This is a genomic window from Acinetobacter sp. 24-47-62 (assembly GCF_056779765.1).
Genome location: NZ_JBWYIN010000003.1, coordinates 1 through 115,343, shown reverse-complemented (window position 1 = coordinate 115,343; position 115,343 = coordinate 1). Strand labels below are relative to the sequence as shown.

Here is a 115,343-nt window from a genome sequence, read left to right as displayed (position 1 = left end):
ATCAAAATCAACATTAATTTCATTTAAAATAATATGCGCTGCGAGTGAACATGCACCTGGCGAATAATACAACTTCATACTTTTTCCTTGTTATCTAACTACTATCATTTTTAAATTGCTTCACGCTTTTTTTCAATAAGAACTGTTTTTTAAATTGCAAGCAAGCGTAAACATCGATGATCTCCTTATGAATATTGTGCAGATTGAATTAATTTTCAAGCTTTTTTCAGCTTTTATTTGTGTGATGTTTTACCATAGCGCTGCTACATCTTTGTGAAAGGCAAATTGTGATTTATTTAAAGAAAGATCAGTGGTTTTCTAACATTCGAACCGACGTACTTGCAGGCTTGGTCGTAGGTTTAGCTTTGATTCCAGAGTCAATCGCATTTTCGGCAATTGCTGGCGTTGATCCTCAGGTAGGTCTGTATGCCTCATTCTGTATAGCTGTTACGATCGCCTTCTTTGGTGGTAGGACTGCTATGATTTCGGCTGCTACAGGTGCGATGGCGCTGCTGATGATCACTCTTGTTAAAGAACACGGATTACAATATTTATTGGCAGCTACGATTCTGACAGGTGCAATTCAAATTATCGCTGGATATCTCAAAGTCGCAAAACTCATGCGTTTTGTTTCCCAGTCAGTGGTTTATGGTTTCTTAAATGCTTTAGCGATTCTCATTTTTATCGCTCAATTTCCAGAAATTGCTCAAATGAATAGCTTAGGCTATATATTTTTAGCGATTGGTTTATTGGTCATTTACGCATTTCCCTATTTACCCAAAATCGGAAAAATCATACCATCGCCATTAGTGTGTATTATTGTACTCAGTGTATTGGCTCTTCTTCTTGGCGCTGACATGAGAACAGTCAGTGATTTAGGTGCATTTCCAGAAACCTTGCCTGTATTTTTAATTCCTGAAATTCCATTGAATCTCGACACTTTACTTATTATTTTACCGTACTCTCTCACGCTCGCCACAGTTGGTTTGCTTGAGACCATGATGACTACGACTGTGATTGATGAAATGACTGAGTCTGAAGGAGATCGTCATCAAGAATGTCGCGGTCAAGGGATCGCGAACATGGTAAGTGGCTTTATGGGGGGGATGGCTGGATGTGCAATGATCGGTCAATCCATCATCAATGTCAGCTCAGGTGCAAGAACAAGATTATCGACATTAGTGGCTGGTGTTTTTTTGCTATGTCTCGTGGTCTTCTTTAAAGATTGGTTGGCTTATATTCCTATGGCTGCTTTAGTCGCCATTATGATCATGGTCGCGTTCACGACATTTAATTGGGATTCAGTAAAAAATTTCCGCAAACATCCCGTGCAAAGTAATGTTGTCATGCTTACTGTCGTGGTGATTGTTCTTGCAACACATAACCTTGCTCTAGGCGTATTGATTGGTGTAGTTCTGTCAGCCCTATTTCTCATTAATAAACTCGAAAGTGAAGTAAAAGTTCAAACTGAATTAGAAAATCACGTGCGCTACTATACGGTGAAAGGTCAAATATTTTTCAGTAGCGCAGAAATTTTTTATGCATTTTTTGATTTCAAAGAGGATATCAAGCAAGTAGAAATAGATCTCAGCTATGCTCATATTTGGGACATCACTTCTGTCAATATGTTAGCGAATGTCGTGGCTAAATTTGAAGCCCAAGGGACTCAGGTACGTGTGATTGGTCTAAACCAAGCGAGCGTAACATTGATAGAACGTATCTCAAATACTTAAAAAAAAGAGCCAAATGGCTCTTTTTTACTACTAAGTTTTAGGAATGGTTTCTGTGTCTCCAACCAACCAAGGCTAACAGGCTTAATCCTAAAATGGATAGCCAGTTCAACGAACCACCACCTGACGTAGTGTCACGCTGTGGCTGCTCAGCATTTGTTGAGCTGTTAAGTTCTAAGTCGAGAATCACTGGATCATGATCAGAAGATCTAAATGCATGATCAGCATAAAAGAGCGACTTCTGCTCTGTAGTCTTAAATTCTTCGTTATAATCTAGGTTCGTTGGCTCATCAGCGTTAATGTGCCATACAAATGCACGCTTAACCGCAGGAAAGAGCGAAGCATCAGCTAAAGCATGATCCAAATTACCTGCTCCACCAAATCCAGCTTTGTTACTGTCTACACCAAATACATAGGTATACGCCTGTTCGCCGAGCCCTACAACTTTGTCCGCCAGTACATTCGTATAATTAGCACGCTCTAAAGCCAAAATTGGATCTTCTTTTGCATAACTATTTAAATCACCAATCAAGAGCGTATTCGGATGACCTGTAATTTGCGTTGGATTCTTTGCAATCCACTGCATGAGTTGTTGTACCGCTTTAACTCGTGTCGCATTCCAACACCCCTGACCATCACCTTGATCCGCATCAGCAGATTGATCATTTGAAGGACAACTACCTTTAGACTTCAAATGATTCGGAATAACCGTAAAGATTTTACCGCCACTCAATGGTTGAAAACTCTGAGCAAGAGTCACTCGATTTCTTTGTGACTGATCATCAAACACTGCAGCAGCGTTAACAGGTTTTACACGCTTACTGTTGTAAATAATCGCAACAGCAATCGCATCATCACCTAATTGATTTGAATTTGGTGGAGTGATGTATTTCCACTCTGATCCAAGTGCTCGTGTTAAATATGCAATGGCACTATTTTCACCATAACCATTATTCGCAATTTCCATTAAACCAAATACATCAGCATCGATTTCTTTCATTGCACTGACAATTTTGGCATGTTGCTTCTCAAACTCAGCTTTGCTGCTAGCACCTCGCTCAGTTGGAAAACCATTTAAACCATTATCATAGTTCAAAACATTGAAAGCCACGACACGGGTTTGGTTTGAATTTTTCTGAATCATTGGTGGCCGCGGGTTATTCGCTTTAATTTGGATTTGAGTACGACCTTGTACAGGTTGAATACGCCACGAATTAAATCGATATTCTAGAATACCCTCAACAGCATTTAACTGATCACCTGCACGTAGGGTATTTAAAGCACTAAACTGACTTGGCAGTGTAGGCGTTAAATTTTGTGCATTATATCCATCATCAAGTTCAATTTTGGACAAAAGATTTTTTTGCGCCAATGCCGTTGCTTCTGCTGATTTAGCTGGATAAATATTGGTCGGCATAAACAAACGTCCTAGACTTAATGACAGTTGTCCGTAGCGACCATAATTGTAATTTTCACTTACCGTTAATGTTTGAGGTATTTTAACCAACATACCTTGATAACGCTTTGGCGCATGCCCTGAGGCGTTGGTTAAACTCTCAAATGGTAACTCGATTGATAAGGGCGTTATCCAAGCGCTTGCCGCTTGATTACAAGTTAAAATATTTTCGGATAAATTATCAATCTGTAACTGATTTTGATATTCAGTTAATCGACCTTTAAGAACGACTTCTTCTCCGACTTTTCCTCCTTTTATAGAACTTGAAGCAGGAGCATATACAAAAATCGCGTTAGTTAGATCGGGTTTTGCTTTGGCATCAGGGGTTTGGATATAGAAACCTGAGAATCCATTCGCATAACGATAATCCGCAGTAATCACCCCCTTCACAGTATAGTTTTGATTCTTAGCTGCTTGTGAGAGTTCAGCGATAGGTGTATTCGCAGAGTTACAACTTAGAGTCGTCGGAGATGGCTCTATTGGTTCATTTGTACTAATCGCTAAATACTGGTTAAAAGCATTGCGATCCGACCATTTAGCCCACTCTTTTTGAATTTCAAAGGGTGCAGATGGATCTATCGAAACGACATCATGTGTTTTCTTTGTACGTTCAAAGCTTAAACCGGTTGCCCAGTTTTGCTGTGTTCCAATCGCACCAAAACGGTCGACAGCCACATTGTTTTTATAGAGAACAATTGCATCATCGCCATTAAATGAAAGGTTAGCAGTTTGCTGAACAGCTTCACCCAATTCAGTTTTTAAATTTGAATGTCCAATTAAAAAGTGCTGCTGAGCTGTTAAAGTTCCTTGCAGCTTGACCGTCAAATTCGCAGTGGTTTGACCATTCGGAAATATTTTTAATTGATACGCGGATAAATCAACAACACCTCCATCTGGATTGTATAGTTCAATACCTTTCTTGTTGTTATTACCATCCACATACTGGCTGATCATGAGTTCAGCATACGGCGTTGAACTAAATCCGATCATACATAAAGATAATATGAGTTTATTGAACACCCATTTATTTAGCGTTAGTTTATTCATTTTAAGTCTTATTCATTGTTCATATTATTTTCCAAGCCTAGTGTACAGGCATGACAAGTAGATGAACAATTCATGACATTTTGAAAAAGTTCATGAATAGATCGACAAATCATTGATAGCTACGTAGCGCTTTCAGGTAGAAAAAGGTTTGACTTAGGAGTCTCAGGTCTTAAAATACCGCATTCGAATTTTTTCTCATTTGCCAAAGTTATGTCGAACGATCAATTAGACCCGCAAGTTGTAGAATTAGACAACTTGAACGAGCATCGCGAAATTGTCACATTTATGCGCCGTTCATCTCCGTTGAATACTTCTCAACGAACTGCGCTTGAACAATATGGTCACTTAATTTTGGAATATCCTGTCGGTGATTTACGTCAGCAATTTGAGCATCCTGAACGTCCATTGACGGTTGAAATCGGTTTCGGTATGGGGCGCTCTCTTGTACTTATGGCAAAAGCCAATCCTGAACGCAATTATGTCGGCATTGAAGTACATGTTCCTGGCATTGCACAATGTGTATATGAAGCGGGTATGGCTGGTTTGACAAACTTACGTTTACTTGATGCGGATGCAATTCAAGTTTTGCGTGAAATGCCAGATAACAGTATCAATGCAATTCAACTTTATTTCCCCGATCCTTGGCAGAAAAAACGTCACCATAAACGTCGCTTTGTCTCACACGATCGTATGCCTTTAGTTGAAGAAAAACTTGAAATGGGTGGAACATTCCATGCTGCGACCGATTGGGAACCCTATGCAGAATGGATGTTAGATGTATTAGATAACCGCCCTCGTTTAGAAAATATGGCGGGTAAAGGTAACAGCTATCCTCGTCCAGACTGGCGTCCTCAAACTAAGTTTGAACGTCGTGGAATTGAAGAAGGCCATAAAATTAACGACTTCTTATTTAAAAAGATTCAATAATAAAAAACAGGACTTAAGTCCTGTTTTTTATTCTGATTGTCTTTTATAAATTTGGTCACTCACCACACTATACACTTGGCTTAAATCCGTACGTCCAGCCTGCGCCAGCATCTCTTGATGCATATGGATAATGTTTTGATCACCACGCATCGCTGGTCCAGTTTGCACCTGTTTTGGGGGATTTAAAGTCGCTTTTTTCGCAGTTTCCAAAATCAATGGGTACAATAAATTAAAATCGACTTTTTGTGCATCTACGAGCTGCTTAGCGACGTCATAGCAGTAGTTGGTAAAGTTACACGCGAAGACAGCTGCTAAATGCAAACTCAAGCGCTGTGTTGAGTCATATTGATAAACCTTTTGACTCAACTCTTTTGCCATTTGAGTCAAGGATGCTAAATCTTCGTCGCTCATCGCTTCAACAAATATTGGCGTACTCAACCAATCAATTTGACTTTCAAAGCTAAAGGTTTGTAGTGGATAGAACACACCTGCACGCTCATGATATTGCGTGATTTTCGAGATATGGGTACTGCCAGACGTATGTACAATTAAAGCCTGAGGAAGCTGTTTTGCAACTTTTTCAGCAACTTCTTCAATTGCCTTATCACTCACCACCAATAATGCAATATCAACGGTGTTTTCGAGATCTTCAATTGCATTGCATGGTCTAGCTCTTACTAAAGCCGCCAACAAATTGGCTTTAGATTGCTCTCGACTAAACACTTGGACAATCTCATGATGTTGACTCAATACCTGAGCCAAATGATGAGCTACGCGCCCTGCTCCAATCACACTAATACGCATATCGCTTCCACATATATTCTGTATACCTAAGCATGCCGATAAAAAAAGGGCGAATCAATTCGCCCTTTTGCTATATTGTAATAAATAAATTAATTAAACACATTGTTTAGGTACACAATTCTCTCATTGGTCTTTTGAATGAAACATTTAGAATATTGCATCTCAACATTGATTTGATTCATTTCATTGTCCCAATATTGATAATGTTGCTGATAAGTTTCACGTTCTTTTTCTGGGATACTCTCAATTGACTTTTGAGAGACCACTTTACAGTCCACGTCACGACGTTCGAACCATTCAGTTTGATCGCTCTTTAGCTGCTCTTTTTGTTCGCTGCTCAAATTATCCCAAGTTAAATTAAGTCGCTCGACAGCTCGTGCTTGCTCTTTATCTAAATCAGATTTTCTCAATTGCATGGCTTTAAGTGCCAAGGCTTTTGTTTTTGTTGTACAGCTTCATACTCTTCGTAAGCTTTTGATTCATTCTGATTTGCTTTACGAAATGCTTCAAATTGAACAGCATATCTCGTCATACTTGCAGCAATATCTAACAATGCATTATCAGGTTGCACACTCAGCATTAAACCTTCTTTATCCGTCTTGGTAATCTCATAATTCAAAGTGCCTGTGAGCTTATCTTGCCCATAACTGATATTGCCATGAACATCATTAATCCAATGTTGGAGCGTATAACTACCTTCGTCATGTTCACATTCATATTCGCAAGGTTTTTCAAGGTATGCATTTTCAGCACGACGTTAAAGCCCCTTCGGCAGGTGGATAACCAACTGGCTTGAACACGTCAGTTTGTTTGTTGCATTTGAAGGATCATTCGTTGTAGTAATCGACTTGAGTTCAAATCTAAGTGATGAGTTGATTTGGGAAAGTAATTTTAAATCTGACTCATACTGATCTGTTGCTTTTAAACGACGATCTAAAATGTTGTTATATTCCTGTTGCGCAAAGCGTTCAATTTCTTTGACATTTGTAGGAGAAGTACAACTCCAATCAGCAATTTCTACATTCTGTGAGGTGTCTTTGCTTTTCTTATTGAGATCACAACCTGCAACGAAGATGGTAGAGATAATCAAAGCCAATTTAATCTTATACGTCATTTTTTATACCGCATATTTATAATTTTGACATATTTAATCAAATTAAAAACAACAACTCCATCACATTTTTATTTTTTTAAAATTTGATGCGTAAAAGCTAACGCTCAACAACCCTGTTTAATCAATGCCTAACTTAGAGTGAAAATTTTTTGCTGTAATTCAGATGTTCGAATAATCGCCATATTTGTTTCGCAATTCAATCGAAAAACTTCAGGATTATCGGCGCCTTCACTATTTAGTTTGCATTCTAAATTACGCTTTTTAGCCCACAGTTCTTGCTCATATTGTATTTTTTGGCGTGCTTGAAGTGAAGCTCTATTCCATACAGAATTTAGATCCTCATTGGCTTGATCTAATTTAAGTTGTGCTTCAGCAATAAGAATGGATTGATAATCGTCTGATGTTTTATTTTGCTGATTTAAAAGTGCTTGTTTCTTTTGACGATCTAACGCTAAAGCTGTCAAACGTGAAGGTTTTAAATGGGCATCTATTAGAACTTTTTGCATAAAGCTGGTGAAATGTAGTGCATTCACCAATTGTAAAGTTACTTCATGCTCTGAAATTCGTACACTATAATTTAACTCAGTAGAAATCTGATTGTTCTCAAAGTTTAATTGAGAAAGTGCAGCTGATTCTAAAACATTTGACTCTCGATTTAATGCGCGCGATACATCAGCATCCGTCAGATAATTTGATGGTAGTTCAGCAGTGACTCTTGCTGTACACATCGTCTGATCAGAGGATCTCATTTTCTTTATTTTATCAATTTTTTCAATTTTAAATTGAACTGGTTTCAAACTACGCTGTAAGAGTTGACCATCTATAATAACTTGATCATTTTCTATAATACTTTTGAGTTGAGTCGCTGAGATATTCGCGATGTCTTTATGGATGACTTGTTCGAGTTTTAATTGCACTTCAGGTTGATCACAACGATTAAAAGCATACATGATTGAATACACTTGTTGGCATCCTGACAACACACCAACCATACACAATGTGGTCAATGTTTTCATCTGAAGTTTCATGCTACTCCCCCAATCAAACTCAAGCTCTTGATACCAAACCTCATTGGTTTTGTTTTGATTCTTATTAAAGCTCTCAGTTAAATTTTATTAAAAAATAAAGATCTTCATAAAATATACTGAATCATGAATTATTCAATCATCCATAATAAAAAAGGCCGATATTAATCGACCTTTAAATGATTGAATTCACATTATTTTATGAAAGTACGAATTACCTTACCTTTGACTTTTTGATTAATCAACGGTGTATTTTTGCCTTGAGAAATAATAGAAGATTTATCAAGTGTCCATTCCAAATCTGGATCAACCAGCACCCATCCAGCCTGTGCTTTCCATGTCTCAGTCATTTGTGCGACAGCAGCTGGCGCACTCGTTACTTTTTCAACCCACTCTAATGGACTAAATAAACCTTCTTCAATCAATTTGATTCCAAAAGGAACATACGAGTCAAACGCAGTAAAACCTGGCAAAGTCTCTGCAAAAGGTGCCATTTTTGCAGAACTACTAAGTGGTTCATGATGCGTACAAATCGCGTCAATTACCCCAGATTTTACCCCCTGACGAAGTAACTCTTTATCAGATTCTGAACGCAAAGGTGGACGTACATGTGCCAAGGAATTGAATCCATCAATTAAAGATTCCGTAAGATGTAACTGATGCATTGCAACATCACACGTGACTGGCAATCCTTTTTCCTTCGCGATACGTATTAACTCAACCGAAGCACCACAAGACAGTAATCCGAAGTGTGCGCGGACTTTTGTCGCCTCTATCATTAATAGATATTTTGCGATCGCGACCGTTTCTGCCAAAGCAGGAATCATTGGTAAACCTTGGCGTGAAGCAATAAAGCCTTCATGCACACAGCCATCTTTCGCAATTTGAGGCTCTTCAGCATAGAATACGACAGTTAAATTCAAACCTGCAGCATATTCAAGCGTACGAAGCACCACATCGTCATTCGCAAAAGGTGCATTTGCATTAGATACAGCAGTACAACCACCCTTTTTTAAACCCGCCATGTTGGCTGGTTGATTTCCTTGAAGCCCTTGTGTTTGTGCACCTATCACCTCAAGGTAAATCCCGCCATCTAACATGGCCTTTTCAACAAGACCATGAATTAAAGCGCCATTGTCCTGAACGATAGGTTTTGAATCTGGTGGGGTAAATACATGTAAAATGCCATTTTCGCGTGCTGCTTTACCTTCAGATTTCAACGTTCCATGTTGTTGTTGACCTGGCTCTCGTAAACGTGCACACAAATCAACCATCGTTGGCATCAGCCATTTGCCTTGCCCATCGATGCTTTCATGCACATCTGAAGTCGCTTCGATGCGTTTTCCATCTTGAATAAAAATAGTTTCTATTTGATCAGTTTGAGCAATTGGATCTAGGACGCGTACATTTTCGACTTTAACAATAGACATGACTGATTCCTTATACCGCAACTGCTTCAATTAAACCTTGTTCTTGTAACTGACCCTGCATCGCCAGCGCGAGTACTGCCATACGCACCGCAATACCATTGGTCACCTGATTCAAAATCACTGATTGAGGACCATCTGCAATACTTGAATCAATCTCAACACCACGATTCATCGGCCCTGGATGCATCACGATACAATCAGGTTTGGCCAAAGCCAAACGCTCTTTGTTCAAACCATACATTTTGTAAAATTCAGCTTGTGAAGATAATGCAGGTGAATCGATACGTTCGTTTTGAATACGTAAAGTAATGATGACATCACAATCCTTGATCCCAGCTTCCATATTATTGAATAGGCGAACACCTTCACCATATTCATCAAAGCCGTAAGGAAGTAACGTATTCGGCGCAATCACACGAATATCTTTACAACCTAATGTTTGCAATGCAGCCACATCAGAACGTGCAACTCGTGAATGTTTAATATCCCCAATGATCGCAATGGAAATATCTTCAAATTTTTTATTGGTTTCACGACGAATCGTAAGCATATCCAACATTGCTTGTGTTGGATGCGCATGACGTCCATCACCCGCGTTGATAATCGCAACAGTTGGACAAACATCCTTCGCAATAAAATGTGCAGCACCTGATGAAGAATGTCGAACAACAAAGATATCGGCCGCCATTGCTTCTAAATTCCACAATGTATCTCTCAGTGTTTCGCCTTTAGAAGTACTTGAGCGGGCAATATCAATATTGAGTACGTTGGCAGAAAGACGTTTTGCCGCTGCTTCAAATGTCGTTCGTGTACGTGTCGAATTTTCAAAAAACAGGTTCATTACAGTTTTGCCTTCAAGCATATTATTGGTAATGAGCTGATTTTGGTCATTAAAAAAGGACTGTGCAGTGTCCAATATTTTTGTAAGAGTTTCTTTTGAAAGGCCTTCGATGGTGAGGAAGTGTTTGAGATTCCCATCTTGGTTGAGTTGAATCTGGCTCGGTGTATGCAATGCAGCGAAGTGCATGAGAGATTCCTTATACGTTAAGTCAACGTATTATACAGATTCTAAAATGATTTGGCAGTGACCCACACGGCAGCTGATCAATAACTAACTTAATCACGACTTATGGTGTTTCATAAAAATTTTCAAAAACTTAATTTAACCAAAAGCATTCCATTGAAATCGTCTAAATCCTTAAAAATAAGGCTCATAACTCCTAGATAAAAGCTTGTTTATCTTTATTTTCATACATATATTCAATCAAATTTCCCTGAAATAGTGAGTTAGATTTTAAAAATAGAAATTTCAACAAATGATCTACTCATGGTTTTCTGGATATGTTAAAAAATGAGTGAGACACATCTGTATAGCAATCACGATTAAAAGACTTCCCATCACCCTATTCAAAATTCTTGCTCGATTTGCCACATTAAGAAACTGAGCCAATTTTTCCCCTGCATATCCCCAAAGCCATAAAGAGACATAGCAGACCATAAAATAAATCAAAACAAAAAGCGCTAAATAAACACTATTCTCTGAAGCTGAAAATAGGGCTGTACCTGAAACGGCGGCAATCCAAGCTTTTGGATTCAGCCACTGCATTAACGCACCTTGCGTAAAATTTGGAATCTTCTCTAGATCTTTGTGATCTGTTCGAATTTTTCGCCTTTAGCGCTTAAAATATTCCAGCCAATCCAAACCAATAGAGCCGTTCCTAACAGCGCAATAGCATCCAAAAGAACCGGATACGATAAAATAATCTGATATAGACCAAAGCAAACTGCTGCAAGTAAAGCAGTAAATCCAATGGCTGCACCTGAAATAAAAGCAAAAGTTTTTCGAACACCAAAGTTCATACTGCTACTGAGAATAGTTAAATTAACAGGTCCAGGAGAGATAGACATCGATAATGAAAAAGTAAACATAGAGAAAATTAAAGCCAGCATATTTTTTTATCTTTTAGTGTTTTTTAGTTTTATGGGGCTATATCAACCAGTTTCAATCAATCTTTAAATTTAAATTATTTTTAAAATGGTTGTATCAGCGCATTAAAGCAGTTTTAAAATCAAAAATAAGTTAAAATACGCGATTGCTTTATTTGTCTTTGGGAATGTTCATGAATTCTAAACCTCGTCTTTCTACATATTGGGTTACCTGTGCAGATGGGCTTGAAACCTTACTTCAAGAAGAAATTGAAGGTTTAGGAGTACAAAACGTTGAACGTTTCCCTGGGCGATTGGTTTTCAAAGGTCAATTGGCTGATGCCTACCGCATTTGTATGTGGTCTCGTCTTGCATCACGTGTTTTGACGCCTATCCATACGTTTGAAGTTGAATTTACTCACGATGCACGCGATGTAGCTGAAGAACTCTACGAAGGTGCAAATAGTTTTGACTGGTCGCTTATTTTTGCACCTCAAAGTACATTTGCTGTGCGTTTACATGTCGAACGTGAGATCAAAGTCAACAGCCAATTCGCCACCTTACGTGTGAAAGACGGTATCGTAGATTCCTTCATGGAGGCTGTCGGTAAGCGTCCAAGCATCGATATCAAACAACCAGAAATAACCATTTACGCTTTGGCTGGTAAAAAAGAACATACTTTCTGTTTAGATTTGTCTGGCGATTCATTGCATAAACGTGGCTATCGCCACTATATGACTGATGCACCGATCAAAGAAAACTTGGCTGCAGCCATTCTTCAACATGCACAATTAATTGAAAAGAATCCAGATATTGTTCTTGATCCAATGTGTGGTTCAGGAACGTTCATTATTGAAGCTTTAATGATGTTAACTGACCGCGCGCCTGGTTTGGTTCGTCGTTTCGGCTTTAATGGCTGGAATGGTCATGATCATGATCTTTGGATGCAAATTAAAGGTGAAGCTGCGGAACGTCACAAAGTTGCCTTAGAAAAACCGCTTCCAAAATTCTATGCCTTTGACGCAGATTGGGAAGCAGTAAAAGCAACCAAAAATAATATCCGCGCTGCAGGATTTGAGGCATTGCTAGATCAAATTCAAATAGAAGAGCGCACCCTTTCTGATTGGCCAGATTTTAAAGCAGAAGGTAAATCTGTGGTCGTTGTCACCAACCCACCTTATGGTGAGCGTCTTGGGGATAAAGGCTCTAGCCGTTCATTCTATCTTGGTCTATCTGGCTTACTTCAAAAGAACTTTGCCAACCAAACTGCCGCAGTTATTGCAGCTCAAATTGAACAAGCAGACGTGTTAGCATTCAGCGAAACTCAAACGCTTCGCTTAATGAATGGTAAGCTTCCTATTTATATTCGCTCGGGCAAGATTAAGCCACCTGTTGTGACACAACCTTTCTTAGCCAATTGGCAACCACTTCAATTCGATAAAATTGAAGGTGCCGAAGATTTTACAAATCGTCTGCAAAAGAATATGCAGAATTTGAAAAAATGGGCAGTGAAAGAAAATATCTATTGTTTACGAATTTATGATGCTGATTTACCAGACTTTAATGTCGCTGTAGATCTATATGGTGACCGATTGCATGTTCAAGAATATGCCCCACCAAAATCAATCGATCCTGAAAAAGCGAAAAAACGTTTTAATCTTGCTTTACAAGCAATCCGTGCTGTCACAGGTTTAGGTCGCGATGCCATTTTTATCAAGACTCGTGCTCGTCAGGAAGGTAAAAACCAATACACCAAACAAAGTACTGCCTCTAAACGCTTTATCGTTCAAGAAGGCAAAGCGAAAATTTTGGTTAACCTCACAGATTATTTGGATACTGGTCTTTTCCTCGATCATCGCCAAATTCGCTTACGCATCGCTGCTGAAGCGAAAGGTAAACATTTCCTTAATCTATATAGTTATACCTCAACTGCAAGTTTACATGCTGCGTTAGGTGGTGCTGCGAGCACGACCAGTGTCGACCTTTCAAATACTTATTTAAACTGGTCTAAAGAAAACTTTGTCTTAAATGGTTTAACGGTTGATCATGCTGACCAACAACACCAGTTCTTTGCCAGTGATTGTTTTGAATGGTTAAAAGAAGGTCATGAACAATATGACTTAATCTTTATCGATCCGCCAACGTTCTCGAACTCTAAAAAATTCCATGGTACGTTTGACGTTCAACGTGATCACTTATCCCTGATTAAGCGTGCAATGAATCGTTTAACCACTGGTGGTACACTGTATTTCTCAAATAACTATCGTGGTTTTGAATTAGACGACGAAATCAAAGCATTTTATGACATTGAAGAACTAACCCATGAAACAATTGGTCTAGACTTTAAACGTAATACTAAAATTCACCGTTCATGGAAAATTAGACATCTTCAAGCCTAATGATTTGAGAGCTTGACTAATAAAAAACAGGGCAATTCGTTTGCCCTTTTTTATTTTCTTAAATTTTTTGAAGGTGAATATTCCTTTGTCACAATAATGGTTGGATCTGTGGAAACATAGACAGTACGTGGTAGCGTATCATAAGGATAATACGTCAGTGGTTTAATGGTTTTGCTAATCTGATCAGGATCTGCTTTTTTGCTCAATTCAAAATCAGAAACCGCATTTGAAACCAATTGCTTCTGATTAAATTCTTCTGCTTGAGTCTGAGCCAAATATTGTTGATTTTGTATTTGTACCTCAGCGCTCTGTGATACTTCTTTTTTTAATTCTTGCACTAAATTTTCATTCAAATTCTGATCAATCACTTGCTGTTCGATGAGTTCAGATTCATCTAATTGCTGTGCAGTTACCCATTGAAAACTACTCATCAGCATGCCAGAAATTAAAATTGACTGTCGAAAAATAACGCTTATAAATTCCATTTTTTATCTCGAAAATTATTATTGTAGTTTTATTTATATATTCATTAATTACAGCTAATCAAGTGCGTTCACCCGCATTCCGATGAACGCACCATATTCTTAAATACGACTCACTTCAAAGTAAGAGTATTTAGAACGATCAATCACGTCATAGAGTTTACTTTCATAACTATGAAGCGTGTGAACTGCTTTCATTTTATGTGATGAACACTGCTCTAGAACTTGCTTACGTGGATCATTCTCAACAACTGTCACACAAAATGATGTTTTACCCTGAGCCTTCACTAATGTGTTGACATTGGTCAGCATAAACTTTAGTACGTCTAACGCACTTGGATCACAGAGGAAACTATGCGTCATGAGATAATCAAAGGATTGCCCTTCTTCGGGAAGCGTTAACTGTCCAGTAATACGAGCATAAGTGTTATAGACAGGTTTTAACAGTTTTAACGTTGTAGAATAACTCGCCACTTTAGTTTGTTTGAAATCTTTTTGATCCCATAAACCAAATAAACCTACGATTTTATGATCTGAATTGAGCACTAAATGAAAGTCTTCTAACCTCAACCCATACCAAAAAGGATGATTAGCTTCCAATAACACTTTAAAGTCATAATCAGGTAAAAAATTATAATGGGACGCCATTTCTTGTATAAAACCATTGACCGCATCAATCTTATCTATGGTCATTGTTTCAAGCCGAAGTTCAGCAGAATGCTTAAACTTAGGCACCTTAGAAATGGTAAAAGTGGTCATCGAATCAAAGATATAAGGTAAAGCGTATCCTTCTCTTTCACGATGCATCATATTACGAGCTACTTTATTATCTTCTAAAATCACACTTTGAAAGATAATTTCACGAGGGAAACATTCAAAAATGTATTCCATAAATACATTAAACGCTTTTTTACCCCGAGCTGTAAGTTTGATTCGTAAATCTGATACATAGCGTAATTGTTCAGTGACGCCATTGATCCAATATGATTTCCAACCGATGTTCATCATGGCAATAATTTGATCAGGCTGATCTTGATGTACGACAACCAAAATTTCAGGCTTATTATATTGTGCATGTGTAGCACGAAAATAACTCGGTTTCCGCTCAAATGAAATCACCATACCGTTACTCGGCATACTTTCAGAAATCAGCTCAATCAATTGAGGATCATCTTGCTCCGCAGCATAACGTAGATAAAATTCAGGCGAGGTTTTTGATCGATATAGTAAATTTTGCTCTGTCATTTTTAAATTCTTAAATAAATTTCATTTTCTTCAATGGTTCTGGCTTGATATTCCCCTCAATCATGCCATTGAGCATTGCGATTGTCTTATATTCATGCCATGCATCTTCCACATGCATCACGCGTGCTTCATCTAATTGCCCTAAATTACGTGCCAATTCATAGTGAAAATTTTGTTTTAGCAATTGATCTAACTGTTGATCGGACGGCTGCCCACTCACACTACCCTCAGAAAGCAAAACATAATAAGGTTTCGATTCAGTCTGTTCTATTCCGAGTAAACTAATGGGTAAAAAACCGTTTTGTTTAAATGTATCGATCACACTCAAAGCAACAGATTGATCAATCTTTTCTCCGACCAAATCAACTGTCATCTTTCGACCAAGAAATTTAAAGCACGGAATGCCCTGATAAAAAGAATCAACCAATAATTCATCATCAATAATGTAGCGTTTTAGGCCAGACCCTGTCGTAATAATCGGACTCACGATTTGACCTGGTTTAAGCTGCCAAGCAGGGTAAATTTGCTGAGTATCTAAATCTTGAAACTCATAAAAATGAGCTTGATACATCAAGGGATAATGATCATCTAAAGGTATAGTCACTACGCCTTCAGTGGCCCAAAGCCCTTTACCTTCAAAACTTACACCCTTAATTGTGGTTTTTAAAATTTGTGCCCAGTGCTGAGCGCTTGCGGTATCCCAAGATGAAATTAAAAATAGCTTTGGCCACAATTTTTTCCAACAAGTCGGATCTTCCAAATCTAATTGTTCTAGAATCTGGCTACGTTTTACTGATTTTTTGATTTTTAAAAAATCTAAACTTTGACGACTCCACTGACCAGTCGATAAAACCTCAACGATTTCACTCTTATTTTCTTGGATAATTTCGATCAGTTGCAGTGCAAAAGTTGGGCTCCACACTGAAATCATGCCGAGATTTTCATCTCTGACTAAATATACAGCCGTAGCGAACATCGCATCTTCAGCAGTTTCTGCCAAAGCAATGTCAGCAGGGACTGCTTGCGTAATTTGAGTTAAAATTCGTTTTGAAAAAGAAAGTAAGGCACTATCATCATTTAAATTATGAGTGGTCGTCAGTTGACGCTGGCTTTCAGGCAACCAAGATACAGACCAATAGTGTGTTGTACGTTTTAGTTCAGGATAACGACGATATAAACTCGTGAGCCATAAACCAATCGCCTGATCTATTTCACTTAAAAATTGTTGGGTATAAGGAATAAATTTGAGTGCTTCACTTGAACCACTTGTAGGCTGGAATCGGATAATTTTACTTTTATTAAGTAAATTTACGCCTTGATTACGTGATGCTTCAACTTTCTGCTTCCAATCAGCATAACGTGTTACTGGAAAGTGTTGAGCAAACGACTCATATTCCATCTTTGGATCATCACATATAACTTTTAATTTATCACGCTGAACTTTTTCCAATTGATCAGCGTATTGATAAAAGTCTTTAAATGATTTTTTACAGGCCAAATTTAAAACTTGATGAGCTGCAAATATCACAGACATTAGGCCACCTTAGAATCTTGATCTTGATCTTTGGTTTGAGCCGATTTAGATAATTTATCTTTATTCAGATTCGACTTATTTTTTTTGAGCGATGATTTTTTCACAAACCTTACCGCTGTTTGCAAAATATCAACCCAACGCAGCTCACCAATACACGGTAATTCAGTACCTTGAACCCAAGATGGATTGCATTCCTCAAAAAACTCGATTTTACGATTTTTCTGGCGCATTTCTTCTGTTATTGGGGCCACATCAGGTTTCAGACACTGATAGTTTTCTCCAAAATCAATCAGCTTTGATTCATCATCATAGTATTCTGCAAAATACTCACGACAATATGCTTCAACATAATCTTTTAAATATTCATCTTTATTTTCTGGATTTGGATAATAGTGATAATAATTATTTGCAAGAAGTAAGTAGGTCTTAAAGCCCTTTGAGATCAGCATCCAATAGATCGGTACACCCGTATGACGTAATTTGAAGGTCATTACATAACGGAACATCGCACGTTGTAATGCTCGACTACCCCAATACGCCTCCTCAATAATGGTATCACCACTAAAAAAAGCATGGGCAGTTTTACCGTTCACGGTAAAATTTCGCTCCATTACAGTTGAGAAACCCACTAAAAAATCTTTTTTGGGTTCTCGAATGATAAACACACCAGTCTTTTCCAAAAGGTCTCTTTCAAAAATTTCAAAGACTGTATTTGAATAATAGTTACTGTAAATATTGAACATCTTTTCAATATCACGAGGTTTTAAATCTTTTACCTTAACAAACTCACTATAAGGTTCTTTTTTTAATTTTCGGAGTCGTTTTAATTCTAGCATATTGATCCCATTAAGCTAAACAATGAATTCCTTTTGTGAATCAATAAACAAATTAAACATTTATGCACAAAAATATTGAGTGCAATCTTATACTTAATAGATTTGAGTAGCAATTTTATTAAAAAATAAATTTATTATTTTTAAATCACTTAAATGAAAAAAAACCTGAACGAATTCAGGTTTTCTAAGTTTGTTTATTAAATTCTAATTTAATTTAAGTTTACTAAAACTCAAATCTCCATCAGTGCTTTGTATAACAATTGTATCTCCTGGCAAAAATTCTCCCGCCAAGATTTTTTGAGCCAATGTATTTTCAACCTTTTGTTGAATAGCACGTTTAAGTGGTCGAGCCCCATAGATTGGGTCATATCCTGCCTCAATTAATTCATCGAAAGCAGTGTCATCTACAGTCAAACTTAAATCACGATCAGCCAAACGAGCACGTAAGCGATCTAACTGAATATCCGCGATACCTCGAATCTGCGATTTTTTCAGTGCATGGAAGATTACAAGCTCATCAATTCGGTTAATAAACTCTGGTCTAAAATGCTCAGAAACAGCAGCCATCACAACACTGCGTACATCTTGTTCCGTCGCCATGTCACCTAATTCGCGCACTTCATTTGAACCTAAGTTTGAAGTCATGACGATCACGGTATTTTTAAAATCCACCACACGCCCTTGCGAATCAGTCAAGCGACCATCGTCAAGTACCTGAAGCAGAATGTTAAATACATCTGGATGAGCCTTCTCTACTTCATCAAATAACACCACGCTATAAGGCTTACGGCGTACTGCTTCAGTTAGCACACCACCCTCTTCATAACCAACATAACCAGGAGGTGCTCCCACCAAACGACTAATAGAATGTTTCTCCATAAATTCAGACATATCGATACGGATCATGGCATCGTCACTGTCAAATAAGAAGTTTGCTAAAGCTTTAGTTAACTCAGTTTTCCCAACACCTGTTGGACCTAAAAATAAGAATGAACCACTTGGGCGATTCGGATCTGAAAGTCCAGCACGTGAGCGTCGTACCGCATTAGAAACTGCAACTACCGCTTCATCTTGGCCTACGACGCGGTTATGTAAAAATGTTTCCATATTGAGTAATTTTTCACGCTCACCTTGTAGCATTTTTGCTACAGGAATTCCTGTTGCTGCACTTACAACTTCGGCAATTTCATTGTCCGTCACTTTATTACGCAATAATTTAGGTTCAACTTTCTCTTCAGATGCTTCTTCACTGAGTCGTTTCTCCAAATCAGGAATAACACCGTATTGAAGCCGAGCCATTTCAGCTAGATCATTTTCACGTTGTGCCTTTTGCATCGCAATACGTGCTTGATCAAGCTCCGCCTGAGTTTGTTGATCGCCTTGGACCAAACGCTTTTCAGAAATCCACACTTCTTCAAGATCGCTGTATTCCTTCTCCACTTCAGCAATTTGTTTTTCTAAGTGTGAAACTTCAGCTTTACTTCCCGCATCTTCGTCTTTTTTTACAGCCTCAAGCTGTAATTTGAGTTGAATAAGACGACGCTCTAATTTATCTAGAGACTCAGGTTTTGAATCAAGCTCCATCTTAATTCGAGATGCCGCCTCATCAATTAGATCAATCGCTTTATCTGGTAGTTGACGATCTGTAATGTAGCGATGTGACATTTTAGCTGCAGCAATGATGGCAGAATCTAAGATTTTGACACCATGATGTACTTCATAGCGCTCTTTTAATCCACGTAAAATCGCAATCGTGTCTTCAACGCTAGGCTCGTCAACCAATACTTTCTGGAAACGACGTTCAAGTGCTGCATCTTTTTCAATGAATTGTCGATATTCATCTAAAGTTGTAGCACCTACACAACGTAATTCTCCGCGTGCTAAAGCAGGTTTCAACATGTTACCTGCATCCATTGCACCGTCGCCTTTACCTGCACCGACTAGAGTGTGCAACTCATCGATAAACAGAATAATTTCACCATCATGTTTAGCAAGATCTTTTAATACTGCTTTTAAGCGCTCTTCAAATTCACCACGATATTTTGCACCAGCTAAAAGCGATCCAAGATCAAGTGATAAGACACGTTTATTTTTTAAACTTTCAGGCACTTCTCCATTGACGATACGCTGTGCTAAACCCTCAACAATGGCAGTTTTACCAACACCCGGCTCACCAATCAAAACAGGATTATTTTTTGTACGGCGTGATAAAACTTGGACTGTTCGACGAATTTCATCATCTCGCCCAATCACTGGATCAAGCTTGCCAGAAAGTGCTCGCTCAGTGAGATCAATGGTGTATTTGTTTAATGAATCACGTTGATCTTCATGATTGTTACTCATGACTTTTTCATCACCTCGAACTTTAGTTATCGCCGCTTTTAAACCTGCAGATTGAACACCAACCGCATTTAAAATAGTTTTGGTTGCACCCGTTTCTGCTAAACCAAGTAACACCCAATCTGTTGAAAGAAACTCATCACCCGATTTTTGTGCATAACTATCTGCCAAGTTAAGCGCTTTAACCGCATCTGGACTCAGATTAATATCACCAGTTGGATGAGCAAGTGTTGGTGCATCATCAAGCGCCTGTTGCAACTTTGTGCTTAATTCTCGTAAATTCGCCCCTGCCTGCTGCAACAAACTCATATTTGATGGCTCTTCAAGCAGGGTCGATAGTATATGGATGCCTTCAATCGCTGTATGATCCTTGCCCATTGCTAAAGATTGCGCATCAGATAAGGCTTGCTGTAAGCGATTTGTAAATTTTTCAAAACGCATTATTATTTTCCTCACAACAAATTTGGTACTTGCTTAGTTAATGGGTGAGAAGCGTCATATTTCAAGTCGGTTTTTTAATTATTTTCTTATATTTCAATTATTTAAAAAATAAAGATAGATTATAATTATAATATTTGTGCTGCTCATACATTTTTCAATACCACTTCACATTTTTTTCATGGTGATTATGATATTTATCCACTATTCACTAGATATGACAAAGAAAATATATTCCCCGTAAACGGTCATTATTGTTCTCAAATCATCACATAGGAGTACGCCGAACTTATATCGACCTAATCGGTACATGTTGTGCAAAATCATTCAATATGAATTTATAAGATAAACAATCAATTTTATATTTATTTAAAGAATATAGATAAAACTTATAATAATCACCGTTTTCCATAAACGGATGATTTAATCATTCAGGCATACTTACATGAATCATTTTATAAATCTCTCAGAAAATAAAGTCCATCAAGATAAAATTAAATTTATTTTATCTGAAGCAAAAAAAAATGTAGAAGATCATACACTCCTCTTTGCAGGCTCTTTAAAACCCCAAGATGCGTGGCTTTTGTTCCAATCCCAACAAGCGATCATTATTGATGTCAGAACACATGAAGAGCGAAAATTCGTAGGTTATGTCGAACATTCAGAACATATTCCTTGGCTCACAGGCATCTCACTTGAACGTAACCCTGAGTTTTTAGAGAAGTTACAATCTTTTGTTAATGCATATGACATCATTTTGCTCATGTGCCGTAGTGGAAAGCGCTCTGCAGCAGCAGCGAGTGTGGCGTATAACGCTGGTTTCACAAACGTATATAATATCGATCAAGGTTTTGAAGGTGATTTAGATCCCAACTCCCATCGTGGTACTTACAATGGCTGGCGATTTCACAATCTGCCATGGGTACAAGAGTAAAATTGATTCGCTCAACTTACATAAAAAAAGCAACCTTAAGGTTGCTTTTTTCAACTCGATAAAATCAAGCTTCGGCTTCAATGATTTCAAAATCATGTGTAATTTCAACACCGCCATCTGAAAGCATTTTACTTGCTGAGCAATATTTTTCTGCAGATAGCTCAACCGCTTTAGCAACTTGCTTTTCTTTAACTGCTTTTCCTGTAACCACAAAATGCAAATGTATCTTCGTGAAAACCGCAGGAATTGTGTCTGCCCTCTCGGCTTTCAACTGACATTGAACACCCATCACATCTTGTCTAGATTTTTTTAATATGGTCACAATATCAAACGAAGCACACCCACCAAGCCCCATTAAAATGAGTTCCATCGGACGTGGACCACGGTTTTCACCACCGTAAGCTTCAGCACCATCCATGATAATTTGGTGACCGCTTTCAGATTTTGCTTCAAAAGCAACATTCTCTAACCAATGTACGCTAGTATGCATTGCAACTACCTAAAAAAAACTATAAATTTACTTAGGACTGTACACTAGCATATATTGAGCTGATAAGGAATTTCACCTCTTATGCTTCACGTGGCAAGTTTATTTAGGTCTAAAGATCTAGTTACTATCCAAATCGGAATTTAAAAAGCATGACTTCTAATTTTTCACAACTTAGTACAGATGCTTTGTCGCCAGGTCAATTACCTGAATCTGTCAAAGCTTTGCTCAAGCGTGCGCACATCAATAGATTTCCAAAACGAACTTCAATTATTGATGCGGGCTCAGAGTCGAAATCTCTGTATCTAATTTTAAAAGGGTCGGTTTCAATTATTTTACGTGAAGATGATGAACGTGAAATTGTGGTAGCCTATTTAAACCCAGGGGACTTTTTTGGAGAGATGGGATTATTTGAAAGTAATCCTCACCGTACTGCAGAAGTACGTACACGTGATGTATGTGAGATTGCTGAAATTTCATATGCTAACTTCCATGAAGTAAGTAAGCAGTATCCAGATCTTAGCTATGCGGTGTTCGCACAGCTCGTTCGTCGCTTAAAAAATACAACTCGAAAAGTAACTGACCTAGCATTTATTGATGTATCGGGTCGTATTGCACGTTGTTTAATCGACTTGTCAGCTCAACCTGAAGCAATGATTCTTCCAAATGGACGCCAAATTCGTATTACTCGTCAAGAAATTGGTCGTATTGTAGGTTGTTCACGTGAAATGGTTGGTCGTGTTCTTAAAACACTTGAAGAACAAGGCATGATTGAAACTGATGGTAAAGCTATCTTAATTTTTGATTCATCATTAGAAGCAGTAAATTCTGTTGAAGAAGACTTTGACAGCAATGATGATGAATAAATTTTCATCTGATCTACATTCAAAAAAGCAAATCTGACGATTTGCTTTTTTATTGCCTTTTTTCTGAAAACTTTCGAATTTATTTTACATACGTTTTGAATCTTAGATTAGGTATGATTTCAATATATCAGCTTAAAAAATACAGCAAGGATGTTTAGCATGAAATTTAATCGACTTGGGCAAACAGATATACACGTTCCCGAAATTTGTTTAGGAACAATGACCTTTGGTGAGCAAAATAGCCAGTCCGAGGCTTTCCAACAACTGGAATATGCACTCGAGCGGGGGTTAAATTTTTGGGATACTGCAGAGATGTACCCAGTACCACCTAAAGTCAAAACTCAAGGCGCGACGGAAGAAATTATCGGCAATTGGATTCAACAGCGTGGCCAACGTGATCAACTTTTTCTTGCTTCAAAAATTGCAGGTCCAGGTCAAGGTGGTAGCAATATTAGAAGCGGTATAACTCGCTATACTGCCAGCGATATTAGCTCAGCCTTAGACTTAAATCTTAAACGCTTAAAAACTGACTATATTGATCTTTATCAGCTGCATTGGCCTCAACGCCCAACCAATATGTTTGGTCAATTGGGTTATACCAATCACCATGCTCACAGTACACTAGATATCACACCACTCGAGGAAACTTTAACTGCCCTTCAAGCGGAAATTAATAAAGGTAGAATTCGTTATATCGGACTCTCCAATGAGACACCATGGGGAACCATGAAATTTCTACACTTAGCTGAAAAGTTAGGGTTGTCTAAATTTGTTTCTGTACAAAATCCTTATAACTTATTAAATCGCACCTATGAAATCGGCATGTCGGAGATTGCTAAATTTGAAGGCATTGGTTTACTGGCCTATTCACCTCTTGCTTTTGGCTATTTAACAGGAAAATTTAGACATGGTGCGAGACCTGCAAATGCCAGAGTCACCTTATACTCTAGATTTGTACGTTATAGTAATCCTGAAAGTGAATGGGCAACTGAACAATACGCCCTTTTAGCAGAAAAACATGGACTGACATTAACGCAATTGGCTTTAGCTTTCATTAAACAGCAGTTCTTCGTCACCAGCACAATCATTGGTGCAACTGATTTAAATCAACTTAAAGAAAATATTGATGCTTTTGATGTGTCATTGTCAGAAGAAATACTTCAGGAAATTGAGATCATCCATAAACAACAGCCAAATCCAGCACCTTAAGTGTCTCATAAATTCGATTTCAATACATTTGACTCAAAGCCATATTGTGATAACAATTTACTAGTGGTGAATATAAAAAAGGATGCTATCGCATCCTTTTTTAGCTTTATTCTTTTAACGGCGACTTTGGTTATAAATCGCTTGAGCTGCAGGTAAGTTTTTACGCATCGCCTCAATTCGTTGAGCATTTGAAGGGTGTGTTGATAAGAAAGATGCATTGCCACCATTACTTGCTTTAGCCATCTTTTCCCATAATGTAATCGCTGCTTGTGGGTTATACCCAGCTCGAGCCATTAACATTAATCCACCCTGATCAGCACGGCTCTCCAAGTTACGTGAATAAGGCAAGCCTACACCCAGTTGAGAACCAATTTGTGCAACTGCTGCGCCACCTTGACCTACCCCAGCTGCACTTAAACCAACACCTAAAGCCAAGTCAGTTAAAGTTTGAGCGCCCAATTTACTTTTTGCATGCTCTTCCAAAGCATGGATCATTTCATGTCCCATGATGGCCGCAATTTCAGCATCTGTTAAATTTAAACGTTCCACAATACCTGTATAAAAAACAACTTTACCACCTGGCATGACAGAAGCATTTAATTCACTTGATTTAATTACAGATACCTGCCATTGGAATGGCTGACCCGTTTGATTCATTTGATCAGCATATGGACGCAAACGATTGTAGACATTGGTAATACGCTTATAGGTATTTGAGCTTGTATCCAATAAGCCCTTGCTGCGAGCTGTATCAATGGCTTGCGAGTAACTTTGTGCAGCAGCTGCATTTAATGTCGCTGAGTCCGCACCCGCCATATCCGCAAATGTTGTACACCCTGAAATCGAGATCACCGCAGATGCTGTAAGACCGAGCAATAATTTGTTCTTCATTATAATGTTCCAATCTACTTGAAAGTACTTGTTCATAATTATAGACAAACTCAACTAAGCTTAATATCTCATTTTTCTTCACTTTTTTATTTGTTATGTAATTTAGTAAACAAATTGATAGCTGATCCAAAAGACCAAACAAAAAATATTAAGCACGAGATAGGTTTGACTCCACGGTTTTAAACGAGTTTCAAGCTTCTCATCTTTACGTTTAAAAAATAAATAGGTGTTCTGAATTAAAATAATAGGGACCAATATGCAAGCGATCATAATCGACAGCCCAATAAAGACTTGGTAGACCACATCTTCGGCTACTGTTTGAGATCGAATTATCATCATCGCAATCGTGGGTGCCCCCCCCATTGCAAATAACAACGAATAAAACATTGTTCCAGAAATATTTTTATGCATCCTGCACACTCTATTATTTTATACATTCGATTTTAACAATCTCTAAGATTCAGCACAGCCAATTTTTATACAACTTTGGTCGTTGTTGAGATCAAAAAAAGCCCTGTGATATCACAGGGCTTTTTTAAAACTTTTAATTAAGCTTCAAACGGGTGACGAAGAATAATCGTTTCATCACGGTCTGGACCAGTTGATACGATGTCGATTGGACATTCGATTAACTGTTCAAGTCGCTTAATATAGTTGATTGCTGCTTCTGGCAATTGGTCTAAAGATTTAGCACCAAAAGTAGACTCAGTCCAACCAGGCATTGTTTCGTAAATTGGTTTTAAAGTTTCAAATGCAAGTGCATCAGAAGAACCTACGCAGCCCGAATCTGCAGCTTCATAACCTACACAGATTTTGATTTCTTCTAAACCATCAAGAACGTCAAGTTTAGTCAAGCAAATACCCGAAAGTGAGTTTACTTCTACTGAACGACGAAGGATTTCAGCATCGAACCAACCACAGCGACGTTGGCGACCAGTAGATGCGCCAAATTCTGAACCTACAGTACCAAGGTGCTTACCAATTGCATCACCAACATCGTTTGCAGCATCATAAACCAACTCAGTTGGGAATGGACCTGCACCTACGCGAGTTGTATAAGCTTTGGTAATACCCAATACATAGTCAAGGTGTAATGGACCAAGACCAGAACCAGAACTCACACCACCAGCAGTCGTATTTGAAGATGTTACGTATGGATAAGTACCATGGTCAACATCAAGAAGTGAGCCTTGAGCACCTTCAAACATGATGTTGTCACCGTTCTTACGATATTTATGCAATTCGCCAGTAACATCAACAACCAGTGGAGCAACAACTTCACGCCATTGATCACATAACGCAAGCACGTCTTCAAGCTTAACCGCTTCTACACCGTAGAACTGTGTTAATTGGAAGTTATGGTATTCAAGTAACTCTTCAAGCAATGCTTTGAGATGATCACCACCACGCACTAAATCAGCGACACGAACCGCACGACGTGCAACTTTATCCTCATACGCTGGACCAATACCACGACCTGTTGTACCAATCTTGGCATTCCCACGTTTTTTCTCACGTGCTTGGTCTAATGCAATATGGTTTGGCAAAATTAATGGACAGTTTGGAGAAATACGTAAACGTTCTTTAACTGGCACACCTTGCTCTTCAAGAATCGTCATCTCTTTGATTAACGCTTCAGGAGAAAGCACTACACCGTTACCAATTAAGCAAAGTACGTTTTCACGTAAAATACCAGATGGAATGAGGTGTAAAACAGTTTTCTTACCACCTACGACGAGAGTATGACCTGCATTGTGTCCACCTTGATAGCGAACAACTGCAGCCGCTTGATCTGTGAGCAGGTCAACGATTTTACCTTTACCTTCGTCGCCCCATTGGGTACCAAGTACCACAACATTCTTGCCCATAATAGCCTCATTGCATCATGCTGTTAAAATTGAAGAACATGATTTGAAATTTAGTATTCAAATCAGGTGATTAAATCTGTTCGAGTTTCCACTCACCCGCTTGATTCACCAACTGGTGAGTCGCGTTAGGTACTGAATTCAACTCATCTTGACCAAGCAACTGCACAACGCTTTTGCCTTGATCACGTAATCCTTGAATTGCTTTGACTAGGTCAGCATTATTGCCCTTAGGTGCAACGATCACTTCCAATGCTTTAAATTGACCAGCGCTTAAAGCGTATAAGTCACATGAAAAGCCAGTTGCTGGACGTGCACGACCAAAATGCTCACCAATACCATCATAACGTCCACCTTGAGCTAATGGCGCAGCACGATTTGGTGCATACACTGCATACATTAAGCCAGTGTGATAGTGATATGAACGAAGCTCTACTACATCGATACCAATATGCAGATTTGGCCAACGTTTCTGAATCGCATCTTGTGTGCTTTGAACTGCATTAAATGCTTCTTGGAATGCCGAATCTTCTAAGATTTCTTGGCTTAAATGTGATTTTAAAGCGACTAAATCACTTGCATAACGACCAAGCGCATAAAAATCAGAGCCGAATTTAAGTTGTTGCGTATATTCAGCAAGCTCTGGTAATGCTTTACGCTGATATAAATCAGATAGATGCGACTCTATAGCTTTGTTCAATCCTGCATGTTTGACTAAGCTACGGAATAGACCAACGTGTCCAATATCTAAATGGATCGCCTCAGTTACACCTGTATTTTTTAATAATTCCAACATGACATCGATCATTTCGACGTCAGCATCGATACTGTCTGAACCAAACAACTCAGCACCGAGCTGTAAAGGCGCACGTGTGGTATTGAAACCTTGTGGTTTGGTATGAAGTACCGTTCCAGCGTAGCAATAGCGTGCAACACCTTCAACTGGATACACGTGTGCATCAATACGCGCCACCTGAGGCGTCATATCTGCACGCACACCAAGTAAACGACCAGAAAGTTGATCGATTACTTTAAATGTGGCTAAGTCTAAATCTTGATTCGATTCTGAAAGAGAAGATAGAGATTCGATGTATTCAATAAATGGCGTGTACACCAATTGATAACCTCTAGCTGCGAGGAAATCTAACGCGGTACGACGCAAAGTTTCAATAACTTGCGCTTGCTCTGGTAATACATCAGCTACACCATCAGGTAATAACCATGTCTCTGAAATGGGCATGTTGTAAACCTAAATTCTGTCAGCGCGGAACAAATCCGCATAAAAAAATCGGGAACACACCCGATTTCTCCTAGTCTATCACGATCAACCCCCATGTGCATCAGACTTTTAAATAATTAAATCGGAATTTTAGATTATTCATAAGCTTCTATTGGTAATTCTGAACGCACTAGCAGTTGATCTATGTTATAGACTTAAGCCTTTATAAAAGACACAGCATTTCAGTTTCATGACTGATCTGGAAATGAATGACATAAATCTAGTAAACGATTGGTATATCCCCACTCATTATCATACCAAGCATAGACTTTAGCTTGCTTCCCGACCACCATGGTTTGAGTTAAATCTACAATGAGTGAAAACGGAGAATGATTAAAGTCAGATGATACTAAAGGCTCATCTGTTACCGACATAATTTCCGAAAATCGCTCTCGTGCTGCTGAAATTAACGCTTCATTTAACTGATGGTCTGTAATTGGCTGTTGCGCTATAAATGTCAAATCAATAGCTGCCACATTAATGGTAGGAACACGAATTGAGTAACCGTCTATTCGCCCTTCCATTTTTGGCATGACACGTTTGATTGCACCTAGAGCAGATGAAGTCGTTGGAATAATGTTTTGCCCAGATGCCCTCGCACGACGTAAATCGCGGTGAACATGATCTAAAACGGATTGATCCGCTGTAACAGCATGAATTTCTGTCATTAACGCACTTTCTATACCAAAGGCATCGTCAATAATTTTGACCAGAGGAACCAATGCTTGTGTCGTACATGAAACACTCGAAATAATCTGATCCGTAGTTTTAACCTCTGTATGATTTACCCCGTAGACGATTGCAGCATCAACCGTATCAAAAGGTGCAGCCCCAATTATCACGCGTTGAGCGCCAGCATTGAGATGGCGTGTAGCTTCTGCTCGAGATCTAAATAAACCAGTACACTCTAAAACAACATCAACGTTTAAACGCTTCCATGGTAGTTGATCTGGTTCTGTTTGACAGTGGACTTCAATAGATAATTTTTTTTGATAGGCATGAATATTGAGAAATACTTGCTCTGCAACATAACTCAACTCCACTTCCCCATGAAATCTTCCATGTGTGGTGTCATATTTAAATAAATGAATTAAAGTTTCTACATCAGCCACATCATTAATCGCAACGATTTCAAAATTGAATTGTTTTGGATTTTCAAACCAAGCTCTTAAAACATTTCGCCCGATTCGTCCAAATCCATTAATTGCGATACGCTGCATATGTAACCTTCAACTCTTTAATACAAGTTCTTGAAAGCTCTATGTTAAAGTATTTCTAAAATATTCAGTAATAAATAATGGTCTTATGACTACTCAATATTTTTGATTAATCTTCGTACGAGATACACTGCTTAAGCATTTGAAAATGATCTCAACACCAATAATGATTAAAATTTCACCTAAAACCAGAATTAAAGAGAATTGTCATTAAAACACTTTAAAATCATTGGTACAGGTGGCAAATTCCGTTATAATTTGGCGTTTTTAAACTTTTAGCCCGGTATGCTGGGGTGAATTTTATTGTGAATTCGCACTTTATTTCCCAGACATATTATTTGCCAATACAGAATTAATGGAGTGACTTGGTTGTGAGTACTCGTTTTATGACATCAGCTGAAATTCGTGAAGCATTTTTGCGTTACTTTGAATCGCAAGGCCACACACGTGTCGCGTCGAGTTCTCTAGTTCCTGCCAATGACCCAACTTTGCTTTTTACAAATGCTGGTATGAACCAGTTCAAAGATTGCTTCTTAGGCCTAGAAAAACGAGATTATGTACGTGCAGTGTCATCACAAAAATGTGTTCGTGCTGGCGGTAAACATAACGACTTAGATAACGTGGGCTACACAGCTCGTCACCATACGTTTTTTGAAATGTTAGGTAACTTCTCTTTCGGAGATTACTTTAAACGTGATGCGATTAAATTCGCTTGGGATTTCTTAACCAATGAAAAATGGTTAGGTCTACCTAAAGACAAATTATATGCAACGGTTTATCACACTGATGATGAAGCATTCGACATCTGGAACAAAGAAATCGGTCTAGATGAGTCTCGCATTATTCGTATTGGCGACAACAAAGGCGGTCAATACGCTTCAGATAACTTCTGGGCAATGGGTGACACAGGTCCTTGTGGTCCATGCTCTGAAATCTTCTTTGACCATGGCGATCACATTTGGGGTGGTTTACCAGGTACACCAGAAGAAGATGGCGACCGTTTCATCGAAATTTGGAACAACGTATTCATGCAGTTTAACCGTACTGCTGATGGCGTACTTCACCCTCTTCCAGCACCTTCCGTTGATACAGGTATGGGCTTAGAGCGTATTTCTGCAGTTTTACAACACGTAAACTCAAACTACGAAATCGACCTATTCCAACATTTGCTTAAAGCTGCAGCTGAAATTATTGGTTTAGATACTGCTGAACTTGAAGCGAAAGCACAAGCTGAAGGCAAACCAGTTGAATACCCTGCGTCTTTAAAAGTGGTTGCTGACCATGCACGTTCATGTTCATTCTTGATTGCTGATGGCGTAAACCCTTCAAACGAAGGCCGTGGTTATGTACTACGTCGTATCATCCGTCGTGCAGTACGTCACGGTAACAAATTGGGTGCGATAGGTTCATTCTTCCACAAAATGTTAAAGCCTTTAATTGAGGTGATGGGCGCTGCCTATCCTGAACTTGAAGCACAACAAGCGCGTATCGAAGCGCAACTTTTAAAAGAAGAAGAGCAATTTGCTAAAACCTTAGAACAAGGTTTGAAATTGCTTGAAGGCGAACTTGCTAACTTAAAAGGTTCTGTAATTCCAGGCGAAGTGGTATTCAAACTTTACGACACGTACGGCTTCCCAACTGACTTAACGGCTGACATCGCACGTGAACGTGATTTAACGATTGACGAAGCTGGTTTTGAAAAAGAAATGGCTGCTCAACGTCAACGTGCACGTGATGCGGGTAAATTCGCAATCGACTACAACAGCGTTGTAAAAGTTGAAGGCGAAACTCAGTTTGACGGCTACGATGCAACTGCTGGTGAGGGTCAAATCATCGCAATCTATAAAGATGGCGAACAAGTTGATGAAGTCGTTGAAGGTGATGAAGCTTTAATCGTTCTAAACCAAACACCTTTCTATGCAGAAAGCGGTGGTCAAATCGGTGATACAGGTATCTTTAAAAACGATACAGGTATTTTCGAAGTTCAAGACACGAAAAAATCTGGTGGTGCGTTCGTTCACCAAGGTATCGTGACCATGGGTAACTTTAAAGTTACTCAAAATGTAGAAGCAACAGTTAAAGCAGACATCCGTGCAGCAACAGCACGTAACCACTCTGCGACTCACCTTCTACATGCTGCACTTCGTCAAATCTTGGGTTCACATGTTCAACAAAAAGGTTCATTGGTTGCTTCTGACGTGTTACGTTTCGACTTTGCCAATGATCAACCCGTGACATTTGAACAGATTCAAGAAATTGAACGTCTGGTAAATGCTGAAGTGATTGCCAATACGCCTGTAACAACCGAACTCCTTGACATCGAATCTGCAAAAGCTAAAGGCGCGATGATGTTGTTTGGTGAGAAATATGGCGAAGAAGTTCGCGTACTCTCTATGGGTTCTATCATTGAAGAGAAAAACTTCTCGATCGAACTTTGTGGTGGTATTCACGTTAAACGTACAGGTGACATTGGTCTGTTCAAAATCACTTCTGAAGGTGGTGTTGCTGCAGGTGTACGTCGTATTGAAGCAGTTACAGGTACGAAAGCAATTGAAGTGGCTCAGAAAGCTGATCGTGACATCAACACGATTAATGGCTTATTGAAAGCACAAAAAGATCAAACGATTGAGAAAGTTGAAGCCTTAGCGGACACAGCATCAAGCTTACAAAAGCAAATCGATCAATTGAATCAAAAACTTGCACATTTACAGGCGGGTGAGCTACTTAGCCAAGTTGAGGAAATTGCAGGTCGCAAAACGTTAATCACGACTGTTCAAGGTATGGATGCGAAATCACTTCGCAATCTACACGACGGCGTGAAATCAAAATTAGAAAATGCTGTGATTGTCCTTGCAGGTGTAGAGGGTGACAAGGTGAGCTTGATCGCATCTGTAGCTAAAGACTTCACAGCTTCTATAAAAGCAGGTGACATCATCAAACACTTAGCAACTGAGCTTGGTGGTAAAGGTGGTGGTAAGCCTGATTTGGCACAAGGTGGCGCGCCACTTAACGAGAAGTTTGCTTCCGTCATGGCAGAATTAACTGCTTGGCTAGCTGCAAAATAAAACTTCACCTTTTGTGTAACTGACCTTGAACAACTCTTCAAGGTCATGGTTTATATGGAACAACTATGGCATTAATCGTTCAAAAATATGGCGGTACTTCAATGGGTACTCCTGAGCGCATTTTAAATGTTGCTCGTCGTGTAAAGCGTTGGCATGATCACGGCCACAAGGTTGTGGTTGTTGTATCAGCAATGAGTGGTGAAACCAATCGCCTACTCGCTTTAGCGAAAGCCATTACCGACACCCCTGACCCACGAGAATTAGACCAAATGGTTTCTACGGGTGAACAGGTAACGATTTCAATGTTAGCAATGGCACTGAATTCTATCGGTGTGGAAGCTAAATCTTTGACTGGACGCCAAGTTGGTATTAAAACTGACAGCTCATTCACAAAAGCACGTATTGAATCAATTGATACAGATGTCATGACTGAACAATTAGATGCTGGTCGTGTCATCGTTGTTGCAGGTTTCCAAGGTTTTGATGCTAACGGCAACACAACAACTTTGGGTCGTGGTGGTTCTGATACCTCTGGCGTTGCATTAGCAGCTGCACTCAAAGCGGATGAATGCCAAATTTATACAGATGTGGATGGTGTATATACAACAGATCCACGTGTTGCACCAAAAGCGAAGAAAGTTGATCGTATTTCTTTTGAAGAAATGCTTGAAATGGCTTCTCTTGGTTCTAAAGTTTTACAGATCCGTTCTGTTGAGTTCGCGGGTAAATATCAAGTCCCTTTACGCGTACTCTCTAGCTTCGACAATGAAAATGATGGCGCATTTGACGAAGAATTTAAAAACAACGTCGGAACACTTATCACTACTGAATTGGAAGACAACATGGAACAGCCAATTATCTCTGGTATCGCATTTAACCGTGACGAAGCTAAATTAACTATCTTAGGTGTGCCTGATCTTCCTGGTATTGCATCTAAAATTTTAAAACCGATTGGTGATGCTAATATCGAAGTGGATATGATCATCCAAAACGTTGAAGAAGATGGTACAACTGACTTCACATTCACAGTCAATCGTGGCGAACTTGCTAAAGCAAAAAAAATTCTTGAAGAAACTGCTCAAGCAATCGGTGCCCGTGAAGTTGCAACACGTGATGATATTGTAAAAGTATCTATCGTAGGTGTTGGTATGCGCTCTCATGCTGGTGTTGCAAGCAAAATGTTTACAGCACTTGCTGATGAAGGCATCAATATCCTGATGATTTCAACTTCTGAAATCAAAATCTCTGTTATTATTGAAGAAAATTATTTAGAGCTTGCTGTTCGCTCACTTCACACTGCGTTTGGTCTTGACCGCGGACATGGCGAGTCTAGCGCACGTGCTTAATTTTCTGTCATGAGTTAGCAGAAACAATGCATACTTGATGAAGAAATATTCAGAGCCACTATAGTTTTTCCTATAGTGGCTCTGTTATATTAGGTCTAGAGGTTTATGGGATAATTTCAATAGTCCTGTGCGAATGGTTAAATTCGTCACATTTATCTATTAAAATATTTCGTGGTGCCGAGGTTGTTATTTTCACTTTTTGAAAAAACTATCGCAGGTTTAGCGTTTAAGCAAGGAGATAAACATGCTGATTCTCACCCGTCGTGTTGGTGAAACATTAATGATTGGGGATCAAGTCAGTGTCACTGTACTTGGTGTAAAAGGTAACCAAGTGCGAATTGGTGTGAATGCGCCTAAAGAAGTATCTGTACATCGTGAAGAAATCTATCAACGAATTCAGCATGAACGTGCGATGCATGAGCACTTGCAACATCTTGACCAAGATTACCAACCTTCTTACGAAGAAGAGAATTACACTCAAAATGATTTCAATCGTTGATTAGAAATGATTTTGTGACTAAAGCGGCTAAATTTAGCCGCTTTAAATTTTTGGTGTTTAAGCTGTTTAAAGTCCCAATGATTTGCGTACTGGACCAAAACTACGCCTGTGCTCTTCAACCACGCCAAACTGTGCAATAGCTTCAAAATGAGCTTTGGTCGGGTAGCCTTTATGTTTTGCAAAACCAAACTGAGGATATTTAGCATCAAGTTCTAACATTTGATGATCACGTGTCACCTTAGCCAGGATACTGGCAGCAGAAATTTCTGGATGTAATGCATCTCCTCCAACTACAGCATCACAACTCATACTCAATCCTTGGGGAATTTTATTACCATCAACCAATACATGTTGTGGTTGCACAGTCAATTGTTCAACGGCACGACGCATTGCCAATAATGAAGCTTGCAATATATTGAGTTCATCAATTTCTTGATGGCTCGCTTCAGCGATAGCCCAAGCTAGTGCTTTTTCTTTAATCTCTATAAATAATTTTTCACGTTTCTTTTCACTGAGTTTTTTAGAATCATTCAATCCAAAAATCGGATTGTTAGGATCCAAAATTACAGCAGCCGCAACGACCGATCCCACAAGTGGACCGCGTCCCGCTTCATCAGCACCAGCAATCAACATCATTTTCCTAATTTTTCCTAAAAAAATAGGCCGATCAAAATCAGCCCATTCATATATCTTTGAAATTAACGTACAGCTTCAGCTACACATTCATTGATGGTTTTAGTCACGATATTACTAACGATTGTTGCTCGTGCAGCTGGATCAATCGCCGCTGTAGCCAAATCAACCGTAGTCACGCTTTGAGGAGCCTTTTCACTTACACATCCACAAATTTCACCTTGGATATTTTCTTTCTGCTCTGCAGTCATTAATTTCGTTGCAGTTTTCCAAGCAGAAATATTGTTCAATTCAGTTGTGCATTTTGCATTGATCGCAATTTTAAGTGCAGCCGAACCTAACTGTTGAGTGGTATTTGCGGCAGGTGATGATGTCCCTGTTGTACCTGTAGCACAAGCCCCGAGCACGAATGTCATTGGTGCGAGTAAAGCGATTAATTTTTTCACAGTGTTGTCCTTATGATCTTACGAATTGAGCTATTTTGCCTAATGTCACATCATGAAGAAATAGATTTTTTGAATTTCCGGACTATATGTTCAGTTATAAGTCGCATTTCGTTGCATATTTTCAACACTGTGTCTCAATTCAATACTTATAAATCATTTATGCTTAAATTATGATATTCAAAATTCAATCATAAGTTTATATCATGAATAATAAATCCAAATATTACACACGCACAGCTCAAGTCTTGCATTGGGTCATGGCGATTATTTTTATCACGGCGTGGACGATCGGCTTTTATAGCGGTAATTTTTTAAGTTATGAAGTAGATGGTAGCTTCAAAGGTGACGTCATCACGCTTCACAAAAATATTGCAACCACCATTATTTTTCTGGTCGTGGTTCGTATCTTTTGGCGCTACACCCATCCTGCTCCCGAGCTACCAGAGACAATGTCTCGCCTCATGAAAAGACTCGCACATTTAGGTCATCTCGGGCTTTATTTTATGCTTCTGGCCTTACCAATTACGGGTTGCTTATGGAGCTGGAGTCTAGGCTACCCTGCACCAGTATTATTCTTATTTGATCTACCTGCTTTAATAGGTGAGAATCCTCAAGTGACTGAAATTGTAAAACCACTACATATTTGGATTTCTTGGGCTGCAGGTTTACTTTTACTCGGACATATTGCTGCGGCATTAAAGCATCACTTTATAGATAAAGATCATGTCTTAGACAGCATGACCAAACAACCTAAAGATTGATTTAGTACGGCTCTAAATTTCTGAGTTAGATTTAGAGCTAATCACACATGCTTTTAGGCTATTCAACATGGCTTTTCGAATGACTTCTTGCTTGATATCTTCGTTAATTGTTGCTTTGGCAAGTTCCTGAGCCGGAATATCTTTTAAAGCATGATTTGATACACAATCACAGGTTTCTAATTTTAATTTCTTTTTGTTTTCTTCATTCATTAAATATGTCGTTATTTTCCATATTTTTGAATGGTCGACTTCACGCTCACATTGATGCTGGATGACAGGCTTTAATACACGCTGTGTCAAAGTCATATTTGCATTCGCGATAACTACAGGCAACGTTAGCAGACTCAGGCAAAGCACAGATTTCAATTTCAACATCACATTCGGCTCTATTGTTTAAAGCATCTTAAACCAAAGGTGGGATTTTGACCCCCACCTTTCAGTATGTTACATAAACAAGTTTAACTGTTTTAAATCGTGAGAATTTTATCTTTCCACTTTTGTTTTTGCTCATCGGAAATAAACGATGCTTCAAATGAATTTATAGCGAGTTGCTTTAATTCATGATTTGTTAAATCTAAGGCCTCAGCGATCGCAATAAAGTTGTCATTCATGTAGCCACCAAAATATGATGGATCATCAGAATTTACTGTAACGTGTACACCCTGCTGCAAGAGTCGACGAATATTATGCTGTTTCATATCATCTACAACGCATAATTTAAGATTAGATAATGGGCATACTGTAAGCGGCATTTTTTCTGCAATTAAGCGCTCCAACAACTTCGGATCTTCTTCAGAACGTACACCATGATCAATACGATTCACTTTGAGTAAATCCAAAGCTTCCCAGACATATTCTGCTGGACCTTCTTCACCTGCATGAGCAACAACCAAGAATCCTTCATCACGTGCTTTTGCGAATACCCTTTCAAATTTAGAAGGTGGATGCCCAACTTCACTTGAATCTAACCCTACCCCAATAATTTGGTCTTTGTAAGGTAAAGCTTGTTCAAGTGTTTCAAATGCTGCCTCTTCACTCAAATGACGTAAGAAACACATAATCAAATGCGTTGTGAGGCCTAATTTTACCTCAGCATCGTGGCAAGCTCGTTTTAAGCCTTTAATTACCGTTTCAAATGACACACCACGATCCGTATGGGTTTGCGGATCAAAAAACATTTCAGTATGAACCACTCGATCTTCTGCACATTTTTCAAAATATGCCCATGCAAGATCATAAAAATCTTGCTCATTAATCAATACATTCGCACCTGCATAGTAAATATCTAGAAATGATTGCAGATTGTGAAAATTATAAGCCTGTTTGACTTCTTCAACTGATTGATATGGGATTGCAATTTCATTGCGCTGAGCAATGGCAAACATCAACTCAGGTTCAAATGTCCCTTCAATATGGACATGAAGCTCAGCTTTAGGTAAAGCTTTAATTAACTCAACACGGTTCATTGCTACTCCTCATGAAACCAAAAAATAAAAAGGGTGCAAACTGAGTTTACACCCTTTTAAAAACTGTTAAAAATTAGCCGCCAAACATTGCAAATTTTAGCGCCCATAATACTGCGATAATCCATACCATATATGGTACTGTAGATGCTTTACCTGTAAATAACTTCACCAATGCATAACTAATAAAGCCCATGGCAATACCATCAGCGATTGAGTAAGTGAACGGCATAAACACGATCGTTAAGAAAGCAGGAACCGCTTCAGTAATATCATCCCAATCAATATGCGTAATACCCTGAATCATCAATACCCCTACAAAGAGTAAGGCTGGTGCAGTTGCAAACCCAGGAACAGATTGAGCTAACGGTGCTAAGAACAAACAAGCAATAAAAAGTAAGCCAACTATTACCGCTGTAAGACCTGTACGCCCCCCTGCTGCTACACCCGCAGAAGACTCAATATATGGTGTCGTTGATGATGTACCTAATGCAGCACCAGCAACAATCGCTGAAGAGTCTGCAAACAGAGCTTTCTTTAAGCGTGGCAATTTACCATCTTTGAGTAAACCAGCACGATGTGAAACACCAACCAGCGTTCCTGTTGAATCAAATAGATCTACTAAGAAGAACACAAAAATTACACCGATTAAACTTGCGGTAAATAAGCCTTCAAAATCCATTTGCATGAATGTTGGTGCAATTGAAGGAATTTGACCAACCACACCTTTAAATTCACTCAATCCTAGGAATGTTGAGATTGCAGTCAACACTAAAATACTAATGATAATCGCACCACGTATTTTAAAGTGATGCATAACAACAACCATCAAAAAACCGAATAAGGCTAAGAGAACGGTTGGTTGTTTTAAATCACCTAAACCCACTAGAGTCGCAGGATTATCCACAATGATGCCAGCATTTTTCAAAGCGATTAATGCTAGGAATAAACCAATACCACCACCAATAGCCAATTTTAAAGACATTGGAATGGCATTCACGATAGCTTCACGAATTTTAAACATACTGATCGCGATGAAGACCAGACCAGACACAAATACCGCAGCTAAAGCGGTTTGCCAAGGCACACCCATTCCTAAACATACCGAATAGGTGAAATATGCATTTAAGCCCATACCCGGAGCCAATGCGATTGGGTAATTGGCAATAATACCCATGACAAAACAACCAATTGCTGCTGCCAAACATGTCGCAACAAATACCGCACCATGATCCATTCCTGTTTCAGACAGAATCATTGGATTGACAATGATGATGTAGCACATTGTCAGGAATGTCGTCATCCCTGCAATCATTTCAGTTCGAAAAGTTGTTTTGTTTTCGCTTAGTTTAAATAAGCGTTCAAGCAAACCCGCTGAAGAATTTGGATTTGTCATTGTCGAGCCCCTGCTTAAGATCGAGCGAGTCGTAAAAATTATTTAGATCATTTATTCAATGATTCATTGGCAAATGTAGCTCAGATGACGCATTCAATAAACGTACCAAAATGACATTTCCGATAAATTGAAGCACAATTAAAAAAGCTGCAATAAAGCAGCTTTGATATGATGATCTATCAATTGAACAGTCGCTAGACAATTCGATCTATCGGGATATATTTTTAATTATAACATAGACTGAATTTGAAGGGCTGAATACACAGTCATAGGTTATAAAACGCTAAAATTTAATCTTTATTTAAATCACGTTAAAAAATATAAATTTAAATATACCCCTTAAAAAAATCACTGATGATTTTTAGATCATTTAATTTTAAATGGTAGAGTAAATTAAGCTTGCTAACAGTGAATACTTTCTAAATTTGCACTCTTACCGATCAATATGAACATTATTTCATTTGGAGGTATTCCCAAATTAGGTAACCTAATCCAAAGCCCAAACAGGAATACGCAGTAATAATAAAGAAAACGAAACTTGCTTTATTCTTTTTTTTCAAGAAATTCATAATGCTCGCCTTAAGTTAACTCGTCATGCACTATGATAATACATTTAGCTAATAATACCAGTGAAATAGAATTATTTCCCTTAAATATCAATAAATTACTATTTTTAATAAATACTATCAGTACTTTTCATAACAACTTCATTTTATTATAAAAAATTGAGTACCCCAACTAGATGCATCGATTTGCTGATCTTTAAAAGAAAAAGGCCACTCTTCATAGTGGCCTTTCATTCGATTAGTTTTGTTGAGAAACAAAACGTGCTCTGGCAGCATGAAGCTTCTTATAGCTCTCAATAAGTTTTAAATGACGATCGAGACCTTCAAGTTGCATATTGGTTGGCGTCAATCCATAAAAACGCACATCACCTTCGATTGAGCCTATTGCAGCATCAACTCTCTCATCACCGAACATACGTCTAAAATTCGGTTCATAGTCTTCAATTTCCATTTCTTCATCTAACAACACTTCTAATACAACATCCATGCATTGATAGAATAAGCCTCGTTCTACAGTATTGGTGTTGTATTGTAAGAACTGTTCTACTTGGTCTTTCGCTTCTTCGAAATTTTCCAAAGCTAAGTTAATTAATAGTTTTAATTCAAGAATAGTTAACTGACCCCACACCGTATTATCGTCAAATTCAACACCAATCAAGGTAATAATATCGGTATAGTCATCCACTTCAACTTCTTCAAGTTTCTCTAGCAAAGCTTCGAGCTGTTCATTATCTAAACGATGTAAGTTAAGAATATCTTCTCTAAAGGCTAAAGCTTTATTGGTATTGTCCCAAACCAGATCTTCAACCAAATACACCTCAGAATATCCTGGCACCAGAATTCGGCATGCAGTTGCACCTAAATGTTGGTATACAGCCATGTAAACTTCTTTACCCATCTCTTTTAGGATATTGAACATCTTTTCAGCTTCTTCAGCGTTTGTATTTTCACCTTGACTGGTGAAATCCCACTCTACGAAATCACAATCAGATTTCGAACTGAAGAATCTCCAAGACACAACACCCGATGAATCAATAAAGTGTTCCACAAAGTTATTTGGTTCTGTCAGTGCATGGCTATTGAAAGTAGGACGTGGTAAGTCATTTAAACCTTCAAAACTACGACCTTGTAAAAGCTCTGTTAGGCTGCGTTCTAATGCAACTTCAAAGTTTGGATGAGCCCCGAATGATGCAAAAACGCCACCCGTTCTTGGATTCATTAATGTCACGCACATGACTGGGAATTTCCCACCTAATGAAGCATCTTTGACCAGCACTGGAAAACCTTGCTCCTCAAGTCCCTTAATACCCTCAACTATTTTTGGGTACTTTGCTAGAACATGTTCAGGTACATCTGGCAGGGTAATTTCACCCTCTAAAATTTCGCGCTTAACCGCACGCTCAAATATTTCAGATAAACATTGTACTTGTGCTTCAGCCAAGGTATTTCCTGCGCTCATACCATTTGACAGATACAAATTTTCGATCAAATTTGAAGGGAAATATACAATCTCACCGTCTGACTGGCGCACAAATGGTAATGAACAGATACCTCTCTCAATATTGCCAGAATTTGTGTCGTACAGATGTGTGCCTAATAACTCATCTTCAGGATCGTAAATTTCAAGTGTATATTCATCTAAAATTTCTGATGGCAATTCACCATTTGGACCTGGTTGGAACCACTTTTCATCTGGGTAATGCACAAATTCAGCATTTGCGATTTCTTCACCCCAAAATTGGTCGTTATAGAAGAAATTACAATTCAAACGTTCAATAAACTCGCCTAATGCAGATGCTAAGGCACTCTCTTTCGTTGAACCTTTACCATTGGTAAAACACATTGGCGCTTGTGCATCGCGAATATGTAAAGACCATACGTTTGGCACTATATTGCGCCAAGACGCAATTTCAATCTTCATCCCTAAGCCCGCCAAAATTGCAGACATGTTGGCAATCGTTTCTTCAAGCGGCAAATCTTTGCCCGGAATAACAGTCACATTTTCCTTGGCAATATTTGGCATAAGTAAAGCTTGAGCATCCGCATCAATGCTTTCAACTTCCTCAATAACAAATTCAGGACCTGTTTGAATCACTTTTTTTACAGTGCAACGGTCGATTGAACGTAAAATACCTTGTCGATCCTTCTCAGAGATATCTGAGGGTAATTCGACTTGAATTTTAAAAATTTGTTTATAACGGTTTTCTGGATCAACAATATTATTTTGGGATAATCGAATATTTTCTGTAGGAATATCTCGTGCAGCACAATACACCTTTACAAAATAAGCTGCACATAATGCTGAAGACGCAAGAAAATAGTCAAATGGGCCTGGCGCAGATCCATCACCTTTATAACGAATAGGTTGATCGGCAATAACCGTGAAATCGTCGAACTTTGCTTCCTGTCGAAGATTGTCGAGATAATTGACTTTGATTTCCATGCGGGCACCTACAGAACTTATCCAAACAGCTAGATAAGTTAAAAATAAATTAAAACGCATTGTAATCAGAAATGCTTGCAAATTGAATGAAAGTTTTTTAAATCCTCCCCTTAAGCTCTCTCTAATTGGGCGTTATCAGTGTTTTATTTACAAAAATTTTAATAAAAAAAGCTGGTACCGAAGTACCAGCTTTTTTTAATCCGCCAAACTGAAATTCAGTTCAAATTAAGTGTTATTAGATGCTTGCAATAGCAGCATTTAAAGTTGCACTTGGACGCATAACTGCATTTACTTTCTCTTGATCGATTGCGTAGTAACCACCGATATCAACAGATTTACCTTGAACTTCTGCAAGTTCAGCAACGATCTTCTCTTCATTTTCAGCTAAAGTCTTCGCTAAAGTAGAGAATGTCGCTTTTAATTCAGCATCTTCGTCTTGAGCTGCTAATTCTTCAGCCCAGAACTTAGCTAAATAGAAATGGCTACCACGGTTGTCTAACTCACCTGTACGACGTGATGGAGATTTGTCGTTGTCAAGTAATTTACCAGTTGCAGCATCCAATGTTTTCGCAAGAAGTTTAGCTTTAGGGTTGTTTTCTTTAATACCAAGCTCTTCAAGTGAAACAGCGAGTGCAAGGAACTCACCTAAAGAATCCCAACGCAAGTGGTTTTCTTCAACAAGTTGTTGTACGTGTTTAGGTGCTGAACCACCTGCACCAGTTTCGTACATACCACCACCCGCCATTAAAGGCACGATAGACAGCATTTTCGCAGAAGTACCAAGCTCCATAATTGGGAACAAGTCAGTGAGGTAGTCACGTAGAATGTTACCCGTTACAGAGATTGTATCTAGACCACGAGCAACACGTTCAAGTGTGTAACGCATTGCACGTACTTGAGACATGATTTGGATGTCTAGACCATCTGTATCGTGATCTTTTAAGTATTTTTGAACTTTCTTGATCAATTCGTTTTCGTGTGGACGGTATGGGTCTAACCAGAAGATTGCTGGCATACCAGAGTTACGTGCACGTGTTACAGCTAGTTTTACCCAGTCGCGGATCGGTGCATCTTTCACCTGACACATACGCCAGATATCACCTTCTTCCACGTTTTGAGACATTAAAACTTCGCCAGTTTCGATATCTGTGATGTTAGCAACACCAGCTTGCGCGATTTCGAAAGTTTTGTCGTGTGAACCGTATTCTTCAGCTTTTTGAGCCATTAGACCAACGTTAGGTACAGTACCCATTGTACGTGGGTCAAAGTTACCATTCCACTTACAGAAGTTGATCATTTCTTGGTAAATACGTGCAAATGTAGATTCAGGCATTACTGCTTTACAGTCGTAAGGCTTGCCGTCAGCACCCCACATTTTACCACCACCACGGATCATTGCAGGCATAGAAGCATCTACGATCACGTCGTTTGGAGAATGGAAATTAGTGATACCTTTTGCTGAATCCACCATTGCTAAAGCAGGACGGTGTTCTTGACATGCGTGTAGATCTTCGATGATCTCTTCACGTAAAGAAGTCGGTAAAGTTTCGATCTTCTCGTAAAGACCAGCCATACCGTTGTTTACGTTAATACCTAGTTCGTCGAACAGTTTACCGTGTTTTTCGAACGCTTCCTTGTAATAAATCTTCACACAGTGACCGAATACGATCGGGTGTGAAACTTTCATCATGGTTGCTTTAACGTGTAAAGAGAACAAGATGCCCGCTTCTTTACAATCATCTAATTCTTTTTCATAGAAGTCGCAAAGTGCTTTCTTGCTCATGAACATAGAATCGATGATTTCGCCGTCTTGCAGTGCAACTTTTTCTTTAAGAACGATGGTTTCACCAGAATTCGTGATCAGTTCCATTTTCACATTGCGAGGACGATCTAAAGTCATAGACTTTTCGCCGTGATAGAAGTCACCTTCATCCATGTGAGAAACGTGAGTTTGTGACCACTGTTTCCACTCACCCATAGAATGTGGGTGTTTTTTCGCATAGTTTTTAACAGCAGCAGGCGCACGACGGTCAGAGTTCCCTTCACGCAATACAGGGTTTACTGCTGAACCTAAGCATTTACCAAAACGTGCTTTGAGTGCTTTTTCTTCTTCAGTCGTAGGATTCTCAGGATAATCTGGAATTGCATAGCCTTTTGATTGAAGCTCTTTGATACATGCAGTCAACTGAGCTACAGATGCACTGATGTTTGGAAGTTTGATGATGTTTGTGTCTGGATCTTGTGTAAGACGACCTAATTCTGCAAGATTGTCTGATACTTTCTGCTCTTCGCTAAGGTATTCAGAGAATTCAGCGAGCACGCGTGCTGCAACTGAGATGTCAGTTTTTACAATCTCAACACCAGCAGGCTTAGTAAAGGTCTCAATGATCGGCAGTAGTGAGTAAGTCGCCAGTAATGGCGCCTCGTCGGTCAGTGTGTAGATGATAGTTGACTTTCCACCAGCCATATATAGCCCCTTGCTTTGGATTGAGTTACAGAGCACCGAACTTTTGGTCCAGTCTCTTAGAACCGATTTGCTTAAATTAAAACGTTGAGAGTATCGTTCTTCGTCGCATTTCAGTCAATGAAATAAGCTTTTAGTACGCTATTTTGATGAAATAACATACAAAATAGTATCCATCTTTAGTTTGATAATACTGTATGAATTTCATTACTTCTGAATGAAAAGTGAAGAACTGGTAATGAACGTTGATCTCAACTTCCCTGTAATATGAACATTATACGTGTCTCATATTTAAACAGGATGGCAAAAGCGTACATTTCGGGCGTTATTGTAAGTGTTAATGTACGGGCATATTAATAAATTACGGAAATACCCAATATTTAGATTAAAGCATTTTGGGTATTTATACTTAAAATATATAATTTAATATCAAATTTAGAGATTTTTTAAACGCAATTTTTCTTGATAGAGCAAGTGATAACGAATACTTTACTTTTAAAAAAAGAAGTAATGTCTTGATTACGAAAAAAGGGCTTAAGTAAAATACTTAAGCCCTTTTTTTAAATCTTGGTAGGTATATCCAGACTCGAACTGGAGACCTCTACGATGTCAACGTAGCGCTCTAACCAACTGAGCTATACACCTAGAATGCTTCGCATCTTATGCAAAAATCACTTGGCTGACAAGCCTTTTTCATATTTAACCAAAAGATATGAACAAGTTTTAATCATTGACTTAAAATTTGCGAACTCTTGTTTAGAAATACTCGATTGTGAATAACTTAAGTGCTCGTACAGAATGATAATTTCGAGGAAAACAGCTCTATCATTTTGACTTAAAGGTGATGAAATTCTTTCTAACCATTGTCGAACCGTTTCGTAAGAATAACGGCGACTGTGAAGTCCTAATTTTCTATTAAAAACATGAAGTACCCAATCGATTTGTGAATAGTGTTTTCTCTTTTTTCTCAACATCCATAGCACATAACATCCTAATATGATCAGTGAGCCTGCAAGGATAATCACAAACACTGAAGCAACTGAATGAATTCCAAATTTTGTCATCCAACTCAGCTGTTGATCAGCGTTATATCCAACAACTTTACTTTGCCATTGATAACTTGCGTAATCACTCCATATGCGAATTTTTGTCAAAAAAGGATATTTTGCAACTGACCAATTTTTATTCTCAGAGTAAAGTGTTTGGTTATTTTGAATTAAACTTTGCATTCCCTGGTCAATACGCTCTGGAGCAATCATTGCAGTGGGATCAATCCTCTGCCATTGACCTCCAAAATATACTTCAGTCCAAGCATGTGCATCTAACTGCCTCACTTCCCAACTTTTTTGGTCTGGCGCAAATTGACCTCCTTGATAACCTGTTACGACTCGGGCAGGAATACCGACATAACGCATCATCATGACAAAACTAGAAGCAAAATGCTCACAAAATCCTTGTTGTGAATTAAACATAAATGCATCTATCCGATCACCATTCAAAACACCGGGAGATAAAGAATACTGAAAGCTATTTTGCTTAAACCAGTCTAAAACTTGCTGGATATAACGCTCTGGCTGCTCTCCACTTTTAATAAATAAGTCCCATGCTAAACTTTGACTTTTGATATCGCGCTGATGGAGATACTGGGTGTAATACTGAATTTGAAACTGACTAAGTTCATGATTTATTTTCGTCCCACGCCCTAACCAAACTAAGTTTATAGGTTGAGCCGTTTGAATAGGTCGTTGAGCTGAAATACCACCGTCATAACGGAGATAATAATTTCGTTGTCGAGGTACAGATTGCTCTAATCCCATAATCCAATCTACAGAAGGATCTTTAGCCAAATACTGATATTCAACTTTTTGATTTAAAATAGAAAGTTGATAAGAGTTTAACTCGTTTAACCCTCTATTAAATCCATGACTCGTCCATTTTTGACCATCATATTGATCTAAGACCAAAGCTCGCCAATACATTTCTGAACGCGTCGGTAATTTTGTCATATCACCAATAATACGAAATGCCAATTCATTTGACTGAGACAGCTCAGCAATGTCACCTGGGGACATAGAGTCACTGATTCCTGTCATCCCCTTATTTTGTTGAATGGGGATATGCCAGAGCGGAGGTAATCGCGGGAAAAAAATAAAGAACAATATAAAAAAAGGAATTGCCAATCCGATGAATTTACCGACATGAATGATATCGTGCTTTAAGCCATTTTTAGTTTCAGGAGTGGACAGAAACTCCGCGGTTTGAATTCTATAAAGTCCTACAAAACAGCTCACTAAGCACAGCACCACTCCCAAAGCAACATACAACGTTTGACTGTATAAAAACGTACTTGCCGCCACGAATAAGGCAAAATTAAAAACGATGATCAAATCACGTTTTTTTTGGGTTTCTAATGCTTTTGCAAATAGAAAAGTTGTCAGCGATGCTACCCCAGCCTCAACACCAACAAAGGTATGGTAATGCAGATAAATCGCGCCAAGTGCAATTGCTGTAAAACTAAATTTTATTGCTTTGGAGACATTTTTTTTACTTTTTTGAATATGCCATAAATACATGAGCTCAATACAGAGCACCAAAAATAAAGCATAAGGCAGATAAATAATCTGGATAAATAAAATGAGTGCCAAACTCACTAGCATGGATTGTGAAACTTTAGGATGTACCATATATCTAAACCTATTTTCTATTTCACACTTTATGCCTGAGCAAGCAGAATTTTAGCCTGCTTGATATGCTCAGTTCCAAACCCTTGATTCAGTTCGGCATGAGGTAACACCAGCTTAAAAGGGATTTGTAATTGCTCACACTGCTCCACCACACCCATCATATATTTGAGCTTTTCTTCATGCTCGATTGACGGCATATGATGATAATGAATATCAACACATCGATCCTGTTGATGCTCTTCAAAAACTTTAATATACAAACCTTGTCCACGAGCAGCCTGCTTCCAAGATACACTTTGTAATGAGTCGCCGACCTGAAAACTTCTTAATTCTTTAAACTCATCTTTTTCCTGATCCAATACAAATGCATTTGAAAAGCTTGTATTCGGATTTATTTTGGCTTGAGGCGCAATCCATGCATGTCGTCCATGAAAGATATAAGTCCAAGCTCGAACAAGACCAAATGGATACACTGAAGCAATGTGTATATCGGGATAGTTATACTGTCCTCGTTGATCAACCTGAATCTGAATAACACATTCAGACTGTTTTTGGTCAATGTGAATGTGCTGTGTCTCAGAATCGATGGAGATCGATAAATAACGTGAATATGAATAAGGTTGATTCAAGTAGATTTTAAATAAAATCGAGTGCCCTACCTGTCCGACTTCATCAGTAATGATGTCTATCTCAAGACCATGCAATTGTTTAAAGGTGATATAAAAACTAATGCATAAGATCGCACTAATTAAAAAGCAGAAACCTAATATCAAATTATTGGCATAGTTAATACCCGCAATAAATGTGATCAAAATCAACACAAGATATAAGAAACCTTGCTGATAAATAAAAATCAAAATATCGCGTTGACCAATTTTTTTACTCTGCTCAAACCGAAATCTTTTTTTTAACCATTGCTTCCAGATACTGGTCACCTGCATACCCTCAAATCAATTTAACCTGATTCATTAGGGAGACCGTCTCATCCTCACTCAAGTTTAATCGATGAGCGCATACTGCTGAAAATACAGCTTTTACATCATCAGGAATGACAAAAGCTCTGGCATGCACGATCGCTCTCGCTTGTGATGCTCGTTTTAAAGCCAATAATCCACGCGTCGATAAACCATGCGCACTTTTTCGTGTTACCGCAGCCAAATCCAATAAATAGTCTTGAATTGCATCACTTAAATGGACTTGATGAGTCAAGGATTGCAACCTTAGTATTTCAGTCTCATTAAATACATGGATCAACTGTGCGATTAATTTGGCACGTGATTCTTGTTGAAGAAGTATTTTTTCTGCATGGCGAGATGGATAACCAAGAGATAACCGCATGAGGAATCTGTCTAACTGAGACTCTGGTAGTGCATAAGTCCCGCTTTGAAAGAGTGGATTCTGAGTTGCTATCACCCAAAAAGGCTGAGGTAAAGCATAACGCTGTCCATCAATCGTGGCGTAGCCCTCTTCCATCGCTTCTAGCAATGCACTCTGTGTCTTTGGACTACAGCGATTAATTTCATCTGCCAAAAGCACTTGGGTAAAGATAGGTCCGTACTTAAATTCAAACTGATGCTCTTTTTGATTAAAAACATTCACGCCAATCACATCACTGGCGAGCATATCATTGGTAAATTGGATTCTTTGAAATGATAAACCTGATAAAGATGCCAAACTACTGGCCAATGTGGTCTTACCCAATCCAGGTAAGTCTTCAAATAAAATATGACCACCTGCAATTAAACTACATAAAGCCAATTCAGTTTGCGTATTTTTATCCAAAACAATTTGATTGATTTGTTCTAGAAATAAGGAAATTTTGGGAATAAATGATTGAATCTGAGACTCTAACTCAGGCTGAATAATATCTTTTGATTGAACACTCTGCTTCATTCCCCAAATCATCATTTACACTTCCAAAACGGTATATTTCTACCATACAGGTTTTTTTTATTTTCTCAAATATTTCAAATAATCAGTGTATTAAAGAATGAGTTTTAAACTTAATGCTGAATAAGCTTCAACTGTTTGAGCATCTCTTCAGGTCCAATTTGAAGGCTTGAATTATTGTTTTCCGCCAGCTTGATCTGTTCAATAAAATAGCTGTTGATCGGTGCATTCACCCCGAGTGTATTGGCAAGTCTGACTACTTCACCATTAATCCAATCAACCTCCGTCGTGCGCCCTAAATTCAGATCATCCTGCATAGATGAACGAGCTAGTGGATCAATGGCTAACATTTTGCGACTAATCAACTTAAACAACCAGTTAGGAAGTTGAAGAATATGAGGAATGATGTTCGCTGGTACAGGCGTTAATTGTGCGGGTTGAATATTTGCCTGCTTTAAAATTCGAAGCGTCTCTAACTGTGCCTGAGCAAGGCACTTTCTATACATTCGATTAGTAAGTTGATTTCTTAAAGTTAGACCAGATAAAGCGTTAATCGAATTGTTCAAGTTGAATAAGACTTTAGCCCACTGTACCTCTAACATATCATCACGGAATTCAACTTGCAGTTTCGCCGCATCTAACACTATTTTTAGCTGATTACTTTCTACAAATTTTTTTATCATTAATGTTCCATCAGAACCTTGATGGAAATGAGACGGTTTGAGTTCTGCGACATTAAATGGAACCATTCCTTCCATAATCTCCCATTCTGGCAGCATTTTTTTTAACCGTGGAACATTACTCACCCCATTTTGAAAACTGATGAGACTCGGTTTATTGAGAGTGTCACAGCTTCGTATTTCAGATGCCACTTGCTCTGTCGCTGCTGATTTTACACAAATCATGACTAAGTCCGTGTCTAAGACTTCTGCTAGATTTGTTGTAAGTCTTAATTGATCTGGAGTGAGCTTATGATGGTAGCCGTTTAAATCACTGAGCTCCAATCCATTTTGGCTTAATTTTTGATAGCTTCTTTCCCTACAGTAAAATGTCACCTGATGGCCTGCTGCGACCATTCTTCCACCGATATAACAGCCAATCGATCCTGCACCATAAATTCCAATTTTCATGTTTTTATCCTTTGTTATTGATCAAGAGTATACGAGTTTCAGAACAATAAATTTGTCAGGTTTTATACAATTAAAACAAATAAAAAACGACACCTCAGTGCCGTTTTTTATTTAATATTAGAAAATTAACATGGACATTTTTTCATACCGCCTGCTGCACTTGGATAGCGTGCATCGACACAATAACGATGAAAAGTTTTTTCATCCATTGGCTCTAGGTCAGGGTGATGCTTTTTCATATGCTCTACATAGTTTTGGTAATCTGGGACACCCACCATTAAACGAAAACTTTGTTGTAGCCGCTGCCAAATCAGTTGAACTGTTTTGATTCCATTCAACATTAAAAACTTCTTCGGCTGAGCCAAAATCGTGAATTTAATGATTTTACCCAATGCCAGCTTTTGACGAATTTGTTCTTTCAAACTCATTTGGTCTCTCCTGCAGGGACTTGATCAGTATAAATTGCTTCAGCTTCCTGAGCCGTTGGCTGCGGATTTGCTAAAGCACGACGAATCACTTTAATGGCAGCAAACAACATCACCACAGCAACAATCATAAAGAATGCACATAACGCAGCATTAATCTGATTAGATAAAGCAACAGTTTGCATTTCCGCAATGGATTTCGCAGGCGCTAAAATTTCGTTTCGCTCAATAGCCGCATTGAAACGATCTGCTTGTGCCAAGAATCCAATTTTTGGATTTTCATGGAAGATTTTTTGCCAACCAGCAGTCATCGCTGTAATGAAGAGGAAAATCGTTGGAACAATGGTGACCCACACATATTTTTCTTTCTTCATTTTGAACAAAATGACAGTACCCAGCATCAGCGCCATCGCAGCTAAAATTTGGTTACCAATACCAAATAATGGCCACAAACTATTGATACCGCCCAGTGGATCAACTACACCTTGATATACAAAGAAACCCCAGCCTGCCACTGCAACGGCAGTACCAATCAAGTTGCCCACAAACGACTTAGAGTTTTTAACCGCAGGGACAACAATACCCACAGTATCTTGAACCATAAAACGGCAAGCACGTGTTCCTGCATCAACAGCAGTTAGAATAAATAGCGCTTCAAACAAGATCGCAAAGTGATACCAAAATGCCATCATTTCACGACTATTAAAAATTTCAGTGATGATGTGCGCCATACCAATCGCAAACGTCGGTGCACCACCAGTACGAGAAAGAATTGTGCTTTCACCAACCTCTTGAGCAAGTAGTGTTAAAGCTTCAGGTGTAACCACAAATCCTAAATTACGTACCGCCTCTGCGGCACTTTCAACCGTCGTTCCTATCACCGCAGCTGGAGAGTTAATGGCAAAATAAACGCCTGGATCCAAGATCGTTGCACAGATCATCGCCATGATTGCGACAAATGATTCCATCAACATACCGCCGTATCCGATCATCCGGATATCGCGTTCATTATTTACGAGCTTAGGTGTAGTTCCTGATGAAACCAATGCATGGAAACCTGAAATTGCACCACAGGCAATGGTAATAAATAAGAATGGGAAAAGTGATCCAGAGAATACAGGTCCCGTACCATCTACGAAGTGGGTAATTGCAGGCATTTTTAATTCAGGCATCGCAAATACGATACCCAATGCTAAACCTGCAATCACGCCAATTTTCAAGAAAGTCGATAAATAATCACGTGGAGCCAATAACAACCATACTGGTAATACAGAAGCGATGAAACCGTAGATAATCAATGCCCATGTTAACTCTGTACCAGATAAAGTGAATAATTGCCCCCAATAAGGATGTTGAGCAATATTTTCACCGTAGATGATACCGAGCATCATCAGTACAAAGCCAATGATTGAAACTTCGGCAATCTTTCCTGGACGGATATATCGCATATATACGCCCATAAATAATGCAATTGGAATGGTGGCAGCAATACTAAACACACCCCATGGACTATTGGTTAATGCTTTAACCACCACGAGTGCAAGCACAGCTAGGATAATGATCATTACCCCTAATGCGCCAAGCATCACAATAATTCCTGCAAATGAACCCAGTTCTTGTTTTGCCATTTCACCCAGTGAACGTCCGTCACGGCGTGTAGAAATAAATAAAACTAGAAAATCTTGGACTGCACCTGCCAGTACAACACCGACTAACAGCCAAATCGTTCCTGGTAAATAACCCATTTGCGCAGCAAGAATAGGCCCAACTAACGGACCAGCACCTGCAATCGCAGCAAAGTGATGACCAAACAGAACACTTTTATTTGTAGGCACATAATCTAGACCATCCACTAGACGGTGCGCAGGTGTTAAACGCCGAGCATTTAACTCGAATACTTTATTAGCAATAAATAAACTATAAAAACGATATGCAATACTGTAAACACAGACTGCAGCGAGTACGAGCCAAACTGCGTTGACATGTTCTCCACGACTAACCGCTAATATTCCAAAGGACACTGCGCCAATTATGGCCACAATAATCCAAATCAATTTCGAAGCCATGGATGACTTCGGTTGTATTTGATCCATATCAAACCCTCATTATTTCGTATTTGCAATCAGCTCAATTTTATTATTCGTGTTACTGCTGTTTTCCCTTGCGACTATACTCCTCAATAATTCTTCTTTACCTTAGACCTTGGCATTAAAAAAGGGATGATTGTCATCATCCCTTTCGATAATAGTATAAATTTACACCATTATGCACGTTCTAAGTATTCACCAGTACGTGTGTCAACACGAACGCTTTCTTCTTGTTGAACGAATAATGGAACACGTACTACAGCACCTGTTTCAAGTTTCGCTGGTTTACCACCACCGCCAGAAGTATCACCACGTACGCCTGGATCAGTTTCAACAATTTTTAATACCACGAAGTTAGGTGCATTCACTGTTAAAGGAACACCATTCCATAACATGATTGTGCATTTTTCGTTTGAATCGTCTTTCAACCATTTCGCAGCATCACCCATTGCAACTTTATCAGCCGCAATTTGCTCGAAAGTTACAGGATCCATGAAATTCCATAGTTCGCCGTCGTTGTATAAGTAGTCCATTTCTACTTCTACGATATCTGCAGCTTCTAAAGAATCACCAGATTTGAATGTTTTTTCTAATACTTTACCTGATTTAAGGTTACGTAATTTAACACGGTTGAACGCTTGGCCTTTACCTGGTTTAACGTATTCGTTTTCCATGATTGAGCATGGGTTACCATCAAGCATTACCTTAAGGCCAGACTTGAAATCGTTCGTAGAATAATAGGCCATGAGAGGCTCACTCCAAACTTACTAACTTTAATCTATTAATGCGATGGGCTGCTACACTGTCATTTAGCAAGTCTGACAGGTGCATGATATGCCACATGCACATGCATTTATGTTGCGTATTCTAAATGACCAACCTACTCTGCCGCAATGATAAATTCCGAAATACAATGTTTAAGCTGTCTAAGTTCCATGCAGAACTACTGTTGTAGACTTAATTTGATCATCTTTAGGCTTGAGTATTTTCATCCCGACATTCAATAAAGAAGGCTTAATCAGGACACAACTGAGTTTTTCAATGGGATTTGATTTAAAATGAAGCCTTTCATCTCCCTCTAAATTTAAACTGTATGACCCACTATTTGTATCAAGAGCAACATTGGCAAAATCAACTCAGCGATTTAATCACTGACCCACATGAGCTCATTGAACTCTTGGAATTGCAACCTGAAGATTTAATACATGGTGCAATTTTGGCATCAGCCCAATTTAAATTAAGAGTCCCTCGCGCCTTCGTCGCGAAGATGCAAAAATCTAATCCTGATGATCCACTGTTACTTCAAGTACTCCCTCATCATCTGGAGCTAAATGAACATCCTGATTTTGTAACAGACCCCCTTGATGAGGAGGCTGCCAATTTAATCCCAGGTGTATTGCATAAGTATCAGTCACGTTTTTTACTGACTTTAACGGGTGCCTGTGCTGTTCATTGTCGTTATTGTTTTAGACGTCATTTTCCATATCAAGAAAATTTACCTAAAAATGACGACTGGGAAAAAATACAAGACTACTTACTCGCTCATCCAGAAATCAATGAAGTGATCTTAAGCGGAGGTGATCCCCTAACACTTTCAAATCGTAAACTTGCCATTTGGATCGACAGATTAAGTTCAATTCCACATCTTAAAATTTTGCGTATTCACTCTCGAGTTCCAATCGTTCTTCCAAATCGGCTTGATGATGAACTTATTTCTCTCTTAAAAAACAGTAGGCTACGTATTATTCTGGTGGTACACTCAAACCATGCTGCTGAAATTGATGACTTTACCGCTTCGAAATTAATGCAAATTTCACAACAAAATATTTTGGTGTTGAATCAAGCTGTGTTATTAAAAGGTATCAATGATCATCCTGATATTTTGGTTGATCTAAGTCATCGATTATTTGATGCGCGTGTGATGCCTTATTATTTACATGTGTTGGATAAAGTAAAAGGTGCTCAGCATTTTGATTTACCAAGTGAATCTATTGATTCAATCTATAAAGAGGTTTTGGCAAGGTTGCCTGGATACTTGGTTCCAAAGCTGGTTAGAGAAATTGCGGGAGAACAGAATAAAACACCGCTTTATGGAGTTGCCACTTTTTAGAGACTCACTTACATGCTTCAGGCTCAGATTTCAGAAATTTTTCACTATCCTACTGCCTTGACTCGAGATCAACTGAGTTTTGCAAATGCAAATGTTCAGGACTTGAGTTTTTGGGCATCTCAACTTTCAATTATGCAATTAGGTGACACCTCTGAAGCGGTGTTGAAAGCCCTATATGAAATCGCTGAACTCAAATGTTCGGAAACATTGCGCTTTGATCTTATTCAAGCGCTACACCCTTTGATCGAAAATATTTTAGAGAGACTTGAAAAAAACTTTTTAAATCAAGGTCTTTTTCTATCAGACCGTAACAAAGATATTATAGAGTTAACCACTCGTCTAAGAACATTATTTGCTGATATCTACATAGATATTGCACAGCGCAGTGAAATGCAGCTAAAACAACAAAAGTTTTCTATTTTGAAGTTTGCTCAAAAGCGTAATGTGAAAACTGCACGACTCCTTTCCAGTTATTACGCTCTTCAACAATTGGGTTTATTGTTAGTACAACAACAGATGCTTTATCGTTCTGCCTTGTCTAAGCAATGGTTAATGACCCATTATCTGTATGATTTGGCATTAAAAAACCAAGAACACACGGTCAATATTAATTTATTGCAAGGCACGCATCACGCTTTAAAAAATATTCAACAGTGCTATGCCCAAGTCTTATTATTAGAAATATTTAATACCCACCAAATTCGTCCTTCTGAGATCTACGCGCTCTATCAATGCACAGCGGATTGGGCACAACTAGTGCAAGTTTTACCACGCGAAACCGCTTTATCTCGTTACGTCATTGATACCACTAAAGATCATCCGCCAGTTTACAACCGAAAACACCATGAGAGTTTTAAACCAAACATTTTCGTGGCGACACAATCGTTGCTTGAGCATGTCAACTTAACCATTCAAAAGGACAATGAATATTTATCTAAGAAAGAGAAAGCATATTTAACTGCGCCTCTTAAATTTCATGTACAAAATGTTTTAGGCTCGACCATTGAACGCCGACATGAACGTTATGAACATTCCGCTCAGTTACAACTCTGTTTCAGTTTACTTACCGCTCATTATTATCTCTCTAAAACCAAAACTTTTAGCGAAACCTTACGACTAACACCGCCTAAATCAAAATCAGAAGACGAGTTTGCATTTACATATTTAAATGACTACCCAGATGCCTATACAGACAAATCAAACAAGGTTCTAGATAAACAGGCACGTCAAATCCATGCGGCTCAAGTTTTAGATATCAGTTTAAATGGTTATCGCGTACGTTGGTTAGAAGAAGAAGCACCTCCAAATTTAAGAACTGGTGAATTTATCCTGATCAATGAGGGAGTGAACAGCAAATGGAAAGGTGGTGTAATTCGTTGGATCAAACAATCTGTTAAAAAAAGCTATGAACTTGGGCTTGAAGTGATTGGACCCGACATCCACCCTTGCGCCGCAAAAGTTTATACAGATCGAAGTTCTTTTAATTATCATCCATGTTTATTTGTACATACCTTGAAGATTGATGCTCCACAGCATTCTCTTATTTTGCCAAATTTACAGTTTTTCAAAGAACAACAATCTATTTATTTACGCTTAACTGATCAAGATATCAAACTAGAATTGATAAAGACCATGCTCATCACACAAAGTTTTGTTCAATTTGAATTTGAACTATTTAATGATGAGCAGCAATATCTGATTGATGAATTTTTACAACATCAAAACCTTGAATCAAATCGTTTTCAAGACGTATGGGAAGCATTGAAGTGAAAAACCTACTTCTATCAACACAATTAAAGCAATCTGGAATGCGCTTACTCATTGTCGATGATAACCAGATTCGTTATAACCATATTATCTCTTTACTCGAAAAACGCGAGTACAAGGTAGAAGCAGTGCTACTCGATGATCAAGTGAGTCTTGAAAAGCAACTTCATTTAGATTGGGATTTAATTCTGTTTGGTCGCGCCTACGAGCTTACCTTAACTCATTTTCTTCGACTGCTTGCTGATTCTGATAAAGCTTTAACCCCCACACTTTATCTAGCTCCAGAAGCGCTAGAAATGTCTGAAGTAAAACTCATTTCGATGGGCATCTACGATGTTTTAAATATTGATCAACCTGAACAATGTTTACTTAAAATTATTCGAGCATTGGCTTTTAATCGCTTACAAAAAAATCAGATGCAATTAACGGATGAACTGAAACACAATGTTCAAATTAAACAAAATTGGATCGAAGAGCATAAAAAAGCAGTTGCAATCATAGAAGAAGGGATTGTCGTTGAATGCAACCATGAGTTTACGCATTTATTTGGCTTCAACACGTGTGATGACGTTATTGGATACCCGCTCATTGATTTAATACAACCTGAGGATATTCAATCTTTTAAAGCACGATTTAAAAAATTAGCTTTCGGTAAATTTGAGTATGGTCCTTTTGAACTGATTTCTCTTAATCCACAGTTAACACATCAAAATCCAGTCCAAATTGAATGTAATCCTACAGATCAAAATCAAGTCATTGAAATTACGATTTCAACGCATTTTCAACAGAGTGACCATTCATTTAGTCCTCAACTTGAGACTACACCTCATCAATTCAATAGAATTGCACCACACACAACATTGGCAAAAATTTTACAACATCTTGAAGAACACCCTGCTCAAGAAAATGCTTTGGTCATCTTCAGCCTAGCCAGTTGTCCAGACTATATCTTGAGTTCTGATTGGGATACTTTTAAAGGCTATTTCGGCAAACTTTCAGACTTTATTCTCGAACAGACCAATGGCGCTGTATTTAAAATTGAAACAGCCCTGTATGCCACTATCATTCAAGCTGAAACGATTGAAGTTCTAAAATCAAGACTCTCTGCGCTACATGCGCTTGAAAAACCTAGACTCGTCAATCTGGGAGATCAAACCTATCAACAGCATGTCAAAATTGGTTATAGCCTCTTCAAACTGTCAGATTTAAATGTAGATAATTTTGAACAGCTCATTGCAAATGCTTATAACACTGCCCTACCCAATTTATTGAGCAATGATGCCGCTTTAGAGACAACGCTTGAAGAAATTGAAGAGATTCATTTTGAAGTTACTCAAGCAGATGAGCCGACCGCTATTCAGTTAAATACACCTTCTTCTGAAGTAGAGCCTGATCATTCAACAGAATTTGTATTTCAAGCAATTGAAGAACCTGTACAGTCAGACGAAGTTCACGGCGATATCCTAGTACATCTTCGTAAAGTTCTTGAACGTGATCAAATTACGCTAAAGTTCCAACAAATCTATGATAAAGAAGACACTAGTCTTAATACCTATGAAGTAAGCAGCGGGTTTATTTTTGAAAATCAATGGATTCAATTGGACGATATTGAAGAATTGGTGGATGACCCTGAGTTGTCTATTAAAATTGACCGATGGATTTTGGTTGAGGCAGCAAAGCAACTGCACAATTTTTTAACACAATATCCTGAAGCTAAACTGATTATTAATTTACGACACCATGTTCTTTTAAAGCATCATCAACTGGCAGAATTAATTTCAAAACTGCTCATGATTGTAGGAGCAAAAGCACCTCAACCACTGATTTTACAGTTTAAAGAAAAATACATTGCTCAACATTTAAATGAAATTCTGCCTGCGATTGAGGTATTGAGAGCGCAAGGCGCAGATATTGCCGTTTGTGAGTTTGGATTAAGTAAATGTAGCGATCTCATTCTCAAAGTTGCCAATATTCAGAATTTCACGCTGCATGAAGAATTCACAGATAATTTAAATACTGAAGAAGGTATTGAACGTTTTAAACAGGCGATTGAATACTTCAATAGTCATCGATCAGTCAATTTATTACTCAAAAATCTCAATGATATGAATAGCTTTGCCAACGCGTGGAATGTCGACGTGAGATTTTTACAAGGTGATTATTACCAGCGTAAATTGGATCAGCTCATGAATGTTCAAGATCAAAGTTAATTCCAAATTTTGGACATAAAAAAACAGGCTGAACGCCTGTTTTTTTTATTTTGGGTATTAACGTTTGATAGAACGTGACATACCAGCAAAACGTTGTTTGAACTTGTCGATACGACCGCCAGTGTCAACGTTCTTTTGCTTACCAGTATAGAATGGGTGGCAAGCTGAGCATACGTCTAGGTAAAGTGTTTCTTTACCAACAGCTGAACGAGTTTCGATTACGTTACCGCAAGAGCAAGTAGCAACTAATTTTTCGTATTTTGGGTGAATATCGGCGCGCATGGTCGATTCTCCATAGAGTTAAGAAGGCTTTAGCTGTCATCGCAATTGATCACTCTCTTCATCCATTACAACAGATGCAGAGGAAAGGCTGAAATACAGCAGATCAACACCATAACAGACCATTCTTTTGGCCCACCGAGACGGCTTCCGTCAGAGCTAAGCACAACAAGTGGACGACATTATACTCCACTTTATTTTAGATAGCGAATTTTTCCTTTAAGACTTTTCAATTTGCTTGGACCAATGATTCGCAATAATTCCGCACACCATTAATTGGATCTGATGGAAAATCATAATTGGCAATATGATCATCCCCATAGGTTGTCCAATGAAAAGAATTTGCGCCATAGGCACTCCACTTGCGAGTGTTTTCTTAGAACCACAAAAAAATACAGCGATTTGATCGGCACGATTAAATCCAAACCACTTTGGGGCGTGATAGGCTAAAAGCATAATCAAAGTCAGAAGCACAGAGCATGCAATAATTAACCACATTAAGGTCACCCCACTGACTTCATTCCATAGACCTGCTACGACTGCACTACTGAATGCGCCATACACCACCAAAAGAATTGAGCCTTGATCAAAAGTTTTGACAATACTCGGGGCTTTTTGAATCAGTGGAAAGACGATAGGACGCAATAATTGTCCCAAAATAAATGGAACCAATAACAGCAGAATAATTTTGACGATCGCACTGGTTGGATCAAACCCATGATCAGACTGGCCTAAAATAAATAAGGTCACTAATATAGGTGTGATAAACATACCAATAATATTAGAGAATGAAGCACTACACACAGCACTTGCGACATTACCACCTGCTACAGAAGTAAATGCAATAGAAGACTGAACTGTTGAGGGTAAGAAGCACATAAACAAGAAGCCCCAATACAGTTCTTGTCCAAGTAGCGGTAGCAATACAGGTTCAGCCATTAATCCTAGAATTGGGAAAACTGCAAACGTCAGTGCAAAGACCAAACTGTGTAATTGCCAATGTTTAATGCCTTGAATCACCGCTTCACGTGATAACTTTGCACCATGTAAAAAAAATAGGATTGCAATTGCAATCGTGGTGAAATAAGAAAAATAGTGAGCAGCAACACCTGAAATTGGCATCACTGACGCTAAAATCACCATAACAAACAGCAATATCGTGAAACGATCTAACGCTAAGAGCTTTAGCACCCCATATCCCTCTTTTTATTCTATCTGAATTGAAAATAAGCCCAATACACATTGATTGGGCTTATCTTTAAAATTTTACTCACAAATCAGCGAGTGAAATTTAATTATTTCTCGCGTTACTGTCTTGTTGAATAAGTTCAATCTTGTAACCATCTGGATCTTCCACAAAAGCGATTACGGTTACGCCGCCTTTCATTGGTCCAGCTTCACGGACAACGTTACCACCACGTGCTTTGATTTCTTCACACGCTTTATACGCATCATCCACTGCGATCGCAATATGACCATACGCATTACCCAGCTCATAGCTGTCTGTATCCCAGTTATGCGTTAGCTCAAGAACAGTATTGTTTTCTTCATCACCATAACCCACAAAGGCTAAAGTGAATCGACCTTCTTCATAATCGCGTTTACGAAGCAAAGTCATACCGAGTACTTCAGTATAGAACGCCAATGAACGCTCTAAATTGCCTACACGTAACATGGTATGTAACATTCGCATAAAATTTACCTATTGATTGAAAGATGTACTTTTCAACTGATTTAACAATTTCGCCACCCAAATAACAAGTAACAAAATAGGTAAACCCATTAAAAAAGTCATAAAGAAGAATGATGAATAACCGAAGTTTGTCACTATTGTACCTGAATAGCCACCAATCATCTTTGGAAGTAATAACATCAATGAACTAAAAATTGCATATTGCATTGCTGTAAATGAAACGCTAGTCAAACTCGATAGGAATGCAATAAATACTGCACCAGCAAGTCCTGATGCGAGATTGTCAAATACAATGCCCATCACCAGCCACACCTTGCTATAAGGGACAACCACTTTACCTTTGAGTTCGACTATTTGATCACTATCAACTTGAACAGCTGGAAGATCAGATAAAGTCATACGTGACTTCGGTTGGATCGCTGAAACTGTTTTATAAATATGATCTTGGGTTAATTCATGCGCCTGACCTGCATGCTGCACGACCGCTTGCACCGTAAATTTAGTGTGGTCTTTTAGACTGTCTCCGGGGACGACCACGCTCCAATTATTTTGATCCAACTTCGCAGGTATCACTTGCTGATTTGAAATACGAATATTCAGTGTTTGTAGTGTGCTGTCAGCTTTTAAGTTCGAGAGTTGACCGCGAATAATGACATCCTTGCTTAACTCATCTTGGTAGAGAATATCGTCCCCTCCAATGGCTTGGATGAAAATCTGAGAATCATCTTGACTACAATAGCGTTGAAGCGGGATTTCAACACTCAGGGCTTTATCATAACCATCAGGGGTGGATAACACTTGAATACTATGATGTTCAGCAAAATTAGATGCAGGGAGCTTTAAAGACCAGTTCCCTACTTCATCAGGAGTCACTTGATGCTGTTGACTTCCCATTTGTACCAAGACTTGATTCATCGTTGGTCCAGATTTTACGAGCCCCACAAAGATGAGATTGGTCGTGCTGGCAACAATAGCGCCCACCAACATCATTTTCATAATGTTATAACGCTGAGCTAATAAGCCTCCAAGGAAGCCACCTAAAATTACAAAAAAAATGGCGAAAAACTTGTTAAACCAAGCGATTTCTTCTTTATCAAAATTCAAATCAAGATAAAAAAGATTGGCGACCACCCCAGCGACAATATCTGAAATTCGATAAAAACCAATGAGTAATAAAATAGCTAACGCAACTTTCAAACCATAACGTTTGAAGAAATCTAAAATCGGTGATAGCCATGTCTCGACGACTATTTTTTCATCAATGAGTTTTGCTCGGGTTAATCCAAAAACGACCAACACAGCCAACGCCACACTCGCGAAGAAACGTAAAACTTGCCCGATAAATGACAAAAAATTACCATCAATATTTAACTGTGAAATCCAAGCACCAAATTGGAGAAACCCACAAACGAAGACTACCGTTGAAATCACAAAGACGATAAATAACTGAAAATAATCCTTTGCTTGATATTGATGAGGTTCTTGATTTACTACCGGTTCATGAATCACTAAAGTCGTCACAATCCCGATCATCATCAATCCAGCCATGAGCAAATAGGTGGACTGCCACGCCTCATAAATATAGTTACCCATGGCTGTACCAAGTGATGCAGCGAAGAGTAATGCACCGAGCTGAGTTACGATGGTCGCAATTCGATAACCTGCGTTATAAGTCGAAGCCATAACCGTCTGAACACTTGTATCTTGTGTCAACTCAATACGATAAGCATCCACAATAATATCTTGTGTCGCTGATGAGAATCCGAGAAAGATTGCGGATATCGCCATGAACGTTAAACTTGAAAATGGCCCTACACTCCCTCCATGAATACTCGGATCAGTAAATGCCATTGAACAAATAGCAATTGCGACCAAAATCTGAGAAACCAATAACCACCCTCGTCGTTTACCCAATTTCCTTGTTAAATAAGGCAATGGTAATCGGTCAATCAAAGGTGCCCAAATGAACTTGAAGGCATAAGCTAAGGCTGCCCATGAAAACATGGTAATGGTACTACGCTGAATACCGGCTTCACTCAACCAGAAAGATAGAGTTGAAAAAATCAGAAAAATTGGGATACCTGATGAGAAACCCAAAAAAAGCATAATGATCGCGCGTCGATCAAGAAAGGCTTTAAATGCCGAAGTCCATCCAGCTGATTCTGGTGACGAAGATTGTGATGTCATTGCGTTGTTATTTTCAGTGAAAAGTACTCTCGCTATTCAACTCTGTAATGCGCTTGGTTTCAATATAATTTACGCAAACTTCACCGAGTATTTCATCAATTTGATCTATCTCAACTTGATATTTTTGGCTAAACCTGTATACCTTAAACTATCAAATGTAAATTATAGTTTTGGATTTCACCTGTGACCCAGAGACACGATCAAATTAGTTCCACCGCAGTAGCTTTAACCACGACATCCACAAACTTAGAACAAAACTCGCAAAACAAGCTCCTATCCGTATTTGAACTTGAAGCCACGCAAAACACCTTGAATGCAACAGCACTCAAACCAGAACAACTGACGCATATTCCAAATTATGACAATATTCCTGCGTCTACAAAACGTATCAAGCCTCTTAATAATTTTTTAGGACAAGATCGTGCTAAAGCATCTGTAGAAGCAGGCATTGCCCTTCCATACTCAGGCTATAACATCTTTGCTGTGGGTACGGCAGGGTTGGGTAAACGCACCATGATCAAGCGCTTACTCCAACAACATGCCAAAGATATGCCTACACCGGATGATTGGGTTTATGTATACAACTTCAAAAATGCACGCAACCCAATTGCGCTTAACTTTCCTGCAGGACAAGGCGCAAAGTTTCAAAGTACGCTACATCAAACATGGCAAACCATTTTCAAACAGCTCGAACGTCGTTTTAGTGCTGAAACGTATCACAATCGGATTGAAAAAATTCGTTTAACGACAGGTCATGAACAACAACAAGCTTTGATTGAGCTCACCAAAGAAGGTGAAGAGCTTGATTTAAAGTTGATCAGTCGTAATGAAGAACACTGCTTTATTCCTGTTCATCTTAAAGACAATAAAATTCAAGAAATGTCTCAAGATGACATCAATGCACTGAGTAGCAAAGAACGTTCTGAAATTGCGTCCAATATCCGTTATATGGATAAAAAGCTTGAGCGTTTAGGTTTACAAATTGGTGATCTTGAAGATGAAGCACGTGATATGGTGTCTGAGTTGAATCGTGACATTGCCAAACAAGTCATTATTCCTCGCATGGAACATATTTTAAATAAATTTCCAGATATCAAACATCTTGAACAATACTTAAAATTATATGCTCAAGATATTATCGACAATGTGGAAACCGTACTAGAACAGGAAGAAAGTGATTTTTCACCTGCATTATTTAACCGTGTCCCTGCGCGTTATCAAGCAAATTTAGTCATTAGCAACAAGCCAAATTCTGGGGCACCAGTCATCTTTGAAGATTTCCCCACACATTACAACTTACTTGGCCATGTTGAACAATTAACGCAAAATGGCACTATCAGCACTGATTTCACTTTAATACGACCTGGTGCACTGCATCGTGCCAATGGTGGTTTTTTAATGCTTGAGGCTGAGCAGCTTTTAGAACAACCTTATGCATGGCAAGGACTCAAACGAGCGATTAAGTCTGGTCAAATTAAACTCTCATCTCTAGAGCACATGCTAACGCTGACGGGCAGCATTTCAATTGAGCCAGCATCGATTCCATTACAATTGAAAGTCATTTTAATGGCTGAACCAGAAATCTATTATGAGATTCTGGAGGTGGAGCCTGAGTTAGGAAGTATCTTTAAAATCAGAGCTGATTTTACCGACACATTACAACGTAATGACGAAAATGAACAAGCTTATATGCATTTGATTGCAGACTATGTTCAATCCTCTAAACTACTTCCATTTGATCGTTCTGCCTTGGCTGCTTTACTGACCGACTCAAGTCGTCAAGCAGAGGATCAGAGTTCGTTGTCACTACATGCCTTAACTTTAGGTGATCTGATTCATGAATCTCATCACCATGCATCCAAATCTAATGCAACTATGGTGACAGCAGAACATATCGGCACTGCGCTCAAACACCGCCAATATCGTCTAGGTTATTTACGAGAGTTGTACTGGCAAGATTTATCTCGTGGTACACAGCTTATCGAAACGCGTGGTCATCGACTCGGTCAGATAAATGCTTTGTCCGTGATTCACTACGCCGATGTCGAATTTGGCCTACCATCACGCTTGACTGCTTCAGTGTATCAGGGTGGCGGCGATATTTTAGATATCGAACGTAGCGTGGAGTTAGGTGGTTCACTTCATGCTAAAGGTGTACTATTAATGTCGTCTTTCTTAAAGGCACATTTCGGACGTGAACAAACCTTGCACTTCTCTGCCGCTTTGGCTTTTGAACAAAGTTATGGTCAAGTCGATGGTGATAGTGCAACCGTTGCAGAACTCTCCGCTTTAATTTCTGCGATCAGCCAACTGCCGATTGATCAGTCATGGGCGATTACGGGTTCAATGAATCAACTGGGTCAAGTACAACCGATTGGTGGCGTCAATGCCAAAATCGAAGGTTTCTTTGATGCATGTAAACTTCAAGGTTTAACAGGCAAACAAGGTGTCATTATTCCACGTCAAAACATGCAGCATCTAATGTTACGTCAAGATGTGATTGATGCTGTCGAGGCCGGTCAATTCCATATTCATGCCATCAACACAATTGATCAAGCACTTGAGATTCTCATGGCGCGTCCTGTCGGAGAATTAAATAAAAAAGGTCGCTATACCAAAGGATCAATTTACGCTGCTGTCATGGAGCAGCTAGAATATTGGCAAGCCATTGAAGATGGCGCTGAAATTGAAGAAGAGCCAAAGAAAAAGAAAAAAAAGAAGAAAAAAGACAAAGCTAAAAAAGATAAAGCGATCAATGCTGAAGAACAACCTTCTCAACTCGCTGATGAGACTTCAAACTAATTTGAAGTTTTCAAAATAAAAAAAGCACCCACCGGTGCTTTTTTTATTGCGCTCAAATTAAGCTTCAGGCGCTGGGCTATATTGCTCCACGAGCGTTTTTAATTCGCCTGTTTGGAACATTTCTAGCATAATATCACTACCACCGATCAACTCACCATTGATCCATAATTGTGGGAATGTTGGCCAGTTTGCAATTTGTGGCAAAGTCGCACGAATGTCTTGGTTTTCAAGAATATTTACATAAGCAAATGGGCGACCAATTTGGCTCAATGCTTCAACTGCACGTGCAGAGAAACCACATTGTGGGAACTGTGGTGTGCCTTTCATATAAAGAAGAACTGCATGTTTTGCAATTTGATCACGAATTAACGCTTCTGTATCACGCACTTGTTCAGTCATTGATTAAATCCTCAACTATTCTGCCTGCATTATACCTAAAACCGCCGTAAAGAGTATGGATTGCTAAATTTTTCCAGTTTAATTTGCAATTAGGCTTTTAATCTTAAGCAGATTTTGCTTAGATAAACTTTTATTTTCCACCTAACAAATACGAGTTAGACATGAACAATATCACCCTCGCTCCAGTTCAAACTGATCAACCATCTCATTTGATGCCTGTATTCAGCCGTCAACCGATCAGCTTTGTGCGTGGCCGAGGTTCGTATCTTTATACAGCTGAAGGTACAGAATATTTAGATGCGCTGACTGGCATTGCAGTATGTGGTCTAGGTCATGCACATCCAGTTTTGGCAGAAGCAATTGCAGAACAAGCGGCGACGCTTATTCACACCAGTAATATTTATGAAGTACCTTGGCAGACTGCAGCTGCGCAAAAGTTAGCTGAAGTGTCTGGTATGGAAGAAATTTTCTTCTCGAATAGTGGTGCTGAATCAAATGAAGGTGCAATTAAAATTGCGCGTAAATACGGTCATATGCAAGGTATTGCTTTACCGAAAATCATTGTCGCTGATCATTCTTTCCATGGTCGTACAATGGCAACACTTTCTGCGACAGGCAATAAAAAAGTACAAGAAGGATTTGGCCCGCTCGTTGAAGGTTTTATCCGTGTACCTTTTGGCGACATTGAAGCAATTGAAGAAGCAGCAATCAACCATCCAGATATCGTCGCGATTCTCGTTGAACCGATCCAAGGTGAAGGTGGTGTAAATACAGCACCTCAAGGTTTTAGTTATCTTGAAGAAATTCGTCAAATCTGTAATCAACATAATTGGTTGATGATGCTAGATGAAGTTCAAACAGGTAACGGTCGTACAGGAAAATATTTTGCGTATCAACATACCAATATTATTCCTGATGTCATGACGACAGCTAAAGGCTTGGGTAATGGTTTCCCAATTGGTGCAGTGATGACTCAAGGTAAAGGTGTAGGTATTCTTACTGCAGGTAACCACGGATCAACTTATAGTGGTACTGCATTAGGTTCACGCATTGTCTACACGATTATCGATTTGATGCAAAAAGAAAATATTGTTGAAAACGCAGCAACAATTGGCCAATACTTAGTTGATCAATTCCGTACACAACTTGCAGATCAAAACGTTATTGTTCGCGGCTTTGGTATGATGATTGGTATTGAATTACCAAAACCATGCGCAGAGTTGGTGGATATTGCACGCATAGAGCACAATCTAATTATTAATGTCACCGCAGGTAATGTCGTTCGTTTGTTGCCAGCGTTGAATATGAATCAAGAACAAGCTGATGATTTATTAAAACGCTTAGTTCCAGCGATTAAAAACTTCTTGGCTTAAGCCAAGATCAATAAAAAAGCCGCATATTGCGGCTTTTTTATTAAGAAGAACACTTAAGATGCTTCTTGAAATACTCGACCACCAGGCAACTGGCTGAAATATTGTTTTAAAGCATCTAGGCAGCGATGAATTTTCATTGGTTGTTGTTCACGTTTTAATGTCATTGCATTCAAAGTGTATGCAGGTAACTTCCATTCAGGTAAAACTTCAACCAATGTGCCATTCATTAATTCTTTTTGCACATCTAAATATAATAATCGCGCAATGCCGTGACCATTTTGGCACAGTGATTTAGCGACATAAACATTGTTTGTCTGTAAACGATTTTCCATGGACACATTCACCAATTCACGCGATGTACTGTGTTCAAATGTCATCATTTGCTGATTTTTTACAATATTTACTGGAATCAAATCATGCTGTGCTAAATCTTCAGGTCTTGAAATAACTGCATTTTGATTCAAATAACTTGGTGAAGCCACCAAGACTTGATCCACACGTGCAAGCGGCAGACAAGATAAGTGATTAGACTCATCTACTCGAGAACACATTCTCACTGCAATATCGATTCTTTCTTGAATCAAATCGACAAACTGATTTTCAACTTCAAAGTGAACGGTTAAACCACGATGTGCCGAAATCCAATGCGACAGCGCAGGAACTACATGGGTTGCACCGAGTTCTGGCGTTGTTGCAATACGTAAATCACCAACTAAATCGTCTCGTAACTCATTAATTCGAATTTTACCGCGCTCTGCTGCAGCGAGCATTTCTTGACAGCTATGAAAAAAGGCCTGCCCTGCTTCCGTTAAACTTAGTTTTCTTGTGGAACGGTGCAGAAGTGTTACTTCCATTTCTTGTTCTAGTGAACGAATTTGCTGACTAACTGCACTCGTCGTAATGCCTAAATCTCGAGCAGCACCACTGAAAGAGCTTTTTTCAACAACACATGCAAATACGCCCATCGAGCGAAGTTGATCTAACATAAATTTCCCTCTGAAATTATGAGATGCTTCTCTAATTAACAAAAATTAACAAAAGCAACTCATTGTATTATACGAAGAAATTGTTAAATTGCACTAAATATCTTCAGTTGATTGGCAAAATATTTGCTGGATTGATTGGCTTACCATCTAAACGAACTTGAAACTCAAGCATCGTACGGGTTGCACCACTCGAGCCCATTTCTGCAATTTGTTGCCCTGCACTTACGTTTTGCCCACTCTTCACTAACATACGGTTATTGTGCGCATAGGCAGTGATATAACCATCAATATGTTTAATGAGCACCAAATTACCATATTCTTTTAAACCATCAGCTGCGTAAACCACTTGACCATCAGCTGCTGCAAAAATTGGATCACCAACATTGCCACCAAAACGTAATCCCTTGACATTACTTGCCACATTAAAGTTTTCAATGACTGGACCATTCGATGGTTTTACCCAGCGTAATGAAGTTGCTTTAGTCGAAGTCGTCGGTACTGCAGCAGTTACCGCTGGTACTGGTGTAGTTTGTGGTGGTGGCGTAACCACAGCTGGTTTTGTTGGTAACTGAATGGTTTGACGTTGAATCTGAGTTTCAGTCGCTGTCAAAGGACGCGTGGTCGAACGTGTCACTTGTCGATTGCCAGAGGGTTTTAATCTTAAAGATTGATTTACATAGATGCGATAAGGCGGTGCAATATCATTCATCTCCGCAATGCTCAAATAGCTCAATCCATAACGTGCCGCAATTTTACTTAAAGTGTCGCCAGAACGAACTGTATAGAAGTCAGGAGCAACCGCATAACGAGCAGAATTGTGGATTTGGGGTTTCGATGCACAGCCCGACAAACCAAGAAAAGAAGCGACAGCAACCGCGATCAATGCTGAGTGAATAGATGGTTTAGACAACTTCAAAACTGTTTTGGGTCTGGCCAAAAGCATGATTTCCCTCTCTGACAAAAGATTAAAAAGACTGAATTCGGCTTAAGAGTAGCAAAATTAATGCTAAATTCACCGTTTCAAATATATTTTTCACAAAGTTATAACACATCCTACCTGTGGTCGTTCAATTAAAGCCCTAGTTGAGATTCAAGTGAAGCCAACACCTGATAATTGGTAGCATCCATTTGGATCGGTGTCACACTGACATATCCATTTGCAATGGCATAAAAGTCTGACTGATAACCCAGTTGGCTTTTTTCGGGATCTGTTACGGCCTCTCCAGCCAAACCAATCCAAACAACTTGACGACCTCTCGGGTCCACTTGTGTGGTAATCGGTTTCGTTTGTTTTCTTCTTCCTTGATAAGTCACCAATGTCCCTTTTATTTCAGCCGTATCTGGAATATTAATATTGAAAATATGACGCGGTGGTAACTCAGGCAAACCATTTTTAATAAACTCATATACCCAATTTGCAGCTTGTGCATAATCTTGAGCATCTTGATACGAACGAACATTTGGACCAGCCAATGAAACTGCGATTGCAGGTTGTTTCATGAGTCGGCCTTCAAACGCGGCCCCAACTGTACCTGAATACAACACATCATCGCCTAAATTCGCACCACTGTTGATCCCGCTTACAACTAGATCAAATTCAAAATCAAATAGACCATTCATGGACAGATAAACACAGTCCGCTGGTGTGCCATTAATTGCCCATACATCTTCTGAAATTTGCACGGGTCGCAATGGACGATCAAGCGTTAATGCACTTGAAAAACCACTCCGCTCACTTTCTGGAGCAACCACGACTACTCGACCCAAAGGTTTTAATTCTTGTGCTAATGCTTGTATTCCTGGTGCGAACACACCGTCATCGTTGGCAATCAAAATATTCAAAACAATTCACTCAATTCATGTAATCCCATCTGTTCGATAGCCTAATCAAAATCCCCCCACACAACAATGAGCACACGCATGGATGTTGAGGTTTTAAACGCCTTTAATCTTGATAATCTGCTTATCCTTTAATCTTGAGAACTACACAAGTAGTCATCCCCCCTGTTCAAACCTGAACTTTTCGTCATTAGTTTCTGAGTTCCAACAGCATTAATACACTTTCTGTATTTTTTAAACACGAAAAAAGATTATTCTATTCTTATAACTAACTTACTAATTTTTGAGTCATTTATGCAAAAACGTTTTTTACAATTGATTTCAACCGCATTTATTAGCAGTTCAATGTTGTTTTCAAGTTTCACTTTCGCCAATGCCCAAGACTTAAAAGAAAATATCGAAGTTACTCAACAAAAAGTGACTAAAGATGAACTCGCTGCAATCTATGTCTTTTCAGAATCATGCCCAAGTTTAGTGGAAGAAGATGCAGCGTTTAAAGCAGGCTATCAAAAGCTATTAAAAGACTATTTACCTAATGAAAATTCACCTCAAACCACGTTGAACAATCTAATTAAACAACAGGATTATCAGCAAGCATTAGCTCAAGCCAGACAAGATGCGAAAAACGCTGGAGATAAAGCAAATCAACAAGTGTGCGAGGATATAAAAAAATATCAGTCTTCAGTTAAATAGAGCACGAAATAGTTACAATTCGATTGAAATAAGCCGACTCCACTGCTAGAAGTCGGCTTTGCTTTGTCCTAGAATGCAAAGCTGATTTTTGCGTTCATACAAGATTGGAACTACATAGAATGACCCGAAAAAGCGCCATTGCTGCATTATTACTATTACCTTCATTTACTTATGCAGCAACTGTTTTATCTTCACCACCAGAGCTCAATAACAAGTCTTACGTTTTGATGGATTATGAAACAGGTCAAATTCTCGCAAGTAAAAATGAAAATGAAAAACTTGCGCCTGCTTCAATGACCAAAATGATGACCAGTTTCATTATTGAACAAAAGTTGTTGAATGGTGAACTCACGGAAGATGAAAAAGTTCGTATGAACGAGTCTGCTTGGTGTCGTGGTAGTAGTACAGAATCTTGTATGTATGTACCTCTCAATGGCACAGCAACCGTATTGGAAATGCTACGCGGGATTATCATTCAATCTGGTAATGACGCATCTAAGGCGATGGCTGAGCATATTTCTGGGAATGAAGGTACATTTGTACACAGCATGAACCAAGAAGCAAAGCGTATTGGCATGACCAACACGAACTTTATGAACTCAACAGGTATGCCTGCTGAAGGTCATTATTCTACAGCGAAAGATATGGCTACCCTTGCGAAGCACATCATTCATGACAGTTCAAAGTATTATCCTATTTACTCTGAAAAAGAGTTTACTTTTAATGGGATCAAGCAAGGTAACCGTAACGCGTTGCTATATACAGATCCGAGTGTAGATGGTCTTAAAACAGGTCATACTTCTGAAGCTGGTTATTGTTTAACGACTTCAGCTAAACGTGGCCCAATGCGTTTAATTTCAGTGATTTTTGGTGCTCCATCAATGCAAGCACGTGCAACACAAACACGTGATTTGTTATCTTGGGGTTATGCAAACTTTGAAACTGTCAGTGTTCAACCCGCTCACAAAGAGTTGACCACTTCTAAAGTTTGGTTTGGTCAATCTAATCAAGTGAGTGTAGGGCTTGCTGAGAACTTCAACGTGACTATGCCAAAAGGTCAAGCAAATGCCATTCAGACTCAAATCGCGGTTCAACCGAACTTAAATGCCCCTCTTCAACAAGGGCAAGTTGTAGGTAAATTAACAGCGACACTTGACGGCAAAGTTATTGCGGAGAAGCCGCTTGTTGCTTTGCAAGCTGTTGAAGAAGCTGGTTTCTTCTCGCGTATGATTGATCATATCAAACAGTTCTTTAGTAATTTGTTTTAAGTCACAGCTTGACTAAAGATATAAAGGCACTCAAATTCTTTTGGGTGCTTTTTTGTTTATAATGAGTAAAAACAGGCAATTTTTTATGACTGAAAATATCCGCAAATACTTAGAGACTTACCCAAAATTTGATACAACAAATTATATTGATCCAACTGCGTTAGTGATTGGTGATGTTGTCTTGGCTGAGAATGTTTCGGTCTGGCCTTATGCTGTGATCCGTGGTGATGTTAATTTTATTCGGATTGGTAAAAATTCCAATATCCAAGATCATTCCATGTTGCATGTCAGTCATAAGAAAGCGGATAAACCTGAAGGTTCACCGCTCATTATTGGTGAGGACGTTACTGTGGGTCATCATGTGAAATTACATGGTTGTACTATTGGTAATCGTGTTTTAGTCGGGATTGGTACGATCATTTTAGATGACGTCGTTATTGAAGATGATGTGATGATTGGTGCAGGTTCGCTTGTTCCGCCAAATAAAGTTTTGGAAAGTGGCTATTTATATATGGGCAGTCCTGTCAAAAAAGTGCGTCCACTGACTGATAAAGAAAAAGCGTTTCTGCCGTATTCAGCGCAGAATTATGTAAAGGTTTCGGGGAATTATAAATAATTTTGAATTCGCATAAGAGATTTTATGTTAAATAGCCCTCAACAGAGGGCTATTTTTAATACTAAAAATTACATGCTTTTAAGACATAAGGATTCATATGCTGCACCTTTAGCTAAAACAGTCTTCAGCTTACCATTCGTGGTTATTTGCAATAGTGCCAAATAGATTCATTTTCGATACTCTTACTTCAAAGCCAAAATTTTTCGGGCACCATTAAGTACGAATAAAGAAACCAGTATGCCAATGATTAAGTCTGGATAAGCTGATCCCGTCCACGCCACGAGTACACCGGCAAATATAACGCCCATATTTACGACAACGTCATTCGCCGAGAAAATCCAACTGGCTTTCATATGTGCGCCATCTTCTCGATGACCAGAAATAAGATATAAGCATGTCACGTTAGCTATAAGTGCGAGCAGGCCAATAACAATCATGAGCGTTGATTCTGGCTCGCTTCCAAACATGAATCGTCTAATGACATCAACAATCACGGTAACAGCAAGTAATAACTGAATCCAACCTGCGAAATGGGCTGCTTTTATTTGATATTTCGCAGCTTTTCCGACGGCATATAGCGCAATACCATAAACGGCTGCATCGGCAAACATATCTAGAGAATCAGCAATCAATCCTGTAGACGCAGCAATAATACCGCTGATGAATTCTATAAAGAAAAGTAGAGCATTAATACCTAATAACAGTTTAAGTACTTTAGCTTGTCTCACAGGATCAGGTTCATTAGGTATATCGCCTGAAGAAAGCTGTGTTTCATCAAGTTTCGCCCCAAAACCCAGTCCTTCGAGTTTAGCCGTAATTTGCTGAATCCCTTCATTATGGAAGACTTTCAGTTTTCGATTGGGAAGATCAAAAGTAAGACCTTTAACTGCTTCAATATCTGCAAGAGCCATACGGACCATTTGCTCTTCAGCAGAGCAATCCATTTTAGGAATGGTGTAGGTACTTGTTTGCTTAGCCTGTTGATTGCTTATATAAGTTTCAGTCTTCACAAGCTTTGCACCAAAACCCAAAGCTTCAAGTTTGGTGGTTATATTTTCATCTTTTTGATTATGTAGAACCTTTAAAGAACGGTTAGGTAAATCAAAGATGAGTTTTTGAACACCATCAATTGAAGATAGCGCCATACGAACCATCTGTTCTTCCGCAGAACAATCCATTTTGGGAACTAAGTATTCACTCATGTAGTGCGAATCTTTTAAAACATCTTCAGTGCTTAAATTTTCTTTGGGATCAGAACCATAACAGGATTGAGCGGTATCTTCACAACTGTTTGAAGTGTTACAGCAAGGAGATGAAGATTTTTTTTCTTCCTCTTCACCACAACAGCTAAGCGTATTATCACAATTCTTTGAATTGTTTGCTTCTGCAATTGATGGATGATTTTCTTGTTGAGATTTCTTATCTTCGCATGGTGTTTCTTTACTACATCCACAACCACTCATAATTATACCCACTAAAAAAATTATAAACTTTGAATATTAGAATCCCTATAGTTACTATAGAGTCAAGAATCTTTGGAAATACTAACTCAATGCATTTAAAAATTGGTGAACTCTCTAAAAAAACCTCATGTTCAGTATTAACAATTAGGTTTTATGAAAAGGAAGGTTTAATTCCGGAACCGGAAAGAACGGAAGGAAATTACCGCCTTTACGATGTAGGCTATGTTGAGCGAATTAAATTTATTTTGAATTGCCGAACTTTAAATATGAGTTTGAATGAAATTCGTCAATTACTTACCTATAAAGACAAACCTGAGAAAAATTGTTCAGATGTGAATGAATTAATTGACTTACATGTCAGTGCTATCAGAGAAAATATAATCAAGCAACAAAAGCTTATTGAACAACTATCTGATTTAAGAGGTACTTGTGATGGTTTATGTACAATTGACCAATGTGGAGTTTTAAAAAATCTAGCTTGATTATCTAGACCTATGCTTTTTTCAAAAAATCGGCACTGTTGCAAATAACCACGAATGGTAAGCTGAAGACTGTTTTAGCTAAAGGTGCAGCATATGAATCCTTTCCATGGTCGGCATTTTCAGGGCGAAATCATTCTTTGGGCTGCGCGCTGGTATTGTAAATATGGCATTAGCTATCGTGAACTGCAGGAAATGCTGGCCGAACGGGGTGTGAATGTTGATCACACGAATATTTACCGTTGGGTTCAACGTTATACGAATCTAAAAATGGGAGCCTATAGCTCCCATTTTTATTGTTAAACGTTGAATCCTATATGTTTTCCTGTTGGAAGCTCTACATCAATACGGAGCTTCCCACCCATTGCCTCAACATACTTTTTCATGGTTGAAATCTTAAGATCATTGCCACGATTTTCTATTGCTGAAAGCGATGGCTGTTTTATTCCCAAAGTTTCAGCAAGCTCTTTTTGAGAAATTTCGAGTTCTTCACGAATAAGATGAAGCTGATTTTCTAGCAGTAATTCATCAGCCATTTTTTGAATACGGGCTTGGCTCTCTGGAGAGCGGCTAGCTAACAATTCTTGCAGAGTCTTAGCCATTAGATTTATCTCCTAGGGTAGTGAGATGAAGTTGGTATTGTTCATCTGCAATATCCAGCATGTCTTTATAAAAACGCTTTTTACCGCCTTTATCAGCAATACATAGAACAATAGCCTGTCGTAAGGGATCAAATGCGAAGAAAGCTCTTAAGGGTCTACCGCGATGTTGAACACGCAGTTCTTTCATATTGGTAAATTTAGCCTCATACACAGTATCTACTAAAGGACGGCCTAAACTCGGTCCCTGCTGCTGTAGAACAACCAGGGCAGCTAGGACCTTCTCTTGTGTAGGTTAATCTTGCTGTTCAAGCCACTGATTAAATAGATCTGTCGTAATGACTGTCCACATACCACAACCAGAATATAGATTATAGTCTATATTTTAGGGGCATTATGTTTGTTTTGCAAATGAGAAAGGATAGGCAATAAAAAACCCCGGTATCCTGCCGGGGTTTTTTATTGTGCGATCTTTGGTAGGTGCTGCTCTACCTCACAATCCTAGTGTTAGAACTTATCATTGTTGTTTTTTGCTCCGGAACATCCTGTTCCTGTATGAATCTATCGTAGGGATATTCTAGCTATCCTGATAGCCGCAAAGAACTGGAATTTGAGTAAGCTAAAGCGTACAAAGTGCCTGAAATTTATCCACAAGAAATGGGGATAATTTTGAACATTCACGCATTGATAAAATTTAAAAAATCGTAAAATCGACTACTTTTTAAACAAAATTATTGGCAAGAACTATCAAAACCGCCTAAAAAAAAGCCGACTTGTTTCCAAGTCGGCTTTTTGCGGTTTTTGTGATGAGGGTGAATTTTTTAAGTTATTGGTTTTAAAAAATTATTTTTATTGCATTTCGTATAATGCCCATTATGTTAAATGAGTGGATAGGCATTAAGGAGCATGGACATTCAATAAAGAATTGTTCAGTATCTTGTGATTTAGTTAGATAGTTGATATCACATGAAAAAAGTATATTTAGTAACAGGGGCAAGTCGGGGAATTGGTAGGGCAATCTGTCAGAAAATGATCAATGATGGTAATGAAGTTATTGGTATTGCAAGAAACATAGAAAATACAGGCTTTCCTGGAAAATTATATCAATGTGATTTAACAAATATTGAGCAAACTCAAGAAGTTCTAAAAAATATATCAGCTTCTTATCAGATCAATGGAATAGTTAATAATGCAGGAATCAGTCTACCTGAGCCACTAGGTGGAATTAATTTAGAATCTTTACATGATGTCTGGAACTTAAATGTACGAACAGCTATTCAAGTTACACAACATTTTATTGAAGATCTAAAAAAACAAAAGTCAGGAAGGATCGTTAACATTGGAAGTCGTGCTATGTATGGTTCTAAAGATAGAACATCTTATGCTGCCGCGAAAAGTGCTTTAGTGGGGTGTACACGGACATGGGCTTTAGAACTAGCAGATTATGGTATTACAGTGAATTGTGTTGCTCCTGGCCCAATTGAAACAGAGCTTTTTAGAAAGACTAGACCAAAAGGAAGTGATGCTGAAAAAGCATTACTAGCTAAAATACCTCTTGGTAGAATAGGCACACCAGAAGATGTTGCTAATGCTGTGTCATTCTTACTATCAGATAATTCATGCTTCATTACAGGTCAAGTAATTAATGTTGATGGTGGGGGAAGTCTATAAGGCTTTAATATCGAATATTTAATTAATCTAAAATTAACATAATACACCTTATGCGAAATTATCTTTTTTATTTCATAGAAATCATAATCTTAAATTACATTCAAAAGCCCAATTTACTTAAATTGGGCTTTTTTGTTGATTCTTCATGTTCCACGCCCTTTATTAAATTATTGATCCAAAGAACTTCTTAGTTAAACTTAAGATAGAACGCCTTCAAAGAAATCCCCTCCCATCATAGCCACACACCTCAAAATTTTATACAATATGCCTTCCCTTCATCTGGTGCTTTTTTATGACCGCTTGGACTGCTCACGTCACTGTTGCAACAGTGGTTGAAAAAGATGGTAAATATCTGTTTGTAGAAGAACAAACAGAAGGTGTCATGCACACCGTTTTTAATCAACCTGCAGGTCATGTTGAAGCTGGTGAAACCCTTATTCAAGCCGCGGTTCGTGAAACCATGGAAGAAACAGGTCACCAAGTTGAAGTCACAGATTTATTGGGTATATACACCTATACCCCACCTATGTTTCCAGATCGTACCTATTACCGCTTCTGTTTTTTAGCAAAATCAACACAGTATTTTGCCAATGCAACATTAGATACAGGTATCGTAGGTGCTGTTTGGATGAGCCTAGATGAGCTATTAGAAACGGCTCGCGCGCGTAGCCCATTGGTCATCAAAGCCATTCAAGATGCCCAATCAGGACAAAAATTTCCTTTATCGCTCGTTTATGAGCACCAAAATTCTCCCTTAATTTCAAATTTGGATGCCTAATCCTATGCAACAACGTGTCATCGTCGGTATGTCAGGTGGTGTAGACTCATCTGTCTCTGCGGCTTTATTACTTCAACAAGGATATCAAGTTGAAGGTCTTTTCATGAAAAACTGGGAAGAAGATGACGGCACAGAATACTGCACGGCTATGGATGATCTTGCAGATGCGCAAGCCGTATGTGATCGTATCGGTATCAAATTACATACAGCCAACTTCGCAATGGAATATTGGGATCGTGTATTTGAGCACTTCTTGGCTGAATATGCTGCGGGGCGCACCCCAAACCCAGATATTTTATGTAATAAAGAAATTAAGTTCCGTGCATTCCTCGACCATGCCATGAAATTAGGTGCTGACTTCATCGCAACAGGACACTATGCTCGTCGCGGTGAAACCATGACCAACTCTAAAGGTGAGCAATATGCGCCTTTACTCCGTGGCGTGGATAACAACAAAGACCAAACTTATTTCCTACATGCCGTTCATGGTCGTGAAATTAACAAGACCTTGTTCCCTGTCGGTGAAATTGAAAAGCCTCAAGTTCGTAAAATTGCTGAAGATTTAGATCTTGCAACAGCGAAGAAAAAAGACTCTACAGGTATCTGTTTTATTGGTGAACGCCGATTTAATGACTTCTTGAAGCAATATTTACCTGCTCAACCGGGTAAAATTGTCCTCGAAGATGGTAAAGAGGTTGGTGATCATCACGGCTTAATGTACTATACGCTCGGTCAGCGTGGTGGTCTTGGTATCGGTGGTATGAAAGGCGCTGAAGAAGGTGCTTGGTTCGTATTACACAAAGATATCGAAGGCAATCGTTTAGTTGTTGGCCAAGGTCATGAGCATCCCCTCATGCAAAGTACCATGTTATGGTCTGAAGCGATTGATTGGGTTGCAGGTGAGCAAGAGATTCCAGAAAATGGTTTCCGTTGCACAGCGAAAACTCGCTATCGACAACCTGATCAAGCATGTGTCTTATTTAATGACCCAAATGCACCGCAAGGTGTACGTGTAGAATTTGATGAACCTCAACGTGCTGTTACGCCAGGACAAAGCGTTGTGTTTTACGCGGATGAAGTTTGTTTAGGTGGCGGTGTGATTCATCATACTAATGCGCCTAAACCTGATTTTATTTAAAGGAATTTTCAGGCATGACAGAGTTACCGTTCCAGCAGCTTCAGACTCTGAATGATCGTCAAAACAGAGCTTTGGCTTTGGCAGCAGTATTTCAATCGACTCAGCTGACACATATGACAGCCATTGCAGGTCGACAAAATATTGGCGAAAACGGTAACTTCTATTTAGAACAATTAATTAAGGCGAGTTTAAATATTCGCCCTACTTCCAATAAGAATTGTCAAACCTTAGATTTTTTTAACCAGCTTGCAGATATTTCTCTGGGATTAAAAACATTAGAAAGTAGCATCACCCAACCATTCAATACTGCACCAAAATCAAGAATACCTAAATTTGCCAATGCAAAACTTCCAATGTCCTATGCAATGGCATTATTACATTTAGAAAAGAAAGTATATAGCAACCCAAAATTCGTTGAAATTATTGAAAAATCACAAGAAAAAATACTAAAACAACTCTCCTTTTTTGATCATAATTATCTACATCCAAGTATTCTTGCAAACCTTGCTCAAACCTATGTCGAAACTGCAGGACAGATTAATCCTCGCATTATGGTGAAAGGCAATGCAGAAGCTTTTAAGGATTCTTCGCACACCAATCGTATTCGTGCTTCATTGTTTACAGGTTTACAGATGGCGCATTTATGGCGTCAGTCAGGTGGAAGTTCATGGAGCATGATCTTCACCAAACGCAAGTTACTGAAAGATATTCAAGATCTCGCTCGTTTACAGTTTCAGGTGGTTTAACCTGATGTATATCGAGTTCTGTTTTACGTTTCATTCCAAAGTTTAAGGAATTGCTATGAACGCTTTAACCGCACTTTCTCCATTAGATGGTCGCTATGCAAGCAAATGTGATGCTTTGCGCCCTTTCCTCTCTGAGTTTGGTTTAATCCATGCTCGTGTGACTGTTGAAGTGCGCTGGTTACAAGCACTTGCAAATCGCCCAGAAATTACTGAAGTGCCAGCTTTTTCTAACGAAACAAATGCAGCTTTAGATGCAATCGTTGCAAATTTCTCTGAAGACGATGCTAACCGTATCAAAGAAATCGAACGCACAACCAACCATGATGTAAAAGCGGTTGAATATTTCTTAAAAGAGAAAATTGCAAACATTGATGAACTTAAAAATGCGGGTGAATTCATTCACTTTGCTTGTACATCTGAAGACATCAACAACTTGTCTCATGCACTCATGCTGAAAAGTGGTCGTGAAGTACTAGCTACGTCTATGCAACAAATTGTGGACTCAATTGTTGCACTTGCAGAAAAACACGCTGACCAACCAATGTTGTCTCGTACACATGGTCAAACTGCAAGCCCAACAACATTGGGTAAAGAAATGGCGAACGTGGCATACCGTCTTGCACGCCAAATCAAACAATTCAACAATGTTGAGCTTCTAGGTAAAATCAATGGTGCGGTAGGTAACTATAATGCTCACCTTTCTGCTTACCCTGAAATTAACTGGCCTGCTCACTCGCAAGCATTTGTTGAATCTTTAGGTCTCACGTTTAACCCGTATACAACTCAAATTGAGCCGCACGACTACATGGCTGAATTGTTTGATGCGCTTCGTCGTTTCAACACAATCCTCATCGATTTCAACCGTGATGTTTGGGGTTATATCTCTCTTGGTTTCTTCAAACAAAAATTAAAAGAAGGTGAAGTTGGTTCTTCAACAATGCCACACAAAGTGAACCCAATCGACTTTGAAAACTCTGAAGGTAACTTGGGTATTGCTAATGCAGTCCTTGCTCACCTTGGTGAAAAGCTCCCAATTTCTCGCTGGCAGCGTGACTTAACTGACTCTACTGTTCTTCGTAACATGGGCGTTGGTTTTGCACAAAGCTTGATCGCATTTGAAGCTTGCTTGAAAGGTGTGGGCAAACTTGAATTGAATGCCGACCGTATTCTTGAAGACTTAGACAACGCTCAAGAAGTTCTTGCTGAACCAATCCAAACAGTAATGCGTCGTTATAACGTTGAAAAACCATACGAAAAACTTAAAGCCCTTACTCGTGGTCAAGCAATGACTCGCGAAATGATGGTGAATTTTGTAAATGGTAACGAATTAGAAACTGTTCCTGCAGCAGATCGTGCACGTCTTGCTGAAATGACACCTGCATCTTATACAGGTAATGCTGCTGAGCAGGCGAAACAAATTAAAGATTTGATTGCTAAAATCTAAATAGTATTGAATAAAAAAGCGAAGCTTAGGCTTCGCTTTTTTTGTATGAGACTCATCAAATGTTTCAATAAAAATCATGCTTCATCAGGGCAGTAACGTATAAAGTCAGTTCTGAGCTTTTCTAATTCATCACCAGTTAAAACATCGCTATAGTAAATATAATGAGTCACTTGAGCATATTAAATGTCATGCCTAAACATCATTCCTCGAAGTGATACTGAGATCTCTTCAGGAAAGTCATTCAGAGTAAGCTCTTCAAACTCATAGTGAAAATATGCATTTTGCTGTGCAAGAAAAGCAGCTGATACCGTCATAATGAAGACTCAAAATAAATCATATTCTAACTGATCATCCATGATTGCAATGAGCTATTGATATAAACAACTATTTATAAAAATAATGCGATCTGCAGCTTATTCTCAGGAGTGATCCATTACAATCATATGAAGAAATTAATCAAATCAACATATAACAAAATGCACTACAAAAAATTTACTCCTAAACACCACCTTGTATTCTTCATTTTCATAATGGTGCTCATCTTGGCAAGTATAAAGCTTCTTGAATATGCTTCTTATGGCTTACATCAACTTGGCACAGCTTTAATGCTGGTGTTTTTGATCTATATACAAAAGAAAGTTGGTTTGAGTTTTACCGCATTTTCTCTCTATATTGGATTCCTGATCATTCATATTTTTGGGGCACACTATTTATATTCGTATGTTCCCTATAATGAATGGTTGATGCACAACTTCGGCATAGATTTAAATGCACAGATGGGTTGGGAGCGAAATATGTATGATCGCTTGGTCCATTTTGCCTATGGTCTACTTCTCTATCCTTTTTTCCTGAGGATCATTCAATTCTATTTACCCCAATTATCTGAACGAGTACTTTTTCTTATTGTTGTTCAGTTTGTCATGGCCACCAGTCTCATTTACGAATGGATTGAATGGTTGATTGCAATTAATCTTTCCCCTAAGGCAGCAGAAAATTATAATGGTCAACAAGGTGATATTTGGGATGCCCATAAAGATATGCTGTTCGCAACACTTGGGTCCATGATCACAGGAATAGTGATGTTATATCGAAAATTAGACTCTCGACCATACAAATGATAAATCATAAAAAAAGCCAATCATTAGATTAGCTTTTTTTTATTTCATCGAATTTAAAGTTTAGGATCACGTAGTTGCACTAAGTTCGCATTAGTTTTGACTAAAGTGTCCATAACTTTATTCATCACAGCAGGAATCAAACTGTCCGCCATTTGTGCCGCTTGCAGTCCTAATTTCTCACTTAAGGTAGGTTTACGGCGAGTTTGAATCAAGTAAACATCATGCACTGTCAATAAACTTAATAAATACTCATCCGAGGTTTGAAGCTTATCAACCAAATTCAAATCTAATGAATCTTGACCGTACCAATGTTCACCTGTTGCTACTTTTTCAACATTTAACTGTGGACGATATTTTTCAACAAAATGCTTGAACAATGCATGCGTTTGTTGCAACTCTTCTTCAAACTTTGCTTTACCCTCTTCCGTATTTTCACCAAACATGGTCACGGTACGTTTATATTGACCCGCAGTATAAAGCTCAAAATCAACATTATGTTCTTTAAGTAAACGATTAAAATTAGGCACTTGAGCAACAACGCCAATTGAACCAATCACTGCAAATGGAGCAGAAATAATTTCGTTACCGATACATGCCATCATATATCCACCACTTGCTGCGACTTTATCAACACAAATGGTTAAATGAAAACCAGCATCGCGCAGACGCACCAATTGAGCAGCCGCAAGTCCATAACCATGTACCATCCCACCTGGACTTTCCAAACGAACTATGACACGATCACGCCCTGCTTTAGCAGTCGCCAAAATCAAAGTAATTTCTTCACGAAGATTCTCTACAGCTGAAGCTGCCATGTCACCTTTAAAATCAATTACATATACTTTCTGATTATTCTTTTTACGCGTGCGTGCTTCTTTTGAAAACTGCTGAGACAACTGCAGAAGTTCAAGTTTAGATGCAGTACTTTGCGCAATTTTTTTTCGTTGTTCATTAATACGCGCATTTAAGTGAGTGACTCGAATTTCGGCAGGAAGTTTCGGCAAATGAAATAACATATAAATTCACATCTCTATAATTCATCTTTATGAGGATAACATGAGGTCAAAATAGACAAATTTCAATAGCTTTATTGAAATGTTCTGCCAATCATAGGATCAATTTGATCAACAATCGGCATAAAAAGTAGATACGTTATGTATACTAATTCGTTAAAAATTATCGAACCGATGAGCATCCACGCATCATCTCATGATTGATATCTATCTTTATAATCAATTAGAGACTCTTATATGATTTGAGAGTGAATAAATTGAATTATATTTGAAGAATAATTCTTAAAATCAATATCTTAATACCCATTATTTTACTTCTTAAACTTTTCTGAAATGCATTTTCAATGCGCCAAATTATGTCGTGTCAGCATATATTTTTCACTATTTTTTTGGCATGATGGTTCCATACAGTAATGATGAATAATGATAAATGACTCAAATGCGTTGGCTGGAACTGTTATCAACAGTTCGATTTGGTAGTTCAAAACAAAATACAGAACAAGCACGTAGCCCCTTCCATAAAGATTACGATCGTATTATTTTTTCTCAGAGTTTTAGGCAACTTAACCGTAAAACTCAAGTTCACCCCCTGACTCAACATGATGGCATTCATACGCGTCTAACACATTCCCTTGAAGTTTCTTGCATCGGACGCTCTTTGGGAATGCTGGCAGCTGAAAAAATTCGTGATGAGTTACCTATGTGGATCTCTCCTGCAGATGTCGGTGCAATTATTCAAGCAGCTTGTCTTGCACACGATATTGGTAATCCTCCTTTTGGTCATGCAGGTGAGTACGCTATTCGTGAATGGTTTGATGATGCATCACACGGCGATTTTTTATCGAGTTTAACCCCTGAACAGCAGGCCGATGTTCGCCAGTTTGAGGGCAATGCTCAAGGTCTTCGTCTACTCACGAAAATTGACTATCACCCTAATGACGGTGGAATGCGCCTCACTTACGCAACCTTAGGAGCTTACTTAAAGTACCCATGGCTTTCTAAACCCATCGACTCTCAGGGAAATACGCCTGCCAGTAAACGAGCTAAGTTTGGTTGCTATCAATCTGAAAAAGAAATTTTGCAACAAATTGGTCACCAATTAGGTCTTATACAATATGGTGAATATCATTTCTGTCGCCATCCACTCACCTATTTACTCGAAGCAGCCGATGATATTTGTTATGCCCTGATCGATTTAGAAGATGGCATTATTCTTAACATGCTCAGCTATGAGCAAGTCGAACCTATTTTTTTAAATCTGCTCGGTGACTATGGCACGCCTGCTGAACTTGCAATGCCATACACCACGTGGCAACAAAAGATTGCAGCATTGCGTGGTCGTGTGATGAAACGCTTGGTTGATGAAGTCACTTCCGCTTTTACTAAACATCATTTTGAAATTTTGTCAGGACAGCTTAAAGGTAGTTTGCTCCAATATTGTTCGCCCGATATCGAAGCAGGAATTGATTGTGCAAAGAATTTAGCGCGGGAGAAAATCTTTGAGCACCCTCAAAAATCTGGTTTAGAAATCATTGCACATCAAAGCTTACAGCACATACTAGATGCATTTATTCCGCTTACGACACCCAATAAAATTCATAACTTTAAGGAAGGACGTTTACTGTCTATTATCTCAGGCTTAGGTGTTCGTTTTAGTGATGATCACTATGACAATATCATGCAAGTCTTAGATGTGATCTCAAAATTTTCAGATCATCAGGCTTATCATTTGGCACAGGAACTTCAAGGGAATAAAGTTGGATTTTTATAAAACTTAAATTTAGTGTTCAGGAAAAGAGCATAAAGTGTTTTTTGATTTTGCGTTCTGAAGCAATGAACACTACTATGCTGACATAGTGAATTTAACATCGACAAATAAGTGAAATAATTGAATGATTGGATGTCTTATTGGTGAAGTGCTTGCTTTAGAAGCACCAACAGTTTTATTGAATGTAAATGGTGTTGGCTATGAGGTTGATACACCTCTTTCAACATTTTGCCAATTACAGAAAGGACAAAAAGTCACATTGTGGACGCATTTGGCTGTACGTGAAGATGCCCAATTACTGTATGGATTTTCCAACGCACAAGAAAAAAGTATTTTCCGCACTTTACTTAAAGTGAACGGCGTTGGTCCCAAAATGGCATTGGGTATTCTCTCAACACTCAGCGTAGACATGCTCATTCATACCGTTGAACATGAAGATGTAAACACTTTAGTCAAAGTTCCAGGTGTTGGTAAAAAGACTGCAGAGCGTTTGATGATTGAACTTCGAGATCGCTTTAAAGCGCTTGCAGCTCAGCCATCTACATCAAACTCTACAACAGCGCAAATTCAGTTTACGGGTAACTCTGCTGTCGCTGAGGCTGAAGCTGCTTTACAGTCATTAGGTTACAAGCCACTAGAAGCACAAAAGTTAGTCAATACCGTTAAAAGTGACTTCACTGAGGCATCCGATATTATCCGTGCTGCTTTAAAATCGATGAATAAATAAGATCTCATATTATGCAAGACCGTATTATCAGTGGTTCTGAAAAACCAGAAGATCATTTTGATCGTGCCATTCGACCAACATCATTAGATGATTATATTGGTCAGCCTGTTGTGCGTGAGCAGATGGAAATTTTCATTGGTGCAGCTCGTGGACGTGGTGAAGCTTTAGACCATACCTTGATTTTTGGTCCTCCGGGTTTAGGTAAAACCACACTTGCCAATATTATCGCGCGTGAAATGGGTGGTAATCTCAAATCCACCTCAGGACCTGTGTTAGAGCGTGCTGGTGATTTGGCAGCAATGCTCACTAACTTAGAAGAAGGTGATGTCTTATTTATTGATGAGATTCACCGTCTCTCTCCAGTGATCGAGGAAATCCTTTATCCCGCGATGGAAGATTACCAACTGGATATTATGATTGGTGAAGGTCCTGCTGCGCGTTCAATTAAGTTGGATTTACCGCCATTCACTTTAGTCGCTGCGACTACTCGTGCAGGTTTATTGACCTCTCCGCTTCGAGATCGTTTTGGTATCGTCCAGCGATTAGAGTTTTATTCAGTTGAAGATTTGACCCATATCGTGACTCGTTCTGCAAATCTGATGGATGTTCCAATCACTGAAGCTGGTTCGAAGGAAGTGGCTCGTCGTTCTCGTGGTACGCCTCGTATCGCAAACCGTTTACTGCGTCGTGTACGTGACTATGCTCAAGTGAAAGGTACAGGTGAGGTCACACAAGAAATGGCGCAACGTGCGCTTGATATGTTGAATGTGGACAAGGATGGTTTAGATACACTCGACCGCCGTTATTTATCCATGTTATTAGAACGTTTTGATGGTGGTCCTGCAGGTGTTGAAGCTCTAGCAGCGGCAATGGCAGAAGATTCAGGCACGCTGGAAGATGTGATTGAACCTTACTTGATTCAGCAAGGTTATGTGATGCGTACCGCACGTGGTCGTATTGCAACAAATCAGGCGTATTTGCAGTTTGGGATGACACCACCTGAACCGAAAGAGAAGTGATTTATAAAAAGCAGCTTAGGCTGCTTTTTTAATTCGGCTTTAATTAATTTGCTAATCTGTCTACTTAACTCATTTAGCAGCAAGTAAATTGTAATATTATCTTCACCTAAATTCTTTTTAAGCTCACTTCCTATATTTTAAAATTCCCTATGTTCTAACAGATCACTAAGTGTTATGTCCTCTTTTTTCAACCATGACTCTGATTTAGGCTCATCTAATAAAATTTCTAAATATCTCCATAATAAGTTAAAAAACAGTCTATTTTTTACTTCTAAATTGGTGATTGAACGTCCTTTATTCAATAAAAATAACTCTAAGACATGATAATCTTGTAAAACTTGATTTGAGATATCTCTTAACTCTTGATATATCTGCCCCACATGTGTAGTTCGATCCAATTTTTCCTTTTCACTAATAGAACCGTAAAATACCCCAAAGTCTCTTAGTTTTATAATAAGATTTGCTTGTCCACTAATGAATTTCGAAGCATATTGAATAAAATTTTGAGTTATAACTTGTTTGTTTTTAAATACTAATTCTTTTTCAAAATGATCTTTTTGACTCTCTATTAACTCTCTGTTCGCTTTTATCTGTTGCTTTGTGGACATATATACAATGAATGCTGTCACGATAAATGATAATCCAGTAATCCAAATCGCTGTCGTATCAGTTGAATGTTTTATATCGAGTGGAATTTTCTTTGTTTCAGGGTCAACCTGAATTTGTGTCATTAATAACGGCTGCTGTGGAACAGTCCACGGCAGTTGAATCATGACATCTTGATTATGCTTTAGTTCTTCTTCAACACTCATTAACTCCCCCACAACTATTAAAATAATTATTTAAAATGAATAATTTACAAATAATAACAACTTTAAATCTATGGATAAAGCATTAAAAATCAATGCTTCATGTTCACTATACTTTTCATGTATTTCGATATACCTGTTAAGTTTTGCAACTATCGGAAGTGAATGAGAAGCTCCTAAAACTTTTGGATTTTTAGGACATTGTGTTCATGATTTCACTTAGGCTATTTTCTGCTTGTACCATCTTGCCCCTTTGTTCAACCTTGAGTTTTGCAGATTGGGTTGATGACGGTGTGAACGCTGTTGAACAACATACCATCAAATTAAGACAGCACATTCACCAACATCCCGAACTCGGCAATATGGAATTTAAAACCTCGGCTCTGGTTCAAAAAGAATTAAAAAAATATGGAATTGAAGTCCGCACAGGCTATGCCAAAACAGGTGTAATCGGAATTCTTAAAGGTGCAAAACCTGGCCCAGTGATGGCATTACGTGCAGATATGGATGCATTACCGATTGAGGAAAAAACAGGACTTTCTTTTGCGAGTAAGGCAAAGGCAATCTATCAAGGTAAAGAAACGCCAGTGATGCATGCCTGTGGACATGATGCTCACACAGCAATGTTACTCGGCGCTGCAAAAGTGCTTTCGGAAAATAAAGATAAAATTGCAGGTACTGTTGTGTTTGTCTTCCAACCAGCTGAAGAAGGTGGAGCAGATATTGATAACTTTAGCCATGGTGATCAAATTGGTTCACGTAAGATGATTGCAGATGGGGCTTTAAAAAATCCTAAGCCTGAAGTGATCTTCGGTATGCATGTTATGGCAGGTATGCCAAGTGGTCATATTTTTTATAAAGATGGCACTATTTTAAACAGTGCAGATCACTTGCGCATTCAGGTCAGTGGAAAACAAGTTCATGGTTCTATGCCATGGCTTGGACGCGATCCCATTTACGCTTCATCTCAAATGATTAGTAATATGCAGAGTTTGATCAGCCGTCGTGCAGATTTAACCAAAGGTATGGGGGCAATCAGTATTGGCAGTATCCAAGGTGGAACGGTAGGAAATGTGATACCAGAGCAAGTCAATATGGTTGGCACGATTCGATCAAATAATGAAGAAGTCCGCCAGAATATTCTCAAGGATTTACCAAAGCTCATCGAACATAATGCTCATGCAAATGACGTAAAAACCAAAGTAGAAATTGCCGCTTATGCCCCCGTCACCACGAACGATAAAACACTAACTCAACTGATCGCGCCATCACTTGCGAAAGTTCATGGCGAAGATAAATTACATGTGCTCGAGAACAATGCGAGTGCAAGTGAAGACTTTGCCTATTATGGTCAACTTATGCCTTCATTGTTCATTTTCATTGGTGCAACACCTCAAGATCAAGAGATGAGTAAGGCTGCACCCAATCATAACCCTCAATTTATTGTAGATGATGCGACATTAAAAACTGGCGTTGAAAGCCACATTCGTTTTGTGATGGACTATCCGACTATTGCACAACAAGTTCAAAAAGACTGGATAAAAACACACAATAAGGTTTAAATCATTTTAATGGTAAGTTGAATTAAGGAGAGTCTAGAACGATAATTCTTGACTCTTCTCAAATACATATTTTATTGAAATGCAAATTTCATTATTTCATTAAATTTCACTCGTACTTTTTATCTAATAAATGAAATGATGAAACCCACAAATCTAAAAAACAAACAAGTGATTGATTTTTTTAAAAAATAAACATGGTACAACTATTGCAATATTCCTAATCAATTTCAAAGTAATGAAATTGACTATATTTAAAGGAATAAATTTGATGAAAAAAACAATACTCTGTACCAGTTTGGCCTTAACGGTAAGCACCGCAATTTCTGCCTCACCTTTACTTTCGCATGGCAAGTATCTGCGCTTTGGTATTACCCAGATTGAAGCAGACACACATCCTGGCCTGTTATTTAACAGTGTTGAAACCTCAATTGGTGAAAGTTATCGACCAACCCTAGCCATGGGGCTATTCCTCAGTGACAACATCAGCCTAGATTTATTAGCTGGTATCCCGCCACAACATAATTTTTATGGTGATGGAGTCAAACTAGGCAGCACCAAATATCTGCCACCCACCTTGAGTCTCCAGTACCATTTCAAACCTAAAGGTAATATCAATCCTTATCTAGGCATCGGTTACAACTATGTCTATTTTTATGATACTGACAGTACAGATGGTTCAGATGTTGATCTGTCCAATTCACATGGCATCGCGTTTAACGCCGGCCTAGAATATTTCATCAATAATAAAATTAGTCTAGGTTTTGATTATCGTTATGTCAAAGTAGACAGCGTTGTGAAAATCAATAGTGCGGATGCAGGTAATCTCAAAATTGATCCAAGTCTCTACAGCCTTACACTGGCTTATCATTTTTAAATCATTCAATAAAAAAAACAGCCATTTGGCTGTTTTTTATGTTCACCTATCAGGCACTTAGATATGTTTAAATAGTGCTGAACGTGATTGATCCGATGCGCCATCGGCCGCACTGAGAAAGCGTTCTGTATGAATATCTCGTTCAAACAGACGACTTTGCATTAACGTGGAAATCGCAGCATCAATCATGAGTGGTGGACCGCACAAATAAGCTTTATGACCAGAACATTTATTTTCAAAATAATCTGCTACGGCTTCATGTACAAATCCGGTAAATCCATCCCATTGGTCTTCGGGCTTCGGGGCATTCAAGGCTGGTATATAACGGAAATTCGGATATTGTTTTACCCAACCTTCAAATATTTCACGGTTATACAGTTCTGCAACATCACGTGCACCTTGGAATAAATAAATGGTACGGTTATCACCTTGTTCTAATAAATCTTGAATCATTGATTGAGGGCTAGATAGGCCCGAACCACCTGCAATAAAAATCACATCCTTCGTATCAGACTTGCGTACAAAGAATTGTCCATACGGTCCGGAAATTTCTAGCTGGTCGCCAGTCTTTAATGATTCATGGACATAAGTAGTCGCTGCGCCACGCGGTACTTGGCGGATATGTAATTCAACAATACCTTCCTCACTTGGGGAATTGGCGATTGAAAAAGCGCGTGTACCTTCAATTCCAGGGAATTGTATATTGATATATTGCCCAGCTTGGAATTGCATTGGACGGTCTAAAGCTAGACGTACGCCCTTAATTGTCGGTGAGAGATCTTTGATCTCAATCACTTCAGCCTGAAAATCTTCGACTAGATAACCAAGGAAGTCTTCATCCTCATCAACATCAGCTTCAATGACCATATCTGATTCTGGTTTGCAGCAACATGCTAGAACTTTATTTTCTTCACGCTCAATGTCCATTAATGCAAATGGAGAAGCTTCACCAACATCATAATATCCATCTGTCACCTGCACTTTACAGGTACCGCAGGTGCCATGACCACAGGCAAATGGAAGCCATACACCCTGACGTAATGCTGCATCCAAAATGGTTTGATCTTCTTCGACTTCAATGGTGGTTCCAATCGGTTCAATCGTGACTTGATAACTCATTTCAGCGCTCCTTAAACATGACGATGCTGGTAACCATCCAGCCCAGGTGTAATGAAGCGCAATAGTGATTTATGACCAATATTTTGACTTGCCAAGCTTTGATCCAGTTTCGGTTGGAACGACTGACCATCTAACAAATATTCGACTTTTGACCAATCAATTTCAGTAAATTCAGGATGTTGGTTGAAACCACCTTGTATCTGTTGATCAATTAAATCCTGAAAGCTTTGCTGTGGAGATGCCAACATGGCATGTGCCGCACAGTATAAGGTGTGATGATCCCATCCCACATAAATCAGAATGTTGTCGCCATAATGTTTTTGTAGATCACGCGGTTCAAAATCATATTGGTTGTTAATTGCTTTTACTGGCATATCCCTAAACTCCTAAACTCCATGAGTAAGCTGGATAGCCCATTTTAGGACTATCCCCAGCTCGTGACTTACGCCACACCTTTCCATTTTTTCCAACGTACCTGATCTGGAGAGCCTTCAATGTCTAAGTTGTCTGCACCGACATTAAAGCGGTAATATTCGCGCAACATCACTTCCAGATCAGGGCCACCACAGTTGCCTTGTAGAATTTGGTTCACTGGCAACCAAGCTTGTACATATTTCTCTGGTTCACGCTCGAAAATGTCATGGCAACCATCTGAACAAGTGTGATAACGCTCACCCTTATAGACACTGCTGCGGTAACTGAACATGGTCTGATCACCATCCATTTCAGTAAAGGTCATCGGTACCTGACAGATTTGGCACAGCTGTGGCAAGCCCGCACTATAGAAACGTTTACCTTCCGCTTCCATCTTGCGTGCTAACTCCCAACGTGGACGGTAATATTTGTCAAACGTGTCTGGATATTTTTCTGATAACCAATCCATTTCTTCATCGGTTGGAATCCAAGTGTGGAAGCCAGCCGCATGACCAAAGTTATAGAAAATCCACCATGCTTGATGCGAGACGTGCTCTTTTTCTTTTTCAATGACTTCAGAATATTTAGGCATACGAATGCCGTAGCGGCTCAGGTCTTTAAAGAGCGCCCCACCCGCTTCTTCAAAATAAGTTTCCCATGCTTCTTTCCATGACATAACTTTGTTTGGCAGCATGTAATCCATCATCATGCCGACAATTGATAGTAATCGAGTGCCACGCCAGAACCATTTATCAATCCACTCCTGTACGATCGGCACGTTGTCTTCATGCTGTTCCAGTAGGAATTTGACAATTTCCAGTCCTAGTGTCATATGACGCGCTTCATCTGACTGCGCGCTAAAGCCGAATGTGACGGTTGCCATATCACCGTTATGGGCAGCACCAGACATGAAGGGTACAAACAGCAAGTTGGTCAACACATATTCAAAGGCAAAACTGATAGCCAGTAAGAATTCAAATGGGCCTGCAGAACGCGCATCTTCAAAGAATGATTTAGGTACAGATAAATACCAAACGCGGTCATGCATGTGTGACCAATCTTGGAAGCCATCAAAGAATTTGTTGTAATGGCTCATCGCATGAATCTGCGTTTGCACATGACGCAATTCATCAATGGACTGCATTTGGGACGCAATACGTGCACCAACACCACTGAACTGACGTCCTACATGGGCATAACCTTGGAAGGCTTGATATTCCAATGGCGTTACAGCAGTTAAAAACAGTTTAATGGCATTTAAATAGCGTTCGTTGGTGACATTCAACTGACCATTATTTTGTGCAAAAGCATCAAAAATTGCGTAGAGCTTTTTCTCTTTTTCCGCTTGATATTTCCAGTAGGCATCCATGGTTAGGCGGAATGGATCTTCCCATTTCGACCAATCCGTAATTTTAATGCCTTCAAATTCTTCATAAGGAAATGCTTCTTTACGGTCTGCATAGGAAAACTCCCAGTCCAGATCACGCGTGAGTGCACGGTAACGGTCTTTGGCATTCAGTTTTTTGCCAATTGCATTAATTTTAGAATTCATACCTGAGGTCCTTTATTCTTTTGATATACCGCTTCAATGCGGCACATTGACGCTTACTTTTTTTAATTCCAGTGTAGACGGAACGTATCGTCATCTTCTTCAACGTTGCCGCCCAACGTGATCATGTTGAGCTGCAAAGATTGAATATCCCATTCTTGGCCCAATTTTTCCGAAACCGTTTCCGCACGAACAATCAGCCCTTTCTCACTTTCTACGCGAATCATGGCAGGTAAATACTGAATGGTGGCGTCAGGATTATCTTCTTCAATCGCTTCAATGATGTAACGTGAGGTATCGTTATCTTGTAATGCCAAATACACTTTAGACATGCTGCTTCTCCTTAAGCCTGTGCCACTTGTTCGAGATCTATTCCAATTTTTTTACTGCGCTCCAGCAGTTTTTTTTCAGCGAGTTCAATGGCACCTGCAGATAATGCTTGTTCTGCCCAAGGTGTAAATGCCGCTTTGACTTCGGGTAGGTATTCCGCCAGCCATTGACTTAACAATTGTTTATTTTCAATTGATTCTGCTGCCGCTGTTTTGAGTACGCTGTCTGACCATTTGCGCAGATCTGTTAAGGCTTCTTGCATAAACTCGGTGAGCATTGCCAAATCACGAGCTTGGTGATCTGCTAACCATTGATCAAATTGGGTATAGACCAGTTCAGACATAAAACTATCTATCACTAGGTTTTGTAATAAAAACAGCTTGAAATAGTCTTGTTCTGTCAGGCTCTGTTCACATAGCTTGCGTAAACCTTGCCAAGCTGTATCGTTCATCCATGCTTGTTTTGCAGGTGCGAGTGATTCACCAGTTCCCCCATCTAAAGCCAAACCCACACGAGAGATATACTGCGCCATCCCGAGTCGGTCCATCGCTGCATAAATACATGCTTGGGTTAGTACCGTGCCATAACCATAAGCACTTCCTGACATCATGTGCAGGTTGGCGGTTTGCTCCAAATGACGGAATGGAATAAACAACGTGATTACTTTTTCACGGACTTCTTCAGAAATATGTACAGCCAGCTGACGCTTCTCAAAAAAGTTAAAATTAGCTTCGGCAGTATCTTGTAAACGGGCGCGATGTTGCACATATGTCCCATAATAAAACTGACGAGGATCCTTAAATGCATACCAGTCCTGCATCACAATAGCTGTATGCGTTTTATCATTCAGTGTTTTCTCAGGTTTCCATAATGGTCGGTAATGGAAGTTGGTTTCAGCCTGAATATCAAAACTGACTTCCTGATAGCGGGTTGCAGGTTTATTGCCAAAACGGCGTTCAATGTAGGCGTAACTCTGGCGTATTGGTTCAATACTAGATGTTTTAATTTCAAGTGACATGGCTATCTCCTTAAGCTATTTCTAAAGATCTTCTTGATCTGGGATATATCGCTGTGCATTGACTAAAGTGACTTCAGTCCCATAGCGCCATTTTTCTTCTTCCTCATCATTTCTGGTTTTCTGTTCTTCAGTCATCTCGACGACTTGATTGGTCTCACAAAACTGTATAAAAGCTTCACGAGGTAGCACCAGTTCGACAAACAGACTTGGATCGTGAATAGCGAAATCAAATTCAACAAATTTGGCATTACGGTCACCCGTCACCCGGATATATTTGGTGAGTTGTGGCATCCCTATTTGATTTGTCATGACTAAGAATCCTTCTTGCTGGACAAACTTCCTTCCACATACATATATCAATTAGTGTGCCAACTTTTTAAGAAATTGATTTATATAATATTTATTGTATTTAATGTCTTTTTTTGAATTTTGATTTCATCAAATGATGAACACAATTAAAAAAATATTTATCAAATGATGAAAGACTATTTTCAACTCTTTTTTTTATAAATATCCATCTGGCATTTTCATGCACTTTATGTACAGTATGATGATATGTATAAATTTTGAGTTCGTTATTAGTACACAAGTAATGAAAAAGTGCTTCATAGGATATTGAGCACAGAATAAAATGAAGGACATTGCGCATGCAGCCATTTTTGAAGCCACAACAAGATATTCAGGACCTGATTGACCGGATTAAGTTCGATGCCGCTCATGGTCAGATTTGGTTTGAAGAAAATCGTATGTTGTTGCTACATACCGATATTTTTGGTTTTCTACGCAAAGACTTGCACGATATGCTGGGTTATGAGCCAGCCAAAAGGTTCTTTATTCGTTGTGGTTATCAGGCTGGTATGCGAGATGCCGAAGCCACTGCACAACTTCGTCCAGACCTCAATGAAACAGAGGCTTTTATGGCAGGACCACAAATGCATGGTATTCGTGGGATGGTACAGGTCGAAGTCAATACACTTCAGCTGAGCCATCGCAACCATGAGTTCTATGCCGACTTTAACTGGCGACATTCCTTTGAAGGTGAAGTTCACCTGAGCGAGTTTGGTAAATCCGATGAACCTGCTTGCTGGCTACAACTTGGTTATGCCTGTGGATATAGCAGCTATGTCATGGGACAAACCATTATTTATCAGGAAACCCAATGTATTGCCCAAGGTCATGATCATTGTCGGATCATTGGTAAACCCTTAACTGAATGGGAAAATGCTGAAAAACTTGTACAATTTATGTCTCCTGACCCTATATCGGACGAAATCATTGCATTACGCGCTGAATTGAATCAGCTAAAACACGATATTTATACTCGTGCCGAGGTCGACTACAGCATGTTTAATGCGGTCGGAGAATCTGCGGCTTACCGCAATGTCTGTGACCTCCTCAAAAAAGCGGCTGGCAGTAAAGTGGCCGTACTCCTGTCTGGGGAAACAGGTGTTGGTAAGGAGGCTTTTGCACGAGGTATTCACTATGCAAGTCCACGTAAAGATAAGCCTTTTATCGCAGTTAACTGTGCTTGTATCCCACATGACCTCATTGAAGCTGAGCTCTTTGGCGTAGAAAAGGGGGCTTTCACAGGAGCAGTCAGTCAACGAATAGGTAAATTTGAACGTGCCCATCAAGGTACGATTTTTCTGGATGAACTGGCTGAGTTATCCCCTCGTGCCCAAGCAGCCTTATTACGAATGCTGCAAGAAGGTGAATTTGAGCGTGTAGGCGATTATCAGACCCGAAAAGTCGATGTTAGAGTGGTAGCTGCTACCAATGAAGATCTAGAATTAGCTGTCAAAGAGGGTCGATTCCGTGCCGATCTGTATTTTCGCCTAAACATTTTTCCGGTACGTATTCCGCCATTACGCGAACGGCGGGAGGACATTCCCCTGCTGGTCAGTCATTTTCTTAAACGCTTTGAAAATATATATGACAAAAAATTTAAAGGACTGAGTGACAAAGCCAAACATTTCTTTATAAATTATAATTGGCCAGGCAATATCCGTGAATTAGAGAATGTACTGGAACGCGCAGCACTACTCACAGATGATCAACAAGAGGTTAAACTACGCGATTTATTTCCCGATGTTGTAGCCGCTGAGGCAAATAGCTATCGGGAAACATTCCCTTCCAAATCATTTAATTCACAAAAAATTGCAGAACTATTTACTCCTGACTTTTCATTGGAGCATTACGAACAGCAGATTATTGTACAAGCCATGCAACAGAGTCAGAACAATGTCTCCGAAGCAGCACGTTTACTCGGCATTAGCCGGGCAACATTGGATTATCGCTTAAAGAAATATAGGGCCTTATCCTAAGGCTCTATATTTCATACCCAAATACTCTCAACTTATATTACTGCGTGCTTTTTTAACCGGTATTCCAGTGCACTTCGTGTCATATTCAAATAACGTGCGGCTTTCGACACGTTGCCGCGATACTTTTGCAAAGCTGTTTGTAAAATCGTGGCTTCGACATATTCAATATCTAACTGTTCTGAATTGTGCATCAGATTTTCAATGAACTGATCCAGATCACTTTGAGTAGCAATGCCTTTGATGCCATTCACTTTCTGCTTATGCTGGCTAACAAAGCTCTGAATTACATTATCTTCCAACATCAGGTCTTCTAAGTCCAATGACACATCATTGGACAATAGCACTGCCCGTTCCACAATATTTCGCAGTTCGCGGATATTCCCCGGCCACTCATAACTGTTGAAGAAAGCATAAACCCGGTCACTAAATCCGTTGAAGGTCTTCTCGTACTGCTTTTCAAAGAACCGAATATAATATTCCAGCAGTAAATGAATGTCTTCCCGACGCTCTTTCAATGATGGGATTAATACTGGATAAGTGGCAAGCCGGTAATATAAATCACTGCGGAAACGTCCTTCATCTACTGCTTTTTTCAGACTTTCATTACAAGCGACCACCACCCTGACATTGGTCTTGCGGGTCTTGGTATCCCCCACCCGTTCAAACTCTCCAGTTTGCAAAACACGAAGCAAAGACGCCTGCGCTTTAGGGGATAGCTCGATAATTTCGTCCAGGAAAATGGTGCCCCCATCTGCCCGTTCAAATTTACCAAAGCGGTTTTCAGTCGCCCCGGTAAATGCGCCTTTATTACTACCAAACAATTCCGCTTCAATCAGTTGCTCTGGCAGACAGGCACAGTTAATTGCGACAAATTCTTTATCTTTACGGGCACTATTCTGATGGATACCACGCGCAGTTGTTTTGGCCAGTTGCCGGTAATCAGTGTTGGACCTTTAAAGTTTTCTACACCTGGGAATTCTGGTTTTTTCGGCATGGACAATGTCCCTACACCAGAAATAAAGAAACGAGATTTAATGACTTCACCCTGATTGGTCGTTACTGTCCAATATTTTTCTTGTTCATTCCAGACCACAGACGTGACTTTGGTATTGAAGGTAATGTCCTTTCTCAGGTCAAAGCGATCTGCCACATGATTGAGATATCGTAGAATTTCTGGCTGGGCTGCAAATTTCTCGCTCCAGGTCCATTCTTGCTGTAATTTTTCATCAAATGAATAGGAATAATGCGCACTCTCAATATCACAACGTGCACCGGGATAATTATTCCAGTACCAAGTTCCACCGACATCTGGTGCACTTTCAAATACGCGTACTGGAACTCTCATCTGATCACGCAGTTTGAATAAGGCATAAAGTCCAGTAAATCCTGCACCAACGACCGTCACCAAGGTGTCCACACCTTTTGTTAAAATATTTAAATTATCCATGAAACGTCTCCAGTGTTCTTAAATTATCCTTATGCTTAAATGTCCTATCTAAGCCATCAGATACTTCGCAAGGAGCATGCCAAAATTTAACTATATGTTTTTTATAAAAATATTTATTTTCTAAGTAAAAAAAATTCATGTTTTCACTAAATTAACTCTAATTCTCACATATACATGAATTTATAAAGGAGTTGAGAATGAAGGGAGTTCATTCATGGCATCAAAGATACACTCCAGCAGGCAAAAAAAATCCTCCTTGATGGAGGATTTTTTATTTGAAAAATTTATTTCTGCTCGATGAACTCTTTGAAATCTGCTTTACGAATCATCGCATGGATGCCTTTTGTTTTATCTACAACTTGAGAAACTTCAAAATCAGTCGCAGCACTGAGATAAGCATATGCAATTTCTTCACTTATGCCATATTCATTGACTAAGAAATTGATTGCTTCACGCGTAGATTTACGCATTGCTTCATCCAAATCTTTATCTAAGCCATGTGTAATCCAAAATTGATCATTTTCACCTAATGGCTGAGAAAGTTGCTTACCTGGAATATGATCTTTACCCGCTTTTAACACACTAATTTTAAACGTTGCACGCGCTGAACCTTCTAAAGCAGTTAATGCAACTTCACCATCACCTTGAACAAAATGACTATCACCTGTGTAGAATAATGCACCTGGAACTTGAACAGGATAATAAGCGGTTGCCCCAGCCGTTAAATCATTAATATCAATATTTCCACCATAAAATGAGGGTGGAACTGAGTGAACAGGTTCGCTGGTATTTGGTGCAACACCCATTGTTCCCATAAATGGATTTAATGGAAAACGAATTGCTTTACCAGATTCTGTTTGAATCACCCCCTCCCATACACCCTCTTTATTTTGAGCAATGGGTGTAAATACTGAAACATTGCCATAAGCATCTGGATTTTCTGGCGAAGCATGATCCTGTTTTTGTCGTTTAGGGAATTCAGGCAATGTACCTTTACCATGGCGGTTCGAAATAACACCATAAGGAACACGTGGTTCTATTTTCAATATTTCAACTTTAAGCACGTCTCCCGGCATTGCACCTTCAACGTAGATCGGACCAGTGATAATGTGTGGGCCATCTTTATGGAAATCATGCTTTAAATTAGAGCGAGTGATCAATTTCGCTTCATCTAAAATGTGCTCTTTTTTAACACCTTTAGATGTAAAGTATTTTTCAGCATCACGCCCTTGATCCTCTAATAAACCTTCATGTGACACTGTATCAAAAGTCACATGACTCCCCGATGGAACCGTTAAAACTGGCTTAGCATCTTTATCGGTAGATAACCCCATTGAATAGTATTGAGTGTACTTGGAATATAATAGTGTCCAGTATATTCCCCTTTTTTTAGTAAAGTTAGCTTGCTTTCAATCTGTTTTAAAATCTTCAGCCGAACTAAAAGTCGAAAAACTTAATATTGATGTAGCAATCGAAATCGATAAAGCTAACTTTTTAACATGCACTCAAATCCAACTATAAATTTCATGTGAATTTATTTAAGCAATCCCTATGCCAAACATGATTAAAATTCAATTAGATCTACATTTTCATTTTAAAATATTTCGCCCAATCTACAGCTATTTTTGAAATCTTGTGCCATTGGTCTGTAAAAATGGAGTGCTAAACTTCAAGCCTTTCAAACATTGTATAAATCAGCGTTTCGCATTCTTTGTCAAGAATGTTGCAAAACACTGGACTATTTAAAGTAATGGAACACCTGTATGGCGAACAAATTTGAATTTCAAATCCGAGTGTATATTGAAGATACAGATGCTGGAGGCATTGTTTATCATGCCAATCATATTCGCTTTATGGAACGCGCACGTACAGAATGGTTACGCGCTGCAGGGATTTCACATTACTGGCATCAAAAAGATTACAACTTTGTCGTGCATAAATTAGCGCTTAAATATTCACGCCCAATATTAATGGATGACTTAATTACTGTTACAGCAAGTGTAGTTTCGTGTAAAGCAACGTCTTTTGTATTGCAACAAAATATTTATCGTGGTGAAATCATGCTAGCTTCAGGGGAAGTAGAATTGGCGTGTATTAGCGCTGAAATGAAACCGCTGAGAATTCCAAATGAAATCCGTGATCTAATCGAAAAAGAATTAGCCCACGCATAAAAATATGATTGGCACATGTAACTATGGCAACACAACTCGAATCTTCACTTCACGTCACAGATTTAATTCTTCAAGCGAGTCCAGTCGTACAACTGGTCATGCTGGTGTTGGTACTAGCTTCACTCTTTAGCTGGTACCTTATTGCCAAGTTACATATGACGTTTAAGAAAGCTCGCCAAGGTGATGATCATTTTCAGAAGATTTTTTGGTCTGGTGCAGAACTCAACACTTTATATAACAATGCACAAATCAACTCTAAGCGTGAAGGCTTGGAAGATGTTTTTTATCTTGGTTTTGCAGAATTTCTCAAACTCAAAAAAACCAAAGCTGAAACAGCACAAGTCATTGATGGCACAGAGCGTATTCTTGGGGTGGGTTTAAGCCGAGATCAGAGCCGTATGGAACAAGGCCTCAGTGCACTTGCCAGTATTGGTTCAGTTGCGCCCTATGTTGGTTTATTCGGTACAGTTTGGGGCATTATGAATGCTTTTATCGGCTTAGCCCAAGTCGATCAAGTGACGCTAGCAACTGTCGCACCAGGTATCGCGGAAGCCCTCATTGCGACTGCTATTGGTTTATTTGCTGCGATTCCTGCAGTACTTGCATTCAACCACTATACGGCCAAAAGTGAAAAAATTTACTCAGATCGTTCCTTGTTTGCTGAAGAAATGGTGGCGCTTTTACAACGTCGTTCTGTGGGTTCTACACAGGAAGTTGAATAAATGGCCGTTCGTCGCTCAGGGCGTTTCCAACGCATCAAAAAGCCACTTAACAGTGACATGAATGTAGTTCCTTATATTGATGTCATGTTAGTACTTTTAGTGATTTTTATGGTGACCGCACCAATGATCACAAGTGGCATAAAAGTTGATTTACCTGAAGCAAACAGTGTACCGATTGAATCTAAGGATGCACCAGCTATGGTGACTTTAGATCAACAAGGACAATACTTTTTAGAATACAAGGGTAGCCAACCAAGCCCACTGAGCTTGCAGGAATTACAACAGACACTTCGTGATGCACAACAAATTGCTGAACGTGAGAATAAACAATTTAGTGTCGTCATCAATGGTCATAATACTCGACCTTATGGTGAGGTGATGACGCTCATGTCTAACTTACAAGATGCAGGGATCAATCAAGTTGGCTTGCTGACCAAACCGATTCAATAAGCTATGAAAGAATCTAACTCCCGCTTTTCAAAAGAAAAGAAAATTGCAATCGGATTCACTGTTGCGGTCCATGTGATTGCGATCACAGGCTTATTGTTTCTTGGATTGACTCAACCTCCTGAGCCAACTAAAACTGTTAAAACAGTTTTAGTGAAACCTGAAGATCTTGTACCACCTGAACCCACGCCATTGGTTGAATCTGATCATTCAGATACAGCGCACCAGAACGTTCAAGAAAATGTTCAACAGACCAATGAGCCGATTCAAAATGCACCAGTGATTCCTGTTGCGCCTGCTGTACCTCCTCCAGCTCAACCAAAAGTTGAAGAGCCAAAATCCGACCGTAAAGCTGAGCAAGCGGCTGCGGTTAAAGCTCAACAAGAAGCCGAACGTAAAGCAGCGGCTGAAGCACAACGTAAAGCGACTCAAGAAATGAATCGTAAAGCTAAAGCTGAGGCCGATGCTAGAGCTAAACAAGAAGCCGCCCAAAAAGCCAAAGCAGCTGAGCAAAGCGCAAAACAGGAACAACAACAAAAAGCGAAAGCTGATGCTGCTTTAAAAGCGAAACAAGAAGCTGATCGAAAAGCTAAAGCTGAGGCAACTAAAGCCAAAGCTAAGCAAGAAGCTGACCGGAAAGCTAAGGCAGAGGCCGATGCTAAAGCCAAACAAGAAGCCGATCGGAAAGCCAAAGCTGCTGCTGAAGCCAAAGCCAAACAAGAGGCTGATCGTAAAGCTAAAGCGGAAGCAGATGCAAAAGCCAAACAGGATGCTGATCGTAAAGCTAAGGCTGCAGCTGATGCCAAAGCTAAACAAGAGGCTGATGCGAAAGCTCGTCAGGAAGCACAAAGAAAAGCGGATGCCGAAGCCAAAGAACGTGCCGAAGCTGAAGCTCGAGAATCTGCCGCTGAAAAAGCTAGACAAGAAGCAGCCAACAAAAAAGCTGAATCTAAACGCATCGCTTCTTCAGCAAAAAGAGACTTTGAGCAAAAAATTAAAGGTGCTTGGAGAATGCCAATAGGCTCTTCAGGTCAAAAAGCGACAGCACGCGTGACATTATCTGACAGTGGTTCTGTGACTTCAGTCATCGTCAATGCATCAGATCCAGATGTCAAAGCCAGTGTCGAACAGGCTGTTCGTGCAGCAGCACCATATCCGATGCCATCCGATCCTGATGCAAGGCGTGAAGCTCGTAGTTTCACTTCTTCATTCACCGTGAAATAATAAAAAACCTTTCGATTCGTCGAAAGGTTTTTTCATGAATTGCGGATAATTACACGCTTTATATAGATTCGGTACGGAGCTATATGCTAAAAAGCTAGAATATTCGAAAAATTAGTATCTTGAGTACGTGACCTCTCATGAAAATGATCTCAAAACATCTTCTCGGTTTAGCAATTTTGGCAGCATTTAGCCCTGCTCTCATTACGACCTCTTATGCACAGCTTCATCTTGAAATTGCCAAAGCACCTGAAGAAGCCCCAAAAATTGCTATCGTGCCATTCGTAGGTGATCAACGCTTATACCCTGTTGTAGAGCAAGATTTAAACCGTTCAGGTCGCTTTACCAGTTCATCTAAAAATTTACCTGCAACAGCAACCATCAATCAAGCCAATGGTGCTGCTTGGCAATCTGCAGGCGTACCTTATGTTGTGAATGGTGAAGTTAAAACCAATCCTGATGGTTCATTGGCTGTTCATTACCAACTCTATGATGTCCAAAAACAACAATATTTGCTCAATGAACTATTAACTGTACCACCATCACGCATTCGATCTGCAGCACATATGATCAGTGATGCGATTTACCAAGCATTAACAGGTATTCCTGGTGACTTTAGTGGTCGCATCGCTTATGTTTTGCGAAATCCTACGACTCCTGATAATCGCTACACTTTACAAATCGCAGATACGGACGGCGAACAACCACGCACTGTATTGAGTTCGCGCGATCCAATTTTATCCCCTGCTTGGACGCCTGATGGCAAAAAAATCGCTTATGTTTCATTCGAAACCAAACGTCCAGCGATTTATGTTCAAGATTTAGCGACTGGACAACGTGAAAAATTAGCTGGCTTCCGTGGCTTAAACGGTGCGCCAAGTTTTTCCCCAGATGGTAAAAGCATGTTGTTCACTGCATCAATGCATGACAACCCTGAAATTTATCAAATGGATTTAAATACGCGCCAAGTGAAGCGTATGACAAATAATACAGCAATTGATACAGAAGCTCGCTATACCCCAGATGGTAAAGGTTTTATCTTTACCTCAGACCGTGGTGGTTCAGCACAGATCTACCATTACACGTTTGCTGATGGTTCAACAAAACGTTTAACTTTCCGCGGAGCATTCAACGCACGTGGCAGTTTAAGTGCCGATGGTAAATATGTTGCTTTAGTACATCGCCCTTCTGCTAGCAACTATAAGGTAGCAATTCAAGAAATCTCAACTGGAATCACGAACATTTTAACGCCTACCAGTTTAGATGAATCACCAAGCTTTTCACCAAATGGTCAAATGGTCGTGTATGCGACACGTGAAGGCAGCCGTGGATTGTTATCGATTATGTCTACAGATGGTCGCTTCCGCATGAATTTACCTAGCGAACAAGGTGAAGTTCGTGAACCTGCTTGGGCACCTAAATAATCGAATTTAATCTTTCAAGGAGATGAACATGAACGCGATTAAAACGTTTGCTCTTCCACTCATTGCTGTAAGTTTAGTAATGACGGGTTGCGCAAGCCGTAAACCAGCAACTACAGATACCACTACGATGACACCACCATCAACGTCAACGTCAACGTCTGTGAATACGACTGGTCTCAGTGAAGATGCAGCATTAAATGCTCAAAACTTAACGGGTGCTTCTGCTAAAGGGGTAACTGAAGCCAATAAAGCTTTCTTGGCTAAACGTGTTGTTCACTTTGATTATGACAGCAGTGAGCTATCTACTGAGGACTATCAAACCCTCCAAGCACATGCACAATTTTTATTGGCAAATGCAAACTCTAAAATCGCATTAACTGGTCATACCGATGAACGTGGAACGCGTGAATACAATATGGCTTTGGGTGAGCGACGTGCCAAAGCAGTTGAAAGTTATCTAGTCACAAATGGTGTAAATCCAAACCAACTCGAAGCTGTGAGTTATGGTAAAGAAATGCCAATTAATACAGGTAACAACGAAGCTGCGTGGAAAGAAAACCGTCGTGTAGAACTCAATTATGAAGCAGTGCCACCACTTCTTCGCTAATGAATGCAAAAAAAGCGCTCAATTCGAGCGCTTTTTTTATATCAGGTTTAAGACCTTTGCGAGTCTGGCATGCGCACTTGCATAGACTCAATCATGTCATGCTTATTAAACTCTTTATATTCAGGTTTAGCCTCGTACTGTTTCCATGCTTCCTTGGAACTCTCTGAACTAATTTCGTTTAAGTCGATTGCCTCACCTGGCGTTGGAGTTGCTTCAAACTTTTGAATGCTCATTTTAAAGCTCCTTTTAAAATCATCCTCCTATCAACATACCATGTTCTAAAACTCTGGCAAGTGCAAAATCACCACAAATAACGCAGGATAATTTCTATTTTGCACTGAACTCATCTAAAATAGCCCAAGATCCAAATTTTATTCTTTTAAAGCTTTTAGGAGCGTCCTTGTAATGTCATACCTCACCTTGTCACAATATCTTGCACAACAACAAGGAAATCTAACGCCTGAACTCTCTAATGTGATTGAAACAATTGCTGAAACGTGTAAAACCATCGATTCAGCATTGCAAAAGGGTGCCTTAGCGGGTGTGTTAGGTAGTGCTGGTAATGAAAACGTACAAGGTGAAGCGCAAAAAAAATTAGATGTTATTTCAAATGACTATTTAATTGATGCGCTAAAAAACAACGAAAATGTAGGCGGTTTAGCTTCTGAAGAACTCGATGAGTTTACCCCAGCACAAGAGAACGGTAAGTATTTAGTTTTATTCGATCCACTAGATGGCTCAAGTAATATCGATATCAATATGTGTGTTGGCACCATCTTCTCTATCCTACCTGCCAAAAATTCAGTGACACAAGCAGAAGATTTCCTTCAAGCAGGTACTGAACAAGTCGCAGCTGGTTATGTGTTATATGGCCCATCAACTATGATGGCATTAACCGTTGGTGCAGGTACTGTTTTCTTTACATTTGATCCAGAGTCAAAAACATTCCTGTTGACAACTGAAAATATCCAAGTGGATGCCGATACAAAAGAATACGCCATTAATGCTTCAAATCAACGTCATTGGGAAGAACCTGTTCAACGCTATATTGGTGAGCTACAAGCGGGTAAAACATCTGTACGTGAAAAAGATTTTAACATGCGTTGGGTTGCCTGCATGGTCGGTGATATCCACCGTATTCTTTGCCGTAGTGGGATCTTCTTATATCCTTACGATACCAAAGATCCTAAAAAAGCTGGTCGTTTACGTCTTATGTATGAAGCAAATCCAATGAGTATGCTCATGGAACAAGCAGGCGGTGCTTCGACAACAGGTCGCGTGCGTATTATGGAAATCCAACCGACTGAACTTCACCAACGTGTACCAGTCGTCATTGGTTCAAAAAATGAAGTTGAGCTTGTTACTGCTTATCATCAATAATTTACAATTGAGAGCCTATTGATTTAGGCTCTCATGGAAGTCAAACTGAATGGCCATCATCTTTTTAGAATCTAAAGACAACTCGAAAATTAAACATTTACGTGGTTTAATTGATCAAAATAGTTACCGTAAAAAGCAAGGCCAAACTGTTCTAGAAGGCACACATTTGTGCTTAGCTTGGTTAGAAAAAAATCGTAAGCTGAATTCGATTTTTACCACTGAAAAAGCAATGGAACACGCCGATTTTGACGAAATCGCGCAACACTATACAGGCTCAGTGTTTGTTATTAGTGAATCACTCTATAAAGACATTAGCACGCTAGGAACCACCTTAGCATGTTTAGCGATTGTAGATTTGCCTACTCAACGTGATGCTCTAGATTATACTCAAGACACTTTAATTCTTGAAAATGTTCAAGATCCAGGCAATGTGGGTACATTACTTCGTTCAGCTGCGGCTGCAGGTATTGAACAAATTGTTTGCACCAAAGGTTCAGCATCTTTGTGGTCTCCTCGCGTATTACGAGCAGGAATGGGTGCGCACTTTTCATTAAAAACCTATGAAAACGTTGCGCTTGAAGATGTGCTGTCTCAATTCAAAATTCCCGTGTATGTCACGAGCTCACATGAATCAGAAAGTTTATATGCAAAAGACTTAACTCAAGCTTGCGTATGGGTACTGGGCAATGAAGGTCAAGGCGTTTCGGAATATGCCCTAGCACATGCTTCAGCAATTACCATTCCCCAACCGGGTGGTCAAGAATCATTAAACGTTGCAGTTGCCGGATCGATTTGTTTCTTTGAAATGGTACGCCAACGGATATGATTCGTTAAAATATATTAACGAAGTCACTGAAAATAAAAAAATCTATTAAACTGCTAAAAAATAGTTGCTTAGATTGTCAACCTACCATTATGTTTTGACGTTATATAAGTAACGATTAGAAAATAATGGTGGGTACCCAATGACGGGATTTTCCATCTCTATGGATTTAGCACCAAAAAAAGTCAAGCCTGAAGATTCGAGTGTTCTTTTGAATACGGCCGAACAACGTCTTAAATATTTTATGCAAGACGTCACTGGGCGTGCATTGGTAATGATGGAAAGTGCAACTCAAGGACACAATGGCATTGCCATGGATTTAGTCCAAGAAGCTTTTATATCTTTGCATAAATCATATGCTGATAAATCCACTGCAGAGTGGTATCCCCTTTTCTATACCATTTTAAATAACAAACTTCAGGATTGGCGTCGTAAAGAATCTCGACGGGCTTTTCCATTCTCGTTATTTAAAAAAAATAACCACGATGAAGATGATGACGAAACCATCAATATTGTGGATGAATCAACACCTAATCCGCTGCAATTTCTTGCACAAGAGATGGCTGTTGAGGAGATTCAAAATGCAATTTCTAAGTTACCTGTTCGCCAACAACAAGCATTTATGTTGAGAGCATGGGAAGGGTTTGATACACAAACCACAGCCGAAATCATGAATTGTTCAGAAGGCAGTGTAAAGACCCATTACCATCGAGCTATACAGGGCTTAAGATCTGCTTTGTCTCACTTAAACCCAAATGACGGGGGATCATCGGATGAATCATGATGAATTTACGAAACAAGTGACTGAAAAATTGAATGTACTGGCATCACAACATCGCAATAAAGCGGTCGTGATGGAGCATGTACTTGATGAGATTAAAGACAAACCCTTATTTTCTCAGTTGATGACTTGGAAAGTTACTGGTTTTGCATTAGCAGCCGCGATCACAGGATTTGTGGTACTTCCAAATGCGTTTGATTTGGAAGAAGCTCCAAGCCCACAACAAGTGATTGTCACCCCTAAACTTTCTCCGCAAATGATGGAAGATCTAGAAATGTTATCTGTTTTTGGTGAGGATAAATCAGCTCATGGCAGCTAAAGGCTTAGCGATTGCACTCTGCACATTAGGTTTTTTACAAACCAGTTTTGCAGGCTATGAACGTTTTTGGATCTTCTCGAAAGACAATAATTCTGAACTTAATGAATCTTGGGAATCGCTTTCTGAAGATGAACAAAAAGCACTGATTAAACGCTATCAAAATTTGAAAGAAATTCCTGAAGAGCAAAGTGTTGTTCTACAGCAAAGAATGGATTGGTTTACTAAACTGCCTGAACAAGAAAAAATACAAATGCGCGAAACTTGGCAACAGATGAGCTCAAGTGAACGAAATGATTTGCGTAAAAAAATGATGAACGCGACGACTGCCGAGCAGCGCAAAGAAATACGCGAAACTTATTTAAATAAATATATGCAACAAACCACGATGAAACAATAAAAGTTTAAAGCCTCTATAAGAGGCTTTATTTTTTTAATTAAAGATATATACCCTCACGTTCAGGCTGATAGAGCACTTTATCAATTTTTACTTTCATTGTTTGCCCATCAGGCTGAGGCCATTCAATTTCCTGTCCTTCCGCCAAACCTAAGATTGCTGCGCCAATGGGTGCAATCACATTAACCTGCCCCTTTTCACCTTTAAAGTCATGGGGATATACCAGCACAATCTCTGTAGGTTCAGTCGATGGTGCAACCGTTATCAGCACTTTAGCATTCATCGTCACTACATTGGCAGGGATATCTTTAGGCTGTACTACTTCAGCACGAGCCAACTCGTTTTCTAAATGTTCCATCGTTGAAGTCAACTGTGGTTGATGCTCCAACATGGTTTCTAAACGATTTAAATCTTGTTCAGAAATAATAATATTTGGATGGCTCATTTTCTGCTCCAATTCAAATGTATAACGACAATTGAATAATTAATAGATACATCAGTTATATCAGAACTATTGAAAAATGACAGATTTGACATTCCAATATTCAATAAAAAAGCCCCCTTGAGGGGGCTTTTCTCAAGTCGAAGATTATTTTGCGTAAACTGGGAATTTAGCGCATACAGTCTCAACTTTAGCTTTCACAGAATTGATGACAGCTTCGTCGCCTTTAGAATCTAAAATATCCGCGATCCAACCTGCAAGTTCACGTACTTCTGCTTCACCGAAACCACGAGTTGTTACAGCTGGAGTACCGATACGGATACCAGACGTCACAAACGGAGAACGTGGATCGTTTGGTACAGAGTTTTTGTTCACAGTAATGTGAGCAGCACCTAACCAAGCATCAGCGTCTTTACCAGTAATGTCTTGTTTGATGAGAGACAACAAGAACAAGTGGTTTTTCGTACCGCCTGAAACAACGTCATAACCGCGTTCGATTAACACTTCAGCCATTGCTTGCGCGTTTTTCACAACTTGTTGTTGGTATGCCTTGTATTCAGGAGCCATTGCTTCTTTGAAGCAGATCGCTTTAGCCGCTACAGCGTGAACTAAAGGACCACCTTGGTTACCTGGGAATACAGCAGATTGAAGTTTTTTCTCAATTTCTTCGTTTGCTTTTGCAAGGATTAAACCAGAACGTGGACCACGAAGTGTTTTGTGAGTCGTCGATGTAGTTACGTCAGCAATTTGAACTGGGCTTGGATAAACACCAGCAGCAACAAGACCAGCAACGTGAGCCATATCTACAAATAGATAAGCGCCTACTTTGTCCGCGATTTCACGGAAACGCTGCCAATCAACGATTTGGCTATAAGCAGAGAAACCTGCAACAATCATACGTGGCTTGTGTTCTACAGCTAAACGTTCTACTTCTTCGTAATCGATTTCACCTGTTTCTGGATTTAAACCGTATTGGATCGCATTATATGTTTTACCAGAGAAGCTAACTTTAGCACCGTGAGTCAAATGACCACCGTGAGCTAAGCTCATACCTAAAACAGTATCGCCTGGGTTAAGAAGCGCTAGATAAACTGCAGAGTTTGCTTGAGAACCAGCATGAGGCTGAACGTTCGCGTAATCAGCACCAAAGAGTTCTTTAGCACGGTCAATTGCCAATTGTTCAATCACGTCTACATATTCACAACCGCCATAGTAGCGTTTGCCTGGGTAGCCTTCTGCATATTTGTTAGTGAGTTTTGAACCTTGAGCTTCCATTACTGCTGGAGAGCAATAGTTTTCTGAAGCGATTAACTCAATATGAGCTTCCTGACGAGCATCTTCACTCGTAATAGCTTGAGCTAATTCTGGATCAAAGTCAGCAATAGAGATATTGGCAAACATTAGCGAGGTCCTATTAATGTAGGGCTTTTAAGCCGTGCTAAGATTGGCGCGTATTGTAACATGAACTTGTTAAGTTTCGAGAATGAAGTTTAAACAGTTTGCAATTAAATTTGATTAATTCTTGTGTGTTCACTCTATTACTATTAAAAACAAATATCTGAATTATGACTATTCTTTTTAAATTTATTCATTTTTAAAAATTATTTTTAACAACCTACAGTCTAAACTTGCAGCGTCAATATCATAGAAAACGAAATTTCTTTAAATGAGCACCTTATCTAAATAATTCCCATAATTTGTTCAATTCAGCATAATTTATACAATTCATTGACTTTATTACTGTGAGCTCAGATTTGAAAATGTTAAATTAATTACATCTTTATCATTAACTTGGACATTTGCATGCAAGCCATTATCTTGGATACTGAAACCCATACATTAAACGGTTTGCCCATAGAAATTGCATATGCTCCTATTCAGATTGAACAAGGCAAATTAAGTCTTGATCGCGAAAAAATCTTTGACCAACTATATAGCATTGGTGACGAAAAAATTTCCTATGCTGCAATGGCGGTTCATCATATTCTTGAAAGCGATTTAGTAGATCAACCCAACTTCGGAACCTTCGAGTTACCTCAAGAAACGACGTATATTATTGGTCATAATATTGATTATGATATTCGAGCTATTCAGCAATGCGGCGTTGAAACAAGTCATATTAAAGCCATCTGTACACTCGCTCTTTCTCGACTAGTTTGGCCTCATGCAGAAGCACACAACATTTCTGCTTTAATTTATATGATTAGTAAAGGCAGTAGCAAAGCTAGAGAGATGTTAAAAGGTGCCCATCGTGCTGATGCTGATATTATTTTGACTGCAAATATTTTAATGCACATTATTCATCATTTGGGTATTCAAACCATTGAAGAACTCTATGAAGTATCTGAAGATGCACGTATTCCTCGTACAATTAACTTCGGTAAACATCGTGGGACAGCCATTCTAGATCTTCCAAGTGATTATGTTTCATGGTTACTAAGACAAGAAGACTTGGATCCCTATTTGAAAAAAGCCTTAGAAAAAACTTTAATTGATACCCTTTAAGCAATATTTCATGACTCTCACTTTGAACCTAAACCTCAAAGTGAGAAATTAACTATTTTTTTTAATACTTTTAAACGATTAAACTAAAATTTACACCAATAATTAAAATAATATAATTACATGATAATTAAATATTTTTTATTATTTTTATTCATTCAACACTGCCCACCTCATCCGCTATTAGACTAAGGCGAAGTAGAACATCTTTGTCATAAATATATTAATACGATCATACAACAACGGTATAAATAGGTGCCTTATGTCTAAACTCAGCCAAATTCTAGAATTTGATCCTTTAGATAATCCTATGTATCTTAAAAAAGTCGGAAATTGGGTTCTCACCTTCTTGCATGCCCATGACCAGGTGGAGAAAATCCAGCTCGCCATTACCAATGTTATTCCGCGTCAAGCAGATGGCTCATTGCAGCCTCGACGTATTATCATTGAGCAAGCTGATCAAGAACATCAATGGCAAATCAATCACATAGAATGTTTTGATAGCCTTGAAAATAAAGAAGTCCTGCTCAATGCTTCAGAACAAACGGGTGGATCGATCATTCAAGACCTGCTCAGTGAATTTCGAAAATATGATGTTGAAGTCATGTTTAAAGCATAATTCCGATATGAAAAAGCCCGCTTTACGCGGGCTTTATGTTGGAAGGCTAGTGTTAGATTTATTGTTCAACTGAACTCAACTAACTGTCATTGATCCGTCCAACTCGTCAGTAGCGTTGAATATTTATTTACAACCTACTGTGAGTTTTAATTTAATACTTTCAATATGTGATGTGAAGTGACTTTAACACTTTTCAACAACTGTATAAAAAAAATACAATTGAATTTTTTTATTTATAGATAAGAATAAGTTTCGCGAATATGAACAAAGTTTTAATTCAAAAAAGTCGACCGAAATGGGTCGACTTTTAATTCTAAATTTAAGCTCAGAATTAAGCCAAATGACGTGAACGATTATTTGAATGATTTACACCAAAACGGCCAGCAAAAATCGTCACAATCAATCCAATCAATAAACCAATAAATGACCATAAAGCAGCTTTTGCAGCAGCTTTAGTCGCATCAGCTGCTTTTTCACGTGCTTGATCTTTTAGTTCAGTATATTTCAATTTAGCAGATTGAATATTCGCCTCTAAATCATTAAAGAATTTATCCTGCTGTATAAGGAAATTATTGACAACTTGATTCGCTTCTTGCGGAGTTAGAGATGAATTTTTCGCTAAAGCAGCACTGACTTCATTCTTATTAATAGAAGCAGTCACAGATTGTGCACGATTTTTTAATTGTTCTGATAACTTTTGAATAATAGCATCACTGTTATCTGGATAAATCACCAACTCTTTTGCAGCAACCTTAATTTGCTCCTTTGCCCATTCACCCTGCGCTTTTAAGAATTCAGGTTGCAGTTCCTCGATCCCAGTTTTGCGTAATGCTTCTGACATCTTTTCATCACTATTTTCAAGCTTTGGTAAAGGAACTAATTCCTCAAAAGCTTGAACTCCGATCTGAGTTAAATTAACGCCACCTTGACCAATTCCTGATGCTACACTACCCGCAGCACTACTGACTGAACTAATCGCACTACCAGTAATTTTTGCCGCGCCGCTAATGGTCATTGCACCAAACCAGATACCTAACAGCAATGAAAGTGACCAGACAATAAAGCCATGGATTGCACCATCAGCTTGAGCTAAGTGACCTGCAACAAATCCACCAATAGCCAACGATACTAACAATGAAATAATTGTCCATACGCTTACTGCTATCCCTGAGCCATTTGTAATATTAGTGGTAGATTGTGGATCTAGGAGCGCAAATCCTAATGCAACGCCTAGTAATGAGAGTAAAATTGAAATAGCTAATACAACAATAACGCCAGCGAAAATACTCGCCCACGAAATTCGATTTTGGATCAAAACTTTTTCTTCGTACATTGTTGTGCCTCTTATTTGAATTATTCATAATTTATGTGATTTATACGGCAATGCCGCAATTCAAATTTAAAATAGGTTATGTGAATTTTGTGTGACTTATTTATCGTTTTAATGTTTATTTTGAGACTAAATATATTATTATTTGTCAGTATTGGTGCATCTCACGATTCAATCGACTCAGATTAACAATTCAGATTACGCACTAAATTTTGATAAAAATTTACTAAAAATATTTTAATTGACAGACTATGTTTTGTTTGAAAACATAAAAGAAATGGTGCGCTCAGCGCGCACCAAACTCAGGAACTATCATATTGTTTTATATTAATAAAAATTAAATACCGTTGAGCTTTACCGTAAAAAATACCGTAAAAAAATCTCTTAACTTATTCTAGAGAAGTTAGATTCCCTAAGATGACATGAATTTAGATCAAGGCATAAGCCACGGACTTTTGTTCAAATTTTGCTTGAGAATTTGAAATTGTATACTGAGTTTAACACGTAAATTCTCAATATAAAGTGCAACAATATAACATCACATTTTATATTTATTTTTTTCATGTATCATTTAATGGTGCAACTTCAGGGTTAAGGTTATGTTTGAAAATATTGATGCTTTAAAAATGAGATTAGATCAGCATCGTCCTCTTTCCTCTGCAATTGTAAAAAATCTACAAGAAGACCTTATTGTTCGTTGGACATATCACTCAAATGCAATAGAAGGCAATACACTTACATTGCTAGAGACCAAAGTCGTTTTGGAAGGCATAACTGTTGGTGGAAAAGCTTTACGAGAACATTTCGAGGCAATCAACCATAGAAATGCTATCTACTATGTTGAAGACATTATTCGCAAAGAAGAGCCTTTTTCTGAATGGCAGATTCGTAATATCCATCAACTTATTCTAAAAAATATTGATGATGACAATGCTGGACGTTATCGCCAACAAAACGTATTAATTTCAGGTGCTACGACTACCCCACCCGACTATACATTATTGAATGATAAGATGGCTCAACTTGTTGATTGGTACAACTCCGAAGCACATAAGTTACACCCCATTGAACGTGCAGCTAAAGTACATGCTGATTTTGTTGGAATTCATCCATTCATTGATGGAAATGGGCGTACATCACGTCTTTTGATGAACCTTGAATTGCTTAAAGCAGGATATCCTCCTTGTGTTATTACGGTCGAAGATCGCTTAGCCTACTATGAAGCTTTGGATCAGTGGATGGCCTATGGCAAAACTGAGGCTTTCATTCAGTTGGTTGCTGAAGCTGTGCTAGAGGCGTTTAAACCATATCAGGTTGTTCTAAGGATATAGATCAACTTGTAAAGTATCTTGATGTCTAACGCTACAGCCTTAGCATCTATAATCATTTGTAAAGTTAACCCTATAGCTGGTTAATAATCAGCACGATCTGTACTTACCTAAAGTACATCATAGTACGCATCTTGATTTTAATAGATCAAAAATTCAAGAAGCCATTCGACAAAATTAGACTATACTCACTTCTTATAAATGTTAACGCTATTCAACTATTTAAATCAGGAAATAGATATATCAATAAAAATCATAGTTTATTATCAGATTTTAATTAAAGTAATATCCACAATTTTTTACTATCTTTAAAAGAAAAAATGATTACTAAAGGTAATCCTCCCATAAATAACCGAAGTTAAAAGTAGAGGTTAAGCAGCCATTAGAGGTGGCTTTCCTTTGTTAGCTTGATGTGGTCTTTCA

Annotated in this window: 106 protein-coding genes, 1 tRNA gene and 5 pseudogenes (1 of these 112 running past the window's edge); 46 read left to right on the top strand and 66 right to left on the bottom strand. The window is 38.9% G+C overall.

The features are described 5' to 3' along the window. Window positions 1-78, bottom strand: the 5' portion of a protein-coding gene (locus AC1M87_RS03390) for a glutathione binding-like protein (protein ID WP_481592946.1). The gene continues 534 nt to the left of window position 1, outside the view; the window shows 78 of its 612 coding nt (coding positions 1-78); it begins with the start codon at window positions 76-78; the stop codon falls past the left edge of the window. Between the two features lie 209 nt (window positions 79-287). Between AC1M87_RS03390 and AC1M87_RS03385 the strand changes: the two genes are divergently transcribed. Beyond that, the gene (locus AC1M87_RS03385) at window positions 288-1,733 is read left to right on the top strand and encodes a SulP family inorganic anion transporter (protein ID WP_481592945.1); all 1,446 of its coding nucleotides are present in this window, start codon (window positions 288-290) and stop codon (window positions 1,731-1,733) included. A gap of 37 nt (window positions 1,734-1,770) precedes the next feature. On the opposite strand, the gene AC1M87_RS03380 is transcribed toward AC1M87_RS03385, so the two are convergent. Further along, the gene (locus AC1M87_RS03380; protein WP_481592944.1) at window positions 1,771-4,233 is read right to left on the bottom strand and encodes an ExeM/NucH family extracellular endonuclease; all 2,463 of its coding nucleotides are present in this window, start codon (window positions 4,231-4,233) and stop codon (window positions 1,771-1,773) included. Between the two features lie 210 nt (window positions 4,234-4,443). Here AC1M87_RS03380 and trmB point away from each other — a divergent pair, with 210 nt between their 5' ends. Further along, a complete protein-coding gene (gene trmB, locus AC1M87_RS03375; protein ID WP_035265903.1) occupies window positions 4,444-5,160 on the top strand; it encodes a tRNA (guanosine(46)-N7)-methyltransferase TrmB in 717 nt (238 codons plus the stop codon). A gap of 27 nt (window positions 5,161-5,187) precedes the next feature. On the opposite strand, the gene AC1M87_RS03370 is transcribed toward trmB, so the two are convergent. The 9 genes from AC1M87_RS03370 to AC1M87_RS03330 all read right to left on the bottom strand — a co-directional run bounded on the left by AC1M87_RS03370 (window position 5,188) and on the right by AC1M87_RS03330 (window position 11,483). Further along, window positions 5,188-5,964 carry a Rossmann-like and DUF2520 domain-containing protein gene (locus AC1M87_RS03370; RefSeq protein ID WP_481592943.1) on the bottom strand — a complete coding sequence of 259 codons (777 nt, stop codon included), beginning with the start codon at window positions 5,962-5,964 and terminating at the stop codon, window positions 5,188-5,190. Between the two features lie 89 nt (window positions 5,965-6,053). Next, the gene (locus AC1M87_RS03365) at window positions 6,054-6,380 is read right to left on the bottom strand and encodes a lysozyme inhibitor LprI family protein (protein ID WP_481592942.1); all 327 of its coding nucleotides are present in this window, start codon (window positions 6,378-6,380) and stop codon (window positions 6,054-6,056) included. Then, window positions 6,371-6,544 (bottom strand): hypothetical protein, encoded by a 174-nt coding sequence (locus tag AC1M87_RS03360; RefSeq protein ID WP_481592941.1) that lies wholly within the window; start codon window positions 6,542-6,544, stop codon window positions 6,371-6,373. The genes AC1M87_RS03365 and AC1M87_RS03360 overlap by 10 nt, the downstream gene beginning before the upstream one ends. A 177-nt stretch (window positions 6,545-6,721) precedes the next feature. Continuing rightward, complete coding sequence (locus AC1M87_RS03355; protein ID WP_481592940.1) at window positions 6,722-7,078, bottom strand: hypothetical protein; 357 nt, start codon at window positions 7,076-7,078, stop codon at window positions 6,722-6,724. A 128-nt stretch (window positions 7,079-7,206) separates the two neighbouring features. Then, the gene (locus AC1M87_RS03350) at window positions 7,207-8,106 is read right to left on the bottom strand and encodes a hypothetical protein (RefSeq protein WP_481592939.1); all 900 of its coding nucleotides are present in this window, start codon (window positions 8,104-8,106) and stop codon (window positions 7,207-7,209) included. A gap of 191 nt (window positions 8,107-8,297) precedes the next feature. Next, complete coding sequence (locus tag AC1M87_RS03345; RefSeq protein WP_481588425.1) at window positions 8,298-9,533, bottom strand: dihydroorotase; 1,236 nt, start codon at window positions 9,531-9,533, stop codon at window positions 8,298-8,300. A 10-nt stretch (window positions 9,534-9,543) separates the two neighbouring features. After that, window positions 9,544-10,560 (bottom strand): aspartate carbamoyltransferase catalytic subunit, encoded by a 1,017-nt coding sequence (locus AC1M87_RS03340; RefSeq protein ID WP_092766128.1) that lies wholly within the window; start codon window positions 10,558-10,560, stop codon window positions 9,544-9,546. 294 nt (window positions 10,561-10,854) lie between these two features. Continuing rightward, the gene (locus AC1M87_RS03335) at window positions 10,855-11,139 is read right to left on the bottom strand and encodes a LysE family translocator (RefSeq protein ID WP_481592938.1); all 285 of its coding nucleotides are present in this window, start codon (window positions 11,137-11,139) and stop codon (window positions 10,855-10,857) included. Window positions 11,140-11,171: 32 nt separating this feature from the next. Beyond that, window positions 11,172-11,483 (bottom strand): LysE family translocator, encoded by a 312-nt coding sequence (locus AC1M87_RS03330; protein ID WP_481592937.1) that lies wholly within the window; start codon window positions 11,481-11,483, stop codon window positions 11,172-11,174. A 170-nt stretch (window positions 11,484-11,653) separates the two neighbouring features. Here AC1M87_RS03330 and rlmKL point away from each other — a divergent pair, with 170 nt between their 5' ends. Then, window positions 11,654-13,858 (top strand): bifunctional 23S rRNA (guanine(2069)-N(7))-methyltransferase RlmK/23S rRNA (guanine(2445)-N(2))-methyltransferase RlmL, encoded by a 2,205-nt coding sequence (gene rlmKL, locus AC1M87_RS03325; RefSeq protein ID WP_481592936.1) that lies wholly within the window; start codon window positions 11,654-11,656, stop codon window positions 13,856-13,858. Between the two features lie 50 nt (window positions 13,859-13,908). On the opposite strand, the gene AC1M87_RS03320 is transcribed toward rlmKL, so the two are convergent. The 5 genes from AC1M87_RS03320 to clpB all read right to left on the bottom strand — a co-directional run bounded on the left by AC1M87_RS03320 (window position 13,909) and on the right by clpB (window position 20,736). Then, window positions 13,909-14,343 (bottom strand): hypothetical protein, encoded by a 435-nt coding sequence (locus tag AC1M87_RS03320; RefSeq protein ID WP_481592935.1) that lies wholly within the window; start codon window positions 14,341-14,343, stop codon window positions 13,909-13,911. Between the two features lie 99 nt (window positions 14,344-14,442). Further along, the gene (locus tag AC1M87_RS03315) at window positions 14,443-15,585 is read right to left on the bottom strand and encodes a GNAT family N-acetyltransferase (protein WP_481592934.1); all 1,143 of its coding nucleotides are present in this window, start codon (window positions 15,583-15,585) and stop codon (window positions 14,443-14,445) included. Between the two features lie 10 nt (window positions 15,586-15,595). Next, window positions 15,596-17,119, bottom strand: coding sequence for a GH3 family acyl-acid amido synthetase (locus AC1M87_RS03310; RefSeq protein ID WP_481592933.1), 1,524 nt, complete (start codon window positions 17,117-17,119; stop codon window positions 15,596-15,598). Then, complete coding sequence (locus AC1M87_RS03305; RefSeq protein ID WP_481588431.1) at window positions 17,119-17,955, bottom strand: hypothetical protein; 837 nt, start codon at window positions 17,953-17,955, stop codon at window positions 17,119-17,121. Before AC1M87_RS03305 ends, AC1M87_RS03310 begins: the two co-directional genes overlap by 1 nt. A gap of 204 nt (window positions 17,956-18,159) precedes the next feature. Next, complete coding sequence (clpB, locus tag AC1M87_RS03300) at window positions 18,160-20,736, bottom strand: ATP-dependent chaperone ClpB (protein WP_481592932.1); 2,577 nt, start codon at window positions 20,734-20,736, stop codon at window positions 18,160-18,162. A gap of 442 nt (window positions 20,737-21,178) precedes the next feature. Here clpB and AC1M87_RS03295 point away from each other — a divergent pair, with 442 nt between their 5' ends. Beyond that, entirely contained in the window at window positions 21,179-21,667 is a 489-nt protein-coding gene (locus AC1M87_RS03295) for a rhodanese-like domain-containing protein (protein WP_035265884.1), read from the top strand. Window positions 21,668-21,731: 64 nt separating this feature from the next. Here the strand turns inward: AC1M87_RS03295 and AC1M87_RS03290 are convergent, their stop codons facing one another. Continuing rightward, window positions 21,732-22,157, bottom strand: coding sequence for an OsmC family protein (locus AC1M87_RS03290; RefSeq protein ID WP_180027588.1), 426 nt, complete (start codon window positions 22,155-22,157; stop codon window positions 21,732-21,734). A 149-nt stretch (window positions 22,158-22,306) separates the two neighbouring features. Here AC1M87_RS03290 and crp point away from each other — a divergent pair, with 149 nt between their 5' ends. Both crp and AC1M87_RS03280 read left to right on the top strand, forming a co-directional pair. After that, window positions 22,307-23,020: a cAMP-activated global transcriptional regulator CRP gene (gene crp / locus AC1M87_RS03285; RefSeq protein WP_481592931.1), complete on the top strand. Its 714-nt coding sequence runs from the start codon at window positions 22,307-22,309 to the stop codon at window positions 23,018-23,020. Window positions 23,021-23,179: 159 nt separating this feature from the next. Further along, window positions 23,180-24,229, top strand: a complete 1,050-nt coding sequence (locus AC1M87_RS03280; RefSeq protein WP_481592930.1) for an NADP(H)-dependent aldo-keto reductase — start codon at window positions 23,180-23,182, stop codon at window positions 24,227-24,229. Between the two features lie 114 nt (window positions 24,230-24,343). On the opposite strand, the gene AC1M87_RS03275 is transcribed toward AC1M87_RS03280, so the two are convergent. The 5 genes from AC1M87_RS03275 to gap form a co-directional block, all read right to left on the bottom strand. Further along, complete coding sequence (locus AC1M87_RS03275; protein ID WP_481592929.1) at window positions 24,344-25,120, bottom strand: M48 family metallopeptidase; 777 nt, start codon at window positions 25,118-25,120, stop codon at window positions 24,344-24,346. Between the two features lie 102 nt (window positions 25,121-25,222). Beyond that, on the bottom strand, window positions 25,223-25,531 hold the full coding sequence (locus tag AC1M87_RS03270) for a hypothetical protein (RefSeq protein ID WP_180027584.1): 309 nt from the start codon (window positions 25,529-25,531) through the stop codon (window positions 25,223-25,225). Between the two features lie 137 nt (window positions 25,532-25,668). After that, entirely contained in the window at window positions 25,669-26,988 is a 1,320-nt protein-coding gene (locus AC1M87_RS03265) for an adenylosuccinate synthase (protein ID WP_035265875.1), read from the bottom strand. 70 nt (window positions 26,989-27,058) lie between these two features. Next, window positions 27,059-28,225 carry an ATP phosphoribosyltransferase regulatory subunit gene (locus AC1M87_RS03260; RefSeq protein WP_481592928.1) on the bottom strand — a complete coding sequence of 389 codons (1,167 nt, stop codon included), beginning with the start codon at window positions 28,223-28,225 and terminating at the stop codon, window positions 27,059-27,061. A 227-nt stretch (window positions 28,226-28,452) separates the two neighbouring features. Then, the gene (gene gap, locus AC1M87_RS03255; protein ID WP_481592927.1) at window positions 28,453-29,484 is read right to left on the bottom strand and encodes a type I glyceraldehyde-3-phosphate dehydrogenase; all 1,032 of its coding nucleotides are present in this window, start codon (window positions 29,482-29,484) and stop codon (window positions 28,453-28,455) included. A 368-nt stretch (window positions 29,485-29,852) separates the two neighbouring features. Here gap and alaS point away from each other — a divergent pair, with 368 nt between their 5' ends. The 3 genes from alaS to csrA all read left to right on the top strand — a co-directional run bounded on the left by alaS (window position 29,853) and on the right by csrA (window position 34,391). Further along, entirely contained in the window at window positions 29,853-32,546 is a 2,694-nt protein-coding gene (gene alaS / locus AC1M87_RS03250) for an alanine--tRNA ligase (protein WP_481592926.1), read from the top strand. A 65-nt stretch (window positions 32,547-32,611) separates the two neighbouring features. Beyond that, a complete protein-coding gene (locus AC1M87_RS03245; RefSeq protein WP_481592925.1) occupies window positions 32,612-33,892 on the top strand; it encodes an aspartate kinase in 1,281 nt (426 codons plus the stop codon). Window positions 33,893-34,136: 244 nt separating this feature from the next. Continuing rightward, window positions 34,137-34,391: a carbon storage regulator CsrA gene (gene csrA / locus AC1M87_RS03240; RefSeq protein WP_035265869.1), complete on the top strand. Its 255-nt coding sequence runs from the start codon at window positions 34,137-34,139 to the stop codon at window positions 34,389-34,391. 66 nt (window positions 34,392-34,457) lie between these two features. On the opposite strand, the gene rnhB is transcribed toward csrA, so the two are convergent. Then, on the bottom strand, window positions 34,458-35,024 hold the full coding sequence (rnhB, locus tag AC1M87_RS03235) for a ribonuclease HII (RefSeq protein WP_481593017.1): 567 nt from the start codon (window positions 35,022-35,024) through the stop codon (window positions 34,458-34,460). A 65-nt stretch (window positions 35,025-35,089) separates the two neighbouring features. Then, entirely contained in the window at window positions 35,090-35,470 is a 381-nt protein-coding gene (locus AC1M87_RS03230) for a hypothetical protein (protein ID WP_179998352.1), read from the bottom strand. A gap of 203 nt (window positions 35,471-35,673) precedes the next feature. Here AC1M87_RS03230 and AC1M87_RS03225 point away from each other — a divergent pair, with 203 nt between their 5' ends. Further along, the gene (locus tag AC1M87_RS03225; RefSeq protein ID WP_179998353.1) at window positions 35,674-36,231 is read left to right on the top strand and encodes a cytochrome b; all 558 of its coding nucleotides are present in this window, start codon (window positions 35,674-35,676) and stop codon (window positions 36,229-36,231) included. 12 nt (window positions 36,232-36,243) lie between these two features. On the opposite strand, the gene AC1M87_RS03220 is transcribed toward AC1M87_RS03225, so the two are convergent. The 14 genes from AC1M87_RS03220 to efp all read right to left on the bottom strand — a co-directional run bounded on the left by AC1M87_RS03220 (window position 36,244) and on the right by efp (window position 53,525). Next, a complete protein-coding gene (locus AC1M87_RS03220) occupies window positions 36,244-36,606 on the bottom strand; it encodes a hypothetical protein (protein WP_179998538.1) in 363 nt (120 codons plus the stop codon). Window positions 36,607-36,698: 92 nt separating this feature from the next. Continuing rightward, on the bottom strand, window positions 36,699-37,697 hold the full coding sequence (locus AC1M87_RS03215) for an adenosine deaminase (RefSeq protein WP_481592924.1): 999 nt from the start codon (window positions 37,695-37,697) through the stop codon (window positions 36,699-36,701). A gap of 73 nt (window positions 37,698-37,770) precedes the next feature. After that, window positions 37,771-39,090 carry an NCS2 family permease gene (locus AC1M87_RS03210; protein WP_481592923.1) on the bottom strand — a complete coding sequence of 440 codons (1,320 nt, stop codon included), beginning with the start codon at window positions 39,088-39,090 and terminating at the stop codon, window positions 37,771-37,773. Between the two features lie 452 nt (window positions 39,091-39,542). Then, a complete protein-coding gene (locus AC1M87_RS03205; RefSeq protein WP_092766106.1) occupies window positions 39,543-39,659 on the bottom strand; it encodes a hypothetical protein in 117 nt (38 codons plus the stop codon). Window positions 39,660-39,894: 235 nt separating this feature from the next. Continuing rightward, complete coding sequence (locus AC1M87_RS03200; RefSeq protein WP_481592922.1) at window positions 39,895-42,099, bottom strand: OsmC domain/YcaO domain-containing protein; 2,205 nt, start codon at window positions 42,097-42,099, stop codon at window positions 39,895-39,897. A gap of 235 nt (window positions 42,100-42,334) precedes the next feature. After that, window positions 42,335-44,566, bottom strand: a complete 2,232-nt coding sequence (locus AC1M87_RS03195) for an NADP-dependent isocitrate dehydrogenase (protein WP_180027575.1) — start codon at window positions 44,564-44,566, stop codon at window positions 42,335-42,337. 565 nt (window positions 44,567-45,131) lie between these two features. Next, window positions 45,132-45,208, bottom strand: a tRNA-Val gene (locus AC1M87_RS03190). Between the two features lie 26 nt (window positions 45,209-45,234). Continuing rightward, a complete protein-coding gene (locus AC1M87_RS03185) occupies window positions 45,235-47,247 on the bottom strand; it encodes a transglutaminase TgpA family protein (protein ID WP_481592921.1) in 2,013 nt (670 codons plus the stop codon). 29 nt (window positions 47,248-47,276) lie between these two features. Continuing rightward, entirely contained in the window at window positions 47,277-48,182 is a 906-nt protein-coding gene (locus AC1M87_RS03180) for a DUF58 domain-containing protein (RefSeq protein ID WP_481592920.1), read from the bottom strand. A gap of 10 nt (window positions 48,183-48,192) precedes the next feature. Then, entirely contained in the window at window positions 48,193-49,152 is a 960-nt protein-coding gene (locus AC1M87_RS03175; protein WP_481593016.1) for an AAA family ATPase, read from the bottom strand. 98 nt (window positions 49,153-49,250) lie between these two features. Beyond that, window positions 49,251-50,267 carry a 2-dehydropantoate 2-reductase gene (locus tag AC1M87_RS03170; RefSeq protein WP_481592919.1) on the bottom strand — a complete coding sequence of 339 codons (1,017 nt, stop codon included), beginning with the start codon at window positions 50,265-50,267 and terminating at the stop codon, window positions 49,251-49,253. Between the two features lie 125 nt (window positions 50,268-50,392). Next, entirely contained in the window at window positions 50,393-50,695 is a 303-nt protein-coding gene (locus tag AC1M87_RS03165; RefSeq protein ID WP_481588442.1) for a YbdD/YjiX family protein, read from the bottom strand. Beyond that, complete coding sequence (locus AC1M87_RS03160) at window positions 50,692-52,785, bottom strand: carbon starvation CstA family protein (RefSeq protein ID WP_481592918.1); 2,094 nt, start codon at window positions 52,783-52,785, stop codon at window positions 50,692-50,694. The genes AC1M87_RS03165 and AC1M87_RS03160 overlap by 4 nt, the downstream gene beginning before the upstream one ends. A 170-nt stretch (window positions 52,786-52,955) precedes the next feature. Next, window positions 52,956-53,525 (bottom strand): elongation factor P, encoded by a 570-nt coding sequence (efp, locus tag AC1M87_RS03155; protein ID WP_035265851.1) that lies wholly within the window; start codon window positions 53,523-53,525, stop codon window positions 52,956-52,958. A 347-nt stretch (window positions 53,526-53,872) separates the two neighbouring features. Here efp and epmB point away from each other — a divergent pair, with 347 nt between their 5' ends. Genes epmB through AC1M87_RS03140 form a run of 3 tightly spaced genes read left to right on the top strand, consistent with a single transcriptional unit; the run spans window position 53,873 to window position 58,866 of the window. After that, window positions 53,873-54,889 (top strand): EF-P beta-lysylation protein EpmB, encoded by a 1,017-nt coding sequence (epmB, locus tag AC1M87_RS03150; RefSeq protein ID WP_481592917.1) that lies wholly within the window; start codon window positions 53,873-53,875, stop codon window positions 54,887-54,889. Between the two features lie 12 nt (window positions 54,890-54,901). Next, entirely contained in the window at window positions 54,902-56,659 is a 1,758-nt protein-coding gene (locus tag AC1M87_RS03145; RefSeq protein WP_481592916.1) for a GTPase, read from the top strand. After that, window positions 56,656-58,866, top strand: a complete 2,211-nt coding sequence (locus AC1M87_RS03140; RefSeq protein WP_481592915.1) for an EAL domain-containing protein — start codon at window positions 56,656-56,658, stop codon at window positions 58,864-58,866. Before AC1M87_RS03145 ends, AC1M87_RS03140 begins: the two co-directional genes overlap by 4 nt. 57 nt (window positions 58,867-58,923) lie before the next feature. Here the strand turns inward: AC1M87_RS03140 and rpmE are convergent, their stop codons facing one another. From rpmE to AC1M87_RS03120, 4 genes are all read right to left on the bottom strand, one after another. Beyond that, window positions 58,924-59,148: a 50S ribosomal protein L31 gene (gene rpmE, locus AC1M87_RS03135; protein WP_004971624.1), complete on the bottom strand. Its 225-nt coding sequence runs from the start codon at window positions 59,146-59,148 to the stop codon at window positions 58,924-58,926. 216 nt (window positions 59,149-59,364) lie between these two features. Beyond that, window positions 59,365-60,336: a bile acid:sodium symporter family protein gene (locus AC1M87_RS03130; protein WP_481592914.1), complete on the bottom strand. Its 972-nt coding sequence runs from the start codon at window positions 60,334-60,336 to the stop codon at window positions 59,365-59,367. A gap of 100 nt (window positions 60,337-60,436) precedes the next feature. After that, window positions 60,437-60,838, bottom strand: coding sequence for a lactoylglutathione lyase (gene gloA, locus AC1M87_RS03125; protein ID WP_481588447.1), 402 nt, complete (start codon window positions 60,836-60,838; stop codon window positions 60,437-60,439). Between the two features lie 9 nt (window positions 60,839-60,847). Then, window positions 60,848-63,025 (bottom strand): AmpG family muropeptide MFS transporter, encoded by a 2,178-nt coding sequence (locus tag AC1M87_RS03120; RefSeq protein ID WP_481592913.1) that lies wholly within the window; start codon window positions 63,023-63,025, stop codon window positions 60,848-60,850. Window positions 63,026-63,208: 183 nt separating this feature from the next. On the opposite strand from AC1M87_RS03120, the gene AC1M87_RS03115 reads away from it, so the two are divergent. Further along, a complete protein-coding gene (locus AC1M87_RS03115; RefSeq protein ID WP_481592912.1) occupies window positions 63,209-65,827 on the top strand; it encodes a Lon protease family protein in 2,619 nt (872 codons plus the stop codon). A gap of 57 nt (window positions 65,828-65,884) precedes the next feature. Here the strand turns inward: AC1M87_RS03115 and grxD are convergent, their stop codons facing one another. After that, the gene (gene grxD / locus AC1M87_RS03110) at window positions 65,885-66,226 is read right to left on the bottom strand and encodes a Grx4 family monothiol glutaredoxin (protein ID WP_092766094.1); all 342 of its coding nucleotides are present in this window, start codon (window positions 66,224-66,226) and stop codon (window positions 65,885-65,887) included. 161 nt (window positions 66,227-66,387) lie between these two features. Between grxD and AC1M87_RS03105 the strand changes: the two genes are divergently transcribed. Beyond that, window positions 66,388-67,599 carry an aspartate aminotransferase family protein gene (locus tag AC1M87_RS03105; RefSeq protein WP_092766093.1) on the top strand — a complete coding sequence of 404 codons (1,212 nt, stop codon included), beginning with the start codon at window positions 66,388-66,390 and terminating at the stop codon, window positions 67,597-67,599. A 53-nt stretch (window positions 67,600-67,652) separates the two neighbouring features. Here AC1M87_RS03105 and AC1M87_RS03100 read toward each other — a convergent pair whose 3' ends face one another. The 3 genes from AC1M87_RS03100 to surE form a co-directional block, all read right to left on the bottom strand. Continuing rightward, complete coding sequence (locus AC1M87_RS03100; protein ID WP_179998372.1) at window positions 67,653-68,585, bottom strand: LysR family transcriptional regulator; 933 nt, start codon at window positions 68,583-68,585, stop codon at window positions 67,653-67,655. Window positions 68,586-68,688: 103 nt separating this feature from the next. After that, window positions 68,689-69,528 (bottom strand): peptidoglycan DD-metalloendopeptidase family protein, encoded by an 840-nt coding sequence (locus tag AC1M87_RS03095; RefSeq protein WP_179998373.1) that lies wholly within the window; start codon window positions 69,526-69,528, stop codon window positions 68,689-68,691. 128 nt (window positions 69,529-69,656) lie between these two features. Next, window positions 69,657-70,427, bottom strand: coding sequence for a 5'/3'-nucleotidase SurE (gene surE / locus AC1M87_RS03090; protein WP_481592911.1), 771 nt, complete (start codon window positions 70,425-70,427; stop codon window positions 69,657-69,659). Window positions 70,428-70,718: 291 nt separating this feature from the next. Here surE and AC1M87_RS03085 point away from each other — a divergent pair, with 291 nt between their 5' ends. The 3 genes from AC1M87_RS03085 to AC1M87_RS03075 all read left to right on the top strand — a co-directional run bounded on the left by AC1M87_RS03085 (window position 70,719) and on the right by AC1M87_RS03075 (window position 73,001). Further along, complete coding sequence (locus AC1M87_RS03085; RefSeq protein ID WP_035270480.1) at window positions 70,719-71,117, top strand: MCR_0457 family protein; 399 nt, start codon at window positions 70,719-70,721, stop codon at window positions 71,115-71,117. Between the two features lie 119 nt (window positions 71,118-71,236). Beyond that, window positions 71,237-72,385 (top strand): D-alanyl-D-alanine carboxypeptidase PBP5/6, encoded by a 1,149-nt coding sequence (gene dacC / locus AC1M87_RS03080; RefSeq protein WP_035270478.1) that lies wholly within the window; start codon window positions 71,237-71,239, stop codon window positions 72,383-72,385. 85 nt (window positions 72,386-72,470) lie between these two features. Beyond that, window positions 72,471-73,001, top strand: coding sequence for a gamma carbonic anhydrase family protein (locus AC1M87_RS03075; protein WP_481592910.1), 531 nt, complete (start codon window positions 72,471-72,473; stop codon window positions 72,999-73,001). A gap of 182 nt (window positions 73,002-73,183) precedes the next feature. Here the strand turns inward: AC1M87_RS03075 and AC1M87_RS03070 are convergent, their stop codons facing one another. Next, window positions 73,184-74,464 (bottom strand): cation efflux transmembrane domain-containing protein, encoded by a 1,281-nt coding sequence (locus AC1M87_RS03070; RefSeq protein ID WP_481592909.1) that lies wholly within the window; start codon window positions 74,462-74,464, stop codon window positions 73,184-73,186. A gap of 89 nt (window positions 74,465-74,553) precedes the next feature. On the opposite strand from AC1M87_RS03070, the gene cadR reads away from it, so the two are divergent. Both cadR and AC1M87_RS03060 read left to right on the top strand, forming a co-directional pair. Continuing rightward, a complete protein-coding gene (cadR, locus tag AC1M87_RS03065) occupies window positions 74,554-74,946 on the top strand; it encodes a Cd(II)/Pb(II)-responsive transcriptional regulator (RefSeq protein WP_000550240.1) in 393 nt (130 codons plus the stop codon). Between the two features lie 93 nt (window positions 74,947-75,039). After that, window positions 75,040-75,201 (top strand): annotated as a pseudogene (locus tag AC1M87_RS03060) (IS6 family transposase); the annotation flags it as partial. 41 nt (window positions 75,202-75,242) lie between these two features. Here AC1M87_RS03060 and AC1M87_RS03055 read toward each other — a convergent pair. Beyond that, window positions 75,243-75,545, bottom strand: coding sequence for a helix-turn-helix domain-containing protein (locus tag AC1M87_RS03055; RefSeq protein ID WP_001140620.1), 303 nt, complete (start codon window positions 75,543-75,545; stop codon window positions 75,243-75,245). After that, window positions 75,538-75,894: pseudogene (locus tag AC1M87_RS03050) on the bottom strand (type II toxin-antitoxin system RelE/ParE family toxin). Before AC1M87_RS03050 ends, AC1M87_RS03055 begins: the two are co-directional and overlap by 8 nt. 614 nt (window positions 75,895-76,508) lie before the next feature. Here AC1M87_RS03050 and AC1M87_RS03045 point away from each other — a divergent pair. The 5 genes from AC1M87_RS03045 to purB all read left to right on the top strand — a co-directional run bounded on the left by AC1M87_RS03045 (window position 76,509) and on the right by purB (window position 81,319). Further along, window positions 76,509-77,213, top strand: a complete 705-nt coding sequence (locus AC1M87_RS03045) for an SDR family oxidoreductase (RefSeq protein ID WP_104513593.1) — start codon at window positions 76,509-76,511, stop codon at window positions 77,211-77,213. A 292-nt stretch (window positions 77,214-77,505) separates the two neighbouring features. Then, window positions 77,506-77,991: an NUDIX hydrolase gene (locus tag AC1M87_RS03040; RefSeq protein ID WP_035265740.1), complete on the top strand. Its 486-nt coding sequence runs from the start codon at window positions 77,506-77,508 to the stop codon at window positions 77,989-77,991. Between the two features lie 4 nt (window positions 77,992-77,995). Continuing rightward, window positions 77,996-79,129 carry a tRNA 2-thiouridine(34) synthase MnmA gene (mnmA, locus tag AC1M87_RS03035; RefSeq protein ID WP_481592908.1) on the top strand — a complete coding sequence of 378 codons (1,134 nt, stop codon included), beginning with the start codon at window positions 77,996-77,998 and terminating at the stop codon, window positions 79,127-79,129. A 14-nt stretch (window positions 79,130-79,143) separates the two neighbouring features. Then, a complete protein-coding gene (gene hflD, locus AC1M87_RS03030) occupies window positions 79,144-79,875 on the top strand; it encodes a high frequency lysogenization protein HflD (RefSeq protein WP_092766084.1) in 732 nt (243 codons plus the stop codon). A 55-nt stretch (window positions 79,876-79,930) separates the two neighbouring features. Then, window positions 79,931-81,319: an adenylosuccinate lyase gene (gene purB / locus AC1M87_RS03025; protein ID WP_481592907.1), complete on the top strand. Its 1,389-nt coding sequence runs from the start codon at window positions 79,931-79,933 to the stop codon at window positions 81,317-81,319. Window positions 81,320-81,393: 74 nt separating this feature from the next. Here purB and AC1M87_RS03020 read toward each other — a convergent pair. Beyond that, a pseudogene (locus AC1M87_RS03020) lies at window positions 81,394-81,633 on the bottom strand (hypothetical protein). A 162-nt stretch (window positions 81,634-81,795) separates the two neighbouring features. Between AC1M87_RS03020 and AC1M87_RS03015 the strand changes: the two are divergent. Further along, complete coding sequence (locus AC1M87_RS03015) at window positions 81,796-82,437, top strand: DUF2238 domain-containing protein (protein WP_481592906.1); 642 nt, start codon at window positions 81,796-81,798, stop codon at window positions 82,435-82,437. A 53-nt stretch (window positions 82,438-82,490) separates the two neighbouring features. On the opposite strand, the gene sohB is transcribed toward AC1M87_RS03015, so the two are convergent. Further along, the gene (gene sohB / locus AC1M87_RS03010) at window positions 82,491-83,453 is read right to left on the bottom strand and encodes a protease SohB (protein ID WP_481592905.1); all 963 of its coding nucleotides are present in this window, start codon (window positions 83,451-83,453) and stop codon (window positions 82,491-82,493) included. Between the two features lie 427 nt (window positions 83,454-83,880). Here sohB and AC1M87_RS03005 point away from each other — a divergent pair, with 427 nt between their 5' ends. The 3 genes from AC1M87_RS03005 to ruvB all read left to right on the top strand — a co-directional run bounded on the left by AC1M87_RS03005 (window position 83,881) and on the right by ruvB (window position 86,964). Continuing rightward, complete coding sequence (locus AC1M87_RS03005; RefSeq protein WP_481592904.1) at window positions 83,881-85,221, top strand: deoxyguanosinetriphosphate triphosphohydrolase; 1,341 nt, start codon at window positions 83,881-83,883, stop codon at window positions 85,219-85,221. A gap of 121 nt (window positions 85,222-85,342) precedes the next feature. Continuing rightward, window positions 85,343-85,945: a Holliday junction branch migration protein RuvA gene (gene ruvA / locus AC1M87_RS03000; protein WP_092766079.1), complete on the top strand. Its 603-nt coding sequence runs from the start codon at window positions 85,343-85,345 to the stop codon at window positions 85,943-85,945. Between the two features lie 11 nt (window positions 85,946-85,956). After that, window positions 85,957-86,964, top strand: a complete 1,008-nt coding sequence (ruvB, locus tag AC1M87_RS02995) for a Holliday junction branch migration DNA helicase RuvB (protein WP_035265728.1) — start codon at window positions 85,957-85,959, stop codon at window positions 86,962-86,964. Between the two features lie 137 nt (window positions 86,965-87,101). Here ruvB and AC1M87_RS02990 read toward each other — a convergent pair whose 3' ends face one another. After that, entirely contained in the window at window positions 87,102-87,776 is a 675-nt protein-coding gene (locus AC1M87_RS02990) for a hypothetical protein (RefSeq protein ID WP_481592903.1), read from the bottom strand. A 206-nt stretch (window positions 87,777-87,982) separates the two neighbouring features. On the opposite strand from AC1M87_RS02990, the gene AC1M87_RS02985 reads away from it, so the two are divergent. Continuing rightward, the gene (locus tag AC1M87_RS02985) at window positions 87,983-89,335 is read left to right on the top strand and encodes an amidohydrolase (RefSeq protein ID WP_481592902.1); all 1,353 of its coding nucleotides are present in this window, start codon (window positions 87,983-87,985) and stop codon (window positions 89,333-89,335) included. Between the two features lie 268 nt (window positions 89,336-89,603). Continuing rightward, the gene (locus AC1M87_RS02980) at window positions 89,604-90,209 is read left to right on the top strand and encodes an OmpW/AlkL family protein (protein WP_481592901.1); all 606 of its coding nucleotides are present in this window, start codon (window positions 89,604-89,606) and stop codon (window positions 90,207-90,209) included. Between the two features lie 57 nt (window positions 90,210-90,266). On the opposite strand, the gene AC1M87_RS02975 is transcribed toward AC1M87_RS02980, so the two are convergent. The 6 genes from AC1M87_RS02975 to AC1M87_RS02950 all read right to left on the bottom strand — a co-directional run bounded on the left by AC1M87_RS02975 (window position 90,267) and on the right by AC1M87_RS02950 (window position 94,930). Next, on the bottom strand, window positions 90,267-91,328 hold the full coding sequence (locus AC1M87_RS02975) for a 2Fe-2S iron-sulfur cluster-binding protein (RefSeq protein WP_481588462.1): 1,062 nt from the start codon (window positions 91,326-91,328) through the stop codon (window positions 90,267-90,269). An 11-nt stretch (window positions 91,329-91,339) separates the two neighbouring features. After that, on the bottom strand, window positions 91,340-91,702 hold the full coding sequence (locus tag AC1M87_RS02970; protein ID WP_481592900.1) for a phenol hydroxylase subunit P4: 363 nt from the start codon (window positions 91,700-91,702) through the stop codon (window positions 91,340-91,342). A gap of 68 nt (window positions 91,703-91,770) precedes the next feature. Beyond that, complete coding sequence (locus tag AC1M87_RS02965; protein ID WP_180102744.1) at window positions 91,771-93,294, bottom strand: aromatic/alkene/methane monooxygenase hydroxylase/oxygenase subunit alpha; 1,524 nt, start codon at window positions 93,292-93,294, stop codon at window positions 91,771-91,773. 62 nt (window positions 93,295-93,356) lie between these two features. Next, window positions 93,357-93,623 carry an MmoB/DmpM family protein gene (locus AC1M87_RS02960; protein ID WP_179998393.1) on the bottom strand — a complete coding sequence of 89 codons (267 nt, stop codon included), beginning with the start codon at window positions 93,621-93,623 and terminating at the stop codon, window positions 93,357-93,359. Between the two features lie 11 nt (window positions 93,624-93,634). Then, complete coding sequence (locus tag AC1M87_RS02955) at window positions 93,635-94,639, bottom strand: aromatic/alkene monooxygenase hydroxylase subunit beta (protein WP_481586630.1); 1,005 nt, start codon at window positions 94,637-94,639, stop codon at window positions 93,635-93,637. 21 nt (window positions 94,640-94,660) lie between these two features. After that, a complete protein-coding gene (locus tag AC1M87_RS02950) occupies window positions 94,661-94,930 on the bottom strand; it encodes a phenol hydroxylase subunit (RefSeq protein ID WP_481586697.1) in 270 nt (89 codons plus the stop codon). Between the two features lie 356 nt (window positions 94,931-95,286). On the opposite strand from AC1M87_RS02950, the gene mobR reads away from it, so the two are divergent. Next, entirely contained in the window at window positions 95,287-96,963 is a 1,677-nt protein-coding gene (mobR, locus tag AC1M87_RS02945; protein WP_481592899.1) for a phenol degradation transcriptional regulator MobR, read from the top strand. 32 nt (window positions 96,964-96,995) lie between these two features. On the opposite strand, the gene AC1M87_RS02940 is transcribed toward mobR, so the two are convergent. The 4 genes and pseudogenes from AC1M87_RS02940 to AC1M87_RS02925 form a co-directional block, all read right to left on the bottom strand. Then, a complete protein-coding gene (locus AC1M87_RS02940; RefSeq protein ID WP_481593015.1) occupies window positions 96,996-97,289 on the bottom strand; it encodes a helix-turn-helix domain-containing protein in 294 nt (97 codons plus the stop codon). Further along, a pseudogene (locus AC1M87_RS02935) lies at window positions 97,290-97,877 on the bottom strand (sigma 54-interacting transcriptional regulator); the annotation flags it as partial. It abuts the gene before it with no gap. Continuing rightward, on the bottom strand, window positions 97,796-98,410 hold the full coding sequence (locus AC1M87_RS02930) for a flavin-containing monooxygenase (RefSeq protein WP_481592898.1): 615 nt from the start codon (window positions 98,408-98,410) through the stop codon (window positions 97,796-97,798). The pseudogene AC1M87_RS02935 and the gene AC1M87_RS02930, both read right to left, overlap by 82 nt. A gap of 284 nt (window positions 98,411-98,694) precedes the next feature. Continuing rightward, a pseudogene (locus AC1M87_RS02925) lies at window positions 98,695-99,888 on the bottom strand (acetamidase/formamidase family protein). Window positions 99,889-100,173: 285 nt separating this feature from the next. Here AC1M87_RS02925 and ybgC point away from each other — a divergent pair. The 6 genes from ybgC (at window position 100,174) to pal (ending at window position 105,002) form a co-directional block, all read left to right on the top strand. Beyond that, complete coding sequence (gene ybgC, locus AC1M87_RS02920) at window positions 100,174-100,581, top strand: tol-pal system-associated acyl-CoA thioesterase (RefSeq protein WP_481592897.1); 408 nt, start codon at window positions 100,174-100,176, stop codon at window positions 100,579-100,581. A gap of 23 nt (window positions 100,582-100,604) precedes the next feature. Continuing rightward, entirely contained in the window at window positions 100,605-101,303 is a 699-nt protein-coding gene (gene tolQ, locus AC1M87_RS02915; protein WP_481592896.1) for a protein TolQ, read from the top strand. Continuing rightward, window positions 101,304-101,753, top strand: coding sequence for a protein TolR (gene tolR / locus AC1M87_RS02910; RefSeq protein ID WP_481589753.1), 450 nt, complete (start codon window positions 101,304-101,306; stop codon window positions 101,751-101,753). A 3-nt stretch (window positions 101,754-101,756) separates the two neighbouring features. Then, complete coding sequence (gene tolA, locus AC1M87_RS02905; protein ID WP_481592895.1) at window positions 101,757-102,974, top strand: cell envelope integrity protein TolA; 1,218 nt, start codon at window positions 101,757-101,759, stop codon at window positions 102,972-102,974. A 137-nt stretch (window positions 102,975-103,111) separates the two neighbouring features. Next, window positions 103,112-104,395, top strand: coding sequence for a Tol-Pal system beta propeller repeat protein TolB (gene tolB / locus AC1M87_RS02900; RefSeq protein ID WP_481592894.1), 1,284 nt, complete (start codon window positions 103,112-103,114; stop codon window positions 104,393-104,395). Between the two features lie 28 nt (window positions 104,396-104,423). Continuing rightward, a complete protein-coding gene (gene pal / locus AC1M87_RS02895; protein WP_481592893.1) occupies window positions 104,424-105,002 on the top strand; it encodes a peptidoglycan-associated lipoprotein Pal in 579 nt (192 codons plus the stop codon). A 47-nt stretch (window positions 105,003-105,049) separates the two neighbouring features. On the opposite strand, the gene AC1M87_RS02890 is transcribed toward pal, so the two are convergent. Beyond that, window positions 105,050-105,235 carry an NF038105 family protein gene (locus AC1M87_RS02890; RefSeq protein ID WP_481592892.1) on the bottom strand — a complete coding sequence of 62 codons (186 nt, stop codon included), beginning with the start codon at window positions 105,233-105,235 and terminating at the stop codon, window positions 105,050-105,052. A gap of 172 nt (window positions 105,236-105,407) precedes the next feature. Here AC1M87_RS02890 and AC1M87_RS02885 point away from each other — a divergent pair, with 172 nt between their 5' ends. The 5 genes from AC1M87_RS02885 (at window position 105,408) to AC1M87_RS02865 (ending at window position 108,702) form a co-directional block, all read left to right on the top strand. Continuing rightward, window positions 105,408-106,382 carry a class 1 fructose-bisphosphatase gene (locus AC1M87_RS02885; RefSeq protein ID WP_180027536.1) on the top strand — a complete coding sequence of 325 codons (975 nt, stop codon included), beginning with the start codon at window positions 105,408-105,410 and terminating at the stop codon, window positions 106,380-106,382. Window positions 106,383-106,431: 49 nt separating this feature from the next. Next, the gene (locus AC1M87_RS02880) at window positions 106,432-107,208 is read left to right on the top strand and encodes a TrmH family RNA methyltransferase (RefSeq protein ID WP_481592891.1); all 777 of its coding nucleotides are present in this window, start codon (window positions 106,432-106,434) and stop codon (window positions 107,206-107,208) included. Window positions 107,209-107,368: 160 nt separating this feature from the next. Further along, window positions 107,369-107,989 carry an RNA polymerase sigma factor gene (locus AC1M87_RS02875; RefSeq protein WP_171260669.1) on the top strand — a complete coding sequence of 207 codons (621 nt, stop codon included), beginning with the start codon at window positions 107,369-107,371 and terminating at the stop codon, window positions 107,987-107,989. Next, window positions 107,979-108,305: a hypothetical protein gene (locus tag AC1M87_RS02870; RefSeq protein WP_092766070.1), complete on the top strand. Its 327-nt coding sequence runs from the start codon at window positions 107,979-107,981 to the stop codon at window positions 108,303-108,305. Before AC1M87_RS02875 ends, AC1M87_RS02870 begins: the two co-directional genes overlap by 11 nt. After that, on the top strand, window positions 108,295-108,702 hold the full coding sequence (locus tag AC1M87_RS02865) for a DUF3106 domain-containing protein (protein WP_092766069.1): 408 nt from the start codon (window positions 108,295-108,297) through the stop codon (window positions 108,700-108,702). The genes AC1M87_RS02870 and AC1M87_RS02865 overlap by 11 nt, the downstream gene beginning before the upstream one ends. A gap of 37 nt (window positions 108,703-108,739) precedes the next feature. Here the strand turns inward: AC1M87_RS02865 and rnk are convergent, their stop codons facing one another. Together rnk and glyA are read right to left on the bottom strand one after the other, a co-directional pair. Next, on the bottom strand, window positions 108,740-109,144 hold the full coding sequence (gene rnk / locus AC1M87_RS02860; RefSeq protein WP_481592890.1) for a nucleoside diphosphate kinase regulator: 405 nt from the start codon (window positions 109,142-109,144) through the stop codon (window positions 108,740-108,742). A gap of 144 nt (window positions 109,145-109,288) precedes the next feature. Beyond that, the gene (glyA, locus tag AC1M87_RS02855) at window positions 109,289-110,542 is read right to left on the bottom strand and encodes a serine hydroxymethyltransferase (protein WP_481592889.1); all 1,254 of its coding nucleotides are present in this window, start codon (window positions 110,540-110,542) and stop codon (window positions 109,289-109,291) included. 402 nt (window positions 110,543-110,944) lie between these two features. On the opposite strand from glyA, the gene AC1M87_RS02850 reads away from it, so the two are divergent. Then, window positions 110,945-111,646 (top strand): putative quorum-sensing-regulated virulence factor, encoded by a 702-nt coding sequence (locus AC1M87_RS02850; RefSeq protein ID WP_481592888.1) that lies wholly within the window; start codon window positions 110,945-110,947, stop codon window positions 111,644-111,646. A gap of 259 nt (window positions 111,647-111,905) precedes the next feature. Next, window positions 111,906-112,262, top strand: a complete 357-nt coding sequence (locus AC1M87_RS02845) for a hypothetical protein (protein ID WP_481592887.1) — start codon at window positions 111,906-111,908, stop codon at window positions 112,260-112,262. 331 nt (window positions 112,263-112,593) lie between these two features. Here AC1M87_RS02845 and AC1M87_RS02840 read toward each other — a convergent pair whose 3' ends face one another. Continuing rightward, window positions 112,594-113,595: a hypothetical protein gene (locus AC1M87_RS02840; protein WP_481592886.1), complete on the bottom strand. Its 1,002-nt coding sequence runs from the start codon at window positions 113,593-113,595 to the stop codon at window positions 112,594-112,596. Between the two features lie 596 nt (window positions 113,596-114,191). On the opposite strand from AC1M87_RS02840, the gene AC1M87_RS02835 reads away from it, so the two are divergent. Then, the gene (locus AC1M87_RS02835) at window positions 114,192-114,923 is read left to right on the top strand and encodes a Fic family protein (RefSeq protein WP_481592885.1); all 732 of its coding nucleotides are present in this window, start codon (window positions 114,192-114,194) and stop codon (window positions 114,921-114,923) included. The last annotated feature ends 420 nt before the right edge of the window (window positions 114,924-115,343 follow it).

Coding starts and splice junctions, on each gene's coding strand:
- AC1M87_RS02955 (WP_481586630.1), bottom strand. CDS start 94,639: ATGTCACTTGAAATTAAAACATCTAGTATTGAACCAATACGCCAGAGT.
- cadR (WP_000550240.1), top strand. CDS start 74,554: ATGCATTTAAAAATTGGTGAACTCTCTAAAAAAACCTCATGTTCAGTA.
- AC1M87_RS02990 (WP_481592903.1), bottom strand. CDS start 87,776: ATGAGTGTTGAAGAAGAACTAAAGCATAATCAAGATGTCATGATTCAA.
- AC1M87_RS02870 (WP_092766070.1), top strand. CDS start 107,979: ATGAATCATGATGAATTTACGAAACAAGTGACTGAAAAATTGAATGTA.
- AC1M87_RS02970 (WP_481592900.1), bottom strand. CDS start 91,702: ATGCCAGTAAAAGCAATTAACAACCAATATGATTTTGAACCGCGTGAT.
- gap (WP_481592927.1), bottom strand. CDS start 29,484: ATGCAGCGTATCGCAATTAATGGATTTGGACGAATCGGGCGAAATGTT.
- AC1M87_RS03355 (WP_481592940.1), bottom strand. CDS start 7,078: ATGACGTATAAGATTAAATTGGCTTTGATTATCTCTACCATCTTCGTT.
- AC1M87_RS03015 (WP_481592906.1), top strand. CDS start 81,796: ATGCACTACAAAAAATTTACTCCTAAACACCACCTTGTATTCTTCATT.
- AC1M87_RS02885 (WP_180027536.1), top strand. CDS start 105,408: ATGTCATACCTCACCTTGTCACAATATCTTGCACAACAACAAGGAAAT.
- AC1M87_RS03175 (WP_481593016.1), bottom strand. CDS start 49,152: ATGATTTGGGGAATGAAGCAGAGTGTTCAATCAAAAGATATTATTCAG.
- AC1M87_RS03070 (WP_481592909.1), bottom strand. CDS start 74,464: ATGAGTGGTTGTGGATGTAGTAAAGAAACACCATGCGAAGATAAGAAA.
- AC1M87_RS03340 (WP_092766128.1), bottom strand. CDS start 10,560: ATGCACTTCGCTGCATTGCATACACCGAGCCAGATTCAACTCAACCAA.
- AC1M87_RS02840 (WP_481592886.1), bottom strand. CDS start 113,595: ATGTACGAAGAAAAAGTTTTGATCCAAAATCGAATTTCGTGGGCGAGT.
- AC1M87_RS03145 (WP_481592916.1), top strand. CDS start 54,902: ATGCTTCAGGCTCAGATTTCAGAAATTTTTCACTATCCTACTGCCTTG.
- dacC (WP_035270478.1), top strand. CDS start 71,237: ATGACCCGAAAAAGCGCCATTGCTGCATTATTACTATTACCTTCATTT.
- grxD (WP_092766094.1), bottom strand. CDS start 66,226: ATGACTGAACAAGTGCGTGATACAGAAGCGTTAATTCGTGATCAAATT.
- csrA (WP_035265869.1), top strand. CDS start 34,137: ATGCTGATTCTCACCCGTCGTGTTGGTGAAACATTAATGATTGGGGAT.
- AC1M87_RS03105 (WP_092766093.1), top strand. CDS start 66,388: ATGAACAATATCACCCTCGCTCCAGTTCAAACTGATCAACCATCTCAT.
- AC1M87_RS02985 (WP_481592902.1), top strand. CDS start 87,983: ATGATTTCACTTAGGCTATTTTCTGCTTGTACCATCTTGCCCCTTTGT.
- AC1M87_RS03270 (WP_180027584.1), bottom strand. CDS start 25,531: ATGCATAAAAATATTTCTGGAACAATGTTTTATTCGTTGTTATTTGCA.
- AC1M87_RS03165 (WP_481588442.1), bottom strand. CDS start 50,695: ATGAGTTTGAAAGAACAAATTCGTCAAAAGCTGGCATTGGGTAAAATC.
- AC1M87_RS03380 (WP_481592944.1), bottom strand. CDS start 4,233: ATGAATAAACTAACGCTAAATAAATGGGTGTTCAATAAACTCATATTA.
- AC1M87_RS03345 (WP_481588425.1), bottom strand. CDS start 9,533: ATGTCTATTGTTAAAGTCGAAAATGTACGCGTCCTAGATCCAATTGCT.
- AC1M87_RS03370 (WP_481592943.1), bottom strand. CDS start 5,964: ATGCGTATTAGTGTGATTGGAGCAGGGCGCGTAGCTCATCATTTGGCT.
- AC1M87_RS02850 (WP_481592888.1), top strand. CDS start 110,945: ATGCAAGCCATTATCTTGGATACTGAAACCCATACATTAAACGGTTTG.
- AC1M87_RS03365 (WP_481592942.1), bottom strand. CDS start 6,380: ATGCAATTGAGAAAATCTGATTTAGATAAAGAGCAAGCACGAGCTGTC.
- AC1M87_RS03290 (WP_180027588.1), bottom strand. CDS start 22,157: ATGCATACTAGCGTACATTGGTTAGAGAATGTTGCTTTTGAAGCAAAA.
- AC1M87_RS02845 (WP_481592887.1), top strand. CDS start 111,906: ATGTCTAAACTCAGCCAAATTCTAGAATTTGATCCTTTAGATAATCCT.
- AC1M87_RS02950 (WP_481586697.1), bottom strand. CDS start 94,930: ATGCCACAACTCACCAAATATATCCGGGTGACGGGTGACCGTAATGCC.
- glyA (WP_481592889.1), bottom strand. CDS start 110,542: ATGTTTGCCAATATCTCTATTGCTGACTTTGATCCAGAATTAGCTCAA.
- AC1M87_RS03185 (WP_481592921.1), bottom strand. CDS start 47,247: ATGGTACATCCTAAAGTTTCACAATCCATGCTAGTGAGTTTGGCACTC.
- mobR (WP_481592899.1), top strand. CDS start 95,287: ATGCAGCCATTTTTGAAGCCACAACAAGATATTCAGGACCTGATTGAC.
- clpB (WP_481592932.1), bottom strand. CDS start 20,736: ATGCGTTTTGAAAAATTTACAAATCGCTTACAGCAAGCCTTATCTGAT.
- AC1M87_RS03005 (WP_481592904.1), top strand. CDS start 83,881: ATGACTCAAATGCGTTGGCTGGAACTGTTATCAACAGTTCGATTTGGT.
- AC1M87_RS03100 (WP_179998372.1), bottom strand. CDS start 68,585: ATGTTAGATCAACTTCGCTCGATGGGCGTATTTGCATGTGTTGTTGAA.
- AC1M87_RS03265 (WP_035265875.1), bottom strand. CDS start 26,988: ATGGGCAAGAATGTTGTGGTACTTGGTACCCAATGGGGCGACGAAGGT.
- AC1M87_RS03220 (WP_179998538.1), bottom strand. CDS start 36,606: ATGTTGAAATTGAAATCTGTGCTTTGCCTGAGTCTGCTAACGTTGCCT.
- AC1M87_RS03055 (WP_001140620.1), bottom strand. CDS start 75,545: ATGGCTAAGACTCTGCAAGAATTGTTAGCTAGCCGCTCTCCAGAGAGC.
- AC1M87_RS02875 (WP_171260669.1), top strand. CDS start 107,369: ATGGATTTAGCACCAAAAAAAGTCAAGCCTGAAGATTCGAGTGTTCTT.
- AC1M87_RS03075 (WP_481592910.1), top strand. CDS start 72,471: ATGACTGAAAATATCCGCAAATACTTAGAGACTTACCCAAAATTTGAT.
- rnk (WP_481592890.1), bottom strand. CDS start 109,144: ATGAGCCATCCAAATATTATTATTTCTGAACAAGATTTAAATCGTTTA.
- tolB (WP_481592894.1), top strand. CDS start 103,112: ATGAAAATGATCTCAAAACATCTTCTCGGTTTAGCAATTTTGGCAGCA.
- AC1M87_RS03315 (WP_481592934.1), bottom strand. CDS start 15,585: ATGACAGAGCAAAATTTACTATATCGATCAAAAACCTCGCCTGAATTT.
- gloA (WP_481588447.1), bottom strand. CDS start 60,838: ATGCGAATGTTACATACCATGTTACGTGTAGGCAATTTAGAGCGTTCA.
- purB (WP_481592907.1), top strand. CDS start 79,931: ATGAACGCTTTAACCGCACTTTCTCCATTAGATGGTCGCTATGCAAGC.
- AC1M87_RS03040 (WP_035265740.1), top strand. CDS start 77,506: ATGACCGCTTGGACTGCTCACGTCACTGTTGCAACAGTGGTTGAAAAA.
- hflD (WP_092766084.1), top strand. CDS start 79,144: ATGACAGAGTTACCGTTCCAGCAGCTTCAGACTCTGAATGATCGTCAA.
- AC1M87_RS03280 (WP_481592930.1), top strand. CDS start 23,180: ATGAAATTTAATCGACTTGGGCAAACAGATATACACGTTCCCGAAATT.
- AC1M87_RS03120 (WP_481592913.1), bottom strand. CDS start 63,025: ATGACATCACAATCTTCGTCACCAGAATCAGCTGGATGGACTTCGGCA.
- AC1M87_RS02835 (WP_481592885.1), top strand. CDS start 114,192: ATGTTTGAAAATATTGATGCTTTAAAAATGAGATTAGATCAGCATCGT.
- AC1M87_RS02890 (WP_481592892.1), bottom strand. CDS start 105,235: ATGAGCATTCAAAAGTTTGAAGCAACTCCAACGCCAGGTGAGGCAATC.
- AC1M87_RS03195 (WP_180027575.1), bottom strand. CDS start 44,566: ATGGCTGGTGGAAAGTCAACTATCATCTACACACTGACCGACGAGGCG.
- AC1M87_RS02960 (WP_179998393.1), bottom strand. CDS start 93,623: ATGTCTAAAGTGTATTTGGCATTACAAGATAACGATACCTCACGTTAC.
- AC1M87_RS02980 (WP_481592901.1), top strand. CDS start 89,604: ATGAAAAAAACAATACTCTGTACCAGTTTGGCCTTAACGGTAAGCACC.
- epmB (WP_481592917.1), top strand. CDS start 53,873: ATGACCCACTATTTGTATCAAGAGCAACATTGGCAAAATCAACTCAGC.
- AC1M87_RS03160 (WP_481592918.1), bottom strand. CDS start 52,785: ATGGATCAAATACAACCGAAGTCATCCATGGCTTCGAAATTGATTTGG.
- AC1M87_RS03335 (WP_481592938.1), bottom strand. CDS start 11,139: ATGCAGTGGCTGAATCCAAAAGCTTGGATTGCCGCCGTTTCAGGTACA.
- AC1M87_RS03095 (WP_179998373.1), bottom strand. CDS start 69,528: ATGCTTTTGGCCAGACCCAAAACAGTTTTGAAGTTGTCTAAACCATCT.
- AC1M87_RS03260 (WP_481592928.1), bottom strand. CDS start 28,225: ATGCCCATTTCAGAGACATGGTTATTACCTGATGGTGTAGCTGATGTA.
- tolA (WP_481592895.1), top strand. CDS start 101,757: ATGAAAGAATCTAACTCCCGCTTTTCAAAAGAAAAGAAAATTGCAATC.
- AC1M87_RS02965 (WP_180102744.1), bottom strand. CDS start 93,294: ATGAATTCTAAAATTAATGCAATTGGCAAAAAACTGAATGCCAAAGAC.
- ruvB (WP_035265728.1), top strand. CDS start 85,957: ATGCAAGACCGTATTATCAGTGGTTCTGAAAAACCAGAAGATCATTTT.
- crp (WP_481592931.1), top strand. CDS start 22,307: ATGACTTCTAATTTTTCACAACTTAGTACAGATGCTTTGTCGCCAGGT.
- AC1M87_RS02880 (WP_481592891.1), top strand. CDS start 106,432: ATGGCCATCATCTTTTTAGAATCTAAAGACAACTCGAAAATTAAACAT.
- AC1M87_RS03305 (WP_481588431.1), bottom strand. CDS start 17,955: ATGCTAGAATTAAAACGACTCCGAAAATTAAAAAAAGAACCTTATAGT.
- AC1M87_RS03360 (WP_481592941.1), bottom strand. CDS start 6,544: ATGCTGAGTGTGCAACCTGATAATGCATTGTTAGATATTGCTGCAAGT.
- sohB (WP_481592905.1), bottom strand. CDS start 83,453: ATGTTATTTCATTTGCCGAAACTTCCTGCCGAAATTCGAGTCACTCAC.
- rlmKL (WP_481592936.1), top strand. CDS start 11,654: ATGAATTCTAAACCTCGTCTTTCTACATATTGGGTTACCTGTGCAGAT.
- ybgC (WP_481592897.1), top strand. CDS start 100,174: ATGGCGAACAAATTTGAATTTCAAATCCGAGTGTATATTGAAGATACA.
- AC1M87_RS03245 (WP_481592925.1), top strand. CDS start 32,612: ATGGCATTAATCGTTCAAAAATATGGCGGTACTTCAATGGGTACTCCT.
- AC1M87_RS03205 (WP_092766106.1), bottom strand. CDS start 39,659: ATGAATTTCTTGAAAAAAAAGAATAAAGCAAGTTTCGTTTTCTTTATT.
- rnhB (WP_481593017.1), bottom strand. CDS start 35,024: ATGTTGATTGCTGGTGCTGATGAAGCGGGACGCGGTCCACTTGTGGGA.
- AC1M87_RS03085 (WP_035270480.1), top strand. CDS start 70,719: ATGCAAAAACGTTTTTTACAATTGATTTCAACCGCATTTATTAGCAGT.
- tolR (WP_481589753.1), top strand. CDS start 101,304: ATGGCCGTTCGTCGCTCAGGGCGTTTCCAACGCATCAAAAAGCCACTT.
- AC1M87_RS03275 (WP_481592929.1), bottom strand. CDS start 25,120: ATGAAGAACAAATTATTGCTCGGTCTTACAGCATCTGCGGTGATCTCG.
- AC1M87_RS03225 (WP_179998353.1), top strand. CDS start 35,674: ATGAATAATAAATCCAAATATTACACACGCACAGCTCAAGTCTTGCAT.
- AC1M87_RS03350 (WP_481592939.1), bottom strand. CDS start 8,106: ATGAAACTTCAGATGAAAACATTGACCACATTGTGTATGGTTGGTGTG.
- AC1M87_RS02975 (WP_481588462.1), bottom strand. CDS start 91,328: ATGAGTTATCAAGTCACGATTGAACCGATTGGAACCACCATTGAAGTC.
- efp (WP_035265851.1), bottom strand. CDS start 53,525: ATGGCCTATTATTCTACGAACGATTTCAAGTCTGGCCTTAAGGTAATG.
- AC1M87_RS03170 (WP_481592919.1), bottom strand. CDS start 50,267: ATGAAAATTGGAATTTATGGTGCAGGATCGATTGGCTGTTATATCGGT.
- ruvA (WP_092766079.1), top strand. CDS start 85,343: ATGATTGGATGTCTTATTGGTGAAGTGCTTGCTTTAGAAGCACCAACA.
- pal (WP_481592893.1), top strand. CDS start 104,424: ATGAACGCGATTAAAACGTTTGCTCTTCCACTCATTGCTGTAAGTTTA.
- AC1M87_RS03200 (WP_481592922.1), bottom strand. CDS start 42,099: ATGGAAATCAAAGTCAATTATCTCGACAATCTTCGACAGGAAGCAAAG.
- AC1M87_RS03320 (WP_481592935.1), bottom strand. CDS start 14,343: ATGGAATTTATAAGCGTTATTTTTCGACAGTCAATTTTAATTTCTGGC.
- mnmA (WP_481592908.1), top strand. CDS start 77,996: ATGCAACAACGTGTCATCGTCGGTATGTCAGGTGGTGTAGACTCATCT.
- AC1M87_RS03210 (WP_481592923.1), bottom strand. CDS start 39,090: ATGACAAATCCAAATTCTTCAGCGGGTTTGCTTGAACGCTTATTTAAA.
- trmB (WP_035265903.1), top strand. CDS start 4,444: ATGTCGAACGATCAATTAGACCCGCAAGTTGTAGAATTAGACAACTTG.
- AC1M87_RS03295 (WP_035265884.1), top strand. CDS start 21,179: ATGAATCATTTTATAAATCTCTCAGAAAATAAAGTCCATCAAGATAAA.
- AC1M87_RS02930 (WP_481592898.1), bottom strand. CDS start 98,410: ATGGATAATTTAAATATTTTAACAAAAGGTGTGGACACCTTGGTGACG.
- AC1M87_RS03045 (WP_104513593.1), top strand. CDS start 76,509: ATGAAAAAAGTATATTTAGTAACAGGGGCAAGTCGGGGAATTGGTAGG.
- rpmE (WP_004971624.1), bottom strand. CDS start 59,148: ATGCGCGCCGATATTCACCCAAAATACGAAAAATTAGTTGCTACTTGC.
- AC1M87_RS03215 (WP_481592924.1), bottom strand. CDS start 37,697: ATGAACCGTGTTGAGTTAATTAAAGCTTTACCTAAAGCTGAGCTTCAT.
- tolQ (WP_481592896.1), top strand. CDS start 100,605: ATGGCAACACAACTCGAATCTTCACTTCACGTCACAGATTTAATTCTT.
- AC1M87_RS02865 (WP_092766069.1), top strand. CDS start 108,295: ATGGCAGCTAAAGGCTTAGCGATTGCACTCTGCACATTAGGTTTTTTA.
- AC1M87_RS03310 (WP_481592933.1), bottom strand. CDS start 17,119: ATGTCTGTGATATTTGCAGCTCATCAAGTTTTAAATTTGGCCTGTAAA.
- AC1M87_RS03330 (WP_481592937.1), bottom strand. CDS start 11,483: ATGCTGGCTTTAATTTTCTCTATGTTTACTTTTTCATTATCGATGTCT.